Source organism: Actinoplanes sp. NPDC049681, from assembly GCF_044465265.1.
Lineage (GTDB): Bacteria > Actinomycetota > Actinomycetes > Mycobacteriales > Micromonosporaceae > Actinoplanes.
The window spans coordinates 283,532-366,672 of the sequence record NZ_JBITLP010000005.1; the positions used below are offsets into that span (position 1 = coordinate 283,532).

Annotated in this window: 72 protein-coding genes (1 of these 72 cut by a window edge); 46 read left to right on the top strand and 26 right to left on the bottom strand. The window is 73.1% G+C overall.

Features of this window, described 5'->3' with window-relative positions; all coding sequences use genetic code 11:
* Positions 1-83: the 3' portion of an HD domain-containing phosphohydrolase gene (locus ACIBO8_RS19630; RefSeq protein WP_396116671.1), read on the top strand. 1,096 nt of this gene lie to the left of the window's left edge; only the last 83 of its 1,179 coding nucleotides appear in the window; its start codon lies beyond the left edge, outside the window; the stop codon is at positions 81-83.
* On the opposite strand, the gene ACIBO8_RS19635 is transcribed toward ACIBO8_RS19630, so the two are convergent.
* Together ACIBO8_RS19635 and ACIBO8_RS19640 are read right to left on the bottom strand one after the other, a co-directional pair.
* Entirely contained in the window at positions 67-1,266 is a 1,200-nt protein-coding gene (locus ACIBO8_RS19635) for an HDOD domain-containing protein (RefSeq protein ID WP_396116672.1), read from the bottom strand. The genes ACIBO8_RS19630 and ACIBO8_RS19635 overlap by 17 nt on opposite strands.
* Complete coding sequence (locus tag ACIBO8_RS19640; protein WP_396116673.1) at positions 1,263-3,425, bottom strand: nitrogen regulation protein NR(II); 2,163 nt, start codon at positions 3,423-3,425, stop codon at positions 1,263-1,265. The genes ACIBO8_RS19635 and ACIBO8_RS19640 overlap by 4 nt, the downstream gene beginning before the upstream one ends.
* A 201-nt stretch (positions 3,426-3,626) precedes the next feature.
* Here ACIBO8_RS19640 and ACIBO8_RS19645 point away from each other — a divergent pair, with 201 nt between their 5' ends.
* The 25 genes from ACIBO8_RS19645 to ACIBO8_RS19765 all read left to right on the top strand — a co-directional run bounded on the left by ACIBO8_RS19645 (position 3,627) and on the right by ACIBO8_RS19765 (position 33,405).
* A complete protein-coding gene (locus tag ACIBO8_RS19645; protein ID WP_396116674.1) occupies positions 3,627-5,171 on the top strand; it encodes an ATP-binding protein in 1,545 nt (514 codons plus the stop codon).
* Positions 5,168-6,358, top strand: a complete 1,191-nt coding sequence (locus ACIBO8_RS19650) for a response regulator (RefSeq protein WP_396116675.1) — start codon at positions 5,168-5,170, stop codon at positions 6,356-6,358. The genes ACIBO8_RS19645 and ACIBO8_RS19650 overlap by 4 nt, the downstream gene beginning before the upstream one ends.
* Positions 6,359-6,362: 4 nt before the next feature.
* Entirely contained in the window at positions 6,363-6,746 is a 384-nt protein-coding gene (locus ACIBO8_RS19655; RefSeq protein ID WP_396116676.1) for a response regulator transcription factor, read from the top strand.
* Positions 6,747-6,886: 140 nt separating this feature from the next.
* Entirely contained in the window at positions 6,887-8,581 is a 1,695-nt protein-coding gene (locus ACIBO8_RS19660; RefSeq protein ID WP_396116677.1) for a S8 family peptidase, read from the top strand.
* Entirely contained in the window at positions 8,542-10,824 is a 2,283-nt protein-coding gene (locus ACIBO8_RS19665; protein ID WP_396116678.1) for a sensor histidine kinase, read from the top strand. The genes ACIBO8_RS19660 and ACIBO8_RS19665 overlap by 40 nt, the downstream gene beginning before the upstream one ends.
* Positions 10,825-10,922: 98 nt before the next feature.
* The gene (locus tag ACIBO8_RS19670) at positions 10,923-11,966 is read left to right on the top strand and encodes a hypothetical protein (RefSeq protein WP_396116679.1); all 1,044 of its coding nucleotides are present in this window, start codon (positions 10,923-10,925) and stop codon (positions 11,964-11,966) included.
* Between the two features lie 46 nt (positions 11,967-12,012).
* Positions 12,013-12,447 (top strand): glycosyltransferase family 2 protein, encoded by a 435-nt coding sequence (locus ACIBO8_RS19675; protein ID WP_396116680.1) that lies wholly within the window; start codon positions 12,013-12,015, stop codon positions 12,445-12,447.
* A 147-nt stretch (positions 12,448-12,594) separates the two neighbouring features.
* Positions 12,595-13,350 carry an EAL domain-containing protein gene (locus ACIBO8_RS19680; protein ID WP_396116681.1) on the top strand — a complete coding sequence of 252 codons (756 nt, stop codon included), beginning with the start codon at positions 12,595-12,597 and terminating at the stop codon, positions 13,348-13,350.
* Between the two features lie 87 nt (positions 13,351-13,437).
* Positions 13,438-14,127 carry a response regulator transcription factor gene (locus ACIBO8_RS19685; RefSeq protein ID WP_396116682.1) on the top strand — a complete coding sequence of 230 codons (690 nt, stop codon included), beginning with the start codon at positions 13,438-13,440 and terminating at the stop codon, positions 14,125-14,127.
* Positions 14,128-14,395: 268 nt separating this feature from the next.
* Positions 14,396-15,553: a glycosyltransferase gene (locus ACIBO8_RS19690; RefSeq protein ID WP_396116683.1), complete on the top strand. Its 1,158-nt coding sequence runs from the start codon at positions 14,396-14,398 to the stop codon at positions 15,551-15,553.
* Positions 15,550-16,842, top strand: a complete 1,293-nt coding sequence (locus ACIBO8_RS19695; protein WP_396116684.1) for an oligosaccharide flippase family protein — start codon at positions 15,550-15,552, stop codon at positions 16,840-16,842. The genes ACIBO8_RS19690 and ACIBO8_RS19695 overlap by 4 nt, the downstream gene beginning before the upstream one ends.
* The gene (locus ACIBO8_RS19700) at positions 16,839-17,678 is read left to right on the top strand and encodes a dolichyl-phosphate beta-glucosyltransferase (protein ID WP_396116685.1); all 840 of its coding nucleotides are present in this window, start codon (positions 16,839-16,841) and stop codon (positions 17,676-17,678) included. Before ACIBO8_RS19695 ends, ACIBO8_RS19700 begins: the two co-directional genes overlap by 4 nt.
* Positions 17,678-18,022: an STAS domain-containing protein gene (locus tag ACIBO8_RS19705; protein ID WP_396116686.1), complete on the top strand. Its 345-nt coding sequence runs from the start codon at positions 17,678-17,680 to the stop codon at positions 18,020-18,022. Before ACIBO8_RS19700 ends, ACIBO8_RS19705 begins: the two co-directional genes overlap by 1 nt.
* Entirely contained in the window at positions 18,019-19,413 is a 1,395-nt protein-coding gene (locus ACIBO8_RS19710) for a PP2C family protein-serine/threonine phosphatase (protein ID WP_396116687.1), read from the top strand. Before ACIBO8_RS19705 ends, ACIBO8_RS19710 begins: the two co-directional genes overlap by 4 nt.
* On the top strand, positions 19,410-19,826 hold the full coding sequence (locus tag ACIBO8_RS19715) for an ATP-binding protein (RefSeq protein WP_396116688.1): 417 nt from the start codon (positions 19,410-19,412) through the stop codon (positions 19,824-19,826). The genes ACIBO8_RS19710 and ACIBO8_RS19715 overlap by 4 nt, the downstream gene beginning before the upstream one ends.
* Before the next feature lie 65 nt (positions 19,827-19,891).
* Positions 19,892-20,203, top strand: coding sequence for an STAS domain-containing protein (locus tag ACIBO8_RS19720; RefSeq protein WP_396116689.1), 312 nt, complete (start codon positions 19,892-19,894; stop codon positions 20,201-20,203).
* 5 nt (positions 20,204-20,208) lie between these two features.
* Complete coding sequence (locus ACIBO8_RS19725) at positions 20,209-20,601, top strand: response regulator (protein ID WP_396116690.1); 393 nt, start codon at positions 20,209-20,211, stop codon at positions 20,599-20,601.
* The gene (locus ACIBO8_RS19730) at positions 20,598-21,557 is read left to right on the top strand and encodes an endonuclease/exonuclease/phosphatase family protein (RefSeq protein ID WP_396116691.1); all 960 of its coding nucleotides are present in this window, start codon (positions 20,598-20,600) and stop codon (positions 21,555-21,557) included. Before ACIBO8_RS19725 ends, ACIBO8_RS19730 begins: the two co-directional genes overlap by 4 nt.
* Positions 21,558-21,653: 96 nt before the next feature.
* Positions 21,654-22,661, top strand: a complete 1,008-nt coding sequence (locus ACIBO8_RS19735) for an endonuclease/exonuclease/phosphatase family protein (RefSeq protein ID WP_396116692.1) — start codon at positions 21,654-21,656, stop codon at positions 22,659-22,661.
* Entirely contained in the window at positions 22,658-26,248 is a 3,591-nt protein-coding gene (locus ACIBO8_RS19740) for a hypothetical protein (RefSeq protein WP_396116693.1), read from the top strand. Before ACIBO8_RS19735 ends, ACIBO8_RS19740 begins: the two co-directional genes overlap by 4 nt.
* The gene (locus ACIBO8_RS19745) at positions 26,245-27,522 is read left to right on the top strand and encodes a hypothetical protein (RefSeq protein WP_396116694.1); all 1,278 of its coding nucleotides are present in this window, start codon (positions 26,245-26,247) and stop codon (positions 27,520-27,522) included. Before ACIBO8_RS19740 ends, ACIBO8_RS19745 begins: the two co-directional genes overlap by 4 nt.
* Positions 27,519-29,261 carry a hypothetical protein gene (locus ACIBO8_RS19750; RefSeq protein ID WP_396116695.1) on the top strand — a complete coding sequence of 581 codons (1,743 nt, stop codon included), beginning with the start codon at positions 27,519-27,521 and terminating at the stop codon, positions 29,259-29,261. The genes ACIBO8_RS19745 and ACIBO8_RS19750 overlap by 4 nt, the downstream gene beginning before the upstream one ends.
* A gap of 102 nt (positions 29,262-29,363) precedes the next feature.
* Complete coding sequence (locus ACIBO8_RS19755) at positions 29,364-31,625, top strand: ATP-binding protein (RefSeq protein ID WP_396116696.1); 2,262 nt, start codon at positions 29,364-29,366, stop codon at positions 31,623-31,625.
* Positions 31,626-31,671: 46 nt separating this feature from the next.
* The gene (locus tag ACIBO8_RS19760) at positions 31,672-32,598 is read left to right on the top strand and encodes an ATP-binding protein (protein WP_396116697.1); all 927 of its coding nucleotides are present in this window, start codon (positions 31,672-31,674) and stop codon (positions 32,596-32,598) included.
* Positions 32,599-32,637: 39 nt separating this feature from the next.
* Complete coding sequence (locus tag ACIBO8_RS19765; RefSeq protein ID WP_396116698.1) at positions 32,638-33,405, top strand: esterase/lipase family protein; 768 nt, start codon at positions 32,638-32,640, stop codon at positions 33,403-33,405.
* Here ACIBO8_RS19765 and ACIBO8_RS19770 read toward each other — a convergent pair.
* From ACIBO8_RS19770 to ACIBO8_RS19780, 3 genes are read right to left on the bottom strand one after another with little or no spacing between them, the layout of a single operon-like run.
* On the bottom strand, positions 33,402-34,232 hold the full coding sequence (locus ACIBO8_RS19770) for an ABC transporter permease (protein WP_396116699.1): 831 nt from the start codon (positions 34,230-34,232) through the stop codon (positions 33,402-33,404). The genes ACIBO8_RS19765 and ACIBO8_RS19770 overlap by 4 nt on opposite strands.
* Complete coding sequence (locus tag ACIBO8_RS19775) at positions 34,229-35,143, bottom strand: ABC transporter ATP-binding protein (RefSeq protein WP_396116700.1); 915 nt, start codon at positions 35,141-35,143, stop codon at positions 34,229-34,231. The genes ACIBO8_RS19770 and ACIBO8_RS19775 overlap by 4 nt, the downstream gene beginning before the upstream one ends.
* On the bottom strand, positions 35,140-36,270 hold the full coding sequence (locus tag ACIBO8_RS19780; protein ID WP_396116701.1) for a hypothetical protein: 1,131 nt from the start codon (positions 36,268-36,270) through the stop codon (positions 35,140-35,142). The genes ACIBO8_RS19775 and ACIBO8_RS19780 overlap by 4 nt, the downstream gene beginning before the upstream one ends.
* A 117-nt stretch (positions 36,271-36,387) precedes the next feature.
* Here ACIBO8_RS19780 and ACIBO8_RS19785 point away from each other — a divergent pair, with 117 nt between their 5' ends.
* The 5 genes from ACIBO8_RS19785 (at position 36,388) to ACIBO8_RS19805 (ending at position 42,229) form a co-directional block, all read left to right on the top strand.
* Positions 36,388-36,702 carry an STAS domain-containing protein gene (locus tag ACIBO8_RS19785; RefSeq protein WP_396116702.1) on the top strand — a complete coding sequence of 105 codons (315 nt, stop codon included), beginning with the start codon at positions 36,388-36,390 and terminating at the stop codon, positions 36,700-36,702.
* Between the two features lie 8 nt (positions 36,703-36,710).
* Positions 36,711-37,109, top strand: a complete 399-nt coding sequence (locus ACIBO8_RS19790) for a VOC family protein (protein WP_396116703.1) — start codon at positions 36,711-36,713, stop codon at positions 37,107-37,109.
* 376 nt (positions 37,110-37,485) lie between these two features.
* Complete coding sequence (locus ACIBO8_RS19795) at positions 37,486-39,060, top strand: glycosyltransferase family 2 protein (protein ID WP_396116704.1); 1,575 nt, start codon at positions 37,486-37,488, stop codon at positions 39,058-39,060.
* A 47-nt stretch (positions 39,061-39,107) separates the two neighbouring features.
* A complete protein-coding gene (locus ACIBO8_RS19800; protein WP_396116705.1) occupies positions 39,108-39,929 on the top strand; it encodes an HlyD family efflux transporter periplasmic adaptor subunit in 822 nt (273 codons plus the stop codon).
* Positions 39,926-42,229, top strand: coding sequence for a glycosyl hydrolase (locus ACIBO8_RS19805; RefSeq protein ID WP_396116706.1), 2,304 nt, complete (start codon positions 39,926-39,928; stop codon positions 42,227-42,229). Before ACIBO8_RS19800 ends, ACIBO8_RS19805 begins: the two co-directional genes overlap by 4 nt.
* A 49-nt stretch (positions 42,230-42,278) precedes the next feature.
* Here the strand turns inward: ACIBO8_RS19805 and ACIBO8_RS19810 are convergent, their stop codons facing one another.
* Positions 42,279-43,094 (bottom strand): polysaccharide deacetylase family protein, encoded by an 816-nt coding sequence (locus tag ACIBO8_RS19810; protein WP_396116707.1) that lies wholly within the window; start codon positions 43,092-43,094, stop codon positions 42,279-42,281.
* A gap of 205 nt (positions 43,095-43,299) precedes the next feature.
* Between ACIBO8_RS19810 and ACIBO8_RS19815 the strand changes: the two genes are divergently transcribed.
* Entirely contained in the window at positions 43,300-45,123 is a 1,824-nt protein-coding gene (locus ACIBO8_RS19815; RefSeq protein WP_396116708.1) for a ricin-type beta-trefoil lectin domain protein, read from the top strand.
* Here the strand turns inward: ACIBO8_RS19815 and ACIBO8_RS19820 are convergent.
* Positions 45,095-46,114, bottom strand: coding sequence for a LacI family DNA-binding transcriptional regulator (locus ACIBO8_RS19820; protein WP_396116709.1), 1,020 nt, complete (start codon positions 46,112-46,114; stop codon positions 45,095-45,097). The genes ACIBO8_RS19815 and ACIBO8_RS19820 overlap by 29 nt on opposite strands.
* Positions 46,115-46,272: 158 nt before the next feature.
* Here ACIBO8_RS19820 and ACIBO8_RS19825 point away from each other — a divergent pair, with 158 nt between their 5' ends.
* Entirely contained in the window at positions 46,273-46,749 is a 477-nt protein-coding gene (locus ACIBO8_RS19825; RefSeq protein ID WP_396116710.1) for a hypothetical protein, read from the top strand.
* A gap of 42 nt (positions 46,750-46,791) precedes the next feature.
* Here ACIBO8_RS19825 and ACIBO8_RS19830 read toward each other — a convergent pair whose 3' ends face one another.
* From ACIBO8_RS19830 to ACIBO8_RS19840, 3 genes are read right to left on the bottom strand one after another with little or no spacing between them, the layout of a single operon-like run.
* Positions 46,792-48,762: an ATP-binding protein gene (locus ACIBO8_RS19830; protein ID WP_396116711.1), complete on the bottom strand. Its 1,971-nt coding sequence runs from the start codon at positions 48,760-48,762 to the stop codon at positions 46,792-46,794.
* Between the two features lie 35 nt (positions 48,763-48,797).
* A complete protein-coding gene (locus ACIBO8_RS19835) occupies positions 48,798-49,763 on the bottom strand; it encodes a Ppx/GppA family phosphatase (RefSeq protein ID WP_396116712.1) in 966 nt (321 codons plus the stop codon).
* A gap of 45 nt (positions 49,764-49,808) precedes the next feature.
* Complete coding sequence (locus ACIBO8_RS19840) at positions 49,809-51,980, bottom strand: ricin-type beta-trefoil lectin domain protein (protein ID WP_396116713.1); 2,172 nt, start codon at positions 51,978-51,980, stop codon at positions 49,809-49,811.
* A 231-nt stretch (positions 51,981-52,211) separates the two neighbouring features.
* Here ACIBO8_RS19840 and ACIBO8_RS19845 point away from each other — a divergent pair, with 231 nt between their 5' ends.
* Positions 52,212-53,636 carry a glycoside hydrolase family 5 protein gene (locus tag ACIBO8_RS19845; RefSeq protein ID WP_396116714.1) on the top strand — a complete coding sequence of 475 codons (1,425 nt, stop codon included), beginning with the start codon at positions 52,212-52,214 and terminating at the stop codon, positions 53,634-53,636.
* 32 nt (positions 53,637-53,668) lie between these two features.
* On the top strand, positions 53,669-54,895 hold the full coding sequence (locus ACIBO8_RS19850; RefSeq protein WP_396116715.1) for an ROK family protein: 1,227 nt from the start codon (positions 53,669-53,671) through the stop codon (positions 54,893-54,895).
* A 6-nt stretch (positions 54,896-54,901) separates the two neighbouring features.
* On the opposite strand, the gene ACIBO8_RS19855 is transcribed toward ACIBO8_RS19850, so the two are convergent.
* Positions 54,902-55,480, bottom strand: a complete 579-nt coding sequence (locus ACIBO8_RS19855; protein WP_396116716.1) for a hypothetical protein — start codon at positions 55,478-55,480, stop codon at positions 54,902-54,904.
* 95 nt (positions 55,481-55,575) lie between these two features.
* On the opposite strand from ACIBO8_RS19855, the gene ACIBO8_RS19860 reads away from it, so the two are divergent.
* Both ACIBO8_RS19860 and ACIBO8_RS19865 read left to right on the top strand, forming a co-directional pair.
* A complete protein-coding gene (locus ACIBO8_RS19860) occupies positions 55,576-55,938 on the top strand; it encodes a metalloregulator ArsR/SmtB family transcription factor (protein ID WP_396116717.1) in 363 nt (120 codons plus the stop codon).
* Complete coding sequence (locus ACIBO8_RS19865) at positions 55,935-56,414, top strand: SRPBCC family protein (protein WP_396116718.1); 480 nt, start codon at positions 55,935-55,937, stop codon at positions 56,412-56,414. The genes ACIBO8_RS19860 and ACIBO8_RS19865 overlap by 4 nt, the downstream gene beginning before the upstream one ends.
* Positions 56,415-56,524: 110 nt before the next feature.
* Here ACIBO8_RS19865 and ACIBO8_RS19870 read toward each other — a convergent pair whose 3' ends face one another.
* From ACIBO8_RS19870 to ACIBO8_RS19885, 4 genes are all read right to left on the bottom strand, one after another.
* Entirely contained in the window at positions 56,525-56,704 is a 180-nt protein-coding gene (locus ACIBO8_RS19870; RefSeq protein WP_396116719.1) for a YegP family protein, read from the bottom strand.
* A gap of 119 nt (positions 56,705-56,823) precedes the next feature.
* Entirely contained in the window at positions 56,824-57,495 is a 672-nt protein-coding gene (locus tag ACIBO8_RS19875; protein ID WP_396116720.1) for a DUF3618 domain-containing protein, read from the bottom strand.
* The gene (locus tag ACIBO8_RS19880) at positions 57,471-57,890 is read right to left on the bottom strand and encodes a phage holin family protein (protein WP_396116721.1); all 420 of its coding nucleotides are present in this window, start codon (positions 57,888-57,890) and stop codon (positions 57,471-57,473) included. The genes ACIBO8_RS19875 and ACIBO8_RS19880 overlap by 25 nt, the downstream gene beginning before the upstream one ends.
* Positions 57,887-58,585, bottom strand: coding sequence for a hypothetical protein (locus ACIBO8_RS19885; RefSeq protein ID WP_396116722.1), 699 nt, complete (start codon positions 58,583-58,585; stop codon positions 57,887-57,889). The genes ACIBO8_RS19880 and ACIBO8_RS19885 overlap by 4 nt, the downstream gene beginning before the upstream one ends.
* 171 nt (positions 58,586-58,756) lie before the next feature.
* Between ACIBO8_RS19885 and ACIBO8_RS19890 the strand changes: the two genes are divergently transcribed.
* From ACIBO8_RS19890 to ACIBO8_RS19910, 5 genes are read left to right on the top strand one after another with little or no spacing between them, the layout of a single operon-like run.
* Positions 58,757-59,146, top strand: coding sequence for a response regulator (locus ACIBO8_RS19890; protein ID WP_396116723.1), 390 nt, complete (start codon positions 58,757-58,759; stop codon positions 59,144-59,146).
* The gene (locus tag ACIBO8_RS19895; protein ID WP_396116724.1) at positions 59,143-61,248 is read left to right on the top strand and encodes an ATP-binding protein; all 2,106 of its coding nucleotides are present in this window, start codon (positions 59,143-59,145) and stop codon (positions 61,246-61,248) included. The genes ACIBO8_RS19890 and ACIBO8_RS19895 overlap by 4 nt, the downstream gene beginning before the upstream one ends.
* Positions 61,226-61,405: a DUF1059 domain-containing protein gene (locus tag ACIBO8_RS19900; RefSeq protein WP_396116725.1), complete on the top strand. Its 180-nt coding sequence runs from the start codon at positions 61,226-61,228 to the stop codon at positions 61,403-61,405. The genes ACIBO8_RS19895 and ACIBO8_RS19900 overlap by 23 nt, the downstream gene beginning before the upstream one ends.
* An 8-nt stretch (positions 61,406-61,413) precedes the next feature.
* Positions 61,414-62,550, top strand: coding sequence for an EAL domain-containing protein (locus ACIBO8_RS19905; protein ID WP_396116726.1), 1,137 nt, complete (start codon positions 61,414-61,416; stop codon positions 62,548-62,550).
* 23 nt (positions 62,551-62,573) lie between these two features.
* Complete coding sequence (locus ACIBO8_RS19910; RefSeq protein ID WP_396116727.1) at positions 62,574-63,992, top strand: hypothetical protein; 1,419 nt, start codon at positions 62,574-62,576, stop codon at positions 63,990-63,992.
* Between the two features lie 22 nt (positions 63,993-64,014).
* On the opposite strand, the gene ligD is transcribed toward ACIBO8_RS19910, so the two are convergent.
* Both ligD and ACIBO8_RS19920 read right to left on the bottom strand, forming a co-directional pair.
* Positions 64,015-65,223 (bottom strand): non-homologous end-joining DNA ligase, encoded by a 1,209-nt coding sequence (gene ligD / locus ACIBO8_RS19915; RefSeq protein WP_396116728.1) that lies wholly within the window; start codon positions 65,221-65,223, stop codon positions 64,015-64,017.
* A 67-nt stretch (positions 65,224-65,290) separates the two neighbouring features.
* Positions 65,291-66,097: an SAM-dependent methyltransferase gene (locus ACIBO8_RS19920; protein ID WP_396116729.1), complete on the bottom strand. Its 807-nt coding sequence runs from the start codon at positions 66,095-66,097 to the stop codon at positions 65,291-65,293.
* 126 nt (positions 66,098-66,223) lie between these two features.
* Between ACIBO8_RS19920 and ACIBO8_RS19925 the strand changes: the two genes are divergently transcribed.
* Complete coding sequence (locus ACIBO8_RS19925) at positions 66,224-68,575, top strand: PAS domain S-box protein (protein WP_396116730.1); 2,352 nt, start codon at positions 66,224-66,226, stop codon at positions 68,573-68,575.
* A 181-nt stretch (positions 68,576-68,756) separates the two neighbouring features.
* Here ACIBO8_RS19925 and ACIBO8_RS19930 read toward each other — a convergent pair whose 3' ends face one another.
* Entirely contained in the window at positions 68,757-69,134 is a 378-nt protein-coding gene (locus tag ACIBO8_RS19930; protein WP_396116731.1) for an alcohol dehydrogenase catalytic domain-containing protein, read from the bottom strand.
* Here ACIBO8_RS19930 and ACIBO8_RS19935 point away from each other — a divergent pair.
* On the top strand, positions 69,128-69,460 hold the full coding sequence (locus ACIBO8_RS19935; RefSeq protein ID WP_396116732.1) for an STAS domain-containing protein: 333 nt from the start codon (positions 69,128-69,130) through the stop codon (positions 69,458-69,460). The two genes, ACIBO8_RS19930 and ACIBO8_RS19935, sit on opposite strands and share 7 nt — an antisense overlap.
* 16 nt (positions 69,461-69,476) lie before the next feature.
* Here the strand turns inward: ACIBO8_RS19935 and ACIBO8_RS19940 are convergent, their stop codons facing one another.
* From ACIBO8_RS19940 to ACIBO8_RS19975, 8 genes are all read right to left on the bottom strand, one after another.
* On the bottom strand, positions 69,477-70,871 hold the full coding sequence (locus tag ACIBO8_RS19940) for a hypothetical protein (RefSeq protein WP_396116733.1): 1,395 nt from the start codon (positions 70,869-70,871) through the stop codon (positions 69,477-69,479).
* 32 nt (positions 70,872-70,903) lie between these two features.
* A complete protein-coding gene (locus ACIBO8_RS19945) occupies positions 70,904-71,647 on the bottom strand; it encodes a cytochrome c oxidase assembly protein (RefSeq protein WP_396116734.1) in 744 nt (247 codons plus the stop codon).
* Positions 71,644-72,087: a DUF2243 domain-containing protein gene (locus ACIBO8_RS19950; RefSeq protein ID WP_396116735.1), complete on the bottom strand. Its 444-nt coding sequence runs from the start codon at positions 72,085-72,087 to the stop codon at positions 71,644-71,646. The genes ACIBO8_RS19945 and ACIBO8_RS19950 overlap by 4 nt, the downstream gene beginning before the upstream one ends.
* 40 nt (positions 72,088-72,127) lie before the next feature.
* Positions 72,128-72,586, bottom strand: coding sequence for a DUF4383 domain-containing protein (locus ACIBO8_RS19955; RefSeq protein ID WP_396116736.1), 459 nt, complete (start codon positions 72,584-72,586; stop codon positions 72,128-72,130).
* Between the two features lie 56 nt (positions 72,587-72,642).
* The gene (locus ACIBO8_RS19960) at positions 72,643-74,988 is read right to left on the bottom strand and encodes a putative bifunctional diguanylate cyclase/phosphodiesterase (protein WP_396116737.1); all 2,346 of its coding nucleotides are present in this window, start codon (positions 74,986-74,988) and stop codon (positions 72,643-72,645) included.
* Positions 74,989-75,082: 94 nt separating this feature from the next.
* A complete protein-coding gene (locus tag ACIBO8_RS19965; protein ID WP_396116738.1) occupies positions 75,083-76,642 on the bottom strand; it encodes a carboxylesterase/lipase family protein in 1,560 nt (519 codons plus the stop codon).
* Between the two features lie 83 nt (positions 76,643-76,725).
* Positions 76,726-78,315, bottom strand: coding sequence for an FGGY-family carbohydrate kinase (locus tag ACIBO8_RS19970; RefSeq protein ID WP_396116739.1), 1,590 nt, complete (start codon positions 78,313-78,315; stop codon positions 76,726-76,728).
* 4 nt (positions 78,316-78,319) lie between these two features.
* Complete coding sequence (locus ACIBO8_RS19975) at positions 78,320-80,530, bottom strand: aminotransferase class III-fold pyridoxal phosphate-dependent enzyme (protein WP_396116740.1); 2,211 nt, start codon at positions 80,528-80,530, stop codon at positions 78,320-78,322.
* A gap of 127 nt (positions 80,531-80,657) precedes the next feature.
* Between ACIBO8_RS19975 and ACIBO8_RS19980 the strand changes: the two genes are divergently transcribed.
* Together ACIBO8_RS19980 and ACIBO8_RS19985 are read left to right on the top strand one after the other, a co-directional pair.
* Positions 80,658-81,845, top strand: a complete 1,188-nt coding sequence (locus ACIBO8_RS19980; RefSeq protein ID WP_396116741.1) for a PucR family transcriptional regulator — start codon at positions 80,658-80,660, stop codon at positions 81,843-81,845.
* A gap of 6 nt (positions 81,846-81,851) precedes the next feature.
* Positions 81,852-83,036, top strand: coding sequence for an MFS transporter (locus ACIBO8_RS19985; protein ID WP_396116742.1), 1,185 nt, complete (start codon positions 81,852-81,854; stop codon positions 83,034-83,036).
* Positions 83,037-83,141 lie beyond the last annotated feature (105 nt).

The window sequence follows — 83,141 nt, forward strand, 5'->3', positions numbered from 1 at the left end:
GCCTGATGACGCGGCTGCGCAACTTCGCCGCGCTCGAGGACGGGGTCGCCGAGCCGCTGATGATCGTCATCCCGCCGGCCTAGGCGCACGCTCCTGCCGCCACCGGCCGACCGCCTCGCGTACCGGCTCGCTGAACGCCTCCTCGTCGAGGGCCGCTTCGTCGCGCGGCCCGCAGACCGGTTCGAGCTCCGCCTCGACGACCCGGTGCGCGAGCGCGACCGCGGCCGCGGGGTCCGTCACCGCGCCGGACGCCGGGAGCTCGTGGTGGGCCGAGGCGGCCTCGATCACCGGCTCGGGCAGCGACCAGAGCCGCAACAGCCGCGCCCCGATCTCCCGGTGGTCGACGCCGAAGACCTCCGCCTCCATCGTGCACAGCGGTACGCCGGCCGTCTCCCGCCACTGCCCGAGGACGCCGGCGAACTCGGCGGGCCGGGAGGAGGCCAGGACGAGCTGCCCGACCTCGTGCAGCAGCCCGGCGGTGAATGCGTGGCCCTCCCACTCCTGCCCGGCGGCCAGCCGCGCGGCGAGCCGCGACGTCTCCACGGCGTGCAGCGTGAGCCCCTCGATCCACACCGGGGGAAGGACCCCTGCCGGATCGAACTCACGGATGAGATCGTGCATGAACACCAGGCCACGCACGGTGGGCAGACCGAGCAGTGCGGTCGCCTGCACCACGCCGTTGACCTTGCGGCCCATCGCGTACGCGGAGGAGTTCACCAGATGCAGCACCTTCGCCGCGACCGCCGGGTCCCTCTCCAGCACGCGCCCGACCGACTGCGCGGAGGCGTCCTCCGTGGCGAGCGCGTCGATGAGCTCGACGAGCGTGTGCGGCGGGCTCGGCAGGGACTCGATGACCGCCACATCGCGCTGGACCGCGTCGTCCACCGCCGTCGGGCTCACGGCGATCAGCCGCTCGACCGCGGTGACGATCTGCTCGGGCGTACTCGGCTTGTTGATGAACTCGTGCGCCAGCACCATGATCCGCAGCAGGTTGTCCTCGTTGGTCTGCCCGGAGAGGATGACCCGGGCGACCGCCGGGAACTCCGTACGGACGCGCTCGAGCAGCTGCGCGCCGTCCATGCCCGGCATGCGGTAGTCGGTGACGATCACGTCGCAGTGCCGGCTGTGCAGCGTGTCCAGCGCGGCCTGACCGCCCTCCACGAACGACATGTCCCATCGGTCGCGGTGGGTGCGCAGCATGCGCCGCAGACCGCTGAGGATCCGCGGCTCGTCGTCGACGAACACGATGTGCGGCCGGTGTGTCATGCCGTCGCCTCCGCCATGTCGTTGCCCTGCGCGAGATCCACCGGCAGCCGGACGGTGAACACCGTGCCCTCACCCTGCTTGCTCGTGAAGTCCACGGACCCGCCGTGCCGGTCGACGACCAGGGTCCGGACCAGTGCGAGGCCCTGCCCGGTGCCGGTGCCGACCTCCTTGGTGGTGAAGAACGGGTCGAACAGCTTGTCGGCGATCTCCGGGGGCACGCCCGTGCCGGTGTCCGCGACCTCGATGACGACCTGGGAGTTCTCCAGCCGGGTGCTGACCCGGATCGTCCCCCGCCCGCGGTCGGCCGCGCCGATGGCGTGCGCGGCGTTCACCACCAGGTTGAGCACGACCTGGTTGATGTCGCCCAGGTGGCAGTGCACCAGCGGGAGGTCGGCGAAGTCGGTCTCCACGTCGGCGACGTACTTGATCTCGTTGTTCGCGACGATCAGCGTGTTGGCGATCGCCTCGCCGAGGTTCGCCTGGGTCTTCTCCTCGCTGCCCGGATGACCGAAGGCCTTCATGGCCCGGACGATGTTCGCCACCCGGCTGATGCCCTCCAGGCTCTGCTGCAGCGCCATCGGCACCTCCTCCAGCAGGAAGTCGATGTCGATCTCCTCGGCGATCCGCTCCACGTCCTCGATCGCCGCGGCGCACCCGGTGCCCTTCCGCGCCGCGTCCACGAGCTCCCGGTACGCCTCGTGCAGCCGGTTGAGGTCGGCGAAGGCGGTCTCGAGGAACCGGGCATTGTCGCCGACGAACTGGATCGGCGTGTTGATCTCGTGCGCGATGCCCGCGGCCAGGCGGCCCACCGACTCGAGCTTCTGTGCGTGCCGCAGCTCCAGCTCCAGGGCCTGCCGTTCCGAGACGTCGCGGGCGTTGAAGACGATGCTCCTGGACCCGTCGTGCTCGTTGACGTAGTCGATGACCGCTTCCACGCTGATCCACGGCGCGTCCTCGCGACTGCGGATCCGGCAGGGGCGGGCCGCCGGTGCGCCGGGGCCGGCGGCGACGCGCATGATCTGCTCGAGGTCCTCGGGGTGCACCAGCGACCACAGGTCCCGGCCGGTCAGGGCCGCACCGGACTCGCCCAGCAGGGCCTGGGCGCCGGGGTTGGCGAAGCGGATGATGCCCGCCTCGCTCGCCAGGACCAGCGCGTCCGGTGAGTGGTCGACGACCGCGCTCAGCCGGGAACGGTTGAGCAGCTGGTCGAGGGTCAGCGCGGCCTCGTCCGCGAGCGTCTTCACGGGTGCGGAGAGGTCGTCCGTGCTCCGGCCGTTCATGGCCAGCACCAGCAGGCCGAAGCAGGCGCCGTGCACCGACAACGGCGCGAACGCGACGCCCGGATGGGGCCGCAGGCGGAACACCTCGCAGGCCGCCTCCGCCGCGCCGTTGGTCAGGTACTCGAACCCGCCCGGCACCAGTGCCGCCCGGGCACGCTCGGGCAGCGCCGCCAGCTCGGCGACCCAGCCCGAGGCCTCGGCGCCGACGTCGCCGGCCGCGGCGACCACGTGCAGGGCCGGCCCGGCGACCGTGACCACCAGGGCGGCGCTCACCTCCTCGTCCATGCTCAGGGCGGCGCCGAGGGCGACGTCCATGGCCTCCTCGCGGGTGGTGGCGGCGACCAGGCCCGCGCCGGCCGAGGCCGCCGCCCGCTCGCGGGCGGCGGCCCGGTCCCGAGCCGCGCCGGCCCGGGCGAGCACGTGGTTGACCACCAGGAGGATGAAGGCCGTCAGCAGCAGGGAGAAGATGGCCGGGGCCGACGCGCCGAAGACGACGACACCCGTGACCATGATCGCCACCAGCGTCGCGACCGCCAGCACCTTCTCGCGCAGGCTGCCGTAGAGGGCCCGGAAGTTGACCCACATGAAGCAGAGGCCGATGGTCGTGCGGTAGTCGGAGGCGCCGGCGACGAAGCAGACGCACGCGCCCTCGGCCACCCAGCTCCAGGCCGGGAACCGCCCGCGGCGGTAACCGGCGTAGAGCCACCCGATGAGGACGAGGGTCATCGCGACGGCGGCTATCCGGTACGGCACTGAGGATCGGTGCATCCCCCAGAAGCCGACCAGCGGCCAGCAGAGCACGAAGACGAGGAACAGGGCGCGGATCTGGCCGAGCATGGTGGTCGAACCGCGGACCCACCGCTTCAGATTTTCCGGCATGCCGTCCATACCCTGACCCCCGGTCGTCCCCGGTGTGCGCTTCTTCCTCCCTATCGGCGTCCGCGGCGGATCGTACAGTTTTCCTCCAACCGGAGGGGCCACCGGTTCTGCGGGCTCAGATGTGCCGCAAGCGTGCCGATGGGCAGAAAGGGACCGCCGGGCGCGCAGGCCCCGAAAGGGTGAGCCGTGGGGGAAGATCGGATGACCGACGTCTCGGCGCTTCTCGAGACGATCGAGGCCGCCGTGCCCGCCGGCGTCGCCTTCCTCGACGGTGAGCTGCGGTTCGTCCGGGCCGGCGCCGGGTTCGCGTCGGTGGCCGGGCGGCCCGAGGGCGACCTCGCCGGCCTGACGGTGGCGCAGGCCCTGCCCGCTCTCTCGGACCGGCTCGAACCCGTCCTGCTCGAGGTCGTGCGGACCCGCACGCCGGTCGTCGGCCTGCGGTTCGACGACGGGGAAGCCGCTGCGCCGGGCCACGCCCGCACCTGGCGGGTCGACTGCCGGCCGCTGCCGGGAGACGGCCCGGCCGGCCTGTGCCTGGTCCTGACCGACGTCACCGCGCACACCTTCGCCACCGCGTTCCGGACCGCGTTCATGCAGGACATGCCGGAAGGCCTGTACACCGTCGACGCCGAAGGCATGATCACTTCCGTCAACCACGCGGCATCCGAGATGCTCGGCTGGTCCCAGGAGGAACTGCTGGGCCGGTCCGCGCACGCCACCCTGCATCTGCAGGCGGCGGACGGCACGCCGGTGCCGGACGCCGACTGCCCGCTGCGCCGGCCCGCGGCCACCATCGACGAGGTGTTCGTCCGCAAGGACGGTTCGACGTTCCAGGTCGTCTGCTCGGTCGCCCCGCTGCGGGCCGGCTCCGGCACCGTGGGCCGGGTCGTGACCTTCCGCGACGTCACCGAGACCCGGCGCGCCGATCTCGCGGCCCACCACGACCAGAAACTCGAGTCGCTGGGGCGGCTCTCCGCGGGCCTGGCCCACGAGATCAACACACCGATCCAGTTCGTGGGCGACAACACCCGGTTCCTCGCGGACGCCTACCAGGACATGTGGCAGCTGCTCATGGTCTATCGCGAGTGCATGGCCCCGGACCTGGGCGAGGTGGCGTGGGACGACCGCACCGCCCGCGCCCGGGAGGCCGAGGAGAAGGCGGACGTCGAGTACCTGATCGCCGAGATCCCGGTCGCGGTGAAGCAGACGCTCGAGGGCGTGGAACGGGTGGCGTCCCTGGTCCGGGCGATGAAGTCGTTCAGCTACAAGGACACGGCGGAGCAGTCGTACGCCGACATCAACGAGGCGATCCGCACCACCCTGACGGTGGCCCGCAACGAGGTCAAGTACGTCGCGGACGTGGTGCTGGACCTCGGGGAGCTGCCCGAGGTGCTGTGCCACCGCGGCGACCTCAACCAGGTGTTCCTCAACCTGCTCGTCAACGCCGCCGACGCCATGGAGGGCCGCAAGGACCGGGGCCGGATCACGATCAGCTCCCGGCTCGACGGGCCGGACGTCGTCATCCGCTTCACCGACGACGGCAGCGGCATCCCCGAGCACATCCGGCAGTCCATCTTCGACCCCTTCTTCACCACCAAGGGCGTGGGCAAGGGCACCGGCCAGGGCCTGGCCCTGGCCCGGGCGGTGCTGGACCGGCACGGTGGCTCCATCGAGGTGCAGTCGGCGCCGGGCGAGGGCACCACCTTCACGCTGCGGCTGCCCGCCGACGGGCGCCAGGACACATGAGTACGGCCCGGGTGCTGTTCGTCGACGACGAACCGCGGATCCTCGACGGGCTGCGCCGGTCGTTGCGCGGCCGCCGCGGCGAATGGGACATGGAGTTCGCGGTCGGCGGCGCCCAGGCCCTCGAGGTGCTCGCGGCCGCCCCGTACGACGTGGTGGTCTCCGACATGCGGATGCCCGGCATGGACGGCGCCCAGCTGCTGACCGAGATCAGCAAGACCTGGCCGGGAACCGCCCGGGTGGTGCTGTCCGGCCACATCGAGGAGGAGGCGATCGTCCAGGTCGCCATGGCCGGTCACCGCTTCCTCACCAAGCCCTCGGACCCGGAGAGCCTGACCGGGGTGATCGAGCAGCTGCTGCTGCGCACGTCGGGATCCCATCCCGGGCCGGCCCGCCGCATCGCCGGCGCGATCCGGTCCGTCCCGGTGCTACCCGGGCACGCCGACGGCATCGCCGCGCTGCTCAGCCCCGGCGCCACCGTCGAGGCGGCGGTGTGCGCCGCGACCCACGACATCGGGCTGGCGGCCAAGCTCCTGCAGCTGTCCAACTCGCGGTTCTTCGGCGCCCGCCCGCGCAACTACTCCCTCGAGGCGATCGTGCATGCGATGGGCGTACCGATGATCCAGGCTGTGGCGGAGGCCGGCGACCGGTCGTGGTCGCCGCCCGGTTGGTACCCCGACACCGCGCCGGTGCTGGAGGCGACCTGGTGCCACGCCCGCGCGACCGCCCGGCTGGTCGAGCGGGTGGCCTCGCCGGCGAACCGCCCGCAGGCCCAGGCGGCGGCGCTGCTGCAGGACGTCGGCCTGGTCATCTGCCTGGCCCACACGGACGGCGAGGCGGCTGCCACGGTCGACCTGGAGGCCGGTACGCGCGACGGCGTGCCGTTCCGCGACGCCGCCGTCGAGCTGCTGCACCTGTGGGGCGTCCAGCCCCCGATCATCGCCGCGGTCGCCCATCGGGACACGCCGCACCGGCCGGACCCCACCGGGCTCGGCGTGGCCGGTGCCGTGCGGACCGCGCACCTGCTCGTGGCGCAGGTGGAACACGGGTCCGGGCCGGACGACCAGGAACTCGCCCTGCTGCTCGCCCATCCGCAGCTGCAGGCACAGGGGGTCGACTGGCGTCAGGCGGCCGAAGAGGCGGTACGGCAGGCCGAGCCGTCGGCCTGCGGCGCGGCGGGAAGGGGGTGACTTCGTGACACGCATCCTGGTGGTGGACGACGACCCCGGAATCCGCAGCCTGCTTACCGACGTCCTGGAGATGGAGGGGTACGAGGTCAGCGTGGCGGTGGACGGGCTGGCCGCGGTGCAGGCCGTGGAGGCCGCCGCCCCCGACTTCGTCATCCTCGACGTGATGATGCCCGGCCTCGACGGCTTCGCGGTGCTCTCGGCGATCCGCGCGCAGGGCGGCGAGCCCGTGCCGGTGCTCATGCTCACCGCGGCGGCCGAGCCGGGCACCAACGCCCGCGCGTGGGCCGACGGCGTGGACTACTACCTGGCCAAGCCGTTCACTGCGGACGCCGTCCTCGACCTCATCGACGGCGTGCTCAGCCAGCAGGTCCGGGTGAGCGATCTGTGAGCACGCTGTTCCGCACCTCAAGTTCCCCTCAAGTCCGCCCCCCGGCCGCCGATGCTCCTTCCACGCGTCGGCACCGGGTCCCCACCCTGCGCCGTCGCGCCAGACGAAGTCGTCCCGCCGACATGCGAGGTGCGTAGGCCATGAAACAGAACCGTCGCCGCGGAGTGGCGCTGGCAGCGGCCGCCGTCGCCGCCATGACCGCCCTGCCGATGTCCGCGGCCGCACACACCGCCGCCGGGCCGTGGCGCGAGGTCGTGGTGACCGGCGCGGGCGCCGGCGCGGCCGCGCGGGCCGTCGAGTCGGCCGGGGGCCGGGTGCTCGCCGGCCTGCCGCTCGCCCAGGGCGTCGCGGCGCTCCTGCCGCAGGACGCCGTACTGCCGGCGGAGTGGACCGTCGTCCCCCAGCGGGACCTCACGGTCGCCGACGCCACCGCCGACGCGGACGGCACCGCCACCACCGTGCGCCAGATGCTCGGCCTGCCCGCGAAGGGCAACGAGGGCGACGGGGTCACGGTCGCCGTGGTGGACACCGGCATCGCCGACGTGCCCGATCTCGCCGGTCGCGTCGCCGACCGGGTGGATCTGACGGGTACGGGCGCCGGCGACGGCTACGGCCACGGCACCTTCATGGCGGGCCTGATCGCCGCCTCCGGAGCGGCCTCGGGCGGGGCGTACCGCGGGGTGGCGCCGGCCGCCGACCTGGTCGACGTGAAGGTCGCCGACGCGGACGGGCACACCGACCTCATCACCGTCCTGCGGGGGCTGCAGTGGGTCAGCGACCACCGCAAGGACGTCCAGGTCATGAACCTGTCGCTGTCGTCGGAGAGCCCGCTGCCGTACCAGGTGGACCCGCTGAACCAGGCCCTGGAGGCGCTGTGGCGCCAGGGCGTCACGGTGGTCGTGCCGTCCGGCAACGACGGTCCGGGCGTCGGCTCGGTGACCGCGCCCGGCAACGACCCGGTCCTGCTCACCACCGGCGGGCTGGACGCTTCGGGTACGCCGGGACGCGACGACGACGTGGTGGGCGTGTGGTCGGGCCGCGGTCCGACGAAGCAGGGCGACGCCAAGCCCGATCTGGTCGCCGCCGGCGGCCACGTGGTCAGCCTGCGCTCGCCCGGCAGCGTGGTCGACCGGGACAACCCGGCGGCCCGCGTCGGCGACGTCTACTTCCGCGGCTCCGGCACGTCCATGGCGGCCGCCGTCACGTCCGGCGCCGTCGCCGCGACACTGGCGGTGCAGCCGAAGCTCGGCCCCGACGCGATCAAGAACCTGTTCGTCGCGACCGCCTACCCGAGCGCGGGGCTGACCGCCGCGGCCGGTGGCGGCGCGGGCGGCCTCGACGTCCCGCGGGTGCTCGCCGCCGCACCGAAGTGGCGCTCCAGCAAGGCGCAGAGCGCCTACGACGAGGACACCGCCGCCGTCGGCCGGGACGCCAAGCGCTGGGCCGCCTTCACCGACGCGGTCGTCGCCGGTGACGCCGACGCCGCCGAGAAGGCGTGGAACGCCCTGACGCCGGCGTCGCGGGACTGGGCGGCACGCGCCTGGGCGCAGCTCGACCCGGCGGCACGGGCCTGGGCGGCACGCGCCTGGGCGGACTCCGGCTGGGCCGCCCGCGCCTGGGCCGGCGAGGACTGGGCCGCACGGGCCTGGGCCGCACGGGCATGGGCCGCACGGGCCTGGGCCTCCGACGATTGGGCGGCGCGCGCCTGGGCCGCGCGGGCGTGGGCGGACGCCGACTGGACCGCCCGCGCCTGGGCCGGCGAGGACTGGGCCGCACGGGCCTGGGCCGCCGACCGGTGGAGCGCCTCGTCCTGGGCCTGGCTGCCCAGGTCGTGACCGCAGAGCCGCACGACGCCGGCCGTCCGCTCCCGCAGCGGGCGGCCGGCGCCGTGCGCGCGTACGCCCGGGACCCGATCCTGCGGCGGGTGGTGGGCGTCGCGGCGCTCGGTGCCGCGCTGGGTGCCTTCGTGGTGCTCGCCATGCCGGGCCGCGGCAGCGTGCTCGAGGGCGCGGGCGTGCCGATGGCCTGGCTCGTGCCGGGTCTGGTGGTGCTGACCTGCATCGCGGAGATCACGGTGGTGCGGCTGCGCCACGGCGAGGCGGTCGAGGAGCTGAGCCTCTACGAGGCGGCCCTGATCATCGACGTGCTGCTGCTCCCGCCGCGGCACGCCCTGCTCGCCGCCGTCGCCGGGCTGGTGATGGCCAGCGTGCTCCAGCGGCGCCCCGCGGTGAAGGCCGCGTTCAACCTCGGTACCTACACCGCCGCCGTGTCGGTGCTGATCCTGCTCGTGCACCTGATCGGGGGCACCGCCGGCACCGTGACGGCGCGCGTGCTGGCCGGCGTCCTGGCCGGCACGCTGGCCTTCACGACGGTGAACCTGTGCTGCCTGGCCCAGATCCTCGGATTCATCAACGGCGTAGCCCCGTGGGCGGTCATCCGGTCGGAAGCCCGCCTGTCGCTGTACATGGCCGTCGGGACCATGGCCACCGGGCTCACGACCACGGTCATCGCGCTGCACGCACCCCTGCTGCTGCCGTTCATGGCCATGCCGGCCCTCGCCGTCACGTACGCGTACCGGGCCGCCGCCCGCGAGGCCGACGAGCGAGCCCGCTCGGCGTGCCTGCTGCAGCTGTCGCACGCTCTCGCCGAACGGGAGGACGTCGTCCGGCAGTTCCTGGTGCTGGTCCGCGAGGCCTTCGACGCCGACCTGGGCGTCATAGCCGTGTCCGGGACGGGGCCGGCGCTCTCCGTGGAGGCCGCCGATCCCGCCACGGTGCAGGCCGGGCCGTTCCCGGCGTACCTGGCCGCCTGGCGGGACGCCGACGCGCCGGTGCAGCTGACCGAGAACCTGCCGACCGGGCTGCGACACGTGGTGATCGTCCCGGTCGAGGGCGCCGGCCGCCGGCTGGGTACCGCGGCGTTCGCGAGCCGCCGCCGGCGCCGCATGTCCACCGGCGACGTGACGTTGCTGGCCTCGCTCGGCAACGCCCTGGCGGTGGCGATGCGCGGGGCGGAGCATCTGGAGCGGCTCACCGAGGAGCGGAGCAAGCTGCAAGCCGTCGTCGAGCAGTCCGCCGAGGGCATCATGGTGATCGGCGCCGGCGGCCTGGTCCAGGTCTGGAACCAGGCGCTGACCGACTGCGTGGGCATCCCCGCCGCCGAGGCGACCGGCCGGCCCGTCGGCGAGCTCCTCGACGTGCCCGCCGAGGAGGAACGGGAGCTGCTGCTGCCCGTCTCGATCGACGTGCCGCGGGTGGCCACCGAGCTGACCATCCGCCGCGGCGACGGCGAGGAACGGCGGCTGCGGCTCGCGCACTCGGCGATCTTCGCCGCCGGCGAACTGGTCCGCGACGTCGTCGTCATCAGCGACCTCACCCGGGAGTACCGCACCGAGCGGCTGAAGTCCGACTTCATCGCCATGGTGTCGCACGAGCTGCGCACCCCGCTGACGCCGATCATGGGCTACATCGACCTGCTGCGCACCCGCGGCGAACGGATGACGCCGCAGAAGCGCCTCGACGCGCTCACCCTGATCGGCGACCGGGCGGCGCACCTCTCGCGCCTGGTGGAGGACCTGCTGCTGGCGTCCCGCTTCGGCGACCACCCGGACGAGGCCTCGCTGCAGGTGAACACCGCCACGCACGACCTGGTGGCGATCGTCCGGCAGGCCGTCGAGGACCTCCGCTGCGACCGGGTCGTCCTGAGCGCGCCCGAGGAGGCGTGGCCGGCCCGGTGCGACAGCGGCCGTACGGTCCAGGTGCTCACCAACCTCATCGGCAACGGTCTCAAGTACTCGGCTGAGGACCGTACCGTCGAAGTGAGCCTGCGCCGTGACGACCGTTTCCTGCACGTGGACGTCCGCGACCGTGGGCGCGGCATCCCCTCGGACTCGCTGGAGAAGGTGTTCGAGAAGTTCCACCGGGTCGAGGACCCGATGACGATGAGCACCAGCGGCACCGGCCTCGGCCTGTTCATCGCCCGCCAGCTGGCCCGCGCCATGGGCGGCGACGTCACCCTGGAATCCACCATCAACGTCGGGTCCCGCTTCACGCTGTCCCTGCCCGCGGAGGGTCCTTAATCCCCGGGACCTTGGTCCTGACCTGGTCGGGATCACTCGATCTTCAGCGCCGTCGCCCGTAGGAATGGTGACGGACAACGAAGATCGGAGTGAGAACGATGAACGCCACCTGGAGACGCTGCGCGGCAGCGGTCGGAGCGGCCGCGGCCGTGCTGGCGGTGCCGAGCCCCGCATCGGCGCACGAGAAGTGGTTCGTGCCGGCTCCGGGCGGATACCCGGGCGACTGGTCGTTCGCCGCCCGCCCGCTCACGCTCGCGCTGATCCTCGGCGTCGTCCTGGTCACTGCCGGGTGGCGCTGGGTCGCGGTACGCCGGCTGCCCGCGCCGGAGCTGCCCGTACTCGGTCCCGTGGGGCGGCTCGTCCCGTACGTGCCTCGGCTGCTCGCCATCCACCTGGGCGTCTCGCTGCTGGCGGCCGGCGTCTCGGGGCACTTCCTCACCCACGACCTCGACGTCGGGCACCTGCCCGGCGGCGCGGCGCTGCTGCTGCTCGAGGGTGCGCTCGGCGTCTGGTTCATCACCGGCGTCCGGCTGCGCCCGGCGGCCGTCACGCTGACCCTGGCCGGTCCGCTGGCCCTGCTGATGACCGGGCCGGTCGGGCTGCTCTCGGCGATGGACCTGCTGGGCGTGGCGGTCTTCCTGGCCTTCGTGCCGCCGTCGGACGCCACCTTCGGCCGGGTCGAGCCCGATGCCGCCACGCTGCGGCGCGCCCTGCTGGGGCTGCGGCTCGGCGCGGGAGGTGCCCTGATCACGCTGGCGTTCGCCGAGAAGCTCGCCAACCCGGCCCTGGCCCGCGAGACCCTGCGGCTCTTCCCGCAGCTCGACGTCCTCGCCCTGGTGGGGATCCACGTGCCGGCCGACACGTTCGTGGCCGTGGCCGGCGCCACCGAGCTGCTGTTCGGGCTGCTGGTGATCTCGGGGGCGCTGCCGCAGGTCGCCGTGCTGGTGGCCGGGATCCCGTTCAACGCGACCCTGCTGCTGTTCGGCGGCACCGAGATGCTCGGGCACCTGCCCGTCTACGGCGTCTTCCTCACGCTGCTGGCGTACGGCTCGAACCCGCGTACGGCGGAGCTGGTGCGCTGGCTCCCCCGCACCCCCGGCCGCCGGGTGGCGCCGGCCCCGGAAGGTTTGCGCGCTGCTTGAGAGCGGCCTGAGGTTGCATTGAGGTTGCAGACCGAATCATTGGGGCATGACCGTCGCACACCTCATCGCCGTCCCGCCCTTCGTCGTCGCGGGCCCCGCCCCCCGGGAATCCTCGACGCCGGGCCAGGGCGCCGTCGAGTTCACCGTCGTCATCCCGTTCCACAACCCGGGCGCCAAGCTGCCGCGCGCGGTGGAGCGCATGGCCGAGCTCCTCTACGCGCAGAACATCTCGTTCGAGATGATCGCCGTGTCGGGCGGCTCGACCGACGGCTCCGAGCGGACCCTCGCCGACCTGCCCTGGATGCGGATCATCAACGACCGCGAGGTGCAGGACAAGGGCGCCGCCCTGCAGACCGGTCTCGCCGCCGCCGGCGGGGCGTACGTCGGGGTCGTCGACGTCGACGCGGACGTCGAGGTCGACCCGCACGATCTCATCGAGTGCCTGCACCGGGCCCGGGAGCGCGAGGTCGTGCTCGCCTGATCCCGCTCCCGCCCGCTCCACGACCCCGGCACGCCTCGCGTGCCGGGGTCGATCGTTTCCCCGGCGCGGCCGTGGCGCCCGGAACGCTTGCCGATTACTTGAAACCGGTCTGAGACGGCCTTGAGGGTTGCTGCCGAATCAGACGGCATGACTCTCACCGCGGCTCCCCTGCCCGCTCTGCACAACCTGCGGGAAGTGATCCACTCGCAGGCCATCCAGCCGACGTTCCAGCCGGTCGTACGGCTCGAGGACGGCGTCGTGAAGGCGTACGAGGCGCTGGCCCGCTTCGACCAGGCGCACTTCCCCAGCCCGGCCGACGCGTTCGCCGCCGCCCTGGAGGCCGGGGTCGGCGTGGACCTGGAGCTGCTGGCGCTGGAGCGGGCGTTCGCCTACCTGGACGAGATGCCGGCCGGGGCGTGGCTGAGCGCGAACCTGTCGGTGGAGGCCCTGCTGACCCCGCGGGTCTGCGCCACCCTCATGGCGCACGCGCCGCGGGGCATCGCCGTCGAGCTGACCGAGCACACCCAGGTGCACGACTATCCGGCGCTGGTGAAGGTGACCGAGGCGCTGCGCGAGGCCGGCATCCTCATCGCCGTCGACGACGCCGGGGCCGGGTTCGCCAGCCTGAGTCACATCCTGCAGCTGCGCCCCGACATCATCAAGCTGGACATCACGCTCACCCGGGGCATCGACGAGGACCCGGTGCGGATGGCGCTGGCGCGCTCCCTCGTCGGTTTCGCCGAGGACATCGGCGCGATGCTGATCGCCGAGGGCATCGAAACCGTGGCGGAACACGAGAAACTGCGGGCGCTCGGCGTCAAGCTGGGGCAGGGTTATTTCATGGCCCGGCCCGGGCCGTTGCCGGACCGCGCCGACATCACCGGGGGCATGCGGAACCTTTGATTCCCCCCGGAACGGCCGATAGGTATCGAAGCCGCGCCGCAGCAGTCGCGGCGCCATCCGCCGTCCGCAGGGGAAACAGGAGGCCACGTGGCCAGGCCGCGCGCTCTCGTCGTCGAGGACTCACCCGAGTTCATGCTGCTCTGCCAACACCTGCTGGAGCGGGAGGGCTTCGACGTGGTCGTCGCGACCGACGGCCGCGGCGCGGTGGAACAGGCCCAGAAGGAGCGGCCGGAGATCGCCATCCTCGACCTCGGGCTGCCCGACGTCGACGGCATCGAGGTCTGCCGCCAGATCCGGCTCTTCACCGATGCCTACATCGTCATGGTCACCGGCCGCACCGACGAGGTGGACAAGGTCGTGGGCCTGTCGGTCGGCGCCGACGACTACGTCACCAAGCCCTTCTCGCCCCGCGAGCTGGCGGCCCGGATCCAGGCGATGCGACGCCGGCCCCGGGCCTCGGCGTCCGGTCCCAGCGCCGCGATCCGGGAGTACGGCGGCCTGCGCATCGACCCCGAGGTCCGCGAGGTGACGCTCGACGGCCAGGTGCTCGAGCTGACGAAGATCGAGTTCGGCATCCTCGACCTGCTCTCCTCCGCGCCGCGGCGCACCTTCACCCGCGGCCAGCTGCTCGAGGACGTGTGGGGCGACAACTGGTACGGCGACGACCACATCATCGACGTGCACGTCGGCAACCTGCGCAAGAAGCTGGGCGAGTCCGCCTCGTCGCCGCGTCACATCCGTACGCTGCGCGGCGTGGGGTATCGCTTCGAGCCCTGACGCCCCACCGGCCCCACCGGCACCACGCGCCCAGCGCGTGGTGCCTTTTCGCGTTCCGGGGGGGCCGTACGGAACAACCCAACGGCACCCCGGAACCGACCGAATTCCGCCGCGGCGCACCCAGACTTTCCCCCATGACAAAGGCCCAGCCCGCCTCCGTGATCTGGACGACGAACGGCAACTGCCCGCCGTGCATCGTTCAGGATCCCGCCCGCGCAACCGACGGAATAGCGTGACCACCGCGACACGGGCGCTGCGGATCGGGGTCGTGACTGCACTTCCCCCCGGCCGCAACAGCCTCAACGAGTTCGGCTTCCACCTCGTCCGGCACCTCGCCGGGGTTCCCGAGGTGTCCGAAGTCGTCGTCTACGCCGACGAGACCGACGCCGGGCCCCCGGCCACCCTGCCGGGTACCCGCAGCGTGAGCTGCTGGCGCTTCAACAGCCCCGCCAACCTGGTGCGCATCCTGCGCGCCGTACGGGCCTCCCGGCCCGACGTGGTGCTGTTCAACCTCCAGTTCGCCACGTTCGGCGACCGGCGGCTCCCGGGCGCGCTGGGCCTGCTGACCCCCGCGGTGCTGCGGCTGCTCGGCGTACCGAGCGTCGTCGTGCTGCACAACCTCGCGGACAACGTCGACATGCGCGACGCCGGATTCGCGGGGTCCCGACTGAGCGCGTGGGTCATGAAGACGGCCGGCCGGGTCCTGACCCGCGCCCTGCTGCGCTCGAACCTGGTCGCGCTGACCATCCCCCGCTACGTCGAGCTGCTGCGGGACCGCTACGGCGCCCGCAACGCCCTGCTCGCCCCGCACGGCAGCTTCGAGGAGCTGGCGGTGCCGTCGTTCGACGTACCGCCCGGCCCGCGGCGCATCCTGGCGTTCGGCAAGTGGGGCACGTACAAGACGGTCGACGTGCTGGTCGAGGCGTACCGGCTGCTGCTGCAGCGGGGCTACGAGGACCTGGAGCTCGTCATCGCGGGCTCGGACAGCCCGAACTCGCCCGGCTACCTCGCCGACGTCGCCCGCCGGTACGCCGACGTGCCGAACGTGGTGCAGACCGGCTACGTGGCCGAGGAGGACGTGGCCGGGCTGTTCCGCTCGGCGACCGTGGTGGCGTTCCCGTACACCTCGACGACCGGCAGCTCCGGCGTCCTGCACCAGGCCGGCGAGTACGGCCGGGCGGTGGCCCTGCCCCGGATCGGCGACTTCGTCGAGATCATCGAGGAGGAGGGCTTCCGCGGCACGTACTTCGAGCCGGGCGACGCCGCCAGCCTCGCCGACTCGCTCGCCGAGATGATCGACAACCCGGAGCTGCGTACGAGCCTGGGACGGCGCAACTTCGCGGCGGCCACCGGCATCCCGATGTCGGAGGTCGTGGAGTGGCACGTGATGCACATGCAGCGGGTGCTCGAGGGGAAGACCCGATGAGCCAGACCGCGGTGCTGGCCGAGGAGACCGACGGCAGCCGGCTGGCCCGGGCCGGCATGGTGCTGGCCCTGGCCACGACCGCCGCGCACGCCGGCAACTACGTGCTCAACCTGGTGATGGCGCGCTGGCTCACGCCGGCCGAGTTCTCCGACGCCACCCTCATGGTGACGCTGATGGCGGTGGTGACGGCGCTGGCCATGGGCCTGCAGATGGTCACCGCACGCTCGGTCGGCAACTTCGAGGTCGCGGGCATGACCTCGGTGGCCGACCGGCTCGCCGGACGCCTGCGGCGCTGGGCCTGGTCGTCCGGTGTCGCGCTGGCCGCCGTGCTGATCCTGACGGCGCCGCAGCTGCAGCTGGTGTTCCACACGGCGTCGGCCTGGCCGTTCGTCGTCCTGGGCCTCGGCATGCCGTACTACCTGGCCCAGGCGGTGGGCCGGGGCGCCCTGCAGGGCCGGCTGGCCTTCGGGCGGCTCGCCGTCACCTTCCTGGTGGAGATGCTCGTCCGCGTGGGGGTCTCGGTGACCCTGCTCGCGCTGGGCGGCGGCGTGCCGGGGGTGACGGCCGGGCTGGCGGTCTCCTACATCGCCACCTGGCTGACGGTACGCAGTGCGACGGCCACCCGCAGCCTCGCGCCGAAGGTGCGCGCGAGCGACCTCACCGAGATCCGGGCGTACGCCGCCGCGGTGGGGCTGCTGCTCAGCGCCCAGATCATCATCACCAACGGCGACGTGCTGATGGCCAAGCACTTCCTCGAGCCCGAGACCGCCGGTGCCTACTCCGCGCTGTCGTTGATGGGCCGGGCAGCGTTCTTCCTGTCCTGGTCGGTGGCGACGGTGGTGTTCCCGGCCGCCGCACGCCGGCACGCCGCCGGGCAGAACTCCGACCAGCTGCTGCGCGGCGGAATCTACGCCGTCGCGGGTATCGGCGGCCTCTGCGCCGTAGCGACCGGGCTGTTTGGCAATGTTTTCATGGGAATTTTCCTAGGCTCGAACTACCGGAACCTCGGTGGGCTGCTGACGGTGTACGTCATCAGCACCACGCTGTTCGCCGTGTCGAACCTGGTGGCCAGCCACTACCTGGCCACCGGGCGCACGACGGAGTCCTGGGCACTGCTCAGCGGCGCCGTGGTGCAGACGGTGCTGTTGCTGCACTGGAACCACAGCATGCAGGAGCTGGTCCGCGCCCAACTCGTGGCGATGACCGTCCTGGTCGTCCTCGTGGCGGTATGTCGCACTGCCCGCAAGTCCTCCCCAGAACCGATGGTCGAAAGGCGAACCTCCCGATGAACAACAGTGCCTACGAGGCGTACCGGGCTTGGGCGACGCACGAGATCACCGTGCCGCCCGTGGTGTCGGTGGTGATCCCCGCCTACAACGAGGAAGAGCGGATCATCCCGACGATCGGGGCGATCGCCACCTACATGTCGTCCCGCGGCGAGCCGTGGGAGCTCATCGTGGCGGACGACGGGTCGACCGACACGACCGTGAGCCTGCTGCAGAACATGCGGCTCGCCAACATGCGCGTGCTGGTGGCCGCCCGCAACGGCGGCAAGGGCAGCGCCGTGCGGCGCGGCGTCATGGCGGCGCGCGGCTCGGTCGTGCTCTTCGCCGACGCGGACCAGTCCACGCCGATCGAGCAGTTCGACCGCCTGTACCGCAAGATCGTGGTGGAGGGGTACGACATCGTCGTGGCCTCCCGCAGCGCGACGGGTGCCGTGGTGGCGGGCAAGAGCCGGCTGCGCAAGATGCTCAGCGCCGGCCTGCAGGCCATGGTGCGCATCGGCGGCGGCCTGGCGATCTCCGACACCCAGTGCGGCTTCAAGCTCTTCACCGCCACCGCGGCCAAGCGCCTGTTCGGCCTCCAGGTCATCGACGGGTTCTCCTTCGACCTCGAGGTGCTCTACCTGGCGCAGAAGAACCGCATGAACATCGCGGAGGTGCCGGTGGAGTGGATCGACGCCCCCGGTTCCACCGTCAACCCGGTGTCGGTGACCCTGCAGTTCCTGCGTGAGATGTTCAAGGTCCGGATGAACTCCGCCCGCGGGCGCTACATGCAGCACAACCACCTCGGCGCAGGCGTAGGGCCGGCGCCCTCGGTATCGGTTTCCGTAGGAGAGCACTGATGGAGATTCGCAGTGAGCGCTGGGACCAGCGGCACCTCATCACGCTGACCGGCCGCTTCGACGCGCACGAGACACCCCGGTTCCGCGAGCTGCTCGCGGACCTGCTGGCGAACGGCAGCGGGCTCGAGGTGGACATCGACCTGTCCGCCGTGCACTTCATCGACTCCAGCGCGCTCGCCGAGCTGCTGCGGGCCGCCCGGGCCGCCACGGACGTCGGCGCCACCCTGGTGCTGCTCAACCCGTCCGACCCGGTCCGGGTGATCTTCGAGCTCACCGCGCTGGACCAGGCGTTCTCGATCCGGTACGCGCCGACAGTGCCCGACACACCGGGCTTCACGGGATGAGTGCCGTGCCCGCGACCATGGCGGAGGCCGTCAACACGCTGCTGCGCGCGGCGGGCACGGAGTCGGTGCGCCTGGACGTCGGACCGTTCGCCGCCGGCTCGGTGCCGGAGGCGGTCATCGCGGCGCAGAACGTCCTGCAGCTGCTCGACCTGCACGAGCAGGCCGAGGAGGAGCTGACGGACGCCCTGGTCGCAGCCCAGGACCGGCTGCTGGCCCTCTACGACCTCACCCGGGTCCAGGCGGAGAGCCGCGACCACGCCGAGGCGCACGAGCGTACGGCCGCCGCCGTGCTCACCAGCACCGAGTGCGACAGCGGCGTGCTGGTCGGCGGCGGCCTGCTGTACCAGGCCGGCGACGAGGCCCACTTCCCGGTCCTCGCCCGGATCGCGGAGGAGGCCGTCGCCCGCGGGCTGACCGAGCCGGCCGTCTGGCCCGACGCGCCGACGCCGACGATGGTGGCGCCCGTACCGGTCAGCACGTCGCCGGCGCTGGCGATGGCGATCACCCGCACCCACGGCCCCGCGTTCGACACCGGCGACGTCAAGCTGGCCGCCGCCGTGGCGGCGGTCATCGGCGGACTGGTGAACCTGACCCGGCTGCACCGCTCCGAGGTGCAGCGCGCCCAGCTGGAGCAGGAGCACCAGATGGCCTCCGCGCTGGCCCAGGCGGTGCTCTCCACCGAGCCTCCGCAGGTGCCCGGTGCCGAGGTGTACGCCCGGTGCGTACCCGCGAACCTGGCCGGCGGGGACTTCTTCACCTTCGCGCCGCGCGACGGCGCGCTCTGGTTCGCCGTCGGCGACGTCGCCGGGAAGGGCCTGCCGGCCGCCATGATCATGACCCGTGCGGTGACCGCGATCCGCAACGCCTGCGTCGCCGGGCGCTCGGACGACCCCGCGGACGTGGTCAACCAGGTCAACGAGGAGCTCTTCGGCTACCTGGTCGACGCCGGCCGCTTCATCACGATGGCCGTCGGCCGTTACCTGCCCGGCTCGGGCTACGTCGACGTGTGCAACGCCGGGCACAGCCCGCTGGCCCGGGCCGAACGCTCGGGCGTCACGGTGATCCCGCCGGCGACCCTGCCGATCGGCGCCCTGAGCACGGTGGCCGCGCGCTCGCTGCGCCTGCCGTTCACCGAGGGAGACCTGCTGGTTCTCGGTTCCGACGGCCTCGCCGAGCAGCAGGACCCGCACGGGAAGCTCTTCGGCTACGAGCGGTTCCTGACCGCGGTCGGGCGCGCCCACGAGGCCCTGTCGTACGGCCGCCGGCACGACGACGTACCCGCCCAGGTCGCCCGGCGCCTGTTCGCCGAGGTGGCCCAGCATGCCGCCGACACCCAGCCGGACGACGACTGCACCCTCGTCGTCCTGCGCGCCGCGGAGGTGGACCGATGAGCGCCGCTTCGCTCGTCCTGCCGGCCGATCACGAGGCGCTGCGCGGGCTCGGCCCGTGGCTCGCCGAGCTGATCGGACCGCCGCTGGCCGGGGACATGCCCGGCCTGCTCTCCCGCATCGAGCTCGCGCTGCACGAGATCTGCGTCAACGTCGTGGACCACGCGTACGGCGGCGGGCCGGGCGAGCTGACCGTCTCCGGCTGGGCCGACGAGACGACCGTGGAGCTGCGCGTCACCGACACCGGATGCGCCTTCGAGCAGCACGCGGTGGTCGCGCCGCGCGCCGGCGTCCCGCAGATCCGCGGGTACGGGCTCATGATCGTGAAACAGCTGGCGGACCTCGACTACGAGCGGGTCGGCGCCACCAACATCTGCACGCTGCGATTCTCGCGGCAGGCCGAACCGGCGCCCTGACGCCGGCGATCACTCAATTTCGCACCGACGATGCCGATGGGACAGTTGTGGAGACAACGGAGCACATGGACGAAGCCCTGGGTGCCGCGACCGTGGCCCTGAAGGGACGCCTGGACTCGCTGGAGGCCCAGGGGCTGCGGGACACCGTCCGGCGGCTGATCTCGAGCGGATGCCGGCAGATGGCGATCGACCTGACGGACGTCACCTTCATCGACAGCGCCGGCCTCGCCGTCCTGGTCCGGACGCACCGCGAGCTGCAGGCGTCCGGGGGTGAGTTGACCCTCATCCGGCCGTCCGGGGAGAACGCGAACCGGATCTTCCAGCTGACGCAGTTCGACCAGATCTTCACCATGCGCGACGCCGCGCCGGAGGAGTGACCCCGATGGACGCCGCGACGGAGCCGGTCCTCGTCGTCGAGGACGACGTGGTGTCCCGCATGATCCTCTGCCGGATGCTGCAGCAGATGGGGTACCGGCCCGACACCGCGACGTCCGTGGAGTCGGCGCTCGAACTGGCGGCGAGCACGGACTACTGCCTGATCATCTCGGACTTCCAGCTGCTCGACGGCACCGGCATCGATCTGCTGGACCAGCTGCCGGTGGCGGGCCGGGCCGCGGCGCCCTTCATCCTCGTGACGGGCATCGAGTCCTCGTCCGCCGAGGCCGACGACTGGCGGCACCGCGTCGACGCGTTCCTCACCAAGCCGGTGCACTCCAGGGAACTGCGCGCGTGCGTCGAGCGGGTCCGCGGATCGGGCCGGGAACACGTCGGGTGAGAACCGCACTGATCGTCGTCCTGCTGGTGGCGACGGCGCTGGTCTACGCCCTGATGCTGCTGCGCCTGCTGCGGCCGGAGCGGTACGCCTTCCTGGTCTGCGCCGCCGCAGTGGCGGACTGGTGCATCCTCACGGCGGCACCGCTCGCCGTGGCCGCCGCCCTGCTGCGCCAGCCGGCCCTGGTCGTCGCGCTGACCGTGCCGGCCGTGATCCAGACGGGCCGCCTGGTCGAGATGCTCGCCCGCAACCGGCGGCGCGCCGAGCCGGTGGCCGGTTCGCGGCTGCGGCTGGTGACGGCCAACGTGCTGCTCACCAACCCCGCCATGGAGGCACTCGCCCGGGATCTCGCCGCCCTGGACGCGGACGTCTGCTGCCTGCAGGAGATCACCGACGAGCATCTGGCCGCCATCAAGGCCGCCGGGCTCCTCGACGCCTATCCCCACACCGTGCTGGACCCGCGCCCCGGGTACCACGGCTCGGTCATCCTCTCGCGGATACCGCTGGAGCAGGCCGGCCAGATCGAGGTGGGCGGCGGCCCCATGACCCAGGCCGACCTGCGCCTGCCCGGCGGGGTGATCCGCCTGGTCAACGTGCACACCGAGGCGCCGCTGAACCGGGTGAAGCTGGCCGCGTGGCGCCGCCAGCTCCGGGAACTGGCCGGCTTCACCGCGCCGCCCGGCGCGGAGCTCGTGCTCGCCGGCGACTTCAACGCCACCGCGGACCATCGGTCGATGACCGCGCTGCTGCGCCCGCTGCGGGACGCGTTCGACGACGCCGGTCCGGGCCTCGGCGCGACCTGGCCGCGCTGGCGCCGGCCGATGCCGGCCCTGCTGCGCCTGGACCACGTCCTGATCTCCCCCGGCCTGGCGGTCCGCGCCGCCCGGGCGGAGGTCAGCACGGGCAGCGACCACCGCCGGCTGGTCGTCGATCTGGCCCCGGGAGGGCGGGCAGTCTAACCGACCGCCCCGCCTCGCCACCGTGTTTCGCCGCGAAGGCCGATCCCGTGCCGGATCCGCACTCAGCAGACGGCGGAAGTGTCCGATCAGAAAGACGTGAAAACGGTCGAAAGCATAGGGTACGGGCTCAGCCGTACCCGCAGCCGCTCGGCCGTGCTCCCGTGGGTGTTGCGCGTGGCCGCCGCCCTGCTCGTGCTGTGCGCCGTCGTCGCGCGCCTGCACCCCGAGAATTCCGTCGTCCTCCTCGCCCTGACCACCGTCGGGGGCTGGGTGCTGCTGCTGGCCGTACCGCTGACCGCGATCGCGGTGGTGTGCCGGGAACGGGTGGTCGCCGCCGTCTCCATCGTGCTGTGCCTCGTGCTGCTCGCGTGGCTGGGCGGCGCGTACCGGACCGCGGGGCCGCAGCAGGCACCGGGCGGCGCCGCCACCCTGCGGCTGCTGTCGGCCAACCTGAAGGCCGGCAACACCGCCATCGGGTCGGTGGGCCTCAAGCTGCGCAACTCCGGCGCCGACATGGTGACGCTCCAGGAGGTCACGCCGGAGCATCTGGCCCGGCTGAAGAAGTCCGGCCTGGCCGAGGTGTACCCGTACAGCGTCACGGATCCCCTGCCCGGGTTCCACGGCTCGGCGATCTTCTCGAAGCTGCCCCTGACCGCGGCCCGCGCCTTCGACGTCAACGGCTCGCCGATGATGACCGCCACGATCACGCTCGGCGGCCGCCCGCTGCGCGTCGTGGACGTGCACGCCGTGGCACCGCTCTCGGGCACCAACCTCACCCGGTGGCGCGGCCAGCTGGCGGACCTCGTCGGCATGCAGCCCGCCGGCACCTCGGCGACAGTGCTGATCGGCGACTTCAACGCCACCCTCGACCACCGCTCCCTCGCGGCCCTGACCGACTCGGGCTGGCGCGACGCCTTCGCCGAGGCCGGCGAGGGCTTCGGCTTCACCTACCCCAACGGGTGGACACCGGTCGTGCCGATGCTGCGCCTGGACCACGCCATGGTGTCGGAGCCGATCACGGTGCTGCGCGCCGACACCGCCGACAACCCGGGCAGCGACCATCGGATGCTGGCCGTCGACATCGCCGTACCCGCCGCGTCGTGAGCGTCGACCTCGAGGGACGGTCCCTGCCCCCCGCGGACTGGCCGCCCATGACGCCCGCCCCGCCGCCGGCCGCCCCGCCGCCGGCCGCCCCGGCCCCGGCCCCGGCCCCGGTGGCAATGGTTGCTGCCCCCGTCCCGGCCGCGGCTCCGGCTCCGGCACCGGCTCCGGCCCCCGCTCCGGCACCGCCATCGGAGCCCGAACCGGCGCCCGCGCCCGCGGTGCCGCCCGCCGTCGGCTTCGTCCGCCGGCACCGGCTGCTGCTGATCGCCCTCTCCGTCCTGGCGTTCTATCACGGCGCCCTGCTGCTCAGCGGCAGCTATCAGCGCACGTACGACGCGTACGTGCACATCTTCATGGCCGACCACTACCGCCGCGGCTGGTTCACCACCTGGGACGACCGCTGGTACACCGGCTTCACCACGGTCAGCTACCCGCCCGGCAGCCACTACGCCATCGCCGCGCTCAGCCCGCTGACCGGGTTGCGCGGCGGATTCGTGGTGGTCCAGCTGTTCGCGCTCTGCAACCTCACCCTGGGCGTCTACCGCTGGTCGCGGATCTGGGTGGACGAGCGGGCCGCGGGCTGGGCGGCGATCCTGCTGGTCGTCTCGTCGTCCATCTCCGAGACGGTCCACGTCTTCGGGCAGCTCCCCACGACGTTCTCCCTCGGCTTCCTGCTCAATGCGCTGCCGTTCGCGCACCGGTGGGTGCGGACCGGGCGGCTGAAGTGGTTGGTGCTCGGCATCTCCTGCACGATGGGCGCCACCGCGGGACACCACGTAACCACGCTCTTCGGCGCTGTCTTCTTCGTGGGCCCGGTCCTGGTCAGCGCATTGGTCATCGAGCTGCGCACGCCGCTGCCCGACGAGCCGGGCGGGCACCTGGACGCGATCGGCCGCAGCTCCCTGTGGCCGGTGACCGCCCGCCGGCTGCGCCGCGTCATGCGGCCCCTCGGGCGGACGATGGTGTTCGGCACGCTCATGGTGATCGGGCTGCTCGTCGTCGTGCTGCCGTACTGGCTCTACTCGCACGCCGACCCCATCACCCAGGTCACCATCCCCCACGCCAGCCGTGACAACTTCCTGGTGAACACGAACGCCGGGCTGGTCTTCTGGCTGATCCCGTGGGGCACGACGCTCGTCGTGCTGCCGTACGCGCTGATCCGCGGCATCACCTCCAACGCCTGGCCGCTGACGCTGTCGCTCGCCGTGCTGACGTTCCTGGGCACCGGCGGCACCACTCCCCTGCCGAGGATGCTGCTGGGCGGCGCGTACGAGATCCTGACCCTGGACCGGTTCACGTTCTGGGCCACCATCTCGATCCTGCCGCTCGGCGGCAGCCTGGTGTCGAGCACCATCGACGGCACCGTACGCGCCTGGCTGGTGAAGAACTTCGGCCGCCGCCTGGCCGGGCTCCTGCCGGTGCTGATGGCGACCGCCCACATCGCGTTCACGCTCTTCTCGGCGAACCTCACCCACTACCGCCCGTTCCAGCCGCAGGCCATCGACCCGGGCCCGATCGTCTCCTTCCTCAACAAGGACGAGCACTGGCGCTGGCGTTACCTGGCGCTGGGCTTCGGCGACCAGATGGCCTGGCTGAGCGCCAACACCACGGCGCAGACGGTGGACGGCAACTACCACTCGGCCCGGCGGCTGCCGGAGCTCACGTCGCGGCCGGTCGAGCGCCTGGAGGGAGCGAAGTACTCCGGGCTGCCCGGCATCGGCAGCCTGCAGCAGTTCCTCGCGGTCCCCGAGCGCTACAACCTCAAGTACGTCTTCAACAACGACGCGTTCTACGCGCCGCTGCTGAGCTTCAGCGGCTGGCACGAGCTGGGCACCCTGGAGAACGGGATCATGGTCTGGGAACGGGCGGACGTGCCCCCGTTGCCGGACACCCAGGTCGACCGTGAGGTCGCCCGCTGGCAGCGGCTGATGTGGGGCACGGTGCCGCCGGCGTCCATGCTGCTCGCCATCCTGCTGCTCGCCTGGGCGTCGTGCGGCGCCCGGGTGCCCGGGCGCGTGTCGCGGGCGCTGCGCTGGGCCAACCGCCTGCTCTGGCGGATGCCCGGGCCCAACCTGGGCAGCCGGCTGGTGGCCCGGATGGACCGCAAGCTGCTGGCCGCGTCGGGACGCATCGGCGCCGAGCGCGGCCCCGAGGGCGGCATGCGCTGGCAGTCGACGCTGGAACGGCTGCGCCGCCGGGCCGCTCACCGGTACGTCTCGCCGCGCCGGCGCCGCTTCCAGGCGACCGCGGTCATCCTTGCCATGCTCGCGGGCCTGGGCTGGGTGGGCTACCAGCACCGCCCCATCGACCCGACGCCGATCGACATCGTCAAGGCCTACTACGACGACCTCGACTTCAACCGGCAGGCGGACGCGTACGCCCGCCTCGACCCGCGTACCGCGCCCTCGTTCGCGGACTACCAGGTCGATCTGTCCCGCAACGGTGGCCTGGTGGCGTCCTTCGGCAAGCTCAAGTCGATCGTCACCACGGTGACCGAGGAGACGGCGACGGGCACCACCGTGACGGCCGAGCTGACGTTCCTCACGTCGCTCGAGGAGTTCCACATGACCAGGAAGCTGGTCACGCGGTGGTACCGGAACGCGTGGTGGATCGACCTGCCGCCGGCAGAGGTGTACCAGCCGCCGGACCAGTTCGTGCAGCGCCAGGGCGTCACGTTCCTGGAGCAGGGCCGGCGGGCGCTGGCCACCGACGGCACGGCCACCGCCGACCTCCAGGACCGGCCGCAGCTCGCCTTCGGGTCCGTCCGGTCGCTGCTCGTCGACGGCCGCTGGGTCGTGGTCGGCGAGGTGACCAACATGGACGTGGACCCGGCCGACGTGACGGTCAACGCCCAGATCCGCGACAAGAACGACCGGCTGCTGGCGTCGTGGGACGCCGCCCAGGTGCTCATCCACAAGCTGCTGCCGGGCGAGACGTCCCCGTTCCGGGTCGAGTTCCAGCGCATCGCCGGCACCGGCGCGTATGGCACGGAGGTCGACGGCGGGGTCAAGAAGAACGAGACGGGCCCGGACGCGCAGGCGAACACGGCGACCCCGCAGCCGGCCGCGAGCTCGCCGTCGACCGCGGTGCACGGTCCGGTCGAGTTCGACCCGCTGCAGATCACCCCGCTGGTGCTGGGTGCCGGCGACGTCCCGGCGTCGGTCGCCGTGTACGCCCGCGGGGTCGTCACGCCGCGCGGCACCACCCGGGGCCTGCAGGTGACCGGCCTGCACGTGACCGAGGCGGACGGCGAGTCGTACCTGGAGGGCGAGATCCGCAACGACATGACCGTCGAGGCGGCCATCCCGCACCTGCTGGTGGCGTACAGCTCCGCGAACGGCGAGCTGGCATGGGTGGACCACGCGTACCTGGCCGACAGCATCGCCCCGCAGCGGCGCACCACGTTCCGGATCCCGGTCGCGGACGGCACCGGATTCAAGCCCTCCGGGCTGCCGACGACCGGCTACACCGGCGCCGACGGGCCGGTGAAGGCCCCGCACCGCCCCACCATGCTGCGCGCACCGCGGTCCAGCGGCTTCGCCGGCATCACCGTGTACGCCAGCACGTACATCCGGGGCGGGCGATGAAGCACCGCCGCCGGGAACTGCCCGACGGTCGCCGGCTGCTGCGCCTGCTCGCGGCCGGCACCGCCCTCACCGTCCTCGCCGCCGGGACCGCGCTCGTGGTCAACCGGGCGTTCGACACCGACCTGGGCGTGGTCATCACCCGCCCCATGCAGCTGAGCCTGGCGTACACCCGCCGGATCCAGGCCGCCGAACCGGTGACCGTGGCGGTCCGCGGCGCCCCGACCGGCGCCGCTGTGTCGCTCGTCAGCGTCGGTTCCATCGGTGCCGTCACCGCGGACGCCGTCGCCGGCCGCGACGGGGCCACCTTCGAGCTGTCGGACGACACCACCCGGTGGGCGGGCACGGTCACGCTGATCGCCCGCAGCGGCAACTCGGTGACCTCCGGAACGCTGACGATCGCGCCGGGTCCGGTCGTCGGGCCGGCGCTGGCCGCGGTCGGTCCGCGCTCCATCGTGGCCGACGGCGCGGACCGGTCGATGGTGGTGACGATGCCCGCGGACCGGTTCGGCAACGCCGCGCCCGACGGCACCCTGGTGGACGTCGTCCGCGGCCGCGCCGGCGCCACCGAGCGGCGTACCGAGCTGCGGATGGACGGGCTGCTGGCGCACGGGCTGCTCACGTCCGGCACCAAGGCGGTGTCCGGCGAGGTACGCGTCGGCGTCGGCGCGGTCAGCGGCCCGACCGTCAGCCTGGACGAGGTCGCCGGCCCGCCGGTGCCGTTCCTGCTCCAGGTCACCGGGGCGGTGCCCGAGGCGGACGGCCGATCGCTGCTCACGGTACGGACGGCCGTGTTGCGGGACCGCTTCGGCAACGTGCAGCCCGACGGCACCGAGGTGAACCTGCGCTGGAGCGACGCCTCCGGCGGTAGCGAGGCCGACGGCTACACCGTGCGCGGCGTCGCCGAATTCGCGATCGAGGCCCCGGGGCGGGCGGCGACCCTGGCGCTGCGGGCGACCTGCCGCGGGGCGGCGACCGCGCGCCCGCTGAAGGTCACCTTCCGGGCCGTCCGGCCGGTGATCGCCCTGACCGCACGCCGCAACCCGAAGGGCATCGGCGTCGTCGTCGGTCCCGTCCGGGGCTCGCTCGGCGCCCTGGTCGCGGACGGCACGCCGGCGGCGGTGTCCGTGATCGACCCGAAGGGGCACAAGGCCACCGGTTCCGGCCAGCTCGTCGAGGGGATGCTGCGCCTCGAACTTCCCGACGACGCCCTCAGCGGAGTGCTCTCCGTGCGCGCCACGGTGCTCGGCAGGACCGAGCGGGTGACGCTGAGGTGATCCAGCGCAACCGCGTCAAGCGCGTGATCGTCCAGTCCGTCGCGGTGTTCGGTGCCCTCGCCTGCGGCGCCGTGCTCGCCGGCGTCGCCCGGCTGGCCAGCTGGCACCTGCCCGGGGCGCTGTCCACGTCCGCGCTGCACGAGGTCGCCGAGCTGCCGCCGGAGGCGGACCGGCTGGTGACCTGGTTGCCGGACGGCAACGACGTCCAGCGGGTGCTGGACCCGGCCACCCGGGTGCAGATCGAGGCCGCCTACGTGCGGGCCTGGGCGGCCATCGGGCGATACCAGACCACCGGCGACACCGAGCCGGTGGCGAGCACCTTCGCCGAGCCGGCCCGCAGCGCCGCGCTCGCCGTGCCGCGCTCGGCGACCGCCTCCTGGTCCATCGCGCACCATCTGGAACTGCAGTTCTTCGCCCTGGACGGCATGACGGTGTCGGTCCGCGACACCGACGCCAACATCGTCCGCTCGGCGGTCACCGCCGGCCTGCCCACCCTCACCGACGTCCACGAGACGTACGACGTCGTGCTGGTGCTGCAGGACGGCTACTGGCGGATCCAGCAGCTGCGCCGGGTCGCCACCGAACCGCCGGTGATCATCGGCCGCACCGCCGGCGGTACGGGCGCCACGGTCCTGGCCGGCGTCCGCGCCGCCAGCGCGCGTACCGTCCCGGAGCTGCACGGCGTCGGCTACGAGCTGCCGTTCGACAAGGCGCTCGACGAGAAGGCGGTGAGCGCGGATCTGGCCACCGTCACCAAGCTCGGCCTGGACACCGTCCGGGTGCCGCTGCCGTACGCGCAGCTGGGCGGGGACGCCGCGGACGCCGCGAAGCTCCAGCTGTTCCGGCGGTTCCTCGACCTCGCCGCCGCGCAGAACGTCCACGTGGTGCCGGTGTTGTTCTCCGGGCTGGACGAGCTGACCCCGGACGTCTGGGCGGCCACCGACATGCATCTGCGCGCGGTAGTCGGCGCCCTGCGGGACCACCGCGCGATCGCGATGTGGGACGTCGCCGACGCACCGGACCAGCGGGCCACCGGCGTGGCCGGCTCGGTGGAGGTCTACGGATGGGTGGTGCACACGGTGACCCAGCTGCGGTCCGTGGACCCCGGCCACCCGGTGACCGTCTCGTGGTCCGACGTCTCCGCGGCGGGCAGTCCCACCGTCAACGGGCTGTTCGACGCGGTGTCGCTGGCCTGGAACGGGTCGTACGACGAGCTGGCCGCGGCCCTCGCTCAGGTGTCCCGCAACGCCTCCGGCCGCCCGCTGATGCTGTCCCGTTTCGGCCTCAGTACGTACAACAGCGTCTTCCCCGGCGGCCACACGGAGGCCGAGCAGGCGTACGACGTGCAGCAGAGCCGGCTGATCGCGGGCCGCAGCGGCGTACGCGGCACCGTCTTCGCGTGGCTGCGCGACGGGATGACCACCCAGCCCGGGAGCCTGTTCCCCTGGCGCACCGGCCCGGGGAAGGCGGAGGGCCTGCTGCACGCCGACGGCACGCCGAAGCGGGCGGCGGCGCTGATCGGCAAGGACACGAAGCTGGCCGGGCCGGCCCGCCCGCCGATCGCCGACGTGCTCCGCAAGCCCTTCTGGTGGCTGGCGGGGATGCTCGCCGCCGCGGTGCTGCTGGTCGTGCTGCTGCTGGTCCGCCGGCGCCGCCGGGCCGCCCGGGAACGGAAGATCGCCGGTGCCCCGCAGGCTCCCCGGCACCTTGCCGCGGCACGATCCGGTCCGGCGCAGTGAAACCCCGTTGCTCCCGAACGCTCCCCCCTCCGCCCCTGCGGGCACCCACCCTGATGCATGGACCCGACTACCCGGGTCCCTTCTCCTGCGAAAGGTCAGCGCATGGGATTTGCGGCGCGCACGCTGGTCGAGGCGATACCCGGCCCGGCGGCGATCGTGGATCCGGACGGCCGTGTCCTGGTCGCCAACGGGCGATGGACGCGACCGGACGGCGGCTCGGCGTACCCCGCCGAGGGCGCCGTGCTGGCCGCGTCCGGCGGCACCTGCCCGGGACACCAGCACCTGCTCTCCGCCGTACGGGACATGACACCGCAGGCGCCACCCACGGTCCTGCCGTGCCGGTGCGACGCCGACGGTGAGGGCACCGTACGGGTCACGCACCTGGAGAGCGACTGCGGCTCGCATCGGCGCCTCGTGACGGTCGAGCCGGCCGGTGCCGCCGCCGGCACCGCCACCGACGCCGATGCCGCGGCGCAGGCCAAGTCGCAGTTCCTGGCCCTGCTCGGCCACGAGATCCGGACCCCGGTCACCACCGTCGTCGCCACGGTCGACCTGTTGCGCGCCCAGCAGCTGCCGCAGGACGTCCGCGAGATCGTCGACAGCGTGCACCGGTCCGTGCACTCCCTCAAGGCGCTGACCGACGACATGCTCGACCTCGCCCGGCTGGAGACCGGCAGCCTGCACGTCGAGCGCAAGCCGGTGGTGCTGCGCCGCGTCTTCGAGGGCATCGTCGAGCCCCTGCAGCAGCAGTCGCGCCGCAAGGGCCTGCTGCTGCTGGCCACGCCGGCCCCGGACTTCCCCGCCGCCGTCCTCGGCGACATCGACCGGCTGCGCCAGGTCCTCACCTGCGTGGTGGGCAACGCCGTCAAGTTCACCGAGTCCGGCGAGGTCGTCGTCACGGCCGAGCGCGACGGCGACGACACGTACCTGATCACCGTCTCGGACACCGGGCCGGGCATCAGCGAGGCCGACCGGCAGCGAATCTTCGCGCCGTTCGTGCAGGCCGACTCGTCGGCGGCGCGCCGGCACGAGGGCGCCGGCCTCGGTCTCGCCCTGGCCACCCGGCTGGTCGAGTGCATGGGCGGCACGATCGACGTGCAGTCCGAACCCGGCGAGGGCTCCCAGTTCTTCATCCGCCTGCCGCTGGAGGCCGCGGCGCAGCAGCCGCCCGCCGCCACGCCGCCGCCGCTGGCCCGGCGCCGGATCGCCGTCGTCGCGCCGACGCCGCGTTCGACGCTGGCGATGTCCTGGCTGTTGCAGGGTGCGGGCGCCGAGCCGGTGCCGGCCCGCTTCGACGACGTGCTGCAGCGGGTACCGGACGTGGACACGGTGCTGTGGTGCGACGACTCGCACGACCCCGAGGCCATCCGCCGCGCCGACGCCATGACCGAGGCGCTCGGCCCCAAGGGCCGCACCCTCATGATCAGCGCGACCGACCCCCGGACCGGCATCGTCCGCAAGCCGGGCGTGCTGACCGCCCCGCTGGTCGTCGGCCGCCTCGTGGCGGCGCTGAACCTGGAGCGCACCGGCGTGCGCGGCGCGCCGATCACGGTGCCGCCGCTGGCCGGCGGCCGGGTGCTGCTGGCCGAGGACAACGACGTGAACCGTACGGTGTTCCGCCGCATGATCCAGCTGCTCGGCGTGGAGTGCGACGGCGTGCCCGACGGCTCGGCGGCGGTGGACGCGTTGCTCGGCGACACCCCGTACGACGTGGTGCTGATGGACCTGCAGATGCCGCGTACCGACGGGCTGGAGGCGACGCGCCGGGTCCGCGCGGCCGGGTGCACCATCCCGATCCTCGCCCTCACCGCCACCGCGCTGCACGGCGACCGGGAGCGCTGCCTGGAGGCGGGGATGGACGGGCACCTCAGCAAGCCGATCACACTGCCGGAGCTCCGGGCGGCGCTGGAGCCGTACCTGTCGGGCCCGCCGGACGAACCGGAACCGGAACCACAACCCGATGCCGAGCCGGCCGCGGCGGACGCCGACGCGCCGGATCTCAGCAAGCTGCGCGACCTGGAGGAGCAGCTCGAGGACCGGGCGCTCGTGGTCACCACGGTCAACACGTTCCTGTCCCAGCTCGACGGGCGGCGCTCGGCCCTCGCCGACGCCCTGCGCCGGCTGGACCACGACGCGCTGCGCAAGACCGCGCACACGCTCAAGTCGTCGAGCGCCCTGCTCGGGGCCGGCTCGCTCGCCGAGGCGTGCGCCCAGGTGGAGCGCAACGCCACCGCCGGCGCCAGCGAGCAGGACCTGACCGACCTGGTCGCCGGCGTGGAGAACGCGGTCGCCGGAGCCGTCCGGGTCATGGCCGGCTACCTGGCCGCCGACGAGGAGGGAGCCGACAGTGCCGGACAACGCTGACCTCCCCGTGACCCCTTCACCCCAAGCCCCCCGGGACGGTGCCCCCATGCGAGTCGTGACTACCCGCGCCCAGCGGTGGTCGCAGCGCCGTCGGCGGATCGGCCGGTTCCCCCGCCGGTACGTCGTCACCACGGCGCAGCGCCCCGCGGCGACGAACCTGTACGCCGAACTCGAGCGCGAACGCCTCCGCAACGCGGAGCTGGAGCGCCGGGTCAGCGAGCTGAGCCGCTCGGTGCAGGAGCTCGAGGCGTTCTCCCGCGAGATCAGCCACGACCTCAAGGCACCGCTCGCGGGCATCTGCGGGTACGCCCAGCTCCTCACCCACCTCGACATCGGCTATCCGCACCCGGACGACTACGACGACTTCGTCGCCGAGATCAACCGGGGCACCGACCGGATGCGCCGGCTGATCGACGACGTGCTGGCGTACTCGACGGTGCGCGGCGCCCAGCTGCACCTCACGACGATCGACCTCTCGGCGCTGGTGGACGACGTGGTGGCGGACCGGGCGATCGAGCTGGCCGGGCCCGGCGCCACGCGGCGCCCCGAGCCGCAGATCACGTGGGAGACCCTGCCGCCGGTCCGCGGCGACCACGGGATGCTGCGGCGGCTGATGGAGAACTTGCTGGGCAACGCGCTCAAGTACGTCCGGCCGGGCGAGGCCGCGCGGGTGCACCTGTCGGCGCGTACGGAGGCGGGCATGGTCCGGGTGGAGGTGACCGACCAGGGCGTCGGCATCCCCGAGGGCCAGCACGAGGCCATCTTCGGCGAGCTGCACCGGGCGCATCCCGACGCGTACCCGGGCACCGGTCTGGGCCTGACCATCTGCCGGCGGATCGTGGAACGACTGGGCGGGGCGATCGGCGCCGACCCGGAGTTCCACGACGGCGCGCGCATCTGGTTCACCCTCCCGGCCGCGGTGGTCGACACCACGGGCGGCCAGGTGCACCTGCCGGCGGACGCCGCCCGCTGATCCCCTCCGGGGACGCACCTCCGCGAGTCATGATGAGGTGTGTCCCCGCGCCGCAGGCTCGTGCTCTTCGCCGCCCTCGCGATCCTGGTCGCGGGGGCGGCGATCGTGGGGCTGCGACTGCTGCTCGACCCCGGTGACCGCGGGCCACGAGCCGATCAGTCGCGGCCCGGACCGGTCCTGCTGGTTCCCGGGTACGGCGGCAGCCGCACCGCCCTGTCCCGCCTGGCCGCCCGGCTGCGGGCCGCCGGCCGCGACGCGACGGTGCTGACCCTGCCCGGCGACGGCACGGGTGACCTGCTCGAGCAGGCCCGGACGCTCGACACCGCGGCGAAGGCGGCCCTGGCCGGCGGCGCACCGTCGATCGACGTCGTCGGCTATTCCGCCGGAGGCGTCGTGACCCGCCTCTGGGTGGACCGGCACGACGGCGCCACCGTGGCGCGCCGGATCGTCACGCTGGGGTCGCCGCTGCACGGCGCCCGCCTCGCCGGTGTCGGCGCTGCGCTGGCCCCCGGCTCGTGCCCGCCGGCGTGCCGGGAGCTGGCACCGGGCAGTTCCCTGCTGGACAGCCTGGACGACGAGGTGCCCGACGGCCTGCCCTGGCTGTCGATCTGGACCGAGAACGACGAGACGGTCCAGCCGCCCGACTCCGCCCGCCTGGACGGCGCGGTCAACCTCCCGGTGCAGAGCATCTGCCCGGCCGCCCGGATCTCGCACAGCGCGCTGCCGACCGACCCGATCGTCACCGCCCTCGTCCTCGGCGCGCTCGGGACGGCACCGCTGTCCGAGCCCACCCGCTGCCCTGCCTAACTGCGGATGTCGCGGGTCATGAAGTTGGCCCACGCGGCACCCAGGAGGACGACCAGGTAGACGAGTTGCAGCGCGGCGCCGCGTTCGATGTCGCGCCACAGGATCGGGTCGCGGAAGAAGTCGATCCAGGCCAGCCAGTAGCGGGTCGGCAGGTACGGCCGGACCGCGGCGGCCGCGTCCAGGGTCACCAGGACCTGGCTGACCACCAGGACGGCCAGCGACCCCATCGCCGCGCCGAGCGCCGAGTCGGTGACGGTGGAGAGGAACAGCGCGAGCGCCGCCACGCCCAGCATCGACACCGTGAGGTACGCGACCGTGCCGAGCAGCCGCGCCGCCAGCCCCGCCGGCGTGATGGCCACACCCGACAGCGACGTGACGTCCGCCGGCAAGGTCACCGAGCCCTCCGGCTCCGCGCCGAACAGCGCCGTGCCGGTCAGGTACGACGTGACGAGCACCGCGCCGATGGCGAACAGCACGAAGACGATCAGCGAAACGAGCTTGGCCACCAGGAGCCGGGTCCGCCCCACCGGCCGCACGAGCAGGTAACGCAGCGTGCCCGCGGCCGCCTCGCCGGCCACCGCGTCGCCGGCCAGCACGGCGACCGACACGGGCAGCAGCACCGGCAGGACCAGGGCCATCGCCGCCGCCGGGTAGAGGGCGCCGTTGCTCAGCACCGCGGACAGGAAGGCACCGCCCTGGCCCGGCGGCGGCGGGATCCGGGTGGTGGCCAGGAAGACCGCGACCGTGAACGGCAGCGCGCACAGCAGCGCCGCCATCACGTAGGTACGCGGACGGCGGAAGAGTTTGGCCAGCTCCACGCGGATCATGCCGGGCCGCCCTCCACCCGGTCGGAGCTGGTCGTCGTCGCGTCCATGACCACCTGCTCCAGGGAGCGCTGCTCGGGTGCCAGCCCGGTCACCCGGACACCCGCGCCGACCAGCTGGGCGTTGAGGTCGTGCGGCGTGTCGTGGCGTACGGTCAGCCGCTGCCCGTCGCGGTGCTCCACCCGGCCGTTCAGCAGGGCGTACGCGCGATCGCCGTCCGGGGTGTCCAGCAGCACCCGCCCGGTGGGCGCCCGCAGCGCGGCGAGCTCGTCCTGCAGCACCAGCCGCCCCCGGTCCATCACGCCCACCCGGGTGCAGAAGGCCTCGATCTCGGCGAGCAGGTGACTGGAGAGCAGCACCGTGGTGCCGGCCGCGTTGAGCTCGGTGAGCAGGTCACGGATCTCCCGGATGCCGCGCGGATCCAGGCCGTTGGTGGGCTCGTCGAGCACCAGCAGCCGGGGCCGCCGCAACAGGGCCGCCGCCAGGCCGAGCCGCTGCCGCATGCCCAGCGAGTACGCGCCCACCGGGCGGCGGTCGATGCCGGCCAGGCCGACCCGCTCCAGCGCCTCGCCGATGCGCCGGCGGCGGTCGCGCCGGGCGCCACCGGGGCCGGCCGCGTCGAGCAGTGCCAGATTGGTACGCCCGGACAGATGCGGGTACGCGCCCGGCCCCTCCACCAGCGCACCGACCTGCGGCAGCACGTCCCGGACGCGCTCGGGCACCGGCAGGCCCAGGACCTCGATCTCGCCGCGGGTGGCGTACACCAGGCCCAGCAGCATCCGGATCAGCGTGGTCTTGCCGGAGCCGTTGGGGCCGAGCAGGCCGTACCGGTCGCCCTCGCGCACCTGCAGGCCGACGCCGCGGACCGCGGTGACCCGGCGGTACGTCTTGGTGAGGTCACGGGTGACGATCATGCGGCGGCTCCGGCGAGGCCGGCGGCGACCCGGCGCAGCACGGGCTCGTCCACGAATCCGGCGACGAGCCAGGTGCGTTCCGCCCGGACCACGAGGAGGTTCAGCGGGTTCGCCCCGATCAGGACGGCCTCCGCGCCCGGCACGTCGAGCCGGCGTCCCCACCGGGCCGCGTCGCCGTACACGTCGCGGCCCAGCCTGCCGGGCAGCCCGGCGACCACGAAGCGGGCCAGGCCGCTCCCGTACGCCCCCAGCGCCGTCACGCCCCCGGCGGCGGGGAGCCGCGGCCGCCCGTCCAGCAGGTCCGGCGGCGTCACGGCGTCCCACCGGTCGAGCACGCCCAGCAGGTCGCCGGTGTCCGTGGTGGTGAAGCCGGTGCCCGGGCGGCGGGCCGGCGGCTGGAGCACCTCGGCGGCCGGGGCGGCGAGGCTGAGCTCGAGGAACCGGGTGACGAACACCGGCCGCCCGGCACCACGGGCCGTGACCTCCACGAGCACCGGCAGCCCGGACGCCCGGTCGGCCCAGATGTCCACGTACGCCACGGTGGCTCCCGAGGCGACCGGCACGATGCGCATGCCCGCGGCGAGCACCCCGGCGACGCGCCGGGCGGGCAGCGGCTCCAGGCGGTCGCCGGTGGCCAGGCTCAGCAGGCGCCGGGCCAGCTCGGGCGGGGTCAGGTCGGCCGCGCGGGGCACCCGCACCGGCTGCTCGCCCAGGACCAGGGAGAGCTGGTTGTCCCCGTAGTCCCAGACGACCTGGTCGTGGCCGGTCCGGTAGAGGTCGCGCTCGGTGCCCGGGCCCAGCACGTCGAGGCGCCAGCGGTCGGGCGCGGCGTACCAGACCCGCATCTCGGTGGTGCCGCTGAGCACCGCCGTGACCTGGGCCAGGCCGGGCAGCGCCGGGAGGCCGAGGGAGCCGGTGCTCTGGGCGTACCCGTGAAAGGGCCGGCCCGCGGACGTCATGATCTGCCCGCGCAGCGTGCCGGGGGCCGCCTCGGTGGCCGGGACCGGCCGGTGGGCCAGCGCGACCGGGATCGCGACCAGCACGAGGACCAGGGCCCCGACGAGGCTCCACCGGCGCCGGGCCTGCGCGCGGACGACCGTGCGGCCCGCGCCCAGGAGGTCCCTCATCCCGCGAATCTACGCCGGAGCGCGACGATCGGCCGCCGGGCGCGGACCGGGCGCGGGCGCCCGCGGCCATGTGGTTAGCTGACCCTGAGTCCGAGCAGCGAACGGAGCCCGATACCGGTGGACGTGGTGACCGAGTCACGGACCAGCGGTGCCGTCTGCGTCGCGGTCACCGGAGAGATCGACATGGCCACCGTCGGCGCCCTGGAGGACGCGCTGCGCGACGCCTTCGCCCGCGACGGGGTGACCGAGGTCGCCGTCGATCTCGGCGCCGTGACGTTCTGCGACTCGTCGGGCATCGCGGCGCTGGACCGGGCGTACGCGCAGGGCCAGGCCCGGGACATCGCCTTTCGCGTGAGCGACGTGTCGGCGCCGGTGCGGCTGGTGCTGCAGATCACCGGCATGCTCGAGACGCTCACCCGGCCGCCCGGCTGATCCGGCCGATGGAGACCTACCCGAGGATCCGGCAGACGGTGCTCGACGGCACCGACATCCGTACGCTCGCCGAGTTCTACCGCCGGCTGTTCGGGCTCACCTACCGGCCCGGCGACGAGGTGGACGCCGGCCAGGACTGGCTGGTCCTGCGCGGCCGTGACGGCGGACCGCAGCTCGCCTTCCAGCGGGTGGACCGGCTGCCCGCGGCGACCTGGCCCGAGCCGGGTGTTCCGCAGCAGCTGCACCTTGACACCGTCGTCGCCGACACCCGCGAGCTGGACGTCCAGCACGAGCGGGCGCTCGCTCTCGGCGCGAAGCTGCTGCTGGACCGCAGCACCGACCCGGACGAGCCGCTACGGGTCTACGCCGACCCGGCCGGCCACCCGTTCTGCATCTTCGTGGCCTGACGCGCTATTGGCGGCAATACCTTCGTCCCTTATCCGGAAACCGCCGCACGAGAGAACTCCGGGATTTCGGATGGTGCAATGAATCGGCGTCGTGCCGAACTACGCCGGGCGCGTACATAATCGCAGCTGGTCCCCCGTACGCAACAATTCACGAACAGCTATGGGTGAACACCGCATTGACGCCCCGATACAGTGGTGTTTCGACTCTGTACGACCGGCGGTTGTGTGTCCCCGGTCACCGATTGCCAATGATGGCTATCGACCCCTAACGTATTTCCGGTGCCGCCCGACGACGCCGCCATCGATGCCGGTGATCGCAGTTTTTACGCCCGCGAAATACGAGCCGAATCACGGCGCAATCACTTCGGGAGCGACCATGCCGACAACCGATCCGCCCGCCCGCGCCGCCGCATCGCCGCGGCAGGCCTGGCGACCGCTGCAGCGGTCCACCCGGGTCGCCATCTTCGGCGCACTGCTCGCCACGCTGTTCTACCAGTCGTTCCTGCTCGACCCGCAGTATCGCGGGCCGGTCTGGCTGTGGGCCGCGATGCTGCTGGCCGAGGGCCTGACCGCCGCGCACGCCATCGGCACGTGGTGGACCATCCTGGCGCATGACAACCGGGACGAGCCGGGGGCCGTCACCGTGCGGCGCAACCGGCTCCGGGCCGGCGCCGACGTGCCCGGCATCGACGTCTTCATCACCGCCTACGGCGAACCCCCCGAGCTGGTCCGCGCCACCATGCGGGCCGCGCGGGACATGACCCTGGAGCACCGGACGTGGGTCCTCGACGACGGGGACAGCGACGTGCTGCGCCGGATCTGCGCCGACGAGGGGGTCGGCTACCTGCGGCGCGAGGGGAGCCTGCACGCCAAGGCCGGCAACGTCAACGCGGCGCTGGCCCGCACCACCGGCGAGTACGTGGTGATCCTCGACGCCGACCACGTCCCCGAACCGAACTTCCTGCTGCAGATCCTGCCGCACTTCGAGGACCCGGATGTGGCGTTCGTCCAGTCGCCGCAGTCGTACACCAACCGGACGAACCTGGTCTCCACCGGCACGTCCGAGGCGCAGCGCATCTTCTACGAGCTGGTGTGCCCGGGGAAGAACCACTTCAACGCCGCGTTCTGCGTCGGCACGAACGTGATGTTCCGCCGCGCGGCACTGGACGAGATCGGCGGGATCGCGACCGGCAGCAACTCCGAGGACATCTGGACGTCCCTGGAGCTGCACCGGCGCGGCTGGAAGTCGATCTACGTCCCGCAGGTGCTGGCCCGGGGGCTGGCGCCGACGGACGTGGCGTCCTACCTCAAGCAGCAGCTGCGGTGGGCCAGCGGCGGGTTCGAGGTGGTGCTCCGCGGCGGGCTGTTCCGCCGCGGCACCGAGCTGACGATCGACCAGCGCCTGCAGTACCTCTTCGTCGGCACGCACTATCTGCTGTCGCTGGCGATGCTGACCTTCATGCTGTTCCCGGCGCTGTACCTGCTGTTCGCCCTGAGCCCGATCCGCGCCGACGGCGTCACCTGGGCGACGCATTACGTGCCGTTCCAGGTGATGGTCCTGGTCGTCACCTGGCTGCAGTCGGGCGGCTTCAAGGGCTCGGCGATCGTCGCCAGCATCGGGGCCGCCCCGGTGCACGCCCGGGCGTTCTGGGCCACGCTACGCCGCCGGCCGGCGAAGTGGAGCGTCACCAACCGGGCCGGCGCCGGCTCCCGCTCGCTGTGGGTGGTGATGCCGCAGCTCGCCCTCGTCCTGCTCAACGCCACCGGCATCGTGGTCGGCCTGGTCGTCATGGCCGATCCCGCGCCGACGTGGCTGTCGGTCGCCTGGGCAACCATGATCGTCCTGATTCTCGGCCGGATCATCGCCGAGTCGGTCACCGGCCGCGGTGACGAGCCGGCCCCCGCCCCCGCCGCGCGTGCGGACGTACCCGTGGCGGCCACGGCGCGCTGAAGCGCCCGCCCGCCGCAACCGTGTCCATCGTTCAAGGGAAAACCGCAATGACCAGTGTCGTCGAGCACGACCGTCTCGCACAGTCCCCGCAGTCCACCCCGCTGCCGCCCGCCCCGCCCGGCCCCGCGCCGGCCGGCCCGGGCACCACCCGCTCCCGTGGTCCCGCGGTCCGGACCTTCCTGGTCACCGTCGTCCTTCTGGCCGGAGCCGTGACCGGCGGCGCCTACGTGACGACCCACCGGCTCGCCGCGGCCTCCTTCGTCACGCTGGAGGACGCGGTCCTGACCGCGGACGCGCTGCCCGTGGGCTCCACCGGCTCGGGCGTGGTGACCGAGGTGCTCGCGGCCGAGCAGAGCCGGGTCGCCGCCGGGCAGCAACTCGCCCAGGTGCGGCTCGCCGACGAGCCGGACCCGGCCGCCGGGCCGCAGCCGCGGACCGAGACGCTGCGGGCACCGACGCCCGGCACAGTGTCCAAGATCGACATTCCGGTCGGCGGGGTGGTGGGCGCCGGGGAACCGGTCATCACCATGTACGACCACACCAAGCTGAGGTTCCAGGCCAAGGCCACCGTGGACCAGCTCCGCAAGCTGCGGCTCGGGATGGCCGCCACGATCACCGGCCCCGGACTGGCCCGGCCGGCCCCGGTGGTCGTCGACCACGTGGAGGCCCGGATCGGGCCGGACCCGCTCTCCGACGCCCCGCTCACCGCCGACCAGGAGGCGGTCCACGAACAGCTCACCGTCGTCCTGGTGCCGCGCACCGACGCCGTCGACACGGTCGGCGCGCTGGTGCCGGGGCTGCGCTTCACGGCCGCCATCGACACGCGTACCGCGGTGGGCCGGATCCCCGCGGTGAACGGTGCCGGATGACGGCCCCCCTCCGGCGGATCATGACCGCCGCATGTCTGGCGCCGGCGCTGCTGACCGCGGCCTGCTGGACCCAGGGGCCGCCGGCCGAGCACGGCCGCGCCCCGGCGCCGCCCGCCTCCGGGGCGCTCAATGAGGCCGCCGCCGCGACGGTGCTCCAGGCCCCGGACGCCGGCGGCAAGGCACGCCTGGCCGGCGCCCCGCCGGCAGGCACCGGGCCGAAGCAGGGGCCGGCGCAGGCCGGGCAGCCGCTCGCCGGGCAGGCGCTGCCCACCAGCCAGTGGTGGAGCTCGGCGCTCACCGGGCCGCTCACCCAGCCGATCTGGGCGCACCCCCTGGCGATCAAGAACACCGGTGCGGGGCTGGGCGTGAGCACCGCCACACCCGTCGCCTCGGCGAACGCGGTGGTGACGCCGTTCCGGCCCGCGCTCACCCTGGGCGGGCCGATCACCACCGTACGGGTCGTCGGGTACGGGGCCTTCCACGTCGTCCTGCGGGCGGAGCTCCGCGACGGCGGCAGCGTGGAGATCACCCTCGTGCAGGGCAGTCCGGTGCTGTACCTGGACTTCGGGGACACGCCCGCGTCGCTGACGGGCACAGCCCCCGTCGCCCGCTCGGGCGGTGGCGGCCCGCTGGCCCGGCTGACCGTCGCCGGCCAGCGCTGGGACGTGCAGGCCGAGGAGGGTGCCGGCTGGCGCCAGGACGGCAACCGGCTGACCGTGGACCGGCCCGGCCACAACGCGATCGCCGTCGCCCGGGTGCCGGACCAGGCGGACGACGCCCGGTGGACCGCGGCGCTCGCGGGCGCCGCCGGCGATCCGGTGATCCGCAGTACGTCGAACATGGCGTACGACGGCACCACCGGCACGGTCACCCAGACCCTCGGCGCCGAACGACGGTCCGGCGGGCCGGGCCTGTGGGCGCTGCTGCCCCATCAGCAGGCGGGGCTCGTGCCCGGCGGCGGCCTGGAACCGATGGCAGGCAGCTACCCCGACGCGCGCGGATCGCTGTCCGTCGCCCGTGGCACCCAGGTGCGCGTCCGCGTGCCGATGCCCGGCCTGATCACGGAGGTACCGGCGATCACGCTCACGGGTGCGACCCGCGCCGCCGTGCTCACCGAACTGGACCGCGATCTCGCCGACCGTCCCGCCACCGCGAACGGCGGCAGCTACTTCGGCCTCAAGGAGCTCGGCCGGCTGGCCACGGTCGCGGAGGTGGCCAAGGGCGTGGGTGCGCTCCCGCAGCAGGAGAAAGCGCTGCGGCGGCTGCGGGCGGCGCTCGTGGACTGGCTCACGTACGGCGGTCCGGGAGACGTCCGGTACTTCGCCTACGACCGGGTGTGGGGCGGGCTCATCGCCGTACCCGCGGAGTTCGGCAGCGGCGACTACAACGACCACCACTTCCAGTACGGCTACCTCGTGCGTGCGGCCGCGGTGATGGCGGAGGCGGACCCGGCGTTCCTGCGCGACTACGGCGACGCGGTCGGCCTGGTGGCCCGCGATTACACGGGCACCCTCGCCGGCGACGGCGCGGACGGCTTCCCGCCGTTCCGGGTGTTCAACGCCTACCTCGGGCACTCGCTGGCGTCCGGCTTCGCACCGTTCGCCGACGGCAACAACCAGGAGTCGTCGAGCGAGGCGGTCGCCGCGTGGGAGGCGGTGACCCGGTGGGGCATCGTGACGGGCGACGCGCAGCTGACCACGTACGGCGTCACCCATTACGCGCTCGAGGCGGCGACCGCCCGCCGTTACTGGCTCGGCGAGGAGGGGCTGCGGCCGCCCGGCTACGCGCACCGGGTCGCCGGGATCGTGTGGGACGCCAAGATCGACCACGCGACCTGGTTCGACCCGCGACCGGAGTCGGTCGTGGGCATCCAGCTGCTGCCGCTCACCTTCGGATCGCTCTACCGGTCCGATCCCGGGCAGGCGGCGGCCCGCGCGGCCGAGGTGACGCGGGAGGCCGGCGGGAAGCCGCGGGTGTGGGGTGACCTGTTCGCGGCGGACCTGGCCCTCGCGGACCCGGCGGCCGCGCGGCGGCGGCTCAGCCCGGCGCCGCCCCGGGAGGAGGGCACCAGCCGGGCGATGGTGCGTTACTGGGTGGAGATGCTGGCGGCGTACGGCCCCCCGCAGCCGTCCGTGGTGGCGGACGGCCCGTACGGGCTGGCGTTCGGCAGTGCCGAGCACCCGCGTCTGCTCGCCGTCAACCCGACGACGGCCCGCCGGACCGTCACCTTCCGCAGGAACGGCGCCGTCATCGCCACGGTGGTCGTCGACCCGGGCCAGAGCATCGTCCGCCAGCCCTGACAGGAGCACGTCGTCATCGCGCCGGGCCGGCAGAGGCCCGGCGCGATGCCTATTTCCGGTGCAGGGCCACGAAGCGGTAGCCGCGGGCCTTCAGGGCGGGGATCACCGTGCTCAGCGCCGCGTACGTCTGGGAGCGGTCGCCGCCGCCGTCGTGGCAGAGCAGGATCTGGCCGGGCCGGGCGGCCAGCAGCCGGCGGGTGATGGCACCGACGCCGGGGCGCGACCAGTCGCGGGGGTCGTCGCTCCAGTCCAGCGGCACCATCCGGGCCTTGGCCGCGCCCGCGAGCAGGCCCGGTGACCAGTCGCCGCCGGGTGAGCGGAACAGCGCCGGCGCCTGCCCGGTGGTGTCGTAGATCTTGTTCTGGGCCCGGTCGAGCTCCCGGTGGACCTTGGCCGACGACAACCGCGACATCCGTACGGGATGACTCCAGGTGTGGTTGGCCACCAGGTGGCCGTCGCGGACCACCTCCCGCGCCACCGTCTCGTGGCCGAGGACCTGGTTGCCGATCATGCAGAACAGCGCGGGCACGTGGTGGCGGTGCAGCAGGCGCAGGATCTTGGGCGTCCACAGCGGATGCGGACCGTCGTCGATGGTCAGCGCCACCGCGTCGCCGGGGAAGGCAGGCCCGGGCACGACCCGGCGGTAGTCGCGGAGCGTGAACACCGGGCGCTTCAGCACCGGTACGGCCGGTGCCCGGGCCGGGGCGGGCGGCGGGGCGGGCCGCGGCGCCGGCGGGCGGGGGGCCGTCGTGAAGCGAGCCTGCCGGGGCTCCGGGTCGGAACCGGCGAGCAGCATCGCGCCGGCCACGGCCGGGGCGGTCCGCAGCAGGCGGCGGCGGGAGACCTCCGTTCGCAGGTTGATCATGGCAAACCAAGCTAGCAAATATGGACAAGGGCGAATTGTCCGCCCGGCCGCGCTGTTACACGCGTTACATCACCGAAGAGTACCCCTTCGTTGCCGCCCGCGGCTTCGAACATATTGACGAGGAGGCGTACAGAATGTTTCCTGAAGATATCCCCGTTTTCACAAATGTTTCATTGTTTCATCCGAGCCCTCGATCGGAGTACCCATGCCTGCCGTCCCCAAGGGCCGCGTCCGGCGCCGGCTGAGCGCCGCCGGCGCGGCCGCCGCGACCCTCCTCGCCTCGGTCGCCTACGTCGCCGTCACCGGCTCCCCGTCCCAGGCCGCCACCTCCGCCGAGGTCTGGCTCACCACGCCGGACCGCGCCAACCTGCTCAGCCGCAAGGCCGCCGTCACCTTCGGTACGGCCGGCAGCGGCCCGGTCATCACGGTCGACCCGGCCACCACCTACCAGTCGATGGTCGGCTTCGGCGCGGCCTTCACCGACGCGGCCGCGTGGAACGTCTCGACCTCACCGCAGCGCGACACGGTCATGAACGCGCTGTTCGGCACCGGCAGCGGCATCGGGCTGAGCTTCCTGCGCCAGCCCGTGGGCGCCAGCGACTTCTCCCGGTCCTTCTACACCTATGACGACGGGGCGGCCGACCCCACACTGTCGCGGTTCTCCGTCGCGCACGACCAGGCGTACATCCTGCCGCTGCTGCAGCAGGCCCGGCAGCTCAACCCGCAGGTCACCGTCAAGGGCGCGCCGTGGAGCGCGCCGGCGTGGATGAAGACGAACAACAACCTCGTCGGCGGCTCGCTGAGCCAGGCGAACGAGGGCGTGTACGCCGACTACCTGGTGAAGTTCGTCCAGGCGTACCAGGCCGCCGGCGTTCCCGTCGGCTACCTGAGCGTGCAGAACGAGCCGCAGTTCTCGCCGCCCGGCTATCCCGGCATGCTCATGTCCGACGCGCAGCAGAGCCGCGTCATCAAGCTGCTCGCGGGCAAGCTGCGCGCCGCCGGGCTGAGCACGAAGATCCTCGGCTGGGACCACAACTGGGACAACACGTCCTACCCGCAGGCGGTCAACAACGCGGCGGGCGCCGACGTGGCCGGCTCGGCGTGGCACTGCTACGCCGGCGACCCGAGCGCGCAGACCACCGTCCACAACGCCCAGCCGGCCAAGGACATCTTCTTCACCGAGTGCTCCGGCACCGAGTCCGCCGACACCTCGAAGACGTTCGCGGACAGCCTGTGGTGGCAGGGCCGCAACCTCGCCGTCGGCGCCACCCGCAACTGGGCACGCTCCGTGGCGCTGTGGAACCTTGCGCTGGACGCCGACCACGGCCCCGTCATCGGCAGCTGCACCACCTGCACGGGCGTCGTCCGCATCAGCGGAAGCTCCGTCACGTACAACGCCGAGTACTACGTGCTCGGCCACCTCAGCAAGTTCGTCAAGCCGGGCGCCGTCCGCATCGCCTCCACCGGGTACGGCCAGGGCGGCATCGAGAACGTGGCGTTCCGCAACCCGGACGGCTCGATCGCGCTCGTGGCGATCAACACCGGAAGCACCCAGAACTTCCAGGTCTCCTACGGTGGCGCGGCGTTCGGGTACCAGCTGCCGGCCGGGGCCATGGCCACCTTCACCTGGCCCGGCAGCGGGAGCACGACCGGTGCCGTGCGGGGTGACGGCGGGAAGTGCCTCGACGTCACCGACGGCTCGACGGCCAACGGCACCCTGCCGCAGATGTGGGCCTGCACCTCCGGCCCGAACCAGCGGTGGACCCGCGCCGCCGACGGCACCCTGCGGGGGCTGGGCAAGTGCCTCGACGTCAAGGACAACGGCACCGCCGACGGGACCGCGGTGCAGCTGTGGGACTGCTTCGGCGGCGCCAACCAGCGGTGGACGTACACCGCGGGCCGGGACCTCGTGAACGCCGCGTCGGGCAAGTGTCTCGACGTCGTGGGCACCAGCACCGCGGACGGCGCGAAGCTCCAGATCTGGAGCTGCACCGGCGGCGCTAATCAGAAGTGGACGGTTCCCGCCTGACCGGTGCGGTCCCGGTGGAACCGCGCACGACCAGATCGGTGGCGAGCTCGACGTGCCGGGCGTCGAGCTCGTGCCGTTTGATCATCCGCAGCAGCAGTGTGACGGCCATCCGCCCGAGCTCGGCCAGTGGCTGCCGCACGGTGGTCAGCATCGGGTCGGTGGCCTGGCTGATGTCGCTGTCGTCGAAGCCGACGACGGACAGGTCCGCCGGCACCCGCAGGCCGCGCTCCCGCGCCGCGCGCAGGGCGCCGACCGCGATCTTGTCGTTGAAGCCCACCAGCGCCGTCGGCCGGTCCGCCTGGTCGAGCAGGTCGCAGGCCGCGGCGTACCCGTCCCGGACGGTGGGCTCCACGAACCGCAGCAGCTCCGGGGCCGGCAGCACGCCCACGTCGGCGAGCGCGGCCACGTACCCGGTCATCCGATTGTCCGTGACCAGCCACTCCCGCGGTCCGGCGATGATGCCGACCCGCCGGTGGCCCAGCTCCACCAGGTGCGTCATGAGGCTGCGGGCGCCGGTGACGTGGGCGGCGGAGACCGCGACGATGTCGCGCGGCGGGCTGGTCCGCGGATCGAGCACCACGAAGGGGAATCCCTGCTCCCGCAGCCGGACCAGGCTCTCCCCCGGCTCCGGCGGCAGGATCAGGACGCCGCCCGCGACATCATCCGACGTGGGCAGCGCGGAGAGCGCGGCGCTGTGCTGGGCGGAGGTGCCGGCGTCCAGGACCGCCGTCATGCCGTGCAGCTCGACGGTCTCGACCACCGAGGTGACCATCGGGCCGAAGTAGTCGTCGAGCAGGTACGGACACCGCACGTAGACGCCGCCCCGGCCACCGGTCGCCGGCGCCGCGCCGCCCAGCCGGTCCACCGCCCGCAGGACCAGCTCCCGCGTCCGGGGCGCGACGTTGGTGCGGCCACTGAGGACCCGGGACACCGTGGCGATCGACAGGCCCGTCTCGGCGGCCAGTTCCCGCACCGTCGCGCGCTGTCGCAAGTAACCCGTCCCAGGTCGAGGCTCCGATCCGCCGATCATAGCGGCGGGCCGGCGGCCGGTACGGACCGGACTTTCAGGCGGCACCCGGTGTCACCACAGCTTCCTGACAGGTACGCCGCCGACGGTGATGCTGACCCATTCTCACCCGGAGGTTCGACGTGCAACGTTCCACGAAACTCACCACCGCCGTAGCCGGGGTGGCCGCGACCGGTGCGGCCGGTATCCTCGGCCTGGTGCTCGCCGGCCCCGCGCAGGCGGATCCGAGCCCGTCCGCCCCGGCGGCGCCGTCCGCCTCGGCCCCCGTGAAGGACCAGGCCGACCGCGACGCCGCCCGGGCGCAGCGCCAGGACGAGCTGGCCGGGGCGCTCGCCACCGAGCTGGGCATCGACAAGGCGAAGGTGGCCGCCGCGCTCGAGAAGGTGCAGGCCGATCAGCGGGCCAAGGCCGAGGCCGACCGTACGGCCCAGCTCAAGGCGCGCCTGGACGAGGCGGTGAAGGCGGGCAAGCTCACCGCCGACGAGGCCGCCGCGATCGAGAAGGCGGCCGCGGCCGGCGTGCTGCCGCAGGGCGGCGGACCCGGCGGCGGACCGGGCGGCGGGCACGGCCGGGGTGGTTTCGGCGGCTTCGGCCGCTGACCGTCGGCTTCCCGGCCGGGCCACCCCCCGGCCGGGGAACCGTCACCCGGGCGCACACGGGAGCCGGACGGTCACCGTGGTCCCCGCCGGCTCGTGCCCGCTGAGGGTGATGGTGCCGTGGTGGTGCTCGACCACGGCCCGGCACAGCGCCAGGCCCAGCCCGTTGCCCGGGATGCCGCTGTGGCGGGCGTTGTCACCGCGGTAGAGCCGCCGGAACAGCGCGGGCCGGTCGTCGCCGGGCAGCCCGATGCCGTCGTCGGTGACGGTGAGCACGACGGCTTCCTTGTCCCCGGTCAGGCGTACGGAGACGGTGGCGCCGTCGGCGCTGAACTTGACGGCGTTGTCCAGCAGGTTGTCCACGACCTGCCGCAGCCGGCCGGCGTCGCCCGTCAGCGTGACGCCGGGCTGCACCTCGGCCCGGACGGTGACGGTCGAGGCGATCGCCTCGACCGCGGCGGTGGTCAGCGCCGTGAGGTCCACCGGGCCGGCCGCGAAGGTACGGTGCCCGGCGTCGAGCGCCGCCAGGTCCAGCAGCTGATCCACGAGGTCGCGAAGGCGGCGGCTGTTGCGGTCCACGACCTCGGCCATGTCGCGCAGGTCGGCCGGGAGATCGGGGGCGGCGGCGAGCATCTCGATGTACGCGCTGATCGAGGTCAGCGGGGTGCGCAGCTCGTGACCCACCAGGGCGACGTACTCGTCGGTCGTCGCCGCCAGGTGGCGCGCCAGGTCGTCGGCGCGGTGCTGCTGCAGGTGCGCGCCGATGCTGCCCGCGACGCCCGTCAGGAGCAGGGCGAGGGCCGGCTCCGGTTCCTCCGGGTCGTACGAGAAGAAGGTCATGACCCCGGTGACGTGCTCGCCGCTGCGGACGGGCACCGCTCCCCCGGACCGGAACTCGGTGCCCGCGACGACCTCCGGCAGGACGGGCGAGTCCTCGGCGTGCAGGTCCGCCACCCACAGCAGCTCCCCGCGCTGCCAGCACAGCCCGGCGAGGCCCTCGCCCCGCGCCATGCTGGCCGGCAGCGGCAGTGGTCGCTCGTCCCTCCCGGTGTACGCCGTGTCGGGACGCAGCCGGTCGGTGACGGGGTCGACCAGCCACAGGCGTACGGAGCGCCAGCCGAGCATCTCGCCGACCGTACGCACCACCTGGGCACGCGCCTCCGCGGCGCTCGTGCTCTCGGCGAGCGCCTTGAGCACCTCCGTCTTGCAGGCCTGATAGATCCGGGACCGGTGCTCCGCGGTGATGTCCCGCAGGGCGGCCACCGCGCCCACCACCGTCCCGCCCCAGTCGCGGACCGGCCGGGCGTTGATGGTCAGCCAGCGCTGGCGGCCCTGCAGGTCGGTGGCCAGCAGCCCGGACTGCTCCACCACCTCGCCGGTCAGGGCGCGCGCCATCGGCAGGTCCTCGGTGGCCAGCTCGCTGCCGTCGTGGTGCCGCAGGGAGAACCGCTTCGTCCATTCCTCCAGCGGCACGCTGCCGCTGCTCTCGCCGAAGAACTCCTGCAGGATCGGGTTCAGCAGGATCATCCGGCCGTCGGCGTCGCAGGCGGCGAGCCCGGTGTCGACGCTGCGCAGCAGGGCCTCCACGAAGACGGGTTCCAGCGCCGAGTCGTCCAGCAGGGCGGCGGGCTGCTCCCCCGGCGGGCGCACCGGGGCCGCACCGAGATACGGCGCCAGCGCCGCGGCGAGCTCCTGCAGCGTGAACGGTTTCCGGATCACCGCCGTGGCCCCGGCATCGGTCATCCGGGTGTCCCCGGGCAGCGAGAAGGCGGTGACCAGGACGATCGGCACCCGCGCCAGCGCCGGATCGGCACGCAGCGCCCGGCACAGCTGAAGTCCGTCCATCTCCGGCATGTCGACGTCGGCCACGACCAGGTCGGGCCGCCGCCGGGCGGCCTCCGCCAGCGCCGCACGACCGTTGCCCGCCACTGTGACCTCGTGGCCCTGACGGCGGATCACGCTGGCGATCAGCCGCTGGTGATCAAGATCGTCCTCCGCGACGAGTACCGAGGCCATGCCGATCACCTTAGGCCCCAAAAGGTGCAAAGTTCCTAGATCGGCGGCCATGGTGTCCAGGCCGCGTTGCCGAGCTCCGGCGGGAACGCCTCCAGCCGGCGCAGGAGGATGCCCTCGCGCAGGCCCCACGGGCAGATCCTGACGGAGGCGACATCGAGCCCCCGCATCACCTCGTACCCGACGATCGCGCCGGCCAGAATCTGCCCGGCCCGGTGCGCCGACACCCCGGGCAGCCGCTGCCGCTTCACGGCCGGCATGGCGGCGAGCCGGTCGATCCACGGGCGCAGCGCCCGCCGCTGCAGCTCCCGGGTGATGAACGGTCCCCGGCGCAACGGCGCCGACCCGGTGAGGCGGGCGAGCTGCTGGAACGTCTTGGAGGCGGCGACGGCGGTCCGCGGCGACTCCCAGGAGCCGTGTGCAGCGATCCGTCGCACCTGCTCGCGGACGTGCTTGCGCAGCACGCGGACCGCCCGGCGGGACGGCGGATCACCGTCGCGCAGGAACTCCCGGGTGAGCCGCCCGGCGCCCAGCGGCAGCGACAGCGCGGAGTCGGGCTGCCGGTCGCGGCCGAAGGCCACCTCCAGCGTGCCGCCACCGATGTCGAGCAGGAGCATGGGCCCCGCGCTCCAGCCCAGCCAGCGCCGGGCCGCCAGGAAGGTCAGCTGCGCCTCCTCCAGGCCGGTCAGGGTGCCCAGCCGGATCCCCGTGGCGGCGGCCACGTCGTCCAGCACGGCGTCCCGGTTGGGCGCGTCCCGCACCGACGCCGTCGCGTACGCGAAGACCTGGTCGACCCGCGCCCGCCGGATCTCCTCCGCGGCCCGGCTCACCGCGTCGATGAGACGGCGCCGGCCGCCGGGCGCGATGGTGCCGTCCGGGCCGAGCCGCTCGGCGAGACGGGTGTGCAGCTTCCAGCTGTGCGCCGGCAGGGGCACACCCTTCCCGGCGTCGGTGGCCACCAGGTTGACCGTGTTGGAGCCGATGTCGAGGACCGCGAGGCGCATGCCCGCCGCCTACCCCGCGATCCCCGATCTCTCACCTCGTAGCGGTCACGGACCACTGGTCAGATAGGTGACCTGGTGACCGGAGTTGACCGCGTCGGCCTTGTTGTTGATGACACGGGAGATGGTTCCCGCGCCGCCGAGGGACACCGTGACCATGTCGGTGAACCTGATGCCGGGCTTGGCGGGCACCTCGAAGGCCCGCGCGTTGACCACCGACCGGTTGACGTTGAAGTAGCAGTAGCTGCCGAGCCCCCACGCCTGGTGGTTGGTCACCGAGTCGGCCACCTTGTACGCCGCCCAGCCCTGCGTCGAGCCGTTCATGTACGCCGCCTGGTTCGGCGGGTCGTACGGCATCTCGTTCTGGTAGAAGTACGTCCTGCCGTTCTCGCCGTTCCAGACGGTCTGGTACTGCTGGTAGTGCTCGACGAAGAGGCCGTAGAACGTCACGTCGTCACCGTTGACGACCAGGCCGTTGGCCGCCGTGTTGATCGTCCACCCGTAGGTGCCGTCGTTGCCGTGGTCGGCACGCCAGATCCACGCGTGGTCGCCGATCACGTCGTCGCTGTTGATCCGCAGGCTCACCGACGCGCGGCCCGCGATCGAGCCGCCGATGCGGAAGAACACGTCGGAGAGCACGGTGGGGTTGGCCGAGTGGTCGGCCGCCGAGCCGTTCGGGCCGACCTCCATCAGCACCGGCGAGTTCGTGGTGCCCGCGTCGAACAGCAGGCCGGCCACCCGTACGCCGTCGACGTCGGCAACGGTCATGGCCACGGCACCGTTGTCCGGTACGAACGTCGCCAGGCCGAGGCCGAGCACGACGGTGTTCGCCCGGTTCACGGTGACCGGGGCGCTGAGGTGGTAGACGCCGGGCGTGACGAGCAGGTTCTTGCCGGCCGCCAGCGCCGCGTTGATGGTGGCGGCCGTGTCGCCGGCCTTGACCACGTAGAACGTGCCGATCGGCAGCGAGGTGCCCGCGGGATTGCCGTTCGCCCAGGTGGTGCCGGCGGCGTTACGGCGCAGGGCGGGCACGAAGACCTGGTACGCCCCGGCCCCGTCGACGTAGAGGTACGGCTTCTCCGCGATCACCGGCGCCGCCCCCACGGTCGTGTACGGCGGCGACGGGAAGCTCTGGGCCGGTGCGCCGCTCGCACCGACGAAGACCTGGTTCCAGTTCGAGCCCGACCAGCTGCCCATCGCCGAGTTGCGGGTCAGCCACTGCTGCTGCGTACCGGACTGGATCTGGCCGTCGATCCTCGAGTCGGCCAGGAAGCCGCCCGAGGACCAGCCGCCGTCCGAGAGCGCCAGGCTGCCGCGGACGTGCATCCGCCGGTACGGGGCCGCCTGCGACACCGCCCACCGGTCCAGCCCGCCGGCCGGCGTGACGGACAGGCCCTCGGCCGAGCGCCAGAAGTTCTGGGTGGCGTTCTGCGTGCCGTCCGGCCACCAGTCCGCCTCGGCGTGCACCCGGCCGTTGACGGTGACCGCGTCCGGGGTGAGGCCGAGCCCGGCGACCTGGGTGAAGAAGCCGACGTTGGCGTCCACGTTGTAGCTGCCGGGCTTGAACAGCAGCGCGTACCGGGCATTGCCGAACTGGTTGGTGACCTGCTGGTTGAAGACCTGGTTGAGCCGGTTCTGGATGGTGGACGCCGGCATCGACGGATCGAAGACGCTGACGTTCGGACCCAGGTCCGGGTTCGAGGGGTTGGGCGGCACGGTGCTCGGCGGCGTGGTGGGGGTGCCGGAGGTCGTCCACTTCTGGTTGGGCGATCCGGCACACGACCACAGCTGGAGCCGTGCGCCGTCGGCGGTGTTGTTGTCCTTGATGTCGAGGCACTTGCCGGACGCGGTGTTGACCAGGTCGCCGGCGGCGGTCAGCGTCCATTTCTGGCTGGCGACCGAGTCGTAACACGTCCACAGGTGCACGACGGCGCCGTCGCTGGTGCCGCCGTTGACGACGTCGAGACATTTGCCCTGCGACTGCACCGAGCCGTTGTCCGCGAGGGTCCATTTCTGGCTCGCCACGGAGTCGTAGCACGTCCACATGTGCACGACGGCGCCGTCGGCGGTCGAATTGTTCGCCACGTCGAGGCACTTGCCGTTGGACGCGCTGATCAGGGAGCCGGTGGTGGCGGCGAAGGCATCGGTGATGCCGGCGACGCCGAGCGCGCCGACCGTGAGGGCGGAGCCGAGGACGGCGAGGAGCTTTCTTCTTCTCATGGCGTCCTTCTCGGGGAAAAGGAGGGGATGGGGGACGCCAGTCAAAGGCTTGTTACGGCATCGCGTCAAGTCGATGAACGACAATAGATAATTGTTTCTGGAGAGCGCTCTCAGCGCATTCGGGAGAACCGAATTCTGACGTGCGGGACTGTCCGCAGCGGCCGCCGTCCTGCTAGCCTGCCGGTCAAGCTTACGCTTATTTTTAGCCGGAGCGAAAGACCGGGAGGCCCGATGGGCTACGTCCGCACGCACGGACCCGAGATCGTCGACGACGCGGGCCGGCCCCTGCTGCTGCGCGGCGTCGGCCTCGGCAACTGGCTGCTGCCCGAGGGCTACATGTGGCGCTTCGGCGACGGTCTCGGCTCCCCCCGGGAGATCGAGGCGCGCATCGCCCGCCTGATCGGCGCGGAGGCGGCCGCCGACTTCTGGAAGCGGTTCAGGGACGTGTTCGTCGCCGAGGAGGACATCGCCCGCATCGCGGAGCTGGGCTTCGACCACGTACGCCTGCCGATCAACTCCCGGGTGCTGCTCACCGGCGGCGGCGACTTCCGCGCCGACGGCTTCGCGCTCGTCGACAGGGTGATCGACTGGTGCGCCCGGCACGGGCTGTGGGTGCTGCTCGACCTGCACGGGGCGCCGGGCGGCCAGACCGGCACCAACATCGACGACTCGCCCCACGGCAAGCCGGAACTGTTCATGCAGGAGCGTTACCGCCGGCTCACCGTCGCCCTCTGGCGCGAGATCGCGCGACGCTATCGCCACAGCACCACCGTGCTGGGCTACGACCTGCTCAACGAGCCGCTCCCGGAGCAGTGGCAGCACGTCTATTCCCGCGAGCTGATCGACCTGTACACCGACCTCACCGCCGCGATCCGCGAGGTGGATCCGGACCATCTGATCATGTACGAGGGCCCGCAGTGGGCCACCGACGTCTCCGTCTTCACCCACGTGCTCGACCCCAACTCCGTCCTGCAGTTCCACCGCTACTGGTGTGCGCCCGAGCGCGCCAGCATCGACGACTACCTGCGGGCCCGCGACCGCCTCGGGCTGCCGATCTACATGGGTGAGGGCGGCGAGAACACCCCGGAATGGATCTACACCGCCACCCGGCTCTACGAGCAGTACGGCATCGGCTGGAACTTCTGGCCGTGGAAGAAGCTGGGCACCCGCACCTCGCCCGTCTCCGCGCCGGTGCCGGACGGCTGGGAGCGGATCGCCGACCCCGCCGACGACGTGGACGCGGCGACCGCGCAGCGGCTGCTCGACACCATGCTGGACAATGTCGCGCTGGACCGCTGCGACGTCCGCGACGACGTGATCAACGCGCTGTTCGGGCGCGTACCGCTGCGATTGCCGGCCTGGGGCCACGCGCAGCCGGACGGCGACACCCCGAGCCGCTTCGCCGGTCACGGCGAGGCCGCGCTGGAGGCGATCTGGCACCACACCGCGGGCGAGCCGTACGCCGAGCCGCTGGCGCTGACCGTACGCGCCGGGCAGGAGCTGCGATTCCCCCTCGCCGGGCCGCCCGAGGGCTGGACCGTCCACGCCGGCGATCCGGCGGCCTTCGACGTACGGTGGTCCGGCGACGCGCTGGTGGTGCGCGCAACGGCCGACGGCGTGCTGCGGGGACTGGACCTCACCGGACGGAGCGGGTAGACATGTCCGCAGGTCGTGGCTGTCGGAGGCATATGGGCGTCAGTTTCACCTCGGGTCGCCGGAGCCTGGTCGTACCCGAGGCATCCACCGTCACGTCGCTGCGCCACCGCAACCGCTCGCTGGTCCTGCGCCACATCATCCTGGCGCGCGAGACCACCCGGGCGAAACTCGGTCAGCTCTGCGACCTCTCCCCCGCCTCGGTCACCAAGCTGGTCGGAGAGCTGATCGCCGAGGGGCTGGTGCGGGAGAACGGCTCCGTGGCCTCGCGCGGCGGCCGCCCCATCGCGCTGATCGGGCCGCGCCCCGAGGCGGCGTATTCGGTGGGCGCCGACATGGGCGAGCGCGGCGTGGCGGTCGAGCTGTTCGACCTCACGATGAACCGGGTCGACCGGGAGTTCCGCGGCGGCCGCGAGCAGGAGGACGCGGCGACCATTGCCCACGACCTCAGCGACGCGCTCGCCGCCCTGCGCGAGCGCAATCCGCAGGCGTGGACGCGGCTGCTCGGCATCGGCGTCGGGCTGCCCGGGCTGGTGGAGACCGACGCGAGCGGCGGGCAGGTGCTCTACGCACAGTCGCTGGGCTGGCCGCCGGTGCCGGTGGAACGGCTGGTCACCGCCGACGTCCCGGTCTTCGCGGAGAACGGCGCCAAGACCCAGACCAAGGCCGAACTCTGGTTCGGCGCCGCGCACGACGTCGAGCACTCGCTGGTCGCCCTGCTCGGCCGCGGCGTCGGCCTCGGCGTGGTCAGCGACGGCCGGTTGACCCACGGGTACGCCGGCAGCGCCGCCGAGTGGGGCCACACCAAGGTCGAGCGGGGCGGCCGCCTCTGCCGGTGCGGCGGCCGGGGTTGCGTGGAGGCGTACGCCGGCTCCGACGCGATCCTCACCGCCTGGCGCGAGCAGGGCGGCGTCTTCGAGGGCAGCGGCTGGCGTGCCATCGGCGCCTTCCTCGAGGCGGCGGAGACGGACGCCGCGGCGGCCCGGCTGCGCGACGAACTCGTCGACACGGTGGGCATCGGCCTGGCCAACATGGTCAACCTGACCAACCCCCAGCGCATCATCATCGGCGGCTGGGTCGGCCTGCGCCTGATGGAGCGCCTGGCCCTGCCGCTGGAGCGGGCGATCCGCCGGCACAGCCTGGCCCGCCCGGGCACCCAGTTCGAACTGCACCCGTCGACCTTCGGCGGCGACGCGGTGGCGCTCGGCGCGGCCATCATGCCGGTCGAAGCGATGATCGCCGCCGAGACCCCGGCCGGGTGACGGGTCTCAGCGGGAGAGCGGGACGATCGCGGGCCGGCCCGACGCCCATTCGCAGTCGTCGGCGGCGACCCCGGCCGGCTGGTAGTAGATCCCGATACCGTAACCACCCTTCGCGGTGGTCACGGCGAACCACCAGGGGCAGCCGCCGGCCGGCTTGATCGCCGAGTACACCCCGGTGGAGAACCCGGCGGGCCGCCAGCCCGAGCGGGCGGCCAGATCGGCGTAGTAGGCCCGGACGTCCTTCTCGCTCATCGACGTGGTCAGGCGGCGGGTGACGCTCGCGTTGGACACGAACGAGACCGGGCCGTCCGCCGGTGACGACCCGCACGAGTACGACTCGACGGGCTCGTCGAGCCGGCTTCCCGCTGGAGACCGGGTGAACACCGCCTCCTTGCGGATGGCGCGCACGGTCTCCGGGCGGCCGTGGCAGGGACTGTCGGCGGCCGGTGTGGGCTCGGCGAACGCCGCGTGCAGCACAGCCCAGAGAAAGAGCGCGCTCACCACGATCGGCCCGGCCGCGGCACCGACCCGCCGGAGAAGAGTCCGCCGCGGTGCGCGAGGCGGGTTCGGCGGATCCGCGCTCATGAGCGTGTCCTTCGGTGCGGGGGCGGGAGGGTCATGATCATCCCGCACCGGGCGCCGCGTTGTCAGACCCGTAACTTATTGGTTACGCTTCTGCCGTGGACGAGGTGGCGGGCGCGATCGCGGATCCGGTGAGGCGGGAGATCCTGCTGATGCTGCGCGACGAACCGCTCTCCGCCGGGCAGATCGCCGGCCGGTTCGAGATCAGCCGGCCGGCGATCAGCCGTCACCTGCGCGTGCTGCGGGAGGCTGGCCTGGTGCGCGACACGGCCGACGGACGCCGGCGGGTCTACGCCCTGGTCACCGCCCCGCTCGACGAGCTGGCCGGCTGGCTGGGGCGGCTTACCCGCCCGTCCGGCTGGCAGCACCGCCTCGACGCGCTGGAGACCGAGGTCTACCGCACCCGCCGCGAGCGGCAGACGGCCGCCGGGCAAGCACCGTCCGAGAAGGAGACCGCATGAGCCCGACACCCACCGGCCGGCTGTTCGGCGACGACCTCGTGCTGACCCGTACGTTCCGCGCTCCCGTCGAGGACGTCTGGGCGAGCCTCACCGATCCGGCGCGCACGGCACGCTGGTTCGGCCCGTGGGAAGGCGACGGCGCGCCGGGACGCACGATCAAGGTCCAGATGATCCAGGAGGAGGGCGAGCCCTGGATGGACATGACCATCGACGCGTGCGAGCCGCCCCGCCGGCTGGCGCTCTCGTCCGTGCACGAACACGGCAGCTGGCACATGGAGCTGGAGCTGACCGAGAACGCGGGCGTGACCGAACTCCGGTTCACGCATCACCTGAGCGGCACCGAGGGCGTCGGCGAGGTCGGGCCGGGCTGGGAGTTCTACCTGGACGCGCTGGTCGCCTCCCGCGACGGCACACCGGCGCCGGACTTCGGCGCCTACTACCCGTCGATGAAGGACCATTTCGAGGCGCAGCGCTAGGGTTTACCTCGCCGGCACGGTCGCTACCGGGGCGGAACCTGCGCCCCGCCCCCGGTCGGCATGATCGAGATGGTGGCCTGCGTGCTGGTCCTGGGGGCGGTCCTGCTCGTCTAGCCGGCCGTCTGGTCGTCGACGGTCGCACCCGGGGCGTTCTTCCGGATCGACTCGATCGTCTCCAGCGCCGACGACTTGCGGGTGTACGTCTCGCTGGTCGCCACGGTCTGACCGTTGCTCGCGACCATGTTGAAGCGGAACTGTCCGTTACTGGCCTTCTTCACGATGAACTTCATCGGTGATCACCTCCCGCACTGGTGGTACCCGGTCCCGGCCTGCGCCGAAACCCCATACGCACCACCGAGCACAGCAGTGGGCCCGCGGTCGGACCGCGGGCCCACATCGTTGCGTTACGTCAGGAGCGGGCGTCGCTGAAGGCGCGCTTGCTCTGGTCCTGCGCGTCCTGGGCGGACGAGCGAGCCTGATCCTTGGTCGCCTGCGCGGCGTCCTGAGCGGTCTCCTTCAGCTGGCCGACGGCCTGCTGCACGGTGCCGGAGAGGTCGTCCTTCATCCCCGCGGCGACGTCCTTGACCTTGTCGGTCAGGTCGCCGCTGTGCTCCTTGATCTGCTCGCCGGCGCGCTTCTCGGCGTCGGTGACCGGGATCAGGGTGGCGGCGAGCATGCCGACGCCGAAGGCGATGATGCCCGCGGCGAGGGGGTTGCCCTGCGTCTGCTGGGTCACGGCCTGCGGGGCGCCGCGGACCGTGTCGGCGACGTTGTGGGCCGCGTCCGACGCCTTGTCACCGAGGTGCGACGCCTTCTCCGACGCCACGCCGCCCAGCTGCGACGCCTTGTCGCCGAGCTGCGAGGCCTTGTCGTGCATCGTGCCGGCCGCCGAGTGCGCCGCGCCGGAGGCGGCGTGCCGGGCGTGGTCCGAGGTACCCATGATCTTCTCCTTCACCGCGGTCCAGCGCCGCTGCGCGACCCGCGAGGGGCTGGTCTTCTCCGCCAGCAGGTCCACGTCGCGCGTCAGCGAGGCGCGCGTCTGCTCGATCTCCTGCCTCAGCCGGTCGGGTTCTTGAGCCATTGCGCGTCCTCCTTGAGGGTGTCGACGGTGCGGTGCGGTACGGGATCGACGGTCTGCAGCTTCTTGCGCCCGTTCAGGGCGAGCACGGCCCCGGCGGCGCCCCAGAGCGCCGCGACGATGAGCGCGGCCCAGCCCAGGTCCATCACGTTGCCCAGCGCGAAGACCAGCGCGAAGCTGAGCAGCACGATGGTCATGTAGCCCGCGAAGGCGGCGGCGCCGAGCATCCCGGCGGCCTTGCCGGCCTTGGTGGCCTCCTGCTTGATCTCCGCCTTGGCGAGCTCCACCTCCTGGCGGAACAGCTGCGAGAGGTCGTTGCTGACATTGCCGATCAGCTCGCCGATGGAGGTCGCGCCGACGTCCTCACGGTGCTCGCTGCGGTGGGCGGTCGCCGTCATCGGATACCTCCGGGCAGGTCGGTCGAGTACCCGGTGTCGCCGTACTGCGCGGAGCTGCCGTACGTGGTGCCGGTGCCGTAGGTCGACGCCGGGGTGTAGCCCGTGGTGCCGTACGGCTCGGTGCCGGACAGGCCGGCTCCGTACGAGGCGGCGCCGGAGTTGTACGCGTCGCCGGCCGCCTTGCTGTCGCTGTCGTCGGCCTTCATCACGCCCTTGCCCAGGCGCCCGACCACGAAGCCGGCGGCGAGGGCGGTCGCCAGGAACGCACCGGGGCGACGCCGGGCGAAGTCGGTGACCTCGCGCAGGACCCCTTCCGGGCCGTTGTGCTCGAGGTAGTCGGCGAGCTGCCGGCCGCCGTCGGCGACCCGGGAGACCACGGTCGCGGCCGGCGAGTCCTGCCGGTCGCCGCGCATCTGGTCGAGATGGTCGGCCGTCTCGCGGATGGTGCTCACCAGCTTGTCGCTCTGCGTACGGGCCTGCTCGCCCACCTTGTCGCGCAGCTCGGCGGCGACCGTGCGGGCCTGGTTCCCGGCTTCGGCGGCGACCCGCTGGGCCTGGTGCTTGGCGGTGCCGGCGACCTCGCTCGCCGCCTGCCCGGCGGCCTGGGCGCTCTGGCCCGCCGCCTGTCTGGCCGCCGACGGCGCGTCCGCGTGCGTGCCGTTCGGCGCGTACGGGTCCGCGTATACGTCAGTCATATCAGCGCCTCCTCCTGAAGGTGTTCGGCAATGTCGTGCGCCCACTGCCTACCCACCGTGATCCACTGCAATCCTCTTGGTCGCCTCCTTCCTGCCTGCGGGTAACGGCGGCCCACCTCAGCGTCCGCATCCGCGCTGCCGATAGGACAAGCGGACGAGGAGGTACGGCGGATGGCGCGGCTGCTGGTGGTCGACGACGAGCCGGACATCTGTGCCCTGGTCGCGCGGCACCTCATCCGTGCCGGGCATGAGGTCATCTGCGCGCACGACGCCCCGACCGCGCTCGCCGAGATCGCGGTTCACGGCGTACCGGACGCCGCCGTACTCGACGTCGGCATGCCGGGCATGGACGGCTTCGCGCTGATCGAGCGCCTGCGCGCCGCGGTCCCCGGCCTGCCCACGGTGTTCCTGACCGTGCTGTGGGACGCCGACGTCCTCGCGGCCGCCACCCGGTACGGCGCCGGATACGTCGCCAAGCCCTTCACCCCAGCCGCGTTGCACGACGCCCTGCACGACGTGCTTTCCCGGGCGCGGGCGGAGCGGCGCCCGGGGGCGTCATGAGCCTGCGAACTTCGCTCGGGCGCACTCTGGCCTTCACACTGCTGTACCTGGCCGCCACCTGGCTGGGCCGGCAGACGATCATGGATGGCACCAACCTCAGCCTGGTGTGGCCCGCCGCCGGCGTCTCCGCCATCTGGTTCCTGACCCAGTACCGCTCGCGGTGGCGGTGGCTGGACGTGCTGGCGCTGTCCGTGGTGACGGTCGCGGTCAACATGGCGACCGGTGCTTCCGCGGTGCTGGCCCTGCTGTTCGTGGTGGCGAATCTCGTGCAGGCGGGGGTCTTCGCGTACCTGTTCCGGCGCTGGCTGCCGCACCTGTGGGGCGGCGGGGGCGACCGGCCGCTGGCCCGCCTCGCCGAGATGGGGCACCTGATCGCCGGCGCCTTCCTGGCCACCGCCGCCGGTGCGACGATCGGCCCCACTGCGGGCTGGATCGTCGGCGGGGTCTACTCCTGGCCGGGCACGGCGGTGTGGATGACCCGCAACACCGTGAGCATCCTGCTGATCGGCGCCGCCGGGCTGCGGCTGGGCCATGTGCTGCACCGCTGGCGGGCCGAGCGCCGTTCGGCCCCGCGCTGCGGCGTCACTCCGCCCTCCCGCACGCGCCTGCTCGAGTACGGCGCCGTCGTCCTGTGCTCGGCCATCACCTACACCGTCGCCTTCGGGCTCGACCACGGGCTGCCGCTCGCGTTCCCGCTGCTGATCATGACCGTGTGGGCCGGGCTGCGGCTGCACACCGCCTTCGTGGTGATGCACGACCTGGTCTTCGGCTCGGTCGCCGTACTGTTCACCCTGCACGGCGACGGCCCGTTCGCGCACATCGGGGACAACGCGGTTCGCGCCCTCGTCGCCCAGGCGTTCGTCGGCATGGTGGCCGTCGTGGGGCTGGCGCTGGCGCTCGGCCGCGACGAACGCGTCCGGCTCCTCCAGGACCTGCGCGCCTCCGAGAAGACGGCCGGCGATCAGGCGACCATGCTCGTCACCATCGTCGACAGCATGGCGGAGGGGCTCGTGGTCATGGACCACGACGGCCGGGTCATCCTGCGCAACTCGGCCGCCGCCCGGCTGACGGGCGGCGTGGTGAGCACCAGCGGGCAGGCCGCCGAGGCCGGCTTCTACGGCCTGTTCCACGCCGACGGCACGCCGCTGAGCACCGGCGAGCTGCCGTACCGCCGGGCGTCGGAGAGCGGCGAGCCGTACAGCATGGACATCGTCGTGCGCAACCCCGGCGTGCCGGACGGGCGCATCCTGCACGTGACCGCCACGCAGATCCCCCGGCTCGTGAACGGCCGGCCCTGCACGGTCAGCATCTTCAGCGACGTCACCGCCGACCGCCGGCACCGCGACGAGCTCGCCTCGTTCGCCGGCGTGGTGGCGCACGACCTGCTGAACCCGCTCACCACCGTCGAGGGATGGTCCGACGCCGGCCTGTCCGCGCTCTCGGAGGCGCCCGGCCACCCCGCCGTCGAGGACGCCCGTGACGGCCTGCGCCGCATCCAGCGCGCCGGCACCCGCATGCGCAACCTGATCAACGATTTGCTGGCGTACACCATGGCCCGCGACGCCGCCCTCGCGACGGTCGACCTCTCGCTCGGCGCGGTGGTCGCCGAGCTGGCCACCGCCCGCGTCGACCAGGCGCAGAGCGGCGGCGGCCCGGTGCCCCGGTTCCACGTCGACGCGCTGCCCGCCGTCCACGCCGATCCCGTCCTGATCCGTCAGCTGCTCGACAACCTGATCAGCAACGCGATCAAGTACATCGCGCCGGGCGTCACCCCCGAGCTGGAGATCACCGCCGGGGAGACCGGCGACGGCCAGGTGGAGGTACGCGTACGCGACAACGGCATCGGCATCCCCGCCGGGCAGCACGCGCGCGTCTTCGACAACTTCCACCGCGCCCACCGCACGGCCGGCTACCAGGGCACCGGCCTGGGTCTGGGCATCTGCCGCCGGATCGTGGAGCGCCACGGCGGCACGATCGGCGCCGAGCCGAACCCGGACGGGCAGGGCACCTGTTTCCGGTTCACGCTGCCCGTGGCCGCCGCGGGCTCAGGCCGCCTCGAGGAACGCCGAAGAGAAACCCATGAAGACCTTCGCCTGCGGTGACGTCGTACCCGGCTGCGACGCCCGATTCGTGTGCGACACCGAGGACGAGATCCTGGCCGCGGTGGCCCGGCACGCCGCCGAGGACCACGGCCTGACCTCCGTACCCCCCGAGCTGGTCGAGGCCGTCCGCGCCGCCGTGCGGCCCGTGCAGGTCTGACCGCCCCCGTGCCGGCCCAGGAGTCCGCGGCCGACTGGCCGGGGATGCTGCGCGCCGCCACGGCCGGCCACGGCCTGCACGCCGTCTATCAGCCGATCATCGACGTCGCGCGCGGCGTGGTCGTCGGCTATGAGGCGCTGACCCGGTTCGCCGGCTATCCGGTACGCAGCCCCGAGCCCTGGTTCGCCGCCGCCCACGTCCACGGGCTCAACGCCGAACTGCAGGCGGCTGCCCTGCGTGCCGCGTTCGCCCACCGCGCCACCCTGCCCGCCAACTGCTTTCTCACCGTCAACATCGGGCCCGAGGTGCTGGACGCCGACGTGGTCCGGGCGGTGTGGCGGGAGCAGGGCGACCTGCGAGGCGTGATCGTGGAGCTGACCGAGCACGTCGTCATCGACGACTGGCGGGCCCTCGAGCCCGACCTCAACCGGCTGCGCGCGGCCGGCGCCCTGCTCGCGGTCGACGACGCCGGATCCGGGTACGCCGGCCTCACCCGCCTGCTCGCGCTGCGCCCCGCCATGATCAAGCTCGACCGCGCGCTGATCGTGGACGTCGACCACGACGAGGCCAAGCGCGCGCTGGTCGAGATGCTGGGCACGTTCGCCGGCCGGATCGACGCGTGGCTGCTGGCCGAGGGCATCGAACGGGCCGGCGAGCTCACCACCCTCGCCGACCTCGGTGTGCCGCTGGCGCAGGGCTACTTCCTCGGGCGGCCGGCCGACCCGTGGGCCGCCGTCGAGTTCGAGGCCGCGCGGACGCTGGGCACGCGTGTCCGGACCCGTCCCGGCGCCGGAACCCGTGACACCCTGCGCCGGCACCTCGAGCATCCACCCGTGGTGACCGACGCCGCGATGGCTGCCGCCGCCTTCGACGACGCCGCCGTCGACCTGGTCGTGCTCTGCGACGACCAGCAGCGGCCGATCGCCACGCTGGACGACCGCAGCGCCCCGGTGCCGGTGGTCAGCCCGGGCATGCGGATCAACGTGGACTCGCCGGTGGACGAAGCGGCGCTGCGGGCCATCACCCGTACCGATTGGGCGCAGCCCGTGCTGTGCACCGACAACGCCGGGCGCTACGTCGGGGTGGTCCGCATGCCGCGGCTCATCCACGCGGTCAGCACGGCGGGCGATCGGGTCACGCCGTAGCCGATCGGTGCGACGCTGATCCGATGATCAACGACCGTGGCACCCATCTGCTGCCGCTGCTGCCCCGGCACTTCGGGCCGGTGTGCGCCGGCGCGCTGGCGGCCGGCTTCCCCCTGGTGTGGCTGGTCACCGGCCCGTCCGCGGGCGGCTGGGTATCGTTCGCCGGGCAGCTCGCGGGCGCCGAGTCGGTCCTGCTCATGTCGCTGGCGATGATCTTGATCTCGGTGCTGCCCGTCGTGGAGACGTGGTTCGACGGCATCGACCGGGCGGCGATCTGGCACCGCCGCCTGTCGATCGCCGGACTGGTCATGCTGGCCCCGCACGTCCTGTTCTCCTCCGGCGATCATCCGCGTCCACCGGCCGGCGGCCCGCCGGTGGCCCCGCACCAGGGAACCGGTGACGTCGGCGGTCTCCTGGCCCAGCTCGGCGCATGGGGCCTGCTGGCCCTGGCGGTGTGGGCGATCGCACCGCGATGGCGCACGATGCTGCCGTGGATCGGGCCCTGCATCGACCGCTCCGCCGATCGGATCAGCGCCCACCCGTCGGTGCGCCGCCTGCTGTCCATCGCCCGCTGGATCTTCGGCGGGTACGAACGCTGGCGGTCGCTGCACCGGCTCACCGGCCTGTTCCTGGCCGCCGCGTTCGTCCACGGACTGCTGGACGGCACCGTGCTCGGCTCCGGGCTCCTGCGCTGGACGTACGTCGTGGCCGGCGGCGTCGGCCTGGCCTTCTACGTCTATCGCGAGACGCTGGCCCGGCATTTCCTGCCCCTGCACGACTACCAGGTGGCCTCGGTGACGCCGGTCGGGCCCGGGCTGACCGAGCTCGCGCTACTTCCCCTCGGCAAGCCGTTGAGCTACCGGCCGGGCCAGTTCGCGATGCTCTTCCTGGAGACCGGCGCCGGCTGGCGGCGGCATCCGTTCACCATTTCCGGCGCCCCTCACGACGAGACGTTGCGCTTCACCGTCAAGGCGCTCGGCGACGACACCGCACGGATGCAGACGCTTGTCCGGCCGGGCGCGCCGGCCGTCGTCGGCGGGCCGCACGGCCGCTTCGACCGCGCCCGCGGCACCGACCGGCAGGTCTGGATCGCCGGCGGCATCGGCATCACGCCCTTCCTGAGCTGGCTGCGCGCGCTGGACCAGCACGCGCCGCCCGGCCGGGTGGATCTGTTCTACAGCGCCCAGGGCGACGCCCCGTTCGCCGGCGAGATCGTCGCGATCGCCCGGCGCCACCCCGGCATCCGGGTGCACCTGCACGACTCCGCCACCGCCGGTTACCTGACCGCCGGTCAGGTCCTCGCCGGCGTCGAAGGCGAAGCCCGCGAGCTGTCGGTCTTCCTGTGCGGGCCGGCCGCCATGGTCGGCGGTTTCATCCCCCGGCTCCGCCAGGCCGGCGTCCTGGCCCGCAACATCCATCGTGAGCATTTCGACTGGCGCTGAGGCGGCGGAGCAGCCTCGTTCGTCACGCCGTAGCGGAGGTGACCCCCGCGGCCGGATGCAGGTCCGCGAGGCGGACGCCGGCCCGGTCGAGGATCGCCTCCACCCCGGCGATCTCCGGGATACGGTCGATCACGTCCTCGCCGTGCGTGATGCGGCAGAAGGTGACCGGGCCCTGCCGGATCACCTCCACCAGCCACGCGCCGTCGGCGGTCGCCATCGCCATCTCCACGGTCTCGCCGGCGCCGCCGGGCCAGGTCTGCACGGGACGCTTGTCGAGCCGCAGCCCGCGCCAGGACGGGTGCCGCATCCGCCCGTCGGAGGTCCAGTTGCGGAACGACACCTCGCCGACGACCTCCGGCTCCACCCACAGCGCCCCGCGGACGAACTCACGCGGGATGCCGGCCACCGGCGGCGTCGCCCGGGCGATCGGCCGCAGCATGTCCTGCAGGTGGGTCAGCATCTGCTGGGTGAACCCGGTGCCGACCCCACCGGCGAACGACAGCCGGCCGTCGGGCCCGGCGACCGCCAGCAGCAGCGAGCCGACGGTGCCGGCGCGGCGGCCCTGACCCGGCTTGTAGCCGATGATCACGACTTCCTGGGTCCGGTTGAACGGCACCTTGATCCAGTCGCGGGAGCGGCGGCCGGGCTGGTACGCCGAGGCCAGCCGCTTGACCACGATGCCCTCCAGGCCCTGCGCCTGCGCGGCGGTCATGACGGCGTGCGGGTCGGCGTCGACGAAGTGCGGGGGCACCCGGACCGCCTCCCCGCTCAGGCTCAGCCCGGCGAGGAGGGCGCGCCGTTCGGCGTACGGGAGCGGGAGGGTCGCCGCGCCGTCGAGGTGAAGCAGGTCGAAGACGTAGTAGACGACCGGCACCGCCGCCACCAGCGCGGGTGCCGGCTGCGCCACCTGCATGCGCTGCTGCAGCCGGCTGAACGAGGGCCGGCCGGCCGCGTCCAGGGCGACCAGTTCGCCGTCGAGGATCAGCGCCCGGCCGCCGGCCAGTTCGCCCAGGCCGGCGAGTTCCGGGTACGCCCCGGTCAGGTCGTTGGCGTTGCGGCTCTGCAGGCGTACTGCGCCGTCCTCGGCGAAGGCGATGCAGCGGATGCCGTCCCACTTGAACTCGATCGCCTGCCCCGGCCCGGCGGGCGGCTCGCCGGCGGTGGCCAGCATCGGCGCGAGGGTCTCGGGCAGCATGATCTCCAGTGACGTCCCTGCGCCGGCGATCGTCAAGCGGAGCAGCGCGATCTCCGCGAACTACAGCGATGGGGTTCGGGAGGCACCCGGGCAAACGGGCCGCTCAGGGATGGACGCCCACCGCGGCGAACGTGATCGAGCTCGAGGGGTCGCCGTCCCACGCGTCGCCGGGCTCCGGGCGCCACTGGGGTCCGTACACGATGCCCGGCTCCACCAGGTCCCAGCCGTCCAGCAAGGCGGCGAACCGGTCGCGGTCGCGGATCACGAGCGGGGTACCGGTGCGGTTGTAGAGGTCGGTGACCCGGTCGAGCTCCTCCGAATTCGCGCTGGCGGTCGCGTGGGAGAGCACCAGGATGCTGCCGGGCGCGGTCACGTCGTGGTAGTGCCGCAGCGCCGCGGAGAGCTCCGGACTGTCGGGCACGAAATGCAGGACGGCGAGCATGAGGACGCAGACCGGGTCCGCGAAGTCGATCAGCTGGCGCAACTGCGGGTCGGACAGGATGTCGGCGGGCTGCTGCAGGTCGCCCTGGATCGCGATCGTGCCGGGGTCGCCCCCGATGATCTCGCGGGCGTGCAGGACCGCGGTCGGCTCGCGGTCGACGTACGCGACCCGGGCGTCCGGGTGCAGCTGGCGGGCCACCTCGTGGACGTTGCCCTCGGTGGGGATGCCGGAGCCGAGGTCGAGGAACTGGCGGATCCCCCGGGACAGGGCGTACCGGACTGCGCGCTGCAGGAACCCCCGGTTGGCCTTCATGATGCGCGGCAGGTCGGGCACCAGTTGCACGGCGCGTTCCGCCACGGCGCGATCGGACGCGAAGTTGTGGGTGCCGCCGAGGAAGGCGTCGTAGATCCGGGCCGCGCTGGGCCGGTTGGGATCGATTCCGGTGGGCAGGTGCGTGTCGCCGGCCATGGTGCCGCTCCTCCAACTGTTTCTGCGAACAGCGAGCACCGGGGGTGCCGATGACTCTACGTTGGGTGGGACAGGGCTCGCAGGCGACAGCCGGATACCGGGGTACGGACCCGCCGGGATCGAGGGATGGTGCGGACACTCGAATCGCTGACCGGACAACTGGTGGACGAGGCGCCCGACGCGGTGATCGTCAGCCGGGAGAACGGCACGATCGTCCTGGCCAACCGCCGGGCCCACGAGATGTTCGGATACCCCGACGGAACCCTCCTCGGCCGCTCGGTGGACGACCTCGTTCCCGAGGACGCCCGGGCGCGGCACCCGGCCCACCGCATCGGCTACCTGGCCGGGGAGCATGCCCCGCTGCGTCGGCTACCGCTGCGGGGCCTGCGCCGTGACGGCCAGGCTTTCGCCGTCGAGGTGTCGCTCTCCGCGGTCAGCACCCCCGACGACGGGCTGCTGGTGACCTCCGTGCTGCGCGACGACACCGCGCACCGGGAGGCGCAGCAGGCCAGCGCGCTGCTGGCCTCGATCGTGCAGTCGTCGCACGACGCCATCGTCACCACCGACCTCGACGGCGTCGTGCTCACCTGGAACCCCGGCGCCGAGGTGCTCTACGGCTTTCCCGCCGACAAGATGGTGGGCCGCTCGATCGAGCGCATCATCCCGGACGAGCGCCGCGTCGACGAGGCCGAGATCCTCGCCCTGGTGCGCGTGGGCGGCCGGATGGACCGCTACCGGACCACCCGCCTGCATGCCGACGGCTCCCCCATCACCGTGTCGGTGCTGGTGTCACCGCTGCGCGACCCGCGCGGCACCATCGTGGGCATGGCCAGCACGGCCCGCGACATCAGCGAGCGCGAGCACACCGAGGCCCGGGTCCAGGCGGTGCTCGACGCCGCGCCGGACGCCCTGCTCGGCGTCGACGACGCGGGCAACGTGGTGCTGGTCAACGCCGAGGCCGAGCGGTTGTTCGACTACCCCCGCTACGACCTGACGCAGATGGCCGTGCACCGGCTGCTGCCCGACGGGCTGCCGCCCGCCGTCGCGATGCTGCGGATCGGCGGCGACTCCACCCCGCTGGACACCGAGCGCATCGGCGACCCGGTGGACTCCGGCGATGTGCCCCGCTGGGCGACCAGGACGGCGCGCCGCCGTGACGGCCAGGAACTGCCGGTCGAGATCTCCTGCAGCGCCCTGGACACCGGCGAGGGCGTCATCGTGGTCGCCACCGTCCGCGACATCACGGACCGGCTGGCCGCCGAGGCCGAGCAGCGGGCGCTGCGGGAGGAGACGGAACGGCAGAAGATCGAGGCGCGGCTGCAGCGTACGCAGCGGCTGGAGAGCCTCGGCCAGCTCGCCGGCGGGGTCGCGCACGACTTCAACAACCTGCTCGCGGTGATCCTGAACTACGCCTCCTTCATCGTCGAGGACGCCGCCGGCACGCCCCTGGCCCGCGACGCCGAGCAGATCGCCCGCGCGGCCCGCCGGGGCAGTGACCTGACCCATCAGCTGCTCGCCTTCGCCCGCCGCGAAGTGATCAGGCCCCGGCCGCTGGACGTCAGCACCGTGGTCACCGAGGTGGAGCAGATGCTCCAGCGATCCATCGGCGAGCACATCTCCCTGACCACGACCACCGGGCCGCTGCCCCCGGTCATGGCGGATCCCGGCCAGCTCGAACAGGTCCTGGTGAATCTGGCCGTCAACGCCCGCGACGCCATGCCCTCCGGCGGGAACCTCACCATCGACACCGCCGCCGTCACCGTCGACGAGGACCACCCGGCCACCCGCGGTGGCCTGGCGCCCGGCCGCTACGTACGGATCCGGGTCTCGGACACCGGCACCGGCATGCCGAAGGAGGTCATCGACAAGGCCTTCGACCCGTTCTTCACCACCAAGCCCAGCGGCCAGGGCACCGGGCTGGGCCTGGCCACGGTGTACGGGATCATCACGCAGGCCGGCGGCACCGTGCAGATCTACTCCGAGGCCGGCTTCGGCACCACCATCACCGTGCTGCTGCCCGTCACCGACGCCGCCGTCCAGGAGGCCCGGCCCGCCGACACCGCCCGCGACTTCAACGGTCACGGTGCGACCGTGCTGGTGGTGGAGGACGAGACCGCGCTGCGCGAGGTGACCGAGCGAATCCTGCGCCGCGGCGGCTACACGGTGCTGTCGGCCTCCGACGGCCGGGAGGCGCTGCAGACCAGCCGCGAGCACCAGGGCCACATCGACGTGCTCCTCACCGACGTGATCATGCCCGGCATGCTGGGCAAGGACATCGCCGACGCGATCACGGCGGCCCGGCCCGGCATCCGGGTCGTCTTCATGTCCGGCTACGCCCAGCCGGTGCTCACCACGCACGGCACCCTCGCCGCCGACGTGCACCTGCTGGAGAAGCCGTTCACCGGCACCGAGCTCATGATGGCCCTGCACGAGCAGCTCAGTCAGGCGCGCGACGACCGGCAGGACCCGCCGGGTTAACCCCGCCCGGCGATCGAGCGCTTCCGCGGCCACTTCTCCGGCTGCCGCTCCGGGAGCTCCCGGCGCCCCCCGTTGAGCTCCGGGTCGAACCGCTCCCGCGGCACCGACGGGCGGTCCTTCGGGTCGAGGTCGGCACCCCAGCCCGGGATGCGCGCCCGCAGCTGCTCGCCGGACTCGGCCGTTACAAGGCCCGGGTGATCCGGGCGACGCCGAAGTTCGTCCGCGGCATGATCGCCATCATCCGCAGCGTGATCCCCTGGTTCATCGCGTCAGCGACCTTGAGCCTCTTCACCGAGGAGCCCACCTCGTCGACCATGCCGACGAACTCGTGGCCGAACGTCATCCCGACCCGGGTGTCCGGCATCATCCCGTGGTGCAGGTGCAGGTCCGAACCGCAGATCGCCGCACGCGTCACCCGCACGATCGCCTCGTGGGGATGCTCGATCGCCGGGCGGTCCTTCTCCTGCACCCGCACCCGTTGCCGGCGCCGACGTTTCCCGGCCGCCCGCACGGGGTACGAGGCCGCCGCACCCCTGGGGAGGAAGCCGGACCATGCCATTCGACTGCACGATCGAGCGGGAGGGCGACACCATCGTCGTCGTACCCGAGGGCGACGTGGACGTGGACAACGCCGCCGTGCTGCGGCAGGTGCTGCAGCAGGTGGTCGACCGCCGCGACTGCGCCCGCCTGGACATCGACATGAGCGCGGTGACCTTCCTCGACTCCTCGGGGCTGGGCATGCTGGTCGCCGCCCAGCGGGCCGCGAGCGCCCGCGGGATCACGCTCACGGTGCGCGACCCGGGACCGGTGGTCCGCATGGTGCTCGAGGTGACGAACCTGCACGGCACCCTCACCGGCGAACCGGACGCCGCCCCGGCCGGCTGACCCCGCGGCCGGAGGATCACGCCACGACCAGGCCGGCTCCCGGCCCGGATGCCCGCACGGCGGCCAGGAACTCGGAGACCGGCATCCGCGGTGGTGGCCCCGGGTCGGCAGGTTCCGTCAGGGCGAGCGCCGACGTGGCCCGCGCGGCCGGAACCGGCAGCAACGGGTAGCGGGTGATCGCAAGCGTGTCCACGTGCGGCCGGCTGCGGGCGAAGGCCGCCAGCGCCCGCCACCGCGGTGCGGTCGCGTACGCCTCGCTCCGCACGCCCGGTGGCTGGGGCAGCACGGTCACCGCGTCGAACCCCTCGCTGCCGGCGAGCCACCATTCCGCGGCGTCCACGCCCCGTACGGCGGCCGACTCGCACCAGTACGGCACCAGCCCGGCGGAAAGCACATGCCACGGGTCCAACAGGGGCCCCGTCTCCACCACGCACCGGTCGGCGGCCCGCCCGCCCGCGCGCAACCAGTCCCGGTGCACGTCGGCGATGAACGCGCTCAGTACCGACGGGCCGGAATACCGCACCTCGTGCGAGGGCGTCCCGCAGCGGCGCAGGTCCTCGTCGAACCCGGGTTCGCCGGCGAGCTCGGCGTACCGGGCGGGCGCGGGATCCGGCGGCGGGAGCCATCGGCACTCCCCCAGCCCCGCCAGCAACCGGCGGAAGCGGGAATCGTCCATCGTGTAGTCGTCCGCGCGCAGGCCGCCGACCGGGCTGCCGAGCTGGAAGCCGTGCCCGGGTCCCACCTCGTGCACGGGCCAGGTGCGCAGGTCGCGCAAGGCCAGCGCGACGGCGCCGGGAGCCATCCGGGTGGCCAGGAATTCCCGGTACGCCGCCGGCAGCCGGCGCCAGCGTACGTGCAGCGTGAGGGTGCTCCCGCAGAGGGCGCCGCGCTGCAGCGGATCGTGGACCTGGCGTACGGTCACGTCCGGGTTCCCGGCCAGGAGGCGCCCGGCGGCGAAGGCACCCCACTCGCGGGCCCCGGCCCAGTCCCCCACCCGGCCGCCCGGCCACGGCACGGAGACGGTGAACCCCGAGGGCAGCCAGGGCACGTCCAGGGCGGCGGCGAGGTGCGCCGCGGCACCGTGCGGCGAGCCGAGCAGCACGCCGGTCCAGGACCGAGCCGGGTACCGCCCGGTGATCCAGGCGGCGACCGCCCCGGCGTCCAGCCGTCCCACCTCCTCGACGGGTGTGGCGTCGACGTAGGCGTCCCGGAGCAGGGCCGGGGTCCGTTCCCGCGCGCGAAGGCCCGGGCGGCGCCCGAGCAGCGGCATCCGATCGAGGTCCCGGCATCCCCGGCCGTGCACCGCCCGGACCGCGGCCTCCAGCAGGCTGCGGCCCATACTTTCCCGGCAGAACACCCGCTCGGCGGAGGCTGCGGTGGGACGTGCTTTCACGGGCGGGGAGTCGGTCACGGCGGGGGTCCTTCCTGAGGGCTGGGCGCCGCTTACCCTTCCGGCGACGTGATCACTCCCCTGAGATGTGACCGGTCAGCACCCGGCGGGGGGGCCGGCACCCGCGCCTGGAACATCGCGAAGGCGAGCAGGAGCTCGGCCAGGTCGCCGCCGTAGTACATCAACGTGGCTGCCGCCTGCCGGTCGGCGACGGTGCCGGGCGTGCGGACGAGCACGCCGGCGTACATCAGCTGGGACAGGCCGGCGTGCACGGCGATCGCCACGGCCAGCACGATCAGCCGGGTACGCACGCCGGGACGATGCGGTGCCGGGTCCGGGCCGGCGATCACCCAGGCGAACAGGCAGCCGGAGAGCAGGAAGTGCACCAGCAGGGCCGAGTGCACGGCGGGGTTGCTCATCGCGTACGCGAACAGCGGGGTTAGATGCAGCAGCAGAAGCGACCCGGCGCTGAGCGCGAGGGCGACCACCGGCCGGGTCAGGAACCCGACGGGCCGGGTGCGCAGCATGCGGCTGAGCCGCCGGGCCCACGACACCGGCAGGGTCCGCAACAACAGCGTCACCGGTGCGCCGAGGACGATCCCGAGTGGAGCGATCATCGCCACCAGCAGGTGCTGTCCCATGTGCCCGGCGGTGTCGTGCGTGTGCATGCCCAGCCCGGCGAGAGCCGTGGCGCACCCTGCGGCGAAGGCGGCACCCCGCCACGGATTCCACCGACGGGCGCGCAGGCCGAGCCACTCGTATCCGAGGGCGGCGGATACGACGGCGAGGACGGTCACCGGCGCCGCACCGCCCAGCCGGCGCCGATCAGCACGGCGCCCACGGCCAGGAACGCCAGATCCCACCCGAGATGGTGCGCGCCCTCGCGGACATGGTGCACGCCGAGCAGATGGTGATCGACGAGCCCCTCCACCAGGTTGAACACACCCCACCCGGCGAGCACCCAGCCCCACAGTTCTCGAGAGGTCCATGCCTCCCGGCGATCGCGGGTGACGCGGGAGGAGAGCAGGGCGATGCCGCCGAGCACGAGCAGCCAGGCGGCCACGTGGAACAGCCCGTCCGCCAGCGTGTTCATCCGCAGTCCCGGCACGGTGTCGGGACTGCGGATGCCGGTGAGCATGTGGTGCCATTGCAGTACCTGATGCAGCACGATGCCGTCGACGAAACCGCCGAGGCCGGCGCCGAGCAGGAGTCCGGGAGCGCGCAAGGTGGTGGCCATGGCGACCGATTGCCCCGCCCGGCCGGAATGACACCCGGGGTCAGGGGCGGGCGGTGTTGCGGGTGGTGAGGAAGCCGAGCGCGATCATGCCGAGGCCCAGGAGCAGATGCAGCCAGTCGTCGGCGGTGTTGAGCGGCACGAAGTTCGCGGCACTGTCCTGGCCGACGACCAGGCCGTACAGCCAGAGCACCAGATAGATCGCGCCGCCGCCGATGAGGTACGCCCGGGCGCCGGAGACGGTCCGGGCCAGCGCGAAGCCCACCGCGCCGAAGAGCAGGTGGACGATGTTGTGCAGGATCGACACCTGGAAGACGCCGAGCAGCTTGGCGTCGCTGTGGTGACCGGCGAACGTCATCGCGCCGTAGTCCGTGGTGATGCCCGGGATGAAGCCCAGGATGCCGACGAGCGCGAAGACGGCGGCGACCGCCAGGGCCGCGGTCTGCACGAGGGTACGGGCGCGCGGCGAGGCGACGCCGCCCGCGCGGGAACTGGTGACCATGGTCTCCTCCTCCATTGGGGACTGGGCGGGTTCCCGTCCCATCGGGGAGACAAACCTCAGTGCGGCGCGGCGGCGACGACGCCCTCGGCGAGCACGTCCGAGGTACGGGCGGCCGGCGCCGGACGCCCGTAGTGGAAGCCCTGCCCCTTGTCGCAGCCGAGGGTCTGCAGCACGGCCGTCTGCTCCATCGTCTCGACGCCCTCGGCCACCGCGGTCAGCCGCAGCGTGTGCGCCAGGTCGACGATCGTCCGCACCAGCGCCACCTGCTGGGCGGGGTCGCCGGTGGCCTCGTCGGGCATGAACGACCGGTCGATCTTCAGGATGTCGATCGGCAGGTCCCGCAGGTAGGCCAGCGACGAGTAGCCGGTGCCGAAGTCGTCGACGGCCACCTGCACCCCGAACCGGCGCAGCTCGCTGAGGTGCGCGATGCTCTGCTCGGCCTGGGCCCCGGCACCCACCAGGACGCCCTCGGTGATCTCGAGGATCAGCGCGGCGGCCGGCAGGTCCGCGTCGTGCAGCGCCCGCATCACCCGGGCGGCGAAGTCGGCCTCGGACAGCTGCCGCGGCGACACGTTGACGGTCAGCATGGTGCCGTAGCGGCGGTACCAGACGGCGGCGTCACGGCAGGCCTGGCGCAGCACCTGCTCACCCAGCGACACGATCAGCCCGCTGTCCTCGGCCGCCGGGATGAACGCGTCCGGCCCGATCGGGTCCTCGCCCGGCGGCACCCAGCGCACCAGGGCCTCCACGGCGGTGAACCGGCCGGAGGAGAACGACACGATCGGCTGGTAGTACACCTGGATCGCGTCGGTGCCGATGGCGGTGCGCAGCCGGTCCACCACGGCGATCCGCTTCAGCTGGCTCTCCCGCAGCGTGACGTCGTACGCCACCACCCGGTCCTTGCCGGCCGCCTTGGCGGCGTACAGGGCGAGGTCGGCGTCGCTGAGCACCTCGGCGCTGTCCCCGGCGGAGGCGAGGTCGCGCAGCCCGATGCTCGCGGTGACGTGCAGCCGCTGGCCGTCGACCTCGACCGGCTGCCGCAGCGTGCGCAGCACGCCCCGGGCGTGCGTGTCCGCGGCCAGGGCGTCGCCCGAGTGCAGCAGCACGGCGAACTCGTCGCCGCCGAGGCGGGCCAGGGTCCCCGCCCGCCCGATCACGTCGCGGAGCCGGCGGGCCGCCTCGGTCAGCAGGGCGTCGCCCGTCGGGTGCCCGAAGCTGTCGTTGACGTGCTGGAAGCCGTCCAGGTCCACGATCAGCAGGCAGCCGCCGGGGCCGGTACGCAGCGCGGCCTGGATCAGGCGGTCCAGGTGCAGCCGGTTCGGCAGGCCGGTGAGGGCGTCGTGCAGCGCGAGGTGCGTCATCTGCTCCTGCAGCGCGGCCTGGTCGTCGAGCGCCGCCTGCAGGTCGGTGGCCCGCCGGTTGACCAGCGTGCTGGTGTGCGACAGGCGCAGGACCAGCAGCACGCCGGTGACCGCGGCGGCGCCCAGCGGCAGGGCGATGTCGATGGCGTCCAGGTCGGCGCGGTGCAGGCCGCTCCAGAACGCGTACGCCGTCGCGGCCGGACCCACCAGCACGATGAGCGCCTTCAGGGCGGTCGACAGGCCCGTGGCCCGCAGGTATCCGCCGATCGAGCCGGCGCCGCGGCCGGTGGCCATGGACGGGTGCAGCGCCGCGGCGCCGACGAGCAGGTAGAAGAGCATCCAGCAGGCGGCGCTGCCGCCCGGCCCGGACCAGGAGCCACCGGCGGCCATCCACAGCACGTAACCGATGTCCGCGACCACCAGGGCTCCGGTGGCGCAGAGGATGAGGACGTGGGTGCGGGTCAGGGAGGCGGCGGCGACGGCGAGACGCACCGCCATCGTGAGCATGATCAGGTCGAGGACCGGATACACGAGGGCGAAACCGGCGGCGACCCCGTCCCGGGTCTCCAGCACGGGGTCGATCAGGAAGACCCAGGCCAGCACCGCGGCGGTGCACGCCACGATGCCGGCTTCGGCCATGCCGGCCAGCGCCGAGCCGCGGCCGTGGGCCAGGACCGCCAGGCCGGCGGCGACCAGCAGGTACATGCCGTAGTAGACGGCGTTGACCACGGACAGGCCGGAGGGCGGCCCGTCGAGGACGAAGGTGACCGACCAGGCGAGGTTGCTGACCGCACCGCAGGCCATGCCGCCGGCCAGCAGCCACCACGGCAGCGGGCGGGCCGGACGGTGGGTCCGGAGCCCGGCCACCACGGCGACCGCGGCGGCGGCCGCGAACAGGGCGTACACGGCCTCCTGGCCGGCGGGACCCAGCAGGACGCCGAGGACGAGGACCGGAAGGCCGCCGAGCAGGAACCACCGCCAGGTGCGGGTGCCCACCCGAGCGGCCGGGAACGCCACCCGGTCGTGCTGCTGCGCTGTCATGCGGCCGCCTTCTCGCGAGAGCCTGGTCCGAGTTACCCATCCTGGGCTGCGAAGGGTGCCGGCCGGGAGCAGGAGAGGTCGGAGTTCCGGAGCATCAGTGCGCCGCCGCGGGTACGGAGGCCCAGAACCCGCACCGGTGCCGGGCCTCCACGTCCACCGGGCCGCCGGCGCCGGACGCCAGTACCTCGGCGTACGGAACCGGGGCGGCGGGGCGTACCCGGGGCCACCCGGGGTCACCGGTGGCGGCGAAGCCGGACCACGCGGCGATCATCCGGTCCGCCAGGCCGTGCTGCGGCTCGCCCGTCAGCCAGCCCACGTCGAACAGGAAGGGCAGCTCCGCGCCGTGGTACGCGCCCCACCCGTACGTCGCGTCGGGTGCCGGCCCGTGCCGCTCGCCGAATTCGTACGCGAAGGTGGGGTTCTGCCGGGCCAGGAGCCGGTTGCCCGCCGCGGTGGGGCAGGCCCAGATCCGGTCGGTGGCCACGGCGGCCCACGCCAGGCCCGGGGAGCCGTACGCCCGCTGCGGGTACGCGCGCTCCACCCGCCGTGCCTGGTCGCCGAACGCCGTGGCGAGGGCGGCACGATAGTTACTGCCGGTGACGGGGGCCGAGGCCTCCAGGACGCCGATGAGGCCGCGATGCTCGTCGCGGTTGGCACCGGAGAGCACCGGAACCCGATGGAACGCTCCGGCCCGCAACGCCCGGGCCGGGAGCTCCGGCAGCAGCGCGGTGCCGTACGCCGGGGTCAGGAACGCGTGGGGCCCGGTGCCGCGGGTGGCGCTCAGCAGCTTGTCCGGTGCGGTCGCCCGCAGGCACGCCACCCGGCTCGCTCCCGCCGGGCAGCCGATCGCGGGCTCGGCCGCCAGCCTGGCACCCTCGCCGGCCACCTCCCCCACCGTGCTCCACGGGGATCCGGCCGGGATGCCGGGGAAGAAGAGCCCGGACGGCCAGTCGGTCAGGCAGGGCCCGGACTCGATGATCGCCCGATCGAACAACCCGGCCGCCGCGGGCGAGGTCAGGTGCGCGCAGACGCTCAGCCCGCCGGCGGACTGCCCGGCGAGCGTCACCCGGCCGGGATCACCGCCGAAGGCCGCGGCGTTACGGCGTACCCAGCGGAGGGCGGCCTGCTGGTCCTGGAGGCCGAAGGTGCCGGAGCCGGGCAGGCCGGGCAGGCCGAAGAAGCCGAACACCCCGAGCCGGTAGTTGGGGGTCACCACCATGACGCCGCCCCGCTCGGCGAGGCGGCGGGGGTCGTACATGCTCCCCGCGCCGGACTGGAAGCTGCCGCCGTGCAGCCAGACCAGCACCGGTACGGGTCCCCGGCGCCCGACCGGCGTGGTGACGTCGAGGTAGAGGCAGTCCTCGCCGCCGCTCGGGCCGCCGGCCGGCGAATTCTGGGCGCAGGCCTGCCCCGGCGCGGTGGCGTCGCGGACGGCGTGCCAGGGGCGGACCGGCTGGGGCGCCCGCCACCGCAGGTCCCCCGTGGGGGCGGCGGCGTACGGCACGCCCTGGAAGCTGCGGTGGCCGGCGGTGACCGTACCCCGGACCGGGCCCGCGTCCGTGCGCACGACGGCAGCGGATCCGTTCCCGGCGGCCGGGGCCGCGCCGAGGCCGGCCAGGGCGATGAGCACTGTGCAGACAGCTGTTCGTCTCATGCCTCGAGCCTCGCGGGCCGCGTGGCCGGGAGAACCCACCGGCCGGCGAGCGCCCGGATCCACCGATCGGTGGACCGGATCCACTACCCGTTGAGGCGCCGGTAGATCGGGGCCAGGTGCCGGTGCACCGACTTGTAGACGTCGAACACCTGGTCGTACACCTCGTGGTGGGCGTCCTTCGGGGTGAAGACCCGGTCGGTGCGGACCAGGTCCGGAAGGTCGGCGAAGGCGATCATCCCGGCGCCCACCGCGCCGATCCAGCCGGCACCGCGGGCGTTCACCGCCAGCGGCCGAGCGTCCCGGCGGATCTCGATGCCGAGCACGTCGGCGAAGATCTGGCACCACGAGTCCGACAGCGCGCCGCCGCCGGTGATCGCCATGGAGGTGACCGGGGCGCCGAGGAAGCGGTCGACCGCGCCCGTCAGCCAGCGGGTGTTGAGTGCCACGCCCTCGAACACCGCGCGCAACAGGTCCGAGCGGGTGGTGTCGAGCGAGATGTTGAGGAAGCCGGCGCGCAGGTTCGCGTCGTCGACCGGGGCGCGCTCGCCGTACAGCCAGGGGGTGTAGAGGACGCCGTTGGCGCCGGGCGGGACCGCCGGGATGATGCGGTCGAACGCGTCGAAGATCGAGCCCTCGTCGCGGCTGAGGCGGCCGGCGCCGAGCAGCGGGTCGTCGTACTCGACGATCTTGTCCCGCAGCCAGGTCAGGTTCGCGCCGGCGGTGGCCTGCAGCGCGGTCATCAGGTAGCGGTCCGGCAGGGCGCAGGGCACGGACGCGATCTGCGCCACCACGTCGGTCTTCTTGCGCGGCACGTGCGCGGCGATCCACGACGAGGTGCCCACGTACAGGTGCGGGTCGTTGTCGCGGACCGTGCCGGCGCCGATGGCCGCGGCGGTGTTGTCGATCGCGCCCGCCACCACCCGGACGGACTCCGGCAGGCCCAGGTGTTGCGCGGCCGCCGGGCTCAGCGTGCCGATCACCTCGGTGCAGGCCACGATGGGCGGCAGCTTGGCCGCGTCGATGCCGCAGCCGGCGACCAGCGCGGGCGCATAGCGGATCTCACCCGGGCGGCGGTTGTCGGTCACCCACGAGGTGAGGATCGAGTCGACGGTTGCCACCGTTCGCCCGGTCAGCCTCAGGTTGATCCAGTCCAGCACGTTGAGGAACGCGGCCGTGCGGTCGTACACCTCGGGAAGCTCGTCGCGCACCCACAGCATGTGGGCGGCGGGGTCCTTGCCGGTCGCGGACGGCATGCCGCCGGTCAGCCGCAGCCAGCGGGCGATCCGGGGCACCGAGAAGCCACCGTACGAGACCCGCCCGCCGAACTGGCGCCGCAGGTTGCCGGCGCCGCGCATGTCGAGCCAGCTGATGCACCGGGTCAGCGGCTCCCCGCGGGCGTCCACCGCGATCGTCCCCTCCCCCTGCGTGGAGGTGCAGACGGTGGTGATCGCCCGCAGGTGCCCGGGATGGGCGCGCCCGAGCTCGGCGACCACCTCACCCAGCGCGCGCCACCACTCGTGCGGGTCCTGCTCGGCGCCGCCGCCGGGGAGCACGTGCAAGGCCACGGGACGCTCGGCCCAGCCGGTGACCGTGCCGTCCGCGGCGACCAGGGCGGCCTTCATCCCGGAGGTGCCCAGGTCGATGGCCAGCACCTGGGGCGGCGTCGCGTGCACCGCCTCAGACTCCCTCGACCTGCGCGAAGACCTGGTCGAAGCGGCCCAGCGCGTCGTCGACGACCGCGTCGGTGTCGGCCATGGACGTGTACATCCGCGAGCCGGCCAGGGTGATGATGCCGTGCGCCGCGTACGCCGCACCCATCTGCTCCATCAGCCGCTTGCGGGCCTTGTTCTCCTTGAGCAGCTTCAGCGGGTTGCGCATGTCCAGCAGCATGACGCCGCTGCACTCCAGGTGCACGATGGACCCCTGGTTGTACGCCACATAGGGCAGGCCGTACTTGTCGATCAGCTTCTGCAGGCCGCGGGTGAGCCGGTCGCCGGCCCGCCCGGCGATCACCGGGGCGTTGGTCCGGGCCATCTCCTCGATGGCGAAGTAGCCGGCCGCGCAGGACAGCGGGTTCGCCGACAGGGTGCCCCCGACCTGGATGTGCGCGCCGCTCTTGCCGTCGAGCCCGGAGCCGAAGACCGCCATGACGTCCGAACGCCCGCCGACGCCGCCGGCCATCGGGTAGCCGCCGGAGACCGCCTTGCCGAGCACCGTGAGGTCGGGCGTGACGCCGAAGTAGCCGGCCGCGCCGCCCAGCCCGAGCCGGAACCCGGTGACCACCTCGTCGAAGATCAGCAGGGCGCCGAACTCGTCGCAGAGCGCGCGGACCTTCGCGTTGAAGTCGTGCGGCACCGGCCGGGTGCCCGACTCCGGCCCGACCGGCTCCACGATCACGGCCGCGGTGCCGCCGCGTACCCGGTTCTCGATGAGCTTGCGGCGCAGCTGGCCGAGATCATGCGGGAAGGACTCCCGGGTACGGGCGGTGGCGCCGAACGGAATTCCCTTGGCGTTCATCCGGTACGTCCCGGGCACCCGCAGCCCGTAGACCATGGTGTCGGACCAGCCGTGGTACGCCCCGCCGACCTTGATCACCATCTTGTGGCCGGTGTAGGCGCGGGCGCCCCGCACCGCGGCCATCACGCCCTCGGTGCCCGAACCCAGCGACCGGTACATCTCGATGTGCGGCATGAAGCGGTGGATGATCTCGGCGAGCTTGAGCTCGTACTCGTGGAAGAGCCCGGTGACCGGCCCGGACTCGCGGATCACCGCGGCGACCTGCTCGTTGACGGGCGCGTAGTTGCTGCCCAGGATCGTCGGCCCGCCGGCCTGCAGGAAGTCGATGTACGTGTTGCCGTCGCGGTCCGTGAGGTACGCCCCCTCGGCCTTGTCGACGGCGAGCGGGAACGGGTAGTTGAACGCGAGATTGTGCTGCACGCCGCCCGGGATGCGCTGCTTCGCCCGCTCGGTGATCTCCTTGCTGGCGCGGCACTTGGTGTCGAAGTAGTTGAGGACGTCGAGCAGCGCGTCGTGCCGCAGCCCCCGGACCGGCTGGGCGACCAGCGCCTTGAGCCGGCGCAGCACGTCCGGCACGTCCGGGTATTCCGTGATCGCGTAAGCGGGCTCGGCGTTCCCGGCAACCGCGGCGACCGCGTCCGCGCTCGGCGCCTCCTCGTCCTGCGGCACCCGTACCGGTGTCACGGCCTTGGTGATCTGCGCGGCGATCCGCTTCTCGTCGGCGCGCAGCTTGGTGAACGCCACCTCCCGGATCGCCTTCGGGATGGTGTAGACCTTGCCGGTCTCGGTGGTCAGGGCCATCAGGTACGCGATCGACACCTTCTCCAGCAGCGCCATGTTGAACACGGCCCGGTCGGGATCGGTGCCCAGCGCGACGATGCCGTGGTTGGCGATGATGAAGGCGTTGTCCCCGCCGGCGACCTTCTTCTGCACGTTGCGGGCGAGGAAGCCGGTGCCCGAGGGCGCGTAGTCGACGATCGCGACCTCCCGGCCGAGGAACCGCACCTGCTCGTCGGTGAGCGCCGGGATCGGCTTGCGCAGGAAGGCCAGGGCCGACGCGTACGGCTGGTGGGTGTGCACGATCGCATTCACGTCGGGCCGCTCGCGGTAGATGTTGGCGTGCATCCCGCACTCGATCGACGGCGCGAGCCCCGCCCCGGAGTCGTCCGGCACATGCTTGCCGTCGAAGTCGACCAGGCAGACGTCCTCGACGCGCATCCGGTCGTAGTCGTAGTTGCTCGGGGTCACCGCGTAGAGCCGGCGCCCGGGTACGCGTACCGACACGTTGCCCTCGGTCGCCTTCAGGTAGCCGCGTTCCAGCATCGTGCGGCACATGTCGACGACGTGCTGCCGGGAAGTCAGGTGCTGCACGGCGGTCTCCTCGGGTACGGCCGGACACTCATCCTTCGCATCGTCCCCGCAACGGGCGTGCCTCATCACCATCGCGCGGCCAGCGAGATCCGGGGCGGTTCTTAGCACGCCGTGCCAAAATCGGGCGGTGATCACCCCTGCGGCGCCGTGGCACCGGCTCCCCGCCGACCTGGCCACCGCCATGCGGCCCGGGCTCGAGGAGACCGTACGCACGGTGGCGGCGGCGGTCACCGAGGCCAACCCCGTCTTCGCCGCCATCGACGACAGCAAGGTCGAACGGGACCTGCACACCCCCGCCCGGGTCGCGTTCGAACGCTTCCTGGACCTGGTCGGGACCGCCGAGCCGGCGCTGCCGCCCGCGGTCCGCGAGGTGTTCGTCGCGCTCGGCGCCGCGGAAGCCCGGGAGGACCGTGGCCCGGAAGCGCTGCTGGCGTCCCTGCGCACGGCGTCACGGCTGATGCTGCGGCTGGCCTGCGAGGCCCTCGCCGGGCTGCGGCCGGTGGACACCGCCGAGCTCATCGACCTGTCCGACGCCGTCACCGCGTACGTCGACGAGCTGGTCGCCGCCAGCACCGACGGCTTCGCCCGGCAGCTGCGCGAACAGGCGGGCGAGCGGGACCGCAGCCGCCGGCACCTGGCCGAGCTGCTGCTGCGGGGCAGCTCCCCGCCCGGCGTCGTCGCCGCGGCGGCCGCGGCGGCCGGCTGGCCCGCCCCGGAGGCGGTGGTGCCCGTGCTGCTCCCCGCGGACCAGGCGCGCGACGCCCGGTTCCGCTACAGCGCCGACGGCGTGGTGGCCGAACGCGACGACCACGCCGTCCTGCTGCTGCGCGCCGGTCCGCGCACGGCCCGCGGCCAGCTCACCGACTCGCTCCGCGGACGCGGCGCGGTGGTCGGCCCGGCCGCGGACTGGGCGCAGGTGCCCGAGGCGCTGCGCCTCGCCGAGCTGACCGCCGCGCTGACCGGCACGCGGCCCGGCCCGGTCTTCGCCGACGACCACCTCGCCGCGCTGGGCCTGCGCGGGGAACCGGCCGCGCTGTCCGTCCTGGCGACCCGGCGGCTGGCCCCCCTCGCGGCGCTGCGCCCGGCCCAGCGGGCCCAGCTGCTGACCACCCTGGACAGCTGGCTGCGGCACTGGGGGTCACGAACAGAGGTCGCCGCCGAGCTGTACGTCCACCCCCAGACCGTCAGCTACCGGATCGGCCGCCTGCGCAAACTCCTCGGCCCCGACCTCGACGACCCGGTGGCGCGCTTCGAGCTCCAGCTGGTCCTCGCGTTCCGCGGCTCTCGACGTGACGGCGCTCACGTGCCAGAGTGAGCGCCCATGGAGATCGTTCCCTCCGCCGGCGGCCGCGCCCGGTGGATCGGCGCCGGGTACGCCGCCCAGGGCCTCGGCTACGCCGCGGTGGTGACCGCGCTCCCGATGTTCAAGGAGCGGCAGGGCCTCGACGACGCCCTCGTCTCCGCGATCCTGCTGCTGGTCTGCGTGGCCGCGGCCGGCGGCTCGCTGGTCGCCGACCGGGCCGCGGCCCGGTGGGGCAGCCGCTACGCCCTCGCGGGAGGCCTGGTCGCGGTCGGCGTCGCCCTCGGGCTCACGACCTTCCGTACGCCCACCGCCGCCTTCATCGCGATCCTCATGGCGTACGGCGTGGGCCTCGGCACGGTGGACGCGTCGCTGAGCATGCAAGGCGTGCTCGTGCAGGCGCGGCTCGGGCGCAGTGTGATGAACCGGCTGTTCGCGGCGTACACGGCTGCGGCCATCGCGGCGGCCCTGCTGATGTCCGCGTTCGTCGCGGGCGGCGCGGGCGCGGGAGTGGCCGTCGGCACGGCGGGGGCGTTCGCCGTCGTCGTCACCGTGGCCGGCTGGCGGGCGTACGAACCGGGCCGTACGGTCCAGCCCGACCTCGCCGGGCACACCGGGCCCGGCATCCGGCGGGTCGTGCTCATCTGCGGCACGCTGATCTTCACCGCCTTCCTGGCCGACTCGGCGGTGAGCACCTGGAGTTCGGTTTACCTGCACGACTCGCTGAAGGCCGCCGATTCCGTCGCTCCGCTGGGGTACGCGGCGTACCAGGTGGCGGTGCTCGTGTCCCGGCTGGTGGGCGACCACGTCGTGCCCCGCACCGGGCGGGCGCTGGCCGCGACCGCCTCCCTGCTGGCGTGCGCGGCCGGCTGTGCGCTCGTGGTCGCCGTACCGTCGATCGCCGCGGCCGTGGTGGGGTTCGCCGTCACCGGGGCGGGGGTCGGGGTGCTGGTGCCGCTGGCCTTCTCCGCCGCCGGGCATGCTGCGCCGGGGCGCAGTGATGAGGTGATCGCCCGGGTCAACCTGTTCAACTACGGCGGGGCGTTGGTCGGTGCCGTGGTGCTCGGGTTGCTGTCGGCGCCGGTGGGGCTGCGGGTGGCTTTCCTTGTGCCGGTGGTGGGGCTGCTTCTGACGTTGCCGGTGGTCGGGCCGTTGCGGCGGCTTGTCGTCGGGGGTGTGCCGCAGGCTTCGGTTTCGCCTCGGTGAGCGGTGGTTCGGTCGCCCTTTGACGGTGGGGGGCCGGGGTGACCAAGACGGCTGGTGGGGCGTTTTTTTGCGTTGTTTGTGACCCCCGCCCCCCCCCCTTCGGGG

What these genes read in the sequence shown, in the direction of transcription:
- ACIBO8_RS19695 (WP_396116684.1), top strand. Translation starts at nt 15,550, where the DNA reads ATGAGCCAGACCGCGGTGCTGGCCGAGGAGACCGACGGCAGCCGGCTG.
- ACIBO8_RS19885 (WP_396116722.1), bottom strand. Translation starts at nt 58,585, where the DNA reads ATGACTGACGTATACGCGGACCCGTACGCGCCGAACGGCACGCACGCG.
- ACIBO8_RS19760 (WP_396116697.1), top strand. Translation starts at nt 31,672, where the DNA reads ATGCGAGTCGTGACTACCCGCGCCCAGCGGTGGTCGCAGCGCCGTCGG.
- ACIBO8_RS19845 (WP_396116714.1), top strand. Translation starts at nt 52,212, where the DNA reads ATGGGCTACGTCCGCACGCACGGACCCGAGATCGTCGACGACGCGGGC.
- ACIBO8_RS19795 (WP_396116704.1), top strand. Translation starts at nt 37,486, where the DNA reads ATGCCGACAACCGATCCGCCCGCCCGCGCCGCCGCATCGCCGCGGCAG.
- ACIBO8_RS19770 (WP_396116699.1), bottom strand. Translation starts at nt 34,232, where the DNA reads ATGATCCGCGTGGAGCTGGCCAAACTCTTCCGCCGTCCGCGTACCTAC.
- ACIBO8_RS19805 (WP_396116706.1), top strand. Translation starts at nt 39,926, where the DNA reads ATGACGGCCCCCCTCCGGCGGATCATGACCGCCGCATGTCTGGCGCCG.
- ACIBO8_RS19675 (WP_396116680.1), top strand. Translation starts at nt 12,013, where the DNA reads ATGACCGTCGCACACCTCATCGCCGTCCCGCCCTTCGTCGTCGCGGGC.
- ACIBO8_RS19850 (WP_396116715.1), top strand. Translation starts at nt 53,669, where the DNA reads ATGGGCGTCAGTTTCACCTCGGGTCGCCGGAGCCTGGTCGTACCCGAG.
- ACIBO8_RS19645 (WP_396116674.1), top strand. Translation starts at nt 3,627, where the DNA reads ATGACCGACGTCTCGGCGCTTCTCGAGACGATCGAGGCCGCCGTGCCC.
- ACIBO8_RS19830 (WP_396116711.1), bottom strand. Translation starts at nt 48,762, where the DNA reads ATGGCCTCGGTACTCGTCGCGGAGGACGATCTTGATCACCAGCGGCTG.
- ACIBO8_RS19950 (WP_396116735.1), bottom strand. Translation starts at nt 72,087, where the DNA reads ATGGCCACCACCTTGCGCGCTCCCGGACTCCTGCTCGGCGCCGGCCTC.
- ACIBO8_RS19790 (WP_396116703.1), top strand. Translation starts at nt 36,711, where the DNA reads ATGGAGACCTACCCGAGGATCCGGCAGACGGTGCTCGACGGCACCGAC.
- ACIBO8_RS19965 (WP_396116738.1), bottom strand. Translation starts at nt 76,642, where the DNA reads ATGAGACGAACAGCTGTCTGCACAGTGCTCATCGCCCTGGCCGGCCTC.
- ACIBO8_RS19660 (WP_396116677.1), top strand. Translation starts at nt 6,887, where the DNA reads ATGAAACAGAACCGTCGCCGCGGAGTGGCGCTGGCAGCGGCCGCCGTC.
- ACIBO8_RS19775 (WP_396116700.1), bottom strand. Translation starts at nt 35,143, where the DNA reads ATGATCGTCACCCGTGACCTCACCAAGACGTACCGCCGGGTCACCGCG.
- ACIBO8_RS19650 (WP_396116675.1), top strand. Translation starts at nt 5,168, where the DNA reads ATGAGTACGGCCCGGGTGCTGTTCGTCGACGACGAACCGCGGATCCTC.
- ACIBO8_RS19955 (WP_396116736.1), bottom strand. Translation starts at nt 72,586, where the DNA reads ATGGTCACCAGTTCCCGCGCGGGCGGCGTCGCCTCGCCGCGCGCCCGT.
- ACIBO8_RS19800 (WP_396116705.1), top strand. Translation starts at nt 39,108, where the DNA reads ATGACCAGTGTCGTCGAGCACGACCGTCTCGCACAGTCCCCGCAGTCC.
- ACIBO8_RS19700 (WP_396116685.1), top strand. Translation starts at nt 16,839, where the DNA reads ATGAACAACAGTGCCTACGAGGCGTACCGGGCTTGGGCGACGCACGAG.
- ACIBO8_RS19870 (WP_396116719.1), bottom strand. Translation starts at nt 56,704, where the DNA reads ATGAAGTTCATCGTGAAGAAGGCCAGTAACGGACAGTTCCGCTTCAAC.
- ACIBO8_RS19710 (WP_396116687.1), top strand. Translation starts at nt 18,019, where the DNA reads ATGAGTGCCGTGCCCGCGACCATGGCGGAGGCCGTCAACACGCTGCTG.
- ACIBO8_RS19935 (WP_396116732.1), top strand. Translation starts at nt 69,128, where the DNA reads ATGCCATTCGACTGCACGATCGAGCGGGAGGGCGACACCATCGTCGTC.
- ACIBO8_RS19865 (WP_396116718.1), top strand. Translation starts at nt 55,935, where the DNA reads ATGAGCCCGACACCCACCGGCCGGCTGTTCGGCGACGACCTCGTGCTG.
- ACIBO8_RS19985 (WP_396116742.1), top strand. Translation starts at nt 81,852, where the DNA reads ATGGAGATCGTTCCCTCCGCCGGCGGCCGCGCCCGGTGGATCGGCGCC.
- ACIBO8_RS19815 (WP_396116708.1), top strand. Translation starts at nt 43,300, where the DNA reads ATGCCTGCCGTCCCCAAGGGCCGCGTCCGGCGCCGGCTGAGCGCCGCC.
- ACIBO8_RS19745 (WP_396116694.1), top strand. Translation starts at nt 26,245, where the DNA reads ATGAAGCACCGCCGCCGGGAACTGCCCGACGGTCGCCGGCTGCTGCGC.
- ACIBO8_RS19855 (WP_396116716.1), bottom strand. Translation starts at nt 55,480, where the DNA reads ATGAGCGCGGATCCGCCGAACCCGCCTCGCGCACCGCGGCGGACTCTT.
- ACIBO8_RS19810 (WP_396116707.1), bottom strand. Translation starts at nt 43,094, where the DNA reads ATGATCAACCTGCGAACGGAGGTCTCCCGCCGCCGCCTGCTGCGGACC.
- ACIBO8_RS19725 (WP_396116690.1), top strand. Translation starts at nt 20,209, where the DNA reads ATGGACGCCGCGACGGAGCCGGTCCTCGTCGTCGAGGACGACGTGGTG.
- ACIBO8_RS19880 (WP_396116721.1), bottom strand. Translation starts at nt 57,890, where the DNA reads ATGACGGCGACCGCCCACCGCAGCGAGCACCGTGAGGACGTCGGCGCG.
- ACIBO8_RS19705 (WP_396116686.1), top strand. Translation starts at nt 17,678, where the DNA reads ATGGAGATTCGCAGTGAGCGCTGGGACCAGCGGCACCTCATCACGCTG.
- ACIBO8_RS19640 (WP_396116673.1), bottom strand. Translation starts at nt 3,425, where the DNA reads ATGCCGGAAAATCTGAAGCGGTGGGTCCGCGGTTCGACCACCATGCTC.
- ACIBO8_RS19900 (WP_396116725.1), top strand. Translation starts at nt 61,226, where the DNA reads ATGAAGACCTTCGCCTGCGGTGACGTCGTACCCGGCTGCGACGCCCGA.
- ACIBO8_RS19680 (WP_396116681.1), top strand. Translation starts at nt 12,595, where the DNA reads ATGACTCTCACCGCGGCTCCCCTGCCCGCTCTGCACAACCTGCGGGAA.
- ACIBO8_RS19670 (WP_396116679.1), top strand. Translation starts at nt 10,923, where the DNA reads ATGAACGCCACCTGGAGACGCTGCGCGGCAGCGGTCGGAGCGGCCGCG.
- ACIBO8_RS19875 (WP_396116720.1), bottom strand. Translation starts at nt 57,495, where the DNA reads ATGGCTCAAGAACCCGACCGGCTGAGGCAGGAGATCGAGCAGACGCGC.
- ACIBO8_RS19920 (WP_396116729.1), bottom strand. Translation starts at nt 66,097, where the DNA reads ATGGCCGGCGACACGCACCTGCCCACCGGAATCGATCCCAACCGGCCC.
- ACIBO8_RS19635 (WP_396116672.1), bottom strand. Translation starts at nt 1,266, where the DNA reads ATGACACACCGGCCGCACATCGTGTTCGTCGACGACGAGCCGCGGATC.
- ACIBO8_RS19925 (WP_396116730.1), top strand. Translation starts at nt 66,224, where the DNA reads ATGGTGCGGACACTCGAATCGCTGACCGGACAACTGGTGGACGAGGCG.
- ACIBO8_RS19780 (WP_396116701.1), bottom strand. Translation starts at nt 36,270, where the DNA reads ATGAGGGACCTCCTGGGCGCGGGCCGCACGGTCGTCCGCGCGCAGGCC.
- ACIBO8_RS19755 (WP_396116696.1), top strand. Translation starts at nt 29,364, where the DNA reads ATGGGATTTGCGGCGCGCACGCTGGTCGAGGCGATACCCGGCCCGGCG.
- ACIBO8_RS19960 (WP_396116737.1), bottom strand. Translation starts at nt 74,988, where the DNA reads ATGACAGCGCAGCAGCACGACCGGGTGGCGTTCCCGGCCGCTCGGGTG.
- ACIBO8_RS19715 (WP_396116688.1), top strand. Translation starts at nt 19,410, where the DNA reads ATGAGCGCCGCTTCGCTCGTCCTGCCGGCCGATCACGAGGCGCTGCGC.
- ACIBO8_RS19840 (WP_396116713.1), bottom strand. Translation starts at nt 51,980, where the DNA reads ATGAGAAGAAGAAAGCTCCTCGCCGTCCTCGGCTCCGCCCTCACGGTC.
- ACIBO8_RS19930 (WP_396116731.1), bottom strand. Translation starts at nt 69,134, where the DNA reads ATGGCATGGTCCGGCTTCCTCCCCAGGGGTGCGGCGGCCTCGTACCCC.
- ACIBO8_RS19835 (WP_396116712.1), bottom strand. Translation starts at nt 49,763, where the DNA reads ATGCGCCTCGCGGTCCTCGACATCGGCTCCAACACGGTCAACCTGGTG.
- ACIBO8_RS19890 (WP_396116723.1), top strand. Translation starts at nt 58,757, where the DNA reads ATGGCGCGGCTGCTGGTGGTCGACGACGAGCCGGACATCTGTGCCCTG.
- ACIBO8_RS19910 (WP_396116727.1), top strand. Translation starts at nt 62,574, where the DNA reads ATGATCAACGACCGTGGCACCCATCTGCTGCCGCTGCTGCCCCGGCAC.
- ACIBO8_RS19895 (WP_396116724.1), top strand. Translation starts at nt 59,143, where the DNA reads ATGAGCCTGCGAACTTCGCTCGGGCGCACTCTGGCCTTCACACTGCTG.
- ACIBO8_RS19720 (WP_396116689.1), top strand. Translation starts at nt 19,892, where the DNA reads ATGGACGAAGCCCTGGGTGCCGCGACCGTGGCCCTGAAGGGACGCCTG.